The sequence below is a fragment of the Enterococcus sp. DIV0175 genome (genome assembly GCF_050529075.1).
In the GTDB taxonomy this organism is placed as follows: Bacteria; Bacillota; Bacilli; order Lactobacillales; family Enterococcaceae; genus Enterococcus_B; species Enterococcus_B thailandicus.
Genome location: NZ_CP172880.1, coordinates 1,384,117 through 1,499,459 on the forward strand (window position 1 = coordinate 1,384,117; position 115,343 = coordinate 1,499,459).

Genomic DNA, 115,343 nt, shown 5'->3' on the forward strand with positions numbered 1-115,343 from the left:
CCAACAGGTCTAACAATTCACTTTCATTTGAAAATAAAATAGCGTCATTAATCAAGACGCTTGGAACATCAGTCTGTGGGATAGGTTGATTGGTGATAATCAGATCAAATGCGTTTAAATCATAGTCAACGACTTCTTCATCTGTAATAGCTAACATATCTGAACGGATTTTGTGTAAAGAAAGTGTCGCATGAACATAATTACCAATGTACTGGCTATGATTGATTCCCATATCACTGACAACTAAAATCTTTTTAGATGCTACAATGCTTTGATTGATGCCTGGATAGCCATTCAACAGCCAAAAAATATAGGAAGAAGAATGGTTTAGTAAATTGGTTTCTAATAGAGCGGAAAAGAAGTGCAGTTCTGCTTGAAGTCTTGCATATAAATGGAGTTGAGTAAAGTGAATATGTCTTGTGAACAAAGTTGCTCGTTGTGTTAATTCCGTTGTATCAAACGGAATTAGTCGAGAGAATAAATAAAGACAAGTCAAGAGATGCACGATAAAATCGACTGCATCTTCTGTGAGTTGCTCAGTTTGTGAAAAAGAATTGAATTTTAGATTGGTACGGATTTTTTCACTGATATCCTTTTTTTCCTCATAAGAATATTGTTGGAAAGGTCCTTTTTGAAAATGGTAGAGTACCTCTTGATACGTTTCAACATCTAAGCCAATCAAATACTGACTTAAAAAGACATAATCTTCGTGTTTGATTTTCATATTTTCAGGGGCTTGCCTCTCGGAATAGAGTGGAAATCCCTGTTGCTCTCGCTCCAAGCTAACCATGAAATACATAATAAAAAAAGTATGCTCGTAACTATTATCACCACTGACAATATTTAATTGACAGTGGTTACGACGCATCAATTGCTTCACTTCCTTTTTGTCTAGTTGGTAAGGTAGTGCGTAGTGACCGTAGTAGATCAAAAAGAAAAAGGTAACGAAAATTCGTAATGATAATTCACCTTCTGTACTTGTTAGTTGATAGCCCTGGTCAACAACAATTTTCAGTGAATATTTCTCCAATACTTGATTACACTGTTTCAATTTTCGAGCAAAGGAGGAGCGGCTGATACAGATCGTGTCACAATAATATTCAATCGTATTGCCTGGATTTTGAATGAATTCGTTCAATAGTTGGGTATTTGTTGAGGTTTGTGCCATATCCGTTAACATTTGTAGATAAACTGAGACGTTGAACCTTTCCAAGCGATAGCCAAGTTTATGGGAAGTTTGAATCGTGAATACTGATCCCCAACGCTGCTTGATTTCTTCAATATAACGAATAAACGTTGACTCAGAGCTTCCAATATATTTTGCAAGTTCTTTTTTAGTCATCCATTTGTCAGAAATGGATAATATTCTAATAATTTCTTCCATTTTCCGATAATTATCTTCCAATAGCCTAATCATATTTTTTCCTCCCCAACCCTTTACTTTAATGAAACAACCATCGAAAGAATGAAGCAATCTCATAAATGAAACCGTTCGGTTTAAAAACTGGTGTGATTTAATTACTGGCTTCTTCGTATAATAATTATTAGATTAGAATAATGAAAAATTGTGCCATTAGCTATTCTAATTGAATTATTGACCCACAAAGGAAAGGAGAGAATAGAAATTAAATTATTGAAGAAACTTGGGGTTATTGGCGCTGTGCTATTACTTGTTTCATCTTATTTAATGCCAATCACTGTGAAAGCAGAAGCTGTTGATACCGTTGATATCACGTCAGCACAGATAACAACAGATGAAAAAGATCAGACCTCTTTAAATGTGGATCTGAATCTTATCAATCAGACAGATGCTGCACTAAAAAAAGAAATCAAGTTGACGAACGCTCGCTTGATTGATACAAAAGAACTTCAAAAAGATGGCTACTCTTATCAAGTAGAAGATCATATTCTCAGTTTAACAATTGCCAGTGGAACAAATCAGCAAGTCCAACTTTCGTTAGCTGTTGATTCTCACTCCTTAGATGTAACTCAAACACCTAAGTTATTGTACGAAAAAAATGAATTTGAAGTATCTTTTATGCCTGACGAAACTACGAGTGAGACGACTCCAAAAGAAACGGAGACTGACAGCACGACAGATAACACTATAGCAGAAGAAAGTGATGTCGAGCCAACGTCAGAAGAAATTGTTCGGCCTTTCGCCGAAGCAAAAATGGCCACAGCAGCCGATCTTTCCCGAAAAGAACATGAGTCGATTAATCCACAGTACACGACCGACAATTCAGGCACTTATCCAACAGCTAGTTGGCAACCAACTGGTAATCAGCAAGTCATCAACCATCAAGGAAATAAACAGGGAAGTAGCACTGAATGGGATGGGCAAACTTCTTGGAATGGTGATCCGCTAAATAAAACGAACTCGTATATCGAATATGGTGGTACTGGTGACCAAGCAGATTATGCAATTCGCAAATACGCAAAAGAAACTTCCACGCCCGGACTATTTGATGTCTACTTAAATGTTCGTGGAAATGTTCAAAAAGAGATCACACCTTTAGATTTAGTCTTAGTCGTTGACTGGTCAGGAAGTATGAACGATAACAACCGAATCGGAGAGGTTCAAAAAGGCGTAAACCGTTTTGTTGATACATTAGCTGATAGCGGAATTACTGACAGTATCAATATGGGTTACGTAGGTTATTCAAGTGATGGCTACAAAAACGGAACAGTTCCGATGGGCTCATTTGACTCTGTGAAAAACCCAATCAAAAATATTACGCCAAGTAGTACAACTGGTGGTACTTTTACACAAAAAGCATTACGTGATGCCGGTAACATGTTAGCAACACCAAATGGACACAAAAAAGTCATCGTTCTACTAACGGATGGTGTACCAACATTTTCATATCATGTTAGCCGTGTTCAAACCGAAGCTGACGGTAGTTATTACGGTACGCAGTTTACTACGAGTCAAGACAAACCCGGAAATACTTCCTACATTTCAAACAGTTACAATGCGCAGGACCAGAACAATACGAATCGTCGAATCAACAGTACCTTTATCGCAACGATTGGTGAAGCCCTAGCGCTAAAACAACGCGGAATTGAGATTCACGGATTAGGTATTCAATTACAAAGTGATTCAACTGCTGGTTTATCGAAACAAGAAGTTGAAAATAAAATGCGGCAAATGGTTTCTGAAGACGAAAATGGCGATTTATATTATGAATCTGCTGACTATGCACCAGACATCTCGGATTATTTGGCAAAGAAAGCCGTGCAAATTGCCGGAACCGTTGTGAACGGAAATGTCACTGATCCAATTGCTGAACCTTTTATTTATGAACCAGATACTTTAAGTATTAAAAGTGTTGGCTCAGTTCAACTCCCATCTATGCCAAGCATTACAATGGACGGAACAACGGTAAAAAGTAATGGTATTTATTTAGGAAAACAGCAAGAAATCCAAATTCATTATCAAATTAGACTTCAAACGGAATCAGACTCATTCAAACCAGATTTTTGGTATCAAATGAATGGACGAACAACTTTTCAACCAATGGCAACGTCAAGTGAACTTGCAGATTTTGGTGTTCCTTCTGGTAAAGCTCCTGGGGTCAAATTGAATTTCAAAAAGATTTGGGAAGAATTTGATCAAGATACAAGTAGCCGACCAGAAAGTGTTACCTATGAAGTCACACGTCAACAAGTGACAAATTCAGCAAATTGGCAGACTGGTTACATCAAGATTTCTAAACCTGAAAATGACACTAGTAACACATGGGAAAGAACCGATATCACACAGTTATCAAAAACAGCTGATGATTCTTATGATGAAACCCTTAGTCTTCCTCAATACAACAATCAAGGGAAAAATTTCAGCTATCAGATGACTAATGAAGTGGCAGTCCCGGGTTATGACCAAGAAAAAGTAGATGAAACAACTTGGAAAAACACGAAACAGTTTAAACCATTAGACTTGAAAGTGATTAAGAATTCTTCAACTGGTGAAAAAAATCTCGAAGGAGCAATTTTTGAGTTAACTGGTGATGGCGTCAAAACAACGCTAATTGACAACCAAGATGGCAGTTACTCATTGCCTAAAGAGGTTCGCTTACAAAAAGGGAAAAAATATACACTGACAGAGCTTCAAGCTCCGGCAGGTCATGAACTAGGCGAAAAAACAACTTGGAACATCGAAGTTACGAATCAAGGGACAGTCAAGATTGATGGAAAAGAAGTAACTACGAGCAATCAAGTAATTACGCTAGAAATTGAAAATCAGTTTTCCGAATTACCAATCAATATCAGAAAGTACACGTTGCAACACGGTAAACAAGTTAATCTAGCAGACGCAACATTTGAATTGCAAAGAAAAGACGAACAAGGGACTTATCAAAAAGTGGGTACCGAAAAAACAAATCAATCTGGAATTGCCCATTTTGTAATCAATCAGTCTGGGACTTATCGCTTGGTCGAAACAACTGGCCCACTCGGCTACGATACGCTTGCTGGAAATTATGAATTCAAAGTCGATAAATATGGCCAGATTCATTACGATGGTAAGAACATCGATCAGGATGCAACGGAGTGGACAGTGACGCACGAGAATCATCTAAAAGCTTTTGATTTGACGGTGCACAAGAAAGCAGATAATCAGACAGCGTTAAAAGGTGCAAAATTCCGCTTAACTGGTCCAGATACAGATATTGAATTACCAAAAGATGGCGAAGAAACAGATACCTTCCTCTTTGAAAACTTACAGCCTGGTGAATATACTTTGACAGAAACATTTACACCTGAAGGATATCAAGGACTCAAAGAACCCATTAAACTTGTGATTAACGAAGATGGGACAGTAACTATTGACGGAAAAGAAATCGACGATGTGCTCGTCACTGGTGAACAAAACAATCAAATCAGTTTAGATGTAACGAACCAAGCAAAAATTCCTCTACCAGAAACTGGTGGAATTGGTCGTGTTTGGCTCTACTTGATCGCTGCAATTAGTTTAGCAACAGTCGGTGGTTATCTATTCATCAAGCAACGAACAGAAGGAGAGGTGTAACGAATGAAAAACGCGCGATTATTAAAACTGTGTGTGTTCGTGCTTGTATTTTTCGGCTTTTCACAACAAGCATTGGCAGAAAATACGCAAGCAAACGTTCAGATTACTTTACACAAATTACTATTTCCTGAAGGTCAGTTGCCTACAGAACAAGAAAATTCTGGTGAAGAAGGTACCTTATTACAAAATTATCGTGGGCTCAATGATGTGGACTATCAAGTATTTGACGTAACCGATTCCTTTTATCAGTTACGCAGTGGGGGAGATTCTGTTCAATCGGCTCAAACTAAATTAGCACAAACAGGCGCTTCAGCGGGAAAGCTGGTCGCTGAAGGAACAACAAGTCATGTAAACGGTGAAGATGGGATCTTATCTTTTACTTTGCCAACTAAAGACGAAAAGCAACGTGATAAAGCTTATTTATTCATTGAAGTTCATGCACCAGAAGTCGTCAAAGAAAAAGCAAGTAATCTGGTCGTGATTTTACCAGTAAAAGATAGTAATGGCACGGATTTGTCGACAATCCACCTTTACCCTAAAAACGAAGAAAATGCGTATGACTTACCACCACTAGAAAAAACGGTGTTAGAGGGAGAAAATGGATTTACTGTGGGTGATGCTGTTCACTACCAATTGAAGACAACTATTCCGGCAAACATCTTAGATTATCACCAGTTTCGTATTTCAGATACTGCTGATCCAGTACTGACGCTTTTACCGAACACATTGAAGGTATCTGTGGATGGACAAGAGTTAACCAGCGGCTATACGACGAAGACGCACGCCCATGGATTTACGTTAGATTTTTCAATTCAAGAACTCCAAAAATTTGCGAAGAAACAACTAGTGATTTCTTACCAGATGACATTAGAAAAAGATGCAAAACCTGATACAGCTATTCTCAATGAAGGTCGTTTAGACAGTGATAAACACTCCATCACAAAGAAAACTGCTGTACGAACAGGTGGTAAACGATTTGTTAAAGTCTCAAGCGAAAATCAAACAGAAAAACTGGCTGGAGCAGTCTTTATCGTAAAAGACAAAACAGGTAACTACTTACATGAATCAGCTAGTGGCTACACTTGGAACAAAGATAAACAAGCAGCAAAACAGTTTCTATCTGATCGTTCTGGAAATTTTGCAGTCAAAGGCTTAAGAGATGGACACTATTTCTTAGAAGAAATCAAAGCACCTGATAACTATGTCTTAAGTCAAGAATCAGTTCCATTTACGATTACAGAACATTCTTATGTATCAAATGGGCAAGCGACAGAGCCTTTAAAAGTCGTCAATAAAAAGATAAAACATTCAGGGCTATTACCAAAAACAAATGACCAACAAACCATTTGGTGGGGACTACTTGGAACATTATTAATTGGCTTAGTCATTGGTTGGATAATTTATCAAAAACGAGGAGCAAAAAAATGAAACAGTTTAAGAAAGTTTGGTATTTATTAAGCACATTGTTACTGACCTTACCACTTTTTACAGGCCTAGTAGGTACAGTTCCAGCTTTTGCAGCAGAAAATGATGACACAGCAAAAGTAATCTTGCACAAAAAGAAGATGACTGATTTTCCTGACCCATTGATTCAAAATAGCGGGAAAGAAATGAGTGAGTTTGACCAGTACCAAGGATTAGCTGGTGTAACGTTTAGTATCTATGATGTAACAGCAGAATTCTATGCTCAACGTGAAGCAGGCGCAACAGTCGATGCTGCTAAGCAAGCAGTTCAAGGCTTAACAACTGGCACACCTATTGCACAAGGAACAACCGATGCGAACGGAAACGTTAGCTTGGATTTGCCAAAGAAACAACAAAGTAAAGATGCAGTTTATACCATCAAAGAAGAAGCAAAAGATGGCGTAACTGCTGCAGCCAATATGGTCGTTGCTTTTCCTGTTTATGAACTAATCAAACAAGCAGATGGTTCTTACAAATACGGAACAGAAGAATTAACAACCATTCATTTATATCCAAAAAATATCGTAGCCAACGATGGTGCATTACACGTCAAAAAAGTTGGTACTGCTGAAAATGAATCTTTAAATGGTGCAGAATTTGTTATCTCAAAAACAGAAGGAACTCCAAGCGTCGTAAAATATATCCAAGGTGTGAAAGATGGTCTTTACACTTGGACAACCGATAAAAGCCAAGCGAAACACTTCATCACCGGAAAAAATTATGCAATTGGCGAAAACGATTTTACAGAAACTGATGCTGCGACTGGTGAATTAACAATCAAAAATCTTGAAGTCGGTTCTTATGTATTAGAAGAAGTTAAAGCACCAGATAATGCGGAATTGATTGAAAGCCAAACGAAAACAGATTTTACAATTGAAGCTGATAATCAAACAGCTGTAGAAAAAACAATTAAAAATGACACATCAAAAGTAGAAAAAACAACACCTAACTTAGATGGAAAAGACGTTGCAATCGGTGAAAAAATCCAATACGAAATTTCTGTCAATATTCCTTTAGGTATTGCAGATAAAGAAGGCGATGCAAACAAATATGTTAAATTCAATCTAATTGATACACATGACGAAGCTTTAACGTTTGATAACATTGCTTCAGGTGACAATGCCTACGCACTTTATGATGGTGATACAGTAATTGCACCCGCAAATTATCAAGTGACAGAACAAGAAAATGGGTTCACTGTAGCAGTTGATCCTGCATTTATTCCTTCATTAACACCAGGTGGTACTTTGAAATTTGTTTACTACATGCACTTAAATGAAAAAGCAGATCCAACCAAAGGATTTAAAAACGAAGCCAACGTAGACAATGGACACACAGATGATAAAACACCACCAACTGTTGAAGTTGTTACTGGTGGGAAAAGATTTATCAAAGTAGATGGTGATGTTTCATCAACACAAGCTTTAGCAGGCGCTTCATTTGTCGTACGTGACGAAGACAGCGATACAGCTAATTACTTGAAAATTGATGAGGCAACAAAAGCTGTTACTTGGGTGAAAAACAAAGAAGATGCAACTACTTTCACAACATCAGCAGATGGATTAGTAGACGTAACAGGGTTAGACTATGGAACGTATTACTTGGAAGAAACAGTTGCTCCTAACGACTACGTTCTATTAACAAATCGGATTGAATTTGAAGTTGATGAACACTCATACGGAACAACTGAAAACTTAGTTGCTCCAGAAAAAGTTCCAAACAAACACAAAGGAACTTTACCTTCAACTGGTGGTAAAGGAATCTACTTGTACATCGGTACAGGTGCTTTATTACTTGTTGTTGTAGGGCTATACTTTGCTAAACGTCGCAAAGAAAATGTATAGAAGCTGAACTTCCGCTAAAAAGTGAAGCAAGCCTTTCGATTAACAAAATAATCAAAGGATTCTATCTACCAAAACAATAAAAGAGCCTGAGACATTGTGTTGTCCTAGGCTCTTTTATTTATTGATCTTCATCCAAGGAGGAATCCATGAAACGAAAAAACAGACGACGAGTGATTGATAGCATAATGATTCTTTTATTGTTCATTGGCATAGGTGCTTTGGCTTATCCTTTTGTCAGTGATGCCTTGAACAACTATCTCGATCAGCAAATCATTTCTCATTATCAAACAAAAGCCAATCAAGAAAATGCAGATGCCATGGCGAAGTTACAAGCAAAAATGGAAAAGAAAAATCAGCAACTGGCTAAAGAAGGGGGAAATCCCGGACTAGATCCTTTTTCTGAACCAAAAAAGGCGGAGAAAAAACCCGACAAAACTTATTTCGAAAGTCATACGATTGGTGTTTTGACGATTCCAAAAATCAATGTTCGTCTACCTATTTTTGATAAGACGAATTCATTATTACTAGAAAAGGGGAGTTCCTTACTAGAAGGTACATCTTATCCTACTGGTGGGGCTAGCACCCATGCAGTAATCTCTGGACATCGAGGCTTGCCACAAGCAAAGCTATTCACCGACTTGCCTGAATTAACTGAAGGGGATGAATTTTATTTAGAAGTAAACGGTAAGACTCTTGCTTACCAAGTAGATCAAATCAAAACGGTCGAACCCACCGATACGCAATATCTGCATATTGAAGAAGGAAAAGACTTGGTGACGTTATTAACTTGTACACCTTACATGATTAATAGTCATCGCTTATTAGTAAGAGGTCATCGTGTGCCTTACACACCAGAAGAAGTTTCAAAAGGAATCAAAAAAGTAACTCAGCGACACCAATTTTTATTATGGGGTATTCTGTTAAGTGCATTACTTCTGATTAGTTTGTTTTTGATTCTCTTTTACAGACGGCACCAACGAAAAAAAGCCCGTAAGTAATAAAATTAGCTAACGAAATTACGCCAAAACAAGCTCGCGCTAAATAAAATCATTTATGCGTGAGCTTGTTTATTCTTTCAGCTATTAGTTGACGATAATACATTGATTCATTAGAATGTAAACTGAAAAGATTCCCAAAACAAAAGCAAGGAAACTTGCAAAATTAGGAGGAAATCCATGATTGTCAACCAGGAACGTCCAAAAAAAGCCACTGCAGCCACACATGGAAACAAGCCACTCTTTCTAGATAACGCTGATCAATCTGCCTTTTTCGACCGTCACTTTACCAATTCTGATGATGTCCGTTTTTCAGTAATCGAAAACAAAAGCCATTTAGATTCAACGGTCTTTAAAAAATATAAAAAAACTTTTTTTGACGACTGGATTGCATCTGAATAAACACAGAAAGTGACTAATTAAAGAATTGACTTGAGTCTTTTAAAAAATAAAAAAACAGAGCGGAGGATTTCATGAAAAAATTTTATTATTGGCTAGATGAGTGGGGACGTAATGATAAAATGCGTTATATTTTTCTGATTTTATTTCTTTCTGGATACTCAGTCAATAAAATTGATTCCTTTTTTCAATTCCCTGAATTTTTTCATTTTTTATTTGTTTGCGGAGCCTTTTTGTTAGGTGCAAGCATCCGTGCAACTTTTTATTACAAAAAACATCCACATAAAAATTTCCAGCGAAAGAATTGAGTATTTATCCTTCATCAGTCAACTGAAACCATTTACTGGTTTCAGTTTTTTTATTCTTCACTGTAATAGATTGTTGTTCGGATATTTTGTTCATGATTGCCAAAGGTATCTCCAAATAAAGTAACGCCTCCTTGATTGACTGCCCCTTCGTCTACAGCAATTTTAAACCGATAAAATGATTGATCTTCGATACCCAGATCAGCTAGCCGAACCTCAGAAATTTTGACTCCATCAATTCCAGTATCAGAATTAGTGATGCGTAAGTGCTTTAAAAGGCCGTATTGGCTAAAATGATTCTTCCACCAATCAGGCGTTAATTTTCCCCTGACATCTGAAAAATTTCCAGGACAAGTCCAAGTACCTAGCTTGATTCCATTAATATAAAAGCTGATATCACTTGGCCAATTATTATTTGATTCTGGAAATTCTGAAGAGATTTCAAATGAGAGTTCCAATAACTGCAACGTCGAACCAGCTGGTGCTTTATTAGGAATGATATATTCTACATACCCACGAGAAAACCATAAAAGGGCAGCTTCTGATCGGTGTTCATCAACAAAGGACTGTGGCTCATCTAACAGACCAATAATCGTTTCCGTATCCGCGAGTCCACAAGTCGGCACGACCAAAAAATCAGAGAATAAGCCTAGCCGAGTTTCAACGCTTACTTTTTTAAAAGGTAAAAAAACTTTTTGCGGAAAGACGATTTCCACTCGATCAAGGGCCAACGAAAATAAGCGCTTGTGTTGTTCGTCATCATTGAACCAAGAATCATTCAGTCGAATCAGGCGACAATCTTCTAATAGACGAACATGTCTTGAGATGATTGCCTTACTTAAATTGAGTTCCTTCGCAAGTTCGGTAACAGTCAAACCTCTTTCTGCTAGCAATTGCAAAATCGCTAACCGCGTTTCTGATGCTAATGCTTTATAAGTTGGTAAAGAATGTTGGTCTAAATATAATTCCATCTTAATGGTTCCTTTCATAAATAATTTAGTTATGTATGTAAGTAAACTATATCTCCGCTAGAGAATACAATTGCCTAATCGAATTGTTAACTATTGGGTTAACAGAGCCTATAGAAAATAAAATACACTCGTTAACTTCTCAGTTGAAAGTGGCTCGAACCTTGCTAAACTTATTGACGATACCCATGGTTCAAGCTAACATTTCTACTTGTAAGCGCTTAATACTATCGATAGGAAACCAACTCAAAAGGAGAGTGTCCAAAGTGTACTATAAAAAAATCATCAAATTTGCGGGGATCGCCATTTTAAGTTTTAGCTTGGCCGCCTGTGGCAAAAGCTCGGAAAGTTCAGCCAAAACCGAAGAAATTCGAATCAGCTGGTGGGGTGGTGATGCGCGGAATAAAGTCATGCAAGAAGCCATCACAGCTTTTGAAAAAGAAAATCCCACAATCAAAGTCAAGGCAGAGTTTAGTGGGTACGGAGGTTATCAAGAAAAAATGACAACACAACTATCTGGTGGCACAGCGCCAGACGTCATTCGTTTGGATTCAATGTGGCTAAATCAATACAAAAACCAACTTGTTGATTTAGAGACTCTCTCAAAAGAGTTAGCAATTTCTACCAACTTTTCTGAAGAGTCCTTGATTTCACTAAAATATGATGACCATTTGTTAGGATTACCATTATCAACCAACTATCGTCCTTTGTTATACAACAAAACAGTTACAGATAAATTCAATATCGAGGCACCCCAGTCTTGGGAAGATTTAATTGCTATGCGGGAAAAATTACCTGATGACTATTATCCAGCCGCAAATTTCTTTGGCGCTAAGTATGGTTCGCCAATTGTCTTCTTTCAAATTGTTGCGCAACAAACTGGATTACCAATTTCAGATGAGAATGGCAAGTTGAACTACACAGAAAAAGATTTCCTCACACTTGTCAATTTTTATCATCAACTCGTTGAGCAAAGAATCATTCCTTCTAAAAAAGATGTAGACAATGCAGGAACAATTGACGGCGCACCAGCACCAGCGTTACTTGAAGGAAAGTGGGTAACACTCTTTGAATTTATTGCCAACGTAAATACCATTAAGAGTCAATTGGAAGAACAAGGATTTGAATTAGCGTTAGCAGGCTATCCTTCAATGAGTAATGAAAAATCAACAGGAGTCTGGACGAAGCCATCGATGGTTTATTCTATTCCAACCTCTAGCAAGCACCAAAAAGCTGCTGCAAAGCTAATCAACTATTTAATGAGTGATTCAGAAGCAAATAAAATTCAAAAATTAGAAAACGGCGTACCTGATAGTGAGAGCGGTAAACAAGCTTTAGAAGAAAGTGAACTGATTACGCCATTAGCGACAGAAATTTTAGTGGAAGGTGAGAAGAAGGTCGATACGAATCTATCCACTATGTATCGTTGGGACACAGCTAAGCTAAATGATGCAACTTTAGATATCATTACTCGATTAGATTATGGAAAAATCGACACTAAGCAGGCTGCAAAAGAATTTTACCAAGCATTCAAGGAAGAGGAAGACTCCGTGAATTAAGCCAGCTATGCTTTAACGCATAGCAAATCATGGCATCTGATTTCTTAACTTTTATAGGAGGAAAAAAATGATCAAAAAAAAATACATTGGTCTTTTATATTTAACACCTTGGATGATTGGGATTCTCTTTTTTGTTGTTTATCCCTTTGCCATGTCACTCTTTTACAGCTTCACAGACTATTCGATGCTAACCGAGCCGAAGTTTATTGGCTTTGACAATTACATCAAAATGTTTACTGATGATCCCATTTTTTGGTCGTCAGTCAAAGCAACCATCAAATTCGTTTTCCTAACTGTTCCTTTTAAGCTGATTTTTGCACTTTTCGTAGCCTATGTAATGAATGCTAAGCTAAAGGGAATTGGCTTTTTCAGAACAGCTTATTATATCCCTTCGATTTTAGGTGCAAATGTCGCGATTGCTGTGTTGTGGCAGTTCCTATTTAAAAATGATGGATTAGTCAACATGGTGTTAAACAGTATCGGGCTTGCTAATGTTGCTTGGTTTTCTAGTGGGACAGGTGCCATGTTGACCATTGTGTTGCTACGTGTTTGGCAGTTTGGTTCAGCTATGGTGATTTTCTTAAATGCGTTGACTGAGATGCCTCAAGATTTGTATGAAGCTGCAGCAATCGATGGTGCATCAAAATTTCGACAATTTTTCTCTGTTACTTTGCCACAATTGACACCGATTATTTTTTTTAATTTAATTTTACAATTGGTTCAAGCGTTCCAAGAATTTGATGGCCCATTTTTAATCACGGGTGGGGGACCAATGCGTAGCACGTACTTATTACCTATGTATATTTATGACAATGCCTTCAAGATTTTTAACATGGGCTATTCAAGTGCGTTGTCGTGGGTATTATTTGTGATGATTATGATCTTTACCGCAATTTTATTTAAGACTTCTAAAAATTGGGTCTTTTATGCCGATGGGAGGGGCTAACCATGCAGCAAACATTGCAGCATAAAACTGAAACAGAAAAAATGAATCGACAAGTACAACGAAAAAAACGATTAGTTTCGTTGATCAAATATCTTATTTTGATTGCAGGAGCGCTCATCATGTTGTACCCAATTCTATGGCTATTTGGTGCCTCCTTTAAGACAAATAGTGAAATTTTTCAATCCATTTGGTTTATGCCAAAAACGTTTGATTTTACGCCTTACATTGAAGGTTGGCAAACATCGAGTCAGTACACGTTTGCTACTTATTTCTTGAATTCTTTTCTGATTGTCATCCCTAAAGTTCTCTTGACTTTGATTTCCTGTACCTTAGCAGCTTATGGCTTTGCTCGCTTTGATTTTCCTTTCAAGAAAATTTTATTTCCAATAATGATTGCTACTTTATTTTTGCCTGGAATCGTTACTCGAATTCCAATGTATATTTTTTGGCGAAATGTAAATTTGCTTGATACGTATCTACCTTTGATTACGAATTCAGCTTTTGCCTGCGATACGTTTTTCGTTTACATGCTGGTTCAATTTTTCCGCACAGTACCAAAAGAACTAGACGAAGCTGCAACGATTGATGGCTGTAATTCTTTCACCATTTTAACAAGAATCCTTGTACCCATTCTCAAACCATCATTGATTACTGCTGCTTTGTTTCAATTTATCTGGACCTTTACCGACTTTCAAGGCCCATTGATTTACATCTCTTCTGTAGAAAAATACCCAGTATCGATTGCCTTAAGGATGGCGATGGACACTACTTCAGCAGATTTCAGCTGGAATCGAACAATTGCCATGTCGATCATTGGTTTGATTCCTTCATTAGTTGTTTATTTCTCTGCTCAAAAACACTTCATCGGTGGTTCAACTGCTGGTGGTGTGAAAGGTTAAAAAAGAAAGGAAGACAAAAATGACCGTGACAATTAGCGCATTTGCAGATGAAATTAATCCCAGTATGCAACAACAAATTGCTGGGTTAATCGAACAAAAAATCAAACACATCGAGTTACGAACACTTGATGGAAAAAATGTCAGTGAGTTAACCTTTGAAGAGGCTCACCGCTATAAACAACAATTAGATACAGCAGGAATCACCGTATCCAGTATTGGTTCGCCTATTGGGAAAATAAATATCAATGACCCGTTTTCTGAACACTTAGAACTTTTTAAACATGTGCTACACCTAGCCAACATTTTTCAGAGTCCGTATGTCCGCATGTTCAGTTTCTTTATTGATCCTGCAGAAAATCCAGATGATTATCAAGAAGAAGTTGTTACTCGGTGGAAAGCCTTTGTAGCCATTGCGAAAGCATATCCTGAAATCACATTGCTTCATAAGAATGAAAAAGAAATCTTTGGTGATACCCCCGAACGATGTGCCTATTTGCTCAATGAGTTAAATAATCCGCAAGTCAAGGCTGTCTTTGACCCAGCAAATTTTGTTCAATGCGACGTTGAAGCTTTTCCCGATGCATACGAATTACTGAAGCCCTCAATCGCTTACCTCCACATTAAGGACGCTCGGTTCAGTGACCACGAAGTCAGGCCAGCTGGTTTTGGAGACGGAAAACTTGAAGAAATTCTAAACGATTTAACTTCCAATGGCTACAACGGTTTTGTTTCGCTTGAACCACACCTGACTTTCTTTGAGGGTTTTGAACGTTTAGAACCAACCAATCAACAATTAACAAAAAAAGCTGACAACGCAAGAATGTTCATTCTTGCGTCAGAGTCATTAAAAAAACTACTAACAAAACTTGATGTGAGGTGGCAATGATGAAACCAATTCGAATTGCGATTATTGGTGTGGGAAATATTGGAACTGCACATGTAAATAATTTATTAGCTAATGAGCTAAAAAATGTCGTATTAACTGGTCTTTGCGATAACCAGCCAGAGAAGTTAGCTAAAATTCGTGAAAAACTTGGGGAAAGTTATCTATACTTTACACATGCTACCAATGTATTTTCATCTTCTGAAATTGATGCAGTGATTATTGCTACGCCGCATTATGACCATCCAATTTTAGCCATTGAAGCCCTAAAAGCGGGTAAACATGTCTTAATTGAAAAGCCTGTGGGTGTCTATACAAAAAAAGTGCAAGAAATGTTAACAGAAGCCAAAAAACATCCAGAACTAACACTCGCACTGATGTACAATCAACGAATGAATCCACTTTATCAAAAAGCGAAAGAGCTCGTTGATTCAGGTGAAATCGGTGAGCTTCGCCGGACAAATTGGATTATCACTGATTGGTATCGTTCGCAAAGCTATTACGACTCTAGCAATTGGCGTGCTACTTGGAAAGGAGAAGGTGGTGGTGTTTTACTGAATCAAGACCCACATCAGCTTGATTTATGGCAGTGGATTTGCGGTATGCCTCAGCGGATTTTCGCATTTACTTATAATGGAAAACGCCGAAATGTCGAAGTCGAAACAGAAGTTACCGCCTATGTGGAGTATCAAAATGGAGCTACTGGTGTTTTTGTTACAACGACGACTGAAACTCCCGGAACAAATCGTTTTGAAATCGTGGGTTCCAAAGGAAAAATTGTCATTGAAGATCAGCAATTAAAATTTTGGCAAACTCGAATTGATGAAACCACTTGGAATCAAACCTATACAGGAGGCTTTGGTGAACCAGAAGTTTGGTCTATTAAGATTCCTGTCACTTTTGATAATGAATCTGGTCATAAAAAAATCACTCAGAATTTCATCAATCACATCTTATTTCAGGAAGAACTGGTTTCTCCTGCGGAAGAGGGAATCAAAGGCCTTAGCATTTCAAACGCCATCCATCTTTCTTCATGGCTTCAAGAATGGGTTCCATTACCAATCAACGAACATTTATTTTTAGAAGAATTAACTAAAAAAATTGAGACATCAACTGAAAAACAACGAGCAGAAGTAATTTTAGACACAAAAAAAACGTATTAGAAAGAAGGAAAAACAAAATGGTTGGTGTCGGAATAATAGGCTGTGGTGCAATTGCCCAAACACATGCTAAAGTAGTTCAAACATTGGAGGACGCCCAGCTAATCGCTTGCTGTGATATAAATCAGACAATTGGTCTCACTTTTGCAGAACAATTCTCTTGTATTTTTCATCAAGATTTCAATCGACTACTAGCAATGACAGAGGTCGAATTGGTAATCATTTGTACCCCTCATGATTTACATCAGACAATGAGTATCGCTGCACTGAACGCACAAAAACATGTTCTTTGTGAAAAGCCAATGGCAACAACACTCCAAGCAACTGAAGAATTGATTTCTATCATAGAAAAACAATCCACACTTTACCATGTTTGCTATCAAAATCGACTGAATCCAACTTATTTACTACTCAAAAAACAGCTAGCAGACAACAAATACGGTAAAGTTACTGGTATCAAATGCGAACTGGCTTGGGAAAGAACTCCGAGCTACTATCAATCAGATTGGAAAGGAACGTGGCAACGAGAAGGGGGAGGTGTGCTGATCAATCAAGCAATCCACATGATTGATGCTGTTACTTGGTTAGTTGGCACACCCGAGAAAATCAAAGGGAAAATCATGACTGCTTGTTTAGAGCAAATAATCGAAGTTGAAGATACAGCGATGGCGATTGCCCTATACCATGACGGCACACCATTCGTGATCCAAGCAACGAATAACTATACAGGTAACCCATCACCAAAACTTACCTTTGAATGTGAAAAAGGACAGATTGAACTAACAACAGAACAATTGAAGTTTAACCAACAAGTAATCTTAGAAGATCTGCCACAACATTTAACTTATGCTTCAAAAAGGTATTGGGGGCGTGGACATCAGGCAGTTATTGCTGCCTTTATCAAGGAAATCAATGGACAAACGGACGACCATATACCAAGTCTCGCCGGAATTGATGCACTTCAATCACTAAAAATTGTTTTAGGTATTTATACTTCTAGTCGGAGGAACAAATGGATTTCGCTAAATAATTAATTTAAAAGCCCCTAAGTTGTAAAAGCTCAATACAACTTGGGGGCTTTAACTCCTATCTTTATTTTCCAGACTCACTTCTCAAAATCTTTTCCATTTTTTTACCTTTAGCTAATTCATCGACCAACTTATCGAGATAGCGAATTTCTTTCATTAAGGAATCTTCCATTTCTTCCACGCGAATGCCACAAATCATGCCAGTAATCAGTGAACGTTTGGGATTCAACAATGGTGCTTCTTCAAAAAAAGTTTCAAAAGTTGCTTCTTTAGCCAATTGGTTCTCTAATTCATCTTGTGTGTAACCTGTTAACCATAAGATAATTTGATCCACTTCTGCTTTTGTTCGCTGTTTCTTCGTCGCTTTTGTGACGTAGTGGGGGTAGACACTGGCAAAACTAGTTGTGTAAATTCGATGTTTAGGCATCTTTTTCCCTCCTGATTGAGATTAATAAATCACACATAATCTTGGAAAGTCGTTTTACTTTCTACTGCTTGTGAAAAATCAGTAAAAATTCGTTTTGTGATATCAATTCCTTTGCTTCTAGATATAAACCAGCTTAACACTTGAAAAGGTAAAATCAAAAGTAAAGGGCACTTGTTTTCATCAGAAATCTCTGGAAGTAGCAAATGACGATTGGGGTCAGCTAAAGTAGGAGTTCGTTCATTTTTAATTGAGACAACAAAAATGTGTGAAGTCACCTTTTCCTCATATGTACGCAACAGCTGTGCTTTTTTTTGAACAAGAGGTTTAGCTGGTGTATCTAAAAAGAAAAGACGGTAAGTATCATTCATTTCTAAATAGGGGCCGTGCATAAATGCTTCCAAATCAAGTCCTTGTGAGGGCACTCGAATCGTTTCTGAAAACTTTGTTTCCATTTCTTTCGCTGTCCCAAGCGCTGGACCGTATGCAATAGACATGAAGCGTTGGCTTTCACGTAAACTTTGTTCATTTTTTTTGAAAAACGATTGACTTAATTTGATTGTTAACTCAATTTGTTCAAGCAACTGTTTAAATTCAACTAATTCTTGTTTTTCCTGCTCTTCACTGACAATTCCCAAACGTACGCCTAAACGAAGTCCTAGAAGCATTAATGCTAAAACTGAAGCAGTGAAGCCAAGAGAAACATATCCCACACGCTCTTTACCAGATAAAATATCTAAAGTAGTATCAGTCACTTGTGTTATTTCACTATTTGGAATACTTGTCACACCAATTTTAAAAGACTGATTGTTCAAATGATTCAATGCATCGATCGTAGAGGTACTCTGACCGCTTTGAGAAATACCCAGAACCAATTGTGGGTGATTGACCTTATGTGCATAGTGTTGAAAATTAAATGGTTCTTGAATCGTAACAGTTTTGTTAGTCATTTTTTCAAGATAACAACGGGCACTCAATGCTGCATTGATACTAGATCCTGTTCCTAAAATCAAAATATCATCAAAATCCGGTAATTGAAAGAGAGCAGTATCTATATTTTTCGGATACGCTTCCAAAACTTCAAGCAAAATAGGTTGTTCTTGGTTGATGTAACTCCACATGGTCAGTTCCTTCATAATTATTCTCCTTTAAATTAAAATAAGTTGACAGAAAGTAGCCAATTCCCGATTGTTTGTTCGTCAATGTTTGATGCGTTGCTTGTTTCTTCACTTCTTCAGATGCATTAGCCATTGCAACGCTAATACCAGAAGCTGCAAACATTTCTAAATCATTTTTACCATCTCCAAATGAAATGGTTCTTTCTTTTGGAATTTGATAACGTTTTTGTAAATCCTGAATCGCACTTGCTTTACTGATTCCAGAAGGTGTGACTTCAATATTATTTTCATGAGAAGATGAAAGAGTTAACTGTTCAATTGTAGCAAGCTGTTCCTTCAAAGGTTCTAAGATGGAATAATCGTTTTCTGCAATCACGATTGCGTTGACTAACTCATCTGCAATCTTTATTAGTTCTGTTTTCGAATGGATTCCAAACAATTGAGAATCTTGTCCAGAACTTAGCCTAGCTTGATCTTCTTTTTTAAAATATTCTGGTAGTTGATTCGTATAAAAGGTTTTCCTTTCACCAAAGAAAAAAAGTGCTGCTTGTGAATTGTAAGTCAAGTCAATCAGTTGAGCTGCTGCTTGCGGGTTTATTTTTTGACAAAATAAACGATTCTTATACTCGTAAATGCAACCGTTAGAAGCGACAACTTGGACAGCTGGATTTAGGAGCTGAGCAATTTCTTTTGCAGCATAGTGTTTTCTTCCAGTAGCAACATAAACAATATGTCCCATAGTGAGTACCTGGTTGATTATGCTCTTATTTTTTTCAGAAATTTTTAAATCTGAATCAACTAAAGTACCATCAATATCCATAAATATAAGATGTTTTTTCATTTTATTCTCCTTTTATTTGTATGCCACACGATTCTCTGATAATTAATTCCGGTGTATGTCTGTACAACGTTGTAAGTGGCTTATCATTAATTAAAGCTAATAGTGATTCCATTGCGGAAACTGCTAGTGTCGAATTTTTTTGATCAACAGTTGTCAAACGAGGAACGATATATTCACCGTCTGGAAAAGCATCACAACTAACAATTTTTAGATCTTTGGGACAATTTAATCCATGATCAGTTAATGCTCGGATGGCACCAATAGCAACTTTATCATTAATGGTGATAACAGCACTTGGTTGTTTTTCAGCAGAGAATAAAGACTCCATACTTTCATAGCCATCTTTCGTGTAAAAGTCACTTAGATAGACAAATTCCGGATCAAACTCACCATATAGACTCATAGTTTTTTTAAAGGTTGCAAGACGTTCTGAAGTAATTTTGATGCCTGATTCTCCACCAAGAAAACCAATCTTTTTATGACCTAACGCTAACAGGTGTTGAACTGCAGCTTTTGTTCCAGCAACTAAATCTCGCTCAATAAATGTTAGTGGAATGGTCGGATCCTTTTGACCAATTACTACAACGGGGATTTGCTGATTTAAATTTGTTAGTGCGTGAATATAAGTATCAGATGGATAATCTTTGTCAATTTCGCCACCAAGAATAAAAACACCATCAATTCGTTTTTCAAGGATAGTATGAAAAACAGATTGTTCTTGTTGCGTAGTAGGTAACGTTTTTTGTTTACCTGCAGCCATGGTGTTGAACAACAAAAGAGAATACCCAGCTTCATAACTTGCTGTCTCCAAATGAGAAATCAAAGCAGTGAAATAGGGATTATTAATATCAGGTACAACAACGGCTAAATTTCGCGTCACACTTGAAACCATGCCACGAGCAAGCATACTTGGTTGAAATTCTTGTTCATCAATTATTTTTTGAACGCGTTTTCTTTTTTCTTCTTTAACAGAAGGATGGTTATTAATCACTCGTGAAACAGTTGTCACCGACACACCTGCTTGTCGAGCAATTTCTTTGATTGTAATTTTCTTTTTCAAGAAAAAACCTCCTTTACATATCAACTATAAAGTAAGTGCAAATAAAATACAAGTTTTTTTGATAACGTTACCAAATACTTTGTTTTTTAGTGTTGACAGCAGTTTTCATTTCGGTTATTCTTCTCTTTGTAAACGGTTTACTTTTCGTTCGTTTGGTAACGTTATCAAAAAATGTTAGGAGTGTGAGAAATGCAAGAAACAGTATTAGCTGTAGATCTTGGTGGAACAAAACTACTCGTTGGAGAAATCAATCAACAAGGGCATATCTTAGCAACAAATTATTATGCCTCAGATGTATCATCTCAGTGGGCTGCTGTAACACAAATTAAATTTGCTATCCAAGATTTCTTAACCAACACAAAACTAGGTGGTAAGATAATCGGAATCAGTGTAGCTATTGTCGGGCGCGTAGATGAGGCTAGTGGTACTTGGTTTGAACTTTCCCCTGGAAACTCAGATTCAATTGAGTTAGCAGAGGAATTAGAAAATTTTTTTCATTTACCGTGCATCATCAACAATGATGTAACTAGTGCAACCTATGCAGAAAGTTATTTGGGAATAGGTAAGCAAACAAAAAACTTTGTGTATTTAAACGTTGGGACAGGCATTGCTGCCAGAATCGTAACAAATGGAAAGATTATTCAAGGTAGCAGCTTTAACGCCGGAGAAGTTGGGCATATGGTAGTTGATATGAACATGAAGCGAAAATGCGCTTGTGGTCGAGTAGGTTGCGTTGAAACGTTTGCTTCTGGGCTAGGAATGAGTCATCAAATCAAGGAGTGGTTACCCGATTTCCCTGAATCTTTATTGGCTAGAGCAGAAATTCCAAAACGTTACTATACCCAAGAGATATTTGAAGCAGCAGAAAAAGGAGATGATTTAGCAGAAAAAGTTCTTAAAAGAGCTGTTCAGGGAATCAGCGAACTTATCATGAACCTTGTGCGCGTTTCTGATACAGAAGCAGTTATTTTAGGTGGTGGAGTGATGAATAATCAGTTGTTTTTCAACCAAATTATTACTCGTTTAAATAAAAAAACAATTCGTTTTGTCAAAAAAGGAATCCATCAAACCTCTTTAGATATCAATCAAATTACTTTAATTGGTGCTGGGATTCGAGGGTTTGATAAACTACAGCAGGAGGAGAAAAAACGTGCAAAATTACGTACTTAAAAGTCAAATAATCCACCGACCATTATCGCTAGACACACTTGATACTTTTGAAGAAAATCAACGAAAAAAAGCAAAAATAACCAAGCAAATTCCAATTTATGGTACTTGGCACAAATCCGGTAGAGGAAAAATCTCTCAAACTGAGAAAGGTATACGTTTAACAGCTGATCCTAGTTATGATTCTTGGCCTGAGAATTACCCACATGATGGCGATTATGTGAACTATGGATATACAAGAGCAAGTTTATCAGTCAATGCTGACTGGCAAGATTATTCACAGTTAAAAATGACAATCACTAATAATTGTAAAAATATCATCAATCCCGCGCTAACAATCAATTTAGTCAATGATGGAAAGATAAAAATCCCTGATCGTTACGATCGTGAAGGTTATCATGTAATTAACCTCTTCTCTGGAACGAAAGAATATGTTTTAGATTTTAGTAGTTTGCCAAGAGATGTCATTAAAAAGATTTCTTTTATGATTGGTTCCAATGGTTCCTATATGAATCTTCCCGGTATATTGGATGTATCAATTGATGAACTCATCTTGGAAAAAAGTAATCATTCTCTCTCAACTAAAGGATGGCATGCCGATACAGATAAAATTATTTTTTCACACATCGGTTATCAAACAACTGGTCGAAAGGAAGCAATCATCTCTGCGTTATATGCTGGTAAGACTTTTTACTTAGTTGAGGAAAATACTGGTACCGTTGTTTTCAGTCAGACTGTATCACTGACAACCAATGACCAAGGGCAATTCGGCATTCTTGATTTTACAGATTGGCAAGTTCCCGGGACCTATCATTTAAAAGTAGCGCAGCTTAGTACAAAGACATTCACGATTAAAAATCAGTTCATTTCTTTGTTGCAAGACTCACTTTGGAAAAGCTTAAACTTTATTTTTTGCGAACGTTGTGGATATCCAATCAGTGGGATACATGGAACATGCCACCAAGATATACTAGCTACTCATGAAGGCAAAAAAATTATTTTTAATGGTGGCTGGCATGATGCAGGTGACCTCTCTCAACAATTAGTTCAAACGGCAGAAGTTACTTTAGCACTTTTTTTAGCAGCAAGTAGTCAAGATTCACAAGATACTTCGCTAGCAGAACGTCTAAGAGAAGAAGGGGCTTGGGGAATAGATTTTATTTTGAAAACTCGACTTGGCCAAGGATTTCGCGCTACCAGTGCGGGGATGACACGTTGGACAAATAATCAATTGGGAGACATGGATGACGCAGTTGCGCGAGTACATAACAGCCCTTACGATAATTTTTTAATTGTTGGTTGTTTAGCGAAAATTTTGGTAACGTTACCAAAGGGACATGAATTACACTCTGTTCTTTCTTCCATTCTAGAAGAAGACTATCAGGATGCCAAAGTTGGTTTTGAACAAGCACCGTTTAAGCATGAGCCAATTTTTTGGGAACATACGTATAGCACCTCAAAAAGTTTATATTTAGCTACGTTAATCTGGACCAATAGTTTGATGTATCAAGTAACAGGTAAATCCTTTTTCATTAACGAGACGGAGAAGCTACTTCCGAACTTACTAATGTGTCAGGAACAAACAGGTATTTCATTGGACGATGGAACACTTTTACAAGGATTTTTCTATCGTGATGAACAACAAAAAATCATTCAACATTTTAATCATCAAGCAAGGGAGCATCTTTATGCTTACGCTTTCTCAGAGGCAATAAAAGTTGTGAATGAAAATTTACAAAGTGAGATTCGTAAAGCCGCTAAGCATTACGGTGACTATCTAACCTATTTAGCGAGTGCTACAGCACCTTACCCCATGATTGCCAGTGGGATTTATAAAATGAGTGAGAAAGACGATGATGAATCATTTAATCGCCAGCACCTATTGGTCGACGAGAAAGCGCGAGTCGAATTTAAAGAACAGCTATTAGCTGGTCAAAAGATTGCACCAGATCTTTATCTAAAAAAATTTCCTGTGTGGTTTTCCTTCCGTGGAAATAATGCTGTGCTTCTATCAATGGGTGAAAGTGCAACGATAATAGGAAATTTATTAACAGATGATAAGTTAAAGAACATTGGCTTCACACAGCTCCAATGGCTCATTGGGAAAAACCCATTTGGACAATCAATGATGTACGGAGAAGGGTACAACTATCCACAAATGTACACTGTTTCTTCTGGTGAAATGATTGGTGAGCTGCCTGTTGGTATTCAGACTTTTGAAAATGAAGATATTCCCTATTGGCCACAATTTAACAATGCCACATATAAAGAAGTTTGGGTTGGACTTGCAGGGAAATGGTTGTCCGTCGTTCACGCATTGAGTATATAAAAAAGGAGAATGACTATGTTGAAAAATCCCGGAATAACTAAAGAAACAATTGGTGAAATAATTGCACTTTATGCAAATAAAGTTTCAACCAATCGATACATTGCTGCTATTCGAGATGCTTTTGCCAGTACGATTCCAATTACAATTGCCTCTGCATTTTTTGTCTTGATTAATAATGTTTTGCTTGCTGAAGAAACTGGTTTACTACGAGAAATGCCTGGGAGAATGTTCCTTTCAGAGCTCTGTGTCCAAGGATACAATGGAACAATCGGAATGTTGGGTATTATGGTCACATTCTTGATTGGCTATCGCTTAGCACGTTCTTACGGAAATGACGGGGCGCTTGAAGGGATCATTGCCTTAGCTTGCTATATCACCTTAATTCCCAATACATTAACCATTGTAGGAAATAATGGAGAATCAATTCAAGCCAATGGTATTTTGACACAAACTTATACTAGTGCTTCAACCATGTTGTTAGGCATTTTAGCTGCGTTAGTTGGGATTACTCTTCTATGTAAATTATCTACTAACGAAAAACTGAAAATAAAAATGCCTGATAGTGTACCACCCGCAATCGCAAAGTCATTTAACTTACTTATTCCCGCATTATTGACTATCACTGTTTTTGCATTAATGGAAGCAGGTATTAGGACTTTAACTGGAGTAACTGTTCCTGAATTAGTTGTTGAAGTGCTACAAGCACCATTAGTTGGTGGATTCCAATCATTATCTGGTATTTTATTGTATGTTTTTCTTTCAACATTCGTCTTCATTTTTGGTATCCATGGTTCATTCGTTTTTGGTGCAATTTCTGGTCCCATCTTATTAACTTCGTTACAACAAAACATTGATGCCATCAATAGCGGAAATGTTATTCCTAATATTGTGACACAATCTTTTCTTGACGCGTATGTCTATATGGGTGGGGGAGGAACCATGATTTGTTTAGTGATTGCTGTCTTACTTGTTTCTAAACGTAAGGATGAAAAGATGATTGCAAAATTAGGCGGGATTTCTAGTATCTTCAATATCAGTGAACCAATGATGTTTGGATTGCCAATTGTGTTTAATCCTATTTACGCAGTTCCGTTCTGCTTAACACCAATGATTGCAACGTTTATTGCTTATTTAGCAACTAGTTGGGAGTGGGTCAAACCAACTTATATTTCGATACCATGGGTAACACCACCCATTCTTTCCGGTTACTTAGCAACAGCAGGAGATATTCGCGCTGCGCTGTTACAAGCTGTGATTATTTTTATCGGAACGTTGATTTACTTGCCATTTGTACTTTTATCAAATAAGGTTGTTAAAGAAGAAGTCTAAGCCAAGGTAAAAACTAAAGAAGTACTAAGTGAAAAAAGAGCCTGAGACATCATTTTGTCTCGGCTCTTTTCAAACATTCATTAAGCAAAATATTCTGGATATCTTTCCACAACTGACTCTTGCTCGTTCAACATCATATGCAAATGTAAAATCGTTAAAAAGCGAACTTCTTCAGGATTTTTAGCAACTAGTGCGTCAAATAATTGCTGATGCTGGTTTGTGATGGTTTCCCAAGGTAACCCAGAAATCGTCACCCGTAGCCAACGAAATCGTTCTAAATGCGTATTATGGTTATCTAACCAATTCCAAACTTCTTTGCGCTCAGCAATGTCAAAACACGTTTCATGAAATAAATTATCCGCATGAAAAAATCCACGTGCATCTTGTTTTTCAATTGTTTTTTGTTGTAAGTTTAATATTTCTTGTAATCGTTGTTGTGTTTCAGGAGTTAATTTTGTACAACACTCAACCATGATTTGCTGTTCAAGTTGCTCACGTACAAAGCGTGCATTTTGCGCAGAAGCCAAATCAATTTTTGAAATATAGGTACCACTTTGAGGAATCGTATAAACAAGTTCTTGTTGACGCAATTGTATCAAAGATTCACGAATAGGGGTGCGGCCAATGTTAAGTAAGTCTTCTAAACTTTTTTCAGATATTTTGCGTCCTGGTTCTAAATCTGAAAAAATAATTCGTTTTCTAATTTCCTGGTATGCTTGATTTTGCAAGCTATCAATCATGTTCATTCCTCCAACTCCACCATCAATATCTGTTTTATTATAGCAGAAAACCACTTAAAAGTATGTTATGCAACTAGTAGCTCGTTAGTCTATTTTATAAAAAAAGCATGTAACATGTTACGCAAAATGTAACATGTTCTTTTTGTTTTCTATTCCTTTCTTAAACTAGAAAAGCCCTTACAACTTATTAAAAAAACAAGTATGCTCAAAGTGTCAAAAGGATTACTCGAGTATAAACGACAAAAAATAGATAATTGAAGGAGAATGTAAAATGCAAAAACGTGATTTTATCGATACAAATGATTTTTCAAAAGAAGAGGTAGATTACTTGATTGAATTGGGCTTGAAATTGAAAGAATCAATTACTAATGGCTACTATCCTCCTTTGTTGAAAAACAAAACGTTAGGAATGATTTTTGAGCAATCTTCTACACGTACCCGTGTATCTTTTGAAACAGCTATGACGCAACTAGGTGGGCACGCACAATACCTAGCGCCTGGACAAATCCAATTAGGTGGACACGAAAGTCTGGGCGATACTTCCCGCGTCTTATCTCGCTTAGTAGATATTTTGATGGCTCGGGTAGAACGTCATGACTCAGTAGTTGAATTAGCTAAAACAGCAACGATTCCTGTAATAAACGGAATGAGCGACTATAATCACCCGACTCAAGAACTAGGTGACATCATCACCATGACAGAACATCTACCAGCCGGCAAAAAATTAAGTGACTGTAAAGTCGTTTTTGTCGGTGATGCGACACAAGTTTGCGTTTCTTTAATGTTTATTGCTACAAAAATGGGGATGGACTTTGTTCAATTTGGACCAAAAGGATTCCAAATCAAACCAGAAACATTGGCTATTGGTGAAGCAAATGCACAAATATCTGGCGGAAGCGTGTTAATTACTGAAGACGCTGATCTTGCTATGAAAGATGCAGACTTTGTTTATACAGATGTTTGGTATGGTTTGTATGAAGCGGAACTATCTGAAGAAGAACGGATGAACGTATTTTATCCAAAATATCAAGTCAATGCAGACTTAATGAAAAAAGCGGCCTCACATGCTAAATTTATGCATTGTCTACCCGCTACCCGTGGAGAAGAAGTAACTGATGAAGTATTAGATGCACCTTACTCAGTGGTACTGGACGAAGCCGAAAACAGATTAACAGCGATGCGCGCTTTGCTAGTTTACTTCTTAAATCCTTACTTAAACTATGCGAGTGAAGCAGTAGTCACAACATACAATAGTGAATTTGAACGTTTATTACGTCAAACAAAACAATACGAACGCAAAAACTAAGGCTAGAAAGGAGCAAGGATAATGGAAAAAAAGAAGTTCCGATTATTTGACGCTGTATTAATGGCAGTTGTGGTTATCCTGGTAGTAGAATCTGCTGCCCCCGCCGCAGCAATTGGCTCCTCACAATTTTTTTGGTGGGGGTTACTACTGATTTTATTCTTCTTACCTTATGGATTAATTTCTGCAGAGTTAGGTACAACTTATGAAGGCGACGGCGGAATTTATGATTGGGTAAAGAAAGCTTTTGGTCGACGTTGGGGTGGAAGAGTTGCCTGGTTTTATTGGATCAACTTTCCTATTTGGATGGCAAGCTTAGCCGTTTTGTTCCAAGAAGTCCTATCACAAATTTTTCAAATTCAGCTTCATTTATTTGTAACTATTGGAATCCAGTTGCTCTTCATTTGGGTCGTTACTTTTATTAGTTGTTATCCTGTGAGTGACAGTAAATGGATTTTGAATCTTGCCGCTTTTGCGAAAGTTGCCATCATGATTTGTTTAGGTGTTCTGGGTATCTATCATGCGGTAACGAAAGGTGTAGCAAACGATTTTTCAGGAGCAGCTTTACTTCCAAAAATGGATATTAAGAGCCTTAGCTTTCTTTCAGTTATTCTATTTAACTTTTTGGGATTCGAAGTGGTAACTACTATGGCAAGCGACATGGATAATCCGAAAAAGCAAATTCCGCAATCAATTATCTATGGTGGAATACTTATTGCATTCTTTTATCTATTTGCGGCATTTGGTATGGGCGCAGCGGTTCCTGCCGATGAATTATCTGCATCAGGCGGCTTAATCGACAGCTTTATCTTATTAGTCGGTGGCTTGAATCCGTTTGTAGTGATTATTGGCTTATTATTTATGTATACTTTAGCTGCCAATTTGATTTCATGGTCTTTAGGTGTGAATTATGTTGCTTTATACGCAGCAAAGAATAACGATATGCCTGCGATTTTTGCACGTGTAAATTCCAAAAATGAAATGCCCGTTGGTGCTTCTTTACTTAACGGAATCATTGCAACATTGCTTGTTGTCGCCGCACCAATGATCCCCAACGAAAATATTTTTTGGGCATTCTTTTCATTAAATGTCGTTGCATTATTGTTATCATATATCATGATGTTCCCAGCATTTTTAAAACTACGCAAAACAGATCCCGATACACCTCGACCATTCAAAGTTCCTGGACCAACATGGTTTCTTCGAATTCTGACTTATGTTCCATTTACTTTACTGGTCTTAACTTTAATTTTCTCAGTAGTACCACTTGATAATAGTCCAGAAGAAATTTCCGGAAAAATTCCGGTATTGATAGGTACAATTCTTGTAGCATTGATTGGTGAAATAATGATAAAACACGCAGGAAAAACGTTAGAAAAAGGAGTTCATTCTCATGAAAACAATTGATAGTACCCCAAAACAAGATGGCTTTTGGATGCCTGGCGAATTTGAAAACCATGAGGGCGTTTATATTTTATGGCCCCAACGATCAGATAATTGGCGCAATGGTGGAAAGCCAGCACAACAAACATTTGTCGAAGTAGCCAAAGCAATTGCTGCCTTCGAACCAGTAACCGTGGGAGCAAATCCTGACCAATATAATAATGCACGTCATTTACTACCGGAAGAAATCAGAGTAGTTGAAATCGCTAATGATGATGCATGGGTACGTGACTGTGGCCCAACATTTGTTAAAAGTAGTAGTGGTGAAGTCCGCGGTGTCGATTGGTCATTCAATGCGTGGGGCGGATTGGAAGATGGTCTTTATTTCCCATGGGATAAAGACGATCAAGTCGCTCAAAAAATTTGTGAAATCGAACGTAAAGATCGTTATCGGTTAGATAGTTTTGTTTTAGAAGGCGGCTCAATCCACGTCGATGGAGAGGGTACCTTATTAACAACGGAAGAGTGTCTACTTTCAAACGGACGGAATCCTCAATTATCTAAGGAACAAATTGAACATGTTTTAAAAGAACAGTTAGCCGTTGAAAAAATTATTTGGCTGAAACGTGGAATCTATCTAGATGAAACGAATGGTCACGTTGACAATATTGCTAATTTTGTTAAGCCAGGTGAAGTGGTTCTTGCTTGGACAGACGACATAGCTGATCCGCAGTATGAAATTTCTCAAGAATGCTTGAATATTTTAGAAAACGAAACAGATGCCAAAGGGCGGAAGTTGGTCGTTCATAAAATGTATGTACCAAATCCTGTTACGATTACTAAAGAAGAAAGCTTAGGTGTAGACGCTGTAGCAGGTACCTTGCCAAGAGAAGAGGGCGACCGTTTAGCTGCTAGTTATGTTAATTATTATACGGCTAATGGCGGAATCGTTTTTCCATTATTTGGTGACCCTATGGATCATGAGGCAGAAAAACTTTTAGCAAAATTATATCCAGATCGTGTAATTAGCGGGGTTCCTGCACGAGAAATCCTTTTAGGCGGAGGAAATATTCACTGTATCACTCAACAGATACCTAGTAGCCACTAAAAGATACAATGAAATGATTTAACAAGTTAAAAGGAGAGGACGGAGGATTCGCAAACAGGTTTGTTTCGAATCCTCGTTTTTTGCTATACTAATAGGAGAAGAGGAGTTGTCCAAATGAAAATCGAACACAGTACCCCGAAGCAAGATGGCTTTCGCTTGCCGGCAGAAACAGTTCCTCATGAGGAATGTTTTATGATTTGGCCGGAGAGAACTGATAATTGGCGAAATGGTGCAAAGCCAGCTCAACTTACTTATGCAGAAGTTGCACAAACTATTGCGAAATTCGAACCAGTGACAATGCTTGTATCAAAAAGACAATACAAAAATGCTCGTCATTTACTTAACGAAAACATCCGTGTTTTAGAAATGAGTTCAGATGATGCATGGATCAAGGATACAGGTCCAGTCTACGTCATGGACACGTCAGAAAATCTTCGTGCTGTAGACTTTCGATTCAATGCGTGGGGCGGATTGTTAGACGGGCTGTTTTTCCCTTGGGATCAAGATGATTTATTGGCAGAAAAAATTTGTAATTGGCAACGATTAGACTATTATTCCTTAGCAAATTTCGTACTAGAAGGTTGCTCCATTCACAGCGATGGGGAAGGAACAATTTTTACTACGGAAGAATGTCTCCTATCTGAAGGAAGGAATCCGCAATTTACTAAAACACAAATCGAAGAAATCCTTTTGGAGTATTGCGGAGCTCAAAAAATCATCTGGCTTCCACATGGCTTCTTTTTAGATGAAACAAATGGTGATATTGATAATTTGTTGAATATCGTTCGCCCCGGTGAACTCGTCCTTAATTGGTGCGATGATCCAGAAGACCCAATGTATGAAATTGTACGAGAAGCTTATATGTACTTATCAAAAGTAACAGATGCCCAGGGACGGGGACTACAAATTTATAAAATGCCTTTACCGCAAGCAATGTACATTACTGAAGAAGAAAGTCAAGGAGTAGACCCAGTAAATGGTATGCTTCCACGCTTTCCTGGAGATCGATTAACAGCTAGTTATGTTAGTTATTATACGGCAAATCAAGGCGTAATCTATCCTGTATTTGACGACCCTAATGACCAAAAAGCACATAAAATACTGAAAGACTTGTATCCTGGATATGAGGTCATCGGAGTTCCTGCACGAGAAATTCTTTTAGGTGGAGGAAATATCCACTGTATTGCTCAGGCACTACCAAAACATAGAAAGTAGGATGATTATGGATTTCTATGAAATTGTTAATTCCCATCTAGCAGAACTGACAAGAAATGAACGGGTTTTGTTTGATTATGTTATCTCAAACTTGAATGTCATCAAAAATAAAAGTATTAGAGAAGTTTCTGAAGAATGCTTTGTTTCAACCACGACTTTTTTGCGTTTCGTTAGAAAAATAGGTTTTAGTGGTTATAGTGAATTTTCAACAGTTATCAAATACACTTTATTAACAAAAAATGATGTTCCTCAACAAAGTCCATTTGTGGTTTCTCAAAGAGATTATCGGGAAGAATACTTAAAAAATTTAATTGAGTCCGTTCGTGTAATGGATAGTGATAAAATCAAAAAACTTGTTTTGGCCATGCAGGAAAAACCAAAAATCTTTTTATTCGCCAAAGGAATGAGCAAAGAAATTATGGGCTATATCAAATATCTCTATACTACAGCTGGATTTTTTGTCATCTTTCCAGAAGATCAACAAACAAGAACAATTGCTTTACAACAAGCTGAATCAAAAGATTTGGTTTTCGTTTTTAGTTATCGTGGTGAGGACAATGAGTTAATTACCTTGATTCGAAAGTTAAAAGAGCAGTCACATCCCTTGATTGTATCAATCACCGGTGCCGACAATAACCTGATGCAAAACACAAGCGATATCAATCTCTACTTATTTACAGATGAATTGTACCTTAATCAACTAAATCTTACTTCGCATATCTCGATGATTGCCTTGATGGAGCTGTTGCTTTATCAATATATCGAAGGCTGTGATCCCCAGGACTATCATCTGGTATTTCGTTGAATCAACTACCTTTAGAACTTAGAACAACATGTTCTTCGTGTCTATAGGTAGTTTCTTTTTTGGTAAAAAGTTTCAGTTTTTTGCGATAAACAGGCTTTTTTCTGGTACAAACTGCCAATTTTCAGTCGTTCTCTTATCAAAGAATCATTTTCATGGTTCAATGAGGTCACAACAATCTATGAAAATGAAATTTCAATTAAAAGGGTGAACAATATGAAGTTAGCGATAATTGGCTCTGGCAAAATTGTACAAGACTTTTTAACAATTACAAAAGACTTACCTCAAATCGAATTAGAAGCAATCGTCGGAACAAAAAGAAGCAAAGAGACATTAGAAGAACTACAAAAAAAATATGGAATCAAAAACTATTTTACTGACTACGAACAATGTTTACAGGAAGATACGATTGATACCGTTTATGTTGCTGTCCCTAATCATTTACATTTCTCTTTTACAAAAAAAGCATTGTTAGCTGGTAAAAATGTCATTTGCGAAAAACCATTTACTACTGATTATCAACAATTTTTAGAACTAAAACATTTAGCAGAAAGCAAACAAAAATTTTTGCTTGAAGCAATTACAAACCAATACTTAGAAAATTATTTAGAAATCAAGAAACAACTGTCTTCCTTAGGAGAGATAAAGCTAATTGAATGCAACTATTCTCAATATTCTTCACGATATGATGCGTTTAAAAACGGAGAGATTGCGCCTGCTTTCGATGCTCAAAAAGGTGGAGGAGCATTGATGGATCTTAACATTTACAATGTCCACTTTGTTGTAGGACTATTAGGAAAACCATTAGAAGTCTATTATTTTCCACATATGGAAAAAGAGGTTGATACTTCTGGCATTTTAGTGTTGCAATATAAGGAATATCAAGCAGTTTGTATCGCGGCTAAGAATTCTGATGCACCAGTTCGCTCAGTTATTCAAGGTGAAAATAGGTCGATTGTAGTTGACAGTCCTGCCAATGTTCTAACTTCCTTTGATATCTATCAACAAAATCAACTCTTAGAAACTATTTCTGCGAATAGTCACGCACATAGAATGTATCAAGAATTTGCAATGTTTGATCAGATGATTCAAAGTAAAAATTTTTCTGCCATGCAAAAACAATTAAAGCATAGTGAAACTGTCATGTGGGTGATTGACCAAGCAAAATTATCAACGAAATCAAGAAATTAATTCCTCGCATCAAATTTTTTAAAAAACTGCAAACAAAACTATCTGTCTCTAAAACAGTTTTACATTTCTACTTGTTTCAAAGACAGATAGTTTTCTGCTTAGTCCAGCTGCTTAATATTACATTTCTGGTGCTAGATTGTTTAAATACATATCCCACAACCAATTAAACAACTCACTTAAATAATTTGATTCATCTGTTAATTCGACGATAAAGCATGGTTTCGTCGTACTCGGCAAAATTTCTGAAAAGCTAGTGATAAACAAATCGATTTCTGAATGGTCAGTTACTGATAGTTCATAGTCAACAAATTGCAATTGTGATAAAAACAAAACAATATTCTGTAATATTTTTTGATTAATCATAGGAATAATTGCAACTTTCACTCGTCTATCTTTGATTTTTTTCTGGAAGTAAGGATAGAGGATAAAACTTAAATCTTCAAGTAATTCTTTTTTACGATCTTTAAAAATAAAAAAGGACGTTTTTTGAAAATATTGCTCAAAATAATGACCTAAAATCTCTATTAACTTTTGATACCCCGGTGTTTCTGAATGACTAGAAACGCCATCAAACCCATAGAATTTAGGTAGTTTTCCCCCATTAGTATAGTGAGAAAATAGCGTAGAAAATAGATTTGCACGGATAAGCAGTTCTTCTTCTTCAGTCAGATTTTCAGGTAAGATTTTTTTTGAATAAAATGAATTAAATTCTATCAAAAACCTGTGAAATTGCTGTTCTCTCTTTTCTAAATTTTGATAAAAATCAACTAAAATAGTTAAGCGAGAATCAACCGGTGATGCATAGTAGAACGAAAAAACAAATACATATTTCAAAAAATTAATGTGATAAATAATCTGATAGGGATCCTTAATAAACTGAGAAAAATATTGTTGTAAAACGGGATTAGCGTCAAAATAAATCAATTCATTTCCTTCAAATTCATCCAATTCATACCCTTGTAAACTTCGAATTTTCATAATCGTTAACATTAATCGGATTGCTTTTGGATGAACATGAGAAAAGTTAAAAAAATCAAAGTCTTTTAAAAGTTCTTTTTCATTATAATACGGTAAACCAAGTTCTTCGTTTGTGAGCACATCATCTCCAGTGGAGCCTAACCAAATCACATAAAAAAAAAGCAGTTGAATGTTGCTTTCTTCTCCAAAAATTTTCATTTTAGAAAAGTTAAGTTTTACATTCAAATCATCTAAGCACACTTTAGTCGTTTGTAATGCTCTGATTGCAGTCGAGCGACTGATATAGTTTTCTTCTAAAAAATCTTCAATCGTTTGTTCTGGTCTTGTCAATATAGAAAGTAAAAATTGATAGGGTAGAGAACACTTAATCAAAAACTGTAAATATATATTGTAATTATAGCCTTTAGTGTGCCAATTAACTCGTCCGCTCTCATCCCAAACACTCTTATCAAAGAGCGTAATCATGTCACGATCAAATGACTGGATCAACGATTGAGTGGCTGGAAAAGATAGTTTGAATTCTTTAGCTAAATAGGAAATGGAACAAGAAGTATTCTGTGAATTAAGGATCTGAAAAACTGCTAACTTTCGCCTGTCATAATCATTAAGAACCACAAATTCAAACATAATGAACTCTCTCCTTCTTTATTTTTGACCAGATTTCTTACATAATCCATCAACTTTCTGACAAAAAAATTAAACTATATCGTTTTTTATAACAAAAAACATTTTAAATATTAATTATATTTTAATACAAATAAAGGATTTACAGAAATATTACGCACTTTTGATCCATAAATTTTTACCTTATCAAAATATAACTCATACTAACTATGTGTTATGCGATCATCATTACATCACACCATTATCATAGTTTGTGAATATTTTATAAATCAAAAAACAAAATGTGTTACATTTCTGAAAAAATAACATATAAAAAACGACTATCCCCTTTAAACCGCATATTGTTAACTTTTGCTATAACATAATTCCGTTGCTAAACTTCAAATTGTAGAGGGAACATTTTTCATGTTTGTGAATTTGGAGGGAGGGGAGTCGGAATGAATCGTAAAGTAAAACTAGTTAGCTTCTTATGGATTGGTGTTTTGTTGCTAAGTATTTTTAGTCAGTTGTTAGGGATTTCTAGTTTAATTCATGCAGAAGAGACCACCGAATTTAGAGAAATTGCAACCAGTCAACAGTTGAAACTTGAAGGGAAAGATTCAATTGCCACAGAAGATGGCTCAGAAGGTATCAAGAACTGGACCTTGAGATATCATAAACAAGTAAGTGAAGAAACGCAAACAACCTTACAACTAAAAGTTACCGCTGAAGATCAGCCAATTAAACAAGTAACGCAAACAGATTTTATAGAAATTGAAAATGGCTGGATTGAAGAAGTTCATGATGCCGAAATGAATACAATCGAATTTCAAACAGCTATTGAACAATCAGCTATCCAAATTCAAATAAAATTATTAGATGAGCAAGGAAAAATTTTAGAAGAAACAGCTCAAGCAATTGAGTTCCAATCAAGCATTGATCCCTCTATAAATGGTCAACAAACGAATGAATCTACTGATGAACAGGAAGAAATTAAGAAAGAAAATGATACAACTGTTCAAGAAAATACGTTAGGCACGGATGGCTCAGAACAAGCGAAGGAATCTGAGGAAGATAAAACTTCAGAAAAAGAGCAAACAGCAGATACTGAAGCTGCTCAACCTTCTGATGAAAAGGCACTTCCATTGATTACTGCAGCACCATTTGCTATGACACCTTTAGCAGGAAGTCCGGTCAATGTCGATCCATTTAATTACGTTAATGATGCGTTAGGAACGTATCCAGAACACTCGACAAATAATTACACGACCAATGACTCTTCCACATTTATCAAGAACTATGATTTTAGTACAGAGAAAACAGAGGGGACTTCATCAATAAATAATATCATTGATAGCAATCCGCTGAACTTTACTAATGGTTATCATGATTATGGTGATGGAGCAATTAAAAAAATTGTTATTCCAACTAGTAACCCAAATCAATTTAAAGTCCAATTAGATGTAATTGGGGATGCACTGGAAACAAATCAACCGATTGATATCTCTTTAGTATTAGATAAGTCGAGCTCAATGGTTCAAGAAACTGTTCCTGAAGGGATGACTCGTTGGGTCGCCTTACAAGACGCAGTGACTACATTTGCAAATGATTTGCTTGGACCCGGCAATGATGGAAATATTCGTTTAGGACTAGCAGCATTTGGTTCTACACGTATGCAAATCAACAATAATTCAGTCGATGTTCCATATGGAGAGATTGGGAAATTTGGTTCTAGTGGTTTCACAACAAGTCCATCAGCAATTACCAGTCACACAATCTATACTGCGACACCTGATACTTCTGGTACACCAACTTACCTTGGTCTTGATGCAGGTTATGCAATGCTAACAAATCCAAGTTATGGAACTAGGAGTGAAGCAGCAAAAGTCCTAATCGTTTTAACTGATGGTGAACCTACTTTTTCACCAAATCAAAATTATTTGAATCTGACAAATAACCTACTCAGTTTGAATCAAACAAATCTAGGCAATTCTGAACGCTACTATGCACGAATAAACAATACGAATTACTACAACGGAAACGGAACATCGTCAACTGGACATGTTACACCAACAGTTGATTATGTTAATCAAAGAGCTACGCATCCAGCAAATCAAAATATCATAAAATACTCAATTGGTTTTGCTACAGGTGAGACTGCTGAAAGTGTCTTAACAGCCATTGGGAAAAATGGTTATTTCACCGCAAATAATCGTGAACAGCTGATTCAGGTTTTAAAAACATTGAGTACTACTTTCTCAGCTACGCTCCAACAAGCAACGGTTACAGATCCAATGAGTGACTATGTCAATTTGATTGGTGATGTAAGTTCTTTTGCCTTGAAAGTTGATAATGGGTTGACTGTTATTCCATCTACAAGTAGTAGTTATCCGTCATTTGCACAACAAGTCCAAGTTGCCATCAATGGAAGTACGATCAACTTATCAAATATGAATCTAGGAAAGACAGAGACTGGACGAGAAGGTTATCGAATCGAATACCTGGTTGAAGTAAAAGAAGCCTATCGCGATGGCCTGTTTTATCCAGCGAATAAGACAACCTATGTAACAAATAATCGAACAACAACGCCAGATTATCTTCATTTCGCAATTCCATCTGTAAAAGTTCCAGTAACCACATTTGATATCCAGGCGAAAAAAATCTGGGAAGATGAATCTAATCAACGGAATTTACGTGAAGACATCACCTTACAATTACAAGAAAAAAATCAAGATGGTAACTGGGTAGATGTCCCAAATCAACAATTATCGGTACCAAAAGGAGCTACGTCGACAGAAGGAATATTCACTGATGTGGTCGCACTTCGAAATGGTCAACTTATCGAATACCGTATCATCGAAAAAGTCGGCGAAGCAAATCACGTCACTGGGTACAGCGCACCGACATACGCACCAGCATCAACTACAAAAGAAACAAATCAAACATTAACCGTTACAAATACTTTGCTGAAAAAAGGAATCAGTTTTATCAAAGTCGGTGAGGATCATGAAACACCACTTGCGGGGGCAAAATTTGGTATTTATCAGAAGTCTGCGCCAACTGTTCTTCTTGCTGAGGCAACTTCTAATGATTCCGGGTTAGTTCAATTTCCAGCATATCCGATTGGTGAGTATATCATTCGTGAATTAGCTGCACCTGAGGGATATCAAGAAATTGAAGAATTTACGATTTTGGTAAAACAAGAATCTGATTTAAGTTTAAGCGTCACTGGATTCCCTGAAAACAATCAAATCAGTAACCAACTCGTTCCATTTTTACTTGAATTTAAGAAAACAAATGAAACTGGAACACCACTTTTAGGTGCAACTTTCACATTGGAAGGTGAAAATCTATTAGAACCAATTGAAGCAACTTCAGATTTACATGGAGTTGTCCAATTTAGCCAAGGGTTACAACCAGGTGAGTATCTCTTGAAAGAAACGAATGTACCACTTGGATATGAAAACAATCAGGGACCTTGGAAAGTAGTTATTGGTTCAGATAAAGTGATTCAAATTTTTGATAAGGATGAAACACTTCTCTACTCAGAACCCGCTACTTTTGATGAAACTCAAAACCGCTTTATTATTACCGGTTTGACACTGACTAACCGCTTAAAAGACTTTACTTTAGAACTAGAGAAAAAAGATCAAGATGGTCGATTGCTAAATGGTGCAGAGTTCACGCTTACTGGACCAGATAACTATAGTGAAACGATTAAACAAACAGATAGTTCCACATTTATCTTTACTGGCTTACGACCAGGAGAATACAGCCTAGAAGAAACCTTTACCCCAAGTGGTTTTATCGGCTTAACTCAACCAGTTGTGATTGTTATTAGTGATACAGGAATAGTGACTATTGATGGAGAAGAACAGACAGACGTTCTCACTGTATCAGGTAATATCATCCAATTAGAAGTGACAAACCATGCAAAACAGCCACTTCCAGAAACTGGTGGAATGACAATTATTCCGTATTTAGCACTCGGTAGCACGTTGATGTTGAGTTTTTACATTTATTTAAGAAGAAGAGGGGGTAGAGCATGATGAAACAACTACTTTCCCGATTAAGCATTGTCCTAGTTTCACTTCTCTCTGTCTTCATGATGGCGCAAATTAATTCAACCGAAGTTCATGCAGAAACTGAGGCTTCTTCAACAATCACGTTACACATTCACAAACTGTTGTTTGACCATGAAGCAGATATTGACGAACAACACAATGATGGTGAAACAAATCCTTTTGAAGAACCGATTGGACTCCAGAACTTTGAAGGTTTAAATGATGTTGAATTTACTGTTTATGAAGTAACAGATATGTATTATGAACAATTAGCAGCCTCAGATTTTGAAAATCAACCAATTGAAGAATTTCGAGCAGCATTTCTTAAACACATGCAAACGGCGGATGTTGAAGCATTGACCAAATACGTTGGTGTTACCCAAACACAGGGAAATGAAAAGGGGATTGCTTCCTTTGAACTTCCTGCTAAAAAAGGGGATAAGGATAGTGTTTTCTTCATCAAAGAAACGAATCATCCACCAACTGTCAATTCTATCACTCGCCCCATGTTAGTTGTTTTACCAGTATTTGATAATAATGGGAATGAATTACAAACCATTCGAATTTTCCCAAAAAGTCGAGCAACCAGAACAATTCCACCAACACTAACGAAAAAAATCAATGGTGAGAAAATCGACTTTGAATTTGGTGAACCAATCGACTATCAGTCAACACTGACCGTTCCATCAGATATTGCTAATTACGAAAGCTTTGTTGTGACTGATATACCGGATGACTCTTTGATGCTAATTCAAAAAGCAACTGCCGAAGAAACAGTCTCAATTTCGCTTAGTCAACCTGAAACGCGTCCATTTTATACATTCACTTCGATTTCAGATCGCGGATTCACTGTCGCATTTGATCCAAAGGTTTTAGCAGACCATGTTGGTGAAAAAATCACTTTTTCTTATCAAATGTTGATCCAAGAAAATAATTTAAATCAGTCTGATTTCTTGAATCGAATCTCACTAATAGTTGATGGTGAGAAAAAAATTGAAGTAACGACAACCGTCGAAACAGGAGGGAAATACTTTGTAAAAGTTGATGCAACAGATGAATCAAAAAAATTAACGGGTGCAGAGTTTGTCGTACTAAATGATAAAGGAGAATATTTAGCACGTGCAGATGGAAAAAACATCTGGATTGATGCAACGAAAGTACCAACTTTTTATGAAAATCTAGTGAAATTAGTCTCTGACACAAATGGTCTGTTTTGGATCAATGGATTACGTTATGGCAACTACCAACTATTAGAAATCAAAGCCCCAGAAGGTTACCTTCTAAATAAAGAAAAAGTGCCATTTGTTGTTGCAAAAGGAACGTTTACACAACAAGAAAACCAGACTTTAAAAATTGTAAATCAACAGGAAACAGTCAAAAAAGGTATACCAGCTACGCCCGTTGTTCCAACGGCTTCAATTGCTACACCAAGCAAATTTGGAAAAGATTTACCTAAAACGGCAGATCAATTCAATAATTATCTATTAGCAGCTGGTTTACTCATGATAGCAAGTGCAGGTTATTTGTTGGTCAAGCAACACAATCATGGAGTGAAAAAAAAGAATGGGAGTGAGGAAAATGAATAAGCAAAAGAAAGTATTTACCTGGGTTCTTTCACTTTTACTAATGTTACCGTTGTTTTTAGGGTTGGGAAGTGCTGTTTATGCCGTTGAAGAAGGCGACACTGAAACAGAGCAAACTGTTACACTACACAAACTTGCTTTTGATACGCTACCCGAGTCAATTCAAAATACTGGTGATGAGATGACTTGGCCAAATTCGACACCATTAAGTGGTGCAGGTTTTACAGCATATGATGTAACGAGCATTTACTGGGCTGCTTATGATGGCGCAAGTGGTACACATGAAGAACGAGTCACTGAAGCTACCGATGCTGCAATTGCAGCAGATACTACTGGGTTAGCATCTCATGAGTTTGCACTAACTGACTCAAGCGGTATTTCTTCACTCGCCTTACCAACACAATCAGGTGGACGAAATGCTGTTTATCTATTTAAAGAAACGACTACTCCCGCTGGTGCGATTGCTGAGAAATCAGTGCCATTCGTGGTCGGATTACCCGTAACTGATGAAGGTGGAAACAATCGTCCGGTTGTTCATCTTTATCCAAAAAATGAATACAAAACCTCAGACCTAACATTCAAAAAATATGGTGTAGGACTAGATGCTGAGGGAAATCAAGCAAATCCAGTCGCATTAAAAGACGCTGGGTTCATTCTAAAAGATCAAGCATCAGGAATGTATTACCAAGCAAGCACAGGCAAATTTGATGGAACAGTTGATGCAGCAACAATTCTTTTCTCGGATGCATCTGGCCAAGTTACTGTTGAAGATTTGATTTTAGCTGATGGCGGTATTTATGAATTTTATGAAGTAGACACACCGGTTGCAACAAGTCAACTTCAAACAGGAGCAGAAATTTATCACTATTTGAATAATCCAGTTGTTACAGCCTTTGCAACTCGTAATGCAAGTGATGGTTCAATGGCGATCAAATACTCACATTACAACGAACTCCAAGTGCTATTAACTGATAAAGAAAATGCATCTGCATACAACTACAAAGTTCCTGAACCTAAAAAAGAAGCAGATGATGTAGATGTAGATGTGGATCAAATCGTCACCTTTACAATCACACAACAAATTCCTAAAGATGTAGCGCAATTTACGAAATTCGATTTAGTTGATACGTATCATTCATCACTGGAACTTGTTTCTACAGCAGATGAAATTCTTTCAAGTATCAAAATTGATGGCGCAGCCACTGGAGATGTGACCGCAACTATTGCTGACATTACAGCTAACCCATTTATTGTTAGCTTCACACCAGCTGAGTTAGCAAACCATGCAGGTAAAATATTAACTTTTGAAGTTCAAATGAAAATCAAACCAGGCGCTCCACTAGCAACAGCAATCGACAACCAAATCAAGTTTGACAATAATTTTATTCCAAAAACAGCCCAGGAAGAAGTAAAGACTTTTGGTAAGAAATTTGTCAAAAAAGATGCGGATACAAAACAAACACTTGCTGGAGCAGAATTTGTAGTTAAGCGCGGTGAGGCCTTTTTAAAAATGACAGACGGAAAAGTTAGTTGGGTTGCTACACAAGGAGATGCAACAGTTTTTCAATCAAATGACCAAGGCGTAATTGAAGTTTTCGGTATTGCTAAAACAGATGAACTTGGTGCTGATATCGTTTATCAATTGGTGGAAATAAAAGCTCCTGATGGTTATGTTTTACCAAATACACCAACAAACTTTGTCGCAGATAATGGAAAAGTTGAACTCGTGGTAGTGAATAAGACAAAAGGTAAGTTACCAATTACCGGTGGTATGGGGATTACTGTTTTCCTAGCTGCTGGACTAACAGCTGTCCTATCTGCTGGTTATTATTTTAAAAAACGAAAATCAGAATAATAAGATGTAGCTGTAAGAAATTTGGCACGAGTGGTAGGTAAGGTGAGGCTGTAACAAAAGTCAAAATTGATTTTTGTTACAGCCTTTTTCTAGCAATTTTTCGATGATTTTACAAACAGGTGAGGTGAGTGAGATGAAAAAACAAAAAAAGGACAGAAAAAAAACAGATATCTTCATGATAATTGTTCTATTTCTTGGTATTGGTTTATTTTCCTATCCATTTGTTAGTGATGCCGTTAATAGTTATTTCGATCAACAATTAGTTCAGTATTACCAACAAAAGGCCAATAACGAAAATGAAGAAGCAGTTGCCAAACTGAAAGAGAAACAAGATAAACAGAATGCGGAGTTAGCAAAAGATGGAAATAATCCTGGAGTAGCAGCATTTAATGATGCGGTAAGTAATGAACAGCAAAAGAAAATCAAAAAAGAACAATCTTATTTAAAACAGTATACAATTGCAACTTTAACTATTCCAAAAATCAAAGTTAGTTTACCCATTTTTGATCAGACAAACGAATTGTTTTTACAAAACGGTGTTTCCTTGCTTGAAGGTACAAGTATCCCTTCTGGTGGTCCAAGTACTCACAGCGTCTTGTCAACTCATCGAGGATTACCAGAAGCTAAACTATTTACGGACTTACCTAAACTAAAAAAGACAGATGTTTTCTATATTGACATCAACAATGAACGACTAGCTTATGAAGTTGACCAAATAAAAACGATTGAACCTACAGACACTCAAGACTTACTGATTCAAAGTGGAGAAGACCTTATTACCTTGATGACATGTACCCCTTATATGGTCAATACACATCGTTTGCTCGTTCGGGGCCACAGAATCCCATATAAGCCAGAAGCGGAGAAAGAAATCAAAGAAACTATCAACCACAATCGAAACAAATTATTTATTTGGATAGGTGGAATAATTTTAGCCGTGTTACTTAGTCTTTTCATTTTTAGAAAAATCAAAAAGAAAAGAACACATTAATCAATAAAAAGCGTGAGTCAGACTACTCTTGGAAGGAGCCTGCTTACGCTTTTTTGATTGTAATTAACCATTCGTGCTTTCTTGAAGAATTCCTTCAATAATTTCTGATAAAAAAATAGTTTTCATTTTGTTTTCGACTGATTGTTGTAAAAAAATATATTTCTGATCCAATACTTTTTGAATATTTCCACCAACTAAGCAATTTGGGGCAGTATTTTTATCTGAATGAAAAATTGCTGGGTCTTTTTCGACCGCTTTATAGATAGTAGCTAATGAAATTTCTTCCGGTGGCATTACTAAAGAGGGGGCAGCCTTTCCTGATTCTGTTTTAATTAGGTTTGCTTTTCTCAAATCACCCATGATTTTTCTAACAGTTACCGGATTTGTTTGCACACTTTTGGCAATTGCTTCACTGGATAAATCAGTTCCTTGAAAAATTTGAATATAAGCTAAGATATGTATAGCATCACTAAGTCGCACTGAATACTTCATTCGATCACCTTTTCTTTTTATTTGACATCTATACTTTTATTATATATTATTTACCTGTAATTTACAAATATACAGGTAGGAAGTATTATCTAGAGAGGGGTATCGTATGAAAAAAATTGGTTTATTTTTATTAGCAATTAGTATGGGCACGGTTTTATTAGCTGCTTGTTCATCTCAAAATAAAGAGGAAAACACAAAAAATAATTCAAGTAACGCCACAACAATGACAAAGGAGGACACAAAGATGTATACAGAAACGAAAGGGCACAATATCACATATTACACTATGAATCCAGATGAAGTGTTTGGGGCCACTGCAACAATTATTGAAAAAAACGGTAAAGATTTATTAGTAGATACTCAGTTTTCAAAAACAGACGCAGAAAAGATTTTAAAAGTAGCTAAAGACAAGAACATTGATATTCAGACAATTTATATTTCTTATAGTGATCCAGATTATTATTTTGGAGCAAGCCAAATCAAAAAGAAATTTCCAAACGCTAAACTTTTAGCTACAGCTCCTAACATTGAAAGAATCAAAGAAACTTACAAGGCGAAGCTTTCTGTATGGTCGGATACGCTAAAAGAAAATGCACCCGACGAAATCATTATTCCCGAAGAAGTAAAAGATTCAATTAGCTTAGAGGGAACAGAATTCTCAATTTTTGGCAGCGATAGAAAGAAACAAACACTTTACAATAAAGAAGATGACTTACTTTTAGGTGGGATTCTTGTTTCTACAGGTAGCCATTTATTTATGGCAGATACAAAAACGATTGAAACTCAAGAACAATGGATTACAGACCTTGATGAACTAACTTCTTTGCAGCCTAAAGTAGTTATTCCAGGGCATTTTGAACAAGGAAATGATTTTTCAGCCAAAAATATTGAATTTACCAAAGACTATATTCAAAAATTTATTGAAGTAGAAAAAGATAGTCAAGCGAGCGCAGAGATTATCGAAAAAATGAAAAAATCTTATCCAAATTTGCCAGATGGAAGTTTAGAAATGAGTGCTAAAGTTGTGACTGGAGAAATGGACTGGGAATAAACTTATCAAATAGCGAAGACGTCTACATCAGGAAGTTTCTTCACAATATTAAAGACAAAAAGATGATGACCTATATTTGGAGATAAAAAATTTAGAGATATAAACTCTTTTCGTTCGAATAAGTTGCTATCAACCGCTTATCAGAACAAAAAGAGTTTTTTTATATATTAGATACAAAAGCAACCACCATTCTCATTCCACATATCTATTAGAAAACGAGAATAAGATAACCCCTTATCTTACTAAGTATCTCCGTTACCCAAGTGCCAAATAAATGGTGGAACATGACTTTTGATTGTTCTGGATGAAATTAAAAAACGGCATAAAAAATAGAGCGGATGAATCCACTCTATAAAAAGTCTAACTTTTCGGGGTCACTACAGGACTTCGATGTTATTTTTTACTCTTTTTTAATTACTTCTTGTTGCTCTTTTTTTAGATGCAGAGGAATTTCTTTTACTTTTAAAATGTCTAAAAAGAAAGTGAAAATCGGAATACCCACGATTAGTCCCCAAACACCAAACAAACGCTCACTGACTAATAGTACGATAAAAGTATAAAAAATCGGTAATTCTGTTTTGCTAGACATCAATTTAGGATTCAATACATAAGACTCGATCAAGTGGACAATCAAAATCGTGATTAAAATATAAACAACATCTCTGATTCCTCCTTGCGAGTAAGCAATAAATGACAATGGAATGCAAGAGATAATAACACCTGCTACTGGAATCAGGCTCAAAATAAAAATCATGATCGCTAAACTAGGTAATTGAGTGAATCCAAATGCAGCTAAGGCAATTGTCGTAATCACGGTGTTCAAAACAGCAATCACAAATTGTGCCTCCAAAACTAAGCCAAACGTGTTAACAAATTTATCTGCGAAATAATAAATATCTTGAAAGAACCAAGCAAACTCACTTTTCAAAAAGAGTCGAGAAAAAAGCACTGTTTTTTTCTTCTCAATCATGAAAAAGAAACTCAAAATAAAGGACATGGCAAACGCTACAGCTAATTTTCCAAGATCTTGTAGATAGCCAATAGCAATAGATGCACTATTTTGCACTTGTTCAAAAAAATCATTGCGTTCAATATAATTATGAACATAGGTTAGTAGTGGATTATCATCTTTAGGTTGCTGTTCATAAAAGTGAATAACTGAACCAACCATATCAAAAGTCTGATGAATCAAGATAGGGATATACTTCGTTAGTGCCAGATAAATCATGTAAACCACTATCGAATAAATAACTACTGTTAGTGCTGCAGTTGGTATCTTAACAAAACGCTGAATAATCTGAACAAGATGAATCATTAAATAGGTAAAGATAAAGGTGAGCAAGACCGTAGTAATCATTGCTTTAGATAAGAAAAGTAGTAAGATAACTGAAAGTAGAACAGTCAACCTACGAATTTTTTCATTTGCCAAAAATCGTTGGTAAAAAGACAATCATACAACCTCCCAGAAAATTATAGTACGTAACAAACTCATTATAGAATGAACAAACTTAAAAAGAAAACCGTTAAAAGTAACATTAGGTACTTTCTTATCAATTCCTTACTAACATCTAAAAAAGAAAGGGTTTACATACAAAAGAGTTATGTCATACTACTAAAGAGATCTAAATATATAAAGTAGAGGTGCAGACAAAATGACAAAACTAACAGATTCCTTACCAATTTCCACAGAACGAGGTGTATCAATTGATATTGGTCGCAAATTTTATTCACCAAATTTTTTAAAAGATCTACTTGATTACATGGCATCACTAAAAATGAATGCGTTACAGCTTCATTTTTCGGACAACGAAGGTTTCCGAATTGAATGCGAAACTGTTCCAGCGTTAACTTCGTCGCACTACTTATCAAAAATAGAAATCAAAGAATTAATCACTTATGCTAAGCAACTGGGAATCGAAATCATTCCAGAATTTGATAGTCCTGGTCACTTGAAACGACTACTTAGTATTTATCCAGAATGGCAGATGGAACGTTTAGGGGAAGACTCAGATGTTTTCCCTTCAAACCGTGCAATAGATATCACAAATCAACTGGCAGTGAATAAAATCAAAGAAATTATCAAAGAATATTTAGAACTATTCCATGATTCACATTATTTTCATTTAGGAGCAGACGAATATATTAGTTTTGATGAATTAGATCGCTATCCTCAATTAGCGAGAAAAGCAGAGGAAATTTATCAGAATCCTGATAGAACCTATGATCTATTTATTGATTATATCAATGACCTAGCAACTCTAGTTGAATCAACTGGTAAAACTGCACGTATCTGGAATGATGGAGTTTACAAAAAGAATCAGAAAGCGGAAAGCGGCCTGAAGAAATCAATTCAAATCACTTATTGGACAAATTACAATGCACAAATGGCAGATGTTCAAACCTTTTTTGAAGAAGGGCATCAAGTGTTAAATTTCAATGATAACTATTTTTATTTTGTACTTGGTGAAGGAGCGGGCTATCGTTATCCTACTGGAGATAAAATAAAAAAAGAGTGGAAGCCAACGATTTTTTCTGGTAATCAACAGATTACAGAGGAGCAACTAACTAAAGTACCTGGAACATATTTTGCCATCTGGTGCGACTTCCCAGATGCATTAACGGAAGAGGAAGTATTACAAATGATTAAAGAACCACTAAAAGTGCAACAAACAATGCTCTGGAATGATCAGCTAGCAACAAAATAAAGTCATTCATTCTCATTACTTTTCTATAAGATTTCATAATAAAAACTATTATAAATATCATCTTTATAAATGAAAAATAATCATTTATACTTTTCATGAAAAGAAAACTACTAGAAAGAGATGATTATATATGATGAAAACAAGTAGAAAAGTCGCAATTGTAGGTACAGGATTCGTTGGAACAAGTATTGCCTATGCGATGATTAATCAAGGGATTACAAATGAATTAGTTTTAATTGATGTTAATCACGAAAAAGCAGAAGGAGAAGCACTTGACTTGCTGGATGGTATGGCTTGGGGCGAAGAAAATATTGCTGTTAAATCTGGTGACTATGCTGAATGCGCAGATGCTAATCTAGTAGTCATCACAGCAGGGATCAATCAAAAACCTGGTCAAACTCGCCTAGACCTTGTTAAAACAAACGCGACTATCATGCGCGAAATAGTTGTACAAATTATGAATGCTGGATTTGATGGTATCCTTGTGATTGCTTCAAATCCCGTAGATATTCTCACTTATATTGCTTGGCAGACATCTGGATTACCAAATAATCGTGTGATTGGTACAGGAACAACTTTAGATACTACTAGACTAAGAAAAGAAATCGCATTGAAATTACAAGTCGACCCAAGAAGTGTTCACGGTTATGTTATGGGTGAACATGGTGACTCTGAAGTTGCTGTCTGGTCTCACACAACAGTGGGTGGCAAACCGATTCTCGAACTAGTAGAAAGTGATTCTCGCCTAACAAAAGGTGAGCTAACAATAATTGCTGAAAAGGTTAAAAATGCAGCCTACGAAATCATTGACCGAAAAAAAGCAACATACTATGGTATCGGAATGAGTACTACTCGGATTGTAAAAGCCGTCTTGAATAATGAGCAAGCCGTGCTACCAGTTTCAGCTTATTTATCAAATCAATATAGTCAAAAGGACATCTTTACTGGGGTACCTTCTGTAGTAGATGAAAATGGTGTCCGTGAAATAATCGAATTAGCTATCACAGACGAAGAACAAGAGTCATTTAATCGCTCTGTATCTGAATTACAAGCTGTTCTAGATACTGTAAAATAATAATGTGGTGAAAGGGAAGAGGTGAAACTCTTCCTTTTTTTAGTTATGATATTCTTTCAAAAGCCCTTTTTGCAAAAGTTCTTGCTTGTCTTTAAGATTAAGTAGATTTTCTTGAAAGTTCTGTGCATACATGACTGAATAAAGGGTATTTAGCACATAATCAAAAGCAATCTGAGAAGAGAAAGTAGCGACTTTTGCAAAGTCATATTCATCTTGAGAAATAACTAAACTCATTGTCGCTTTCTTTGCCATTTCAGAATGTTCGTTTCCTGTAATTAGCAAAGAAGGGGTACCCACATAGTTCAAGTAAGCCAATATCCGTTCATAATGGTGAATACGACCACTATAGCTAATAAAGATCGCACAATCATTTTTCATCAGATTAGCAGCATTCCATGAAGAATCACTATACTCTTCAGCAAGAATCAAAAATTTATTAAGCTTAACTAACTTATTTTGAAACTTCCTTGCAGTAATCTGGGAATCTCCTTTTGCGAATAAAAACATTCGGTTTGCTTGATTTAACGTGGTTGCTATCGTATCTAATTCTTGTCCTTCAATTTGTAGTTGCGCTTTTTTTATTGTCTGAACAGTAAGGTCTGCCATTTTCTTAGCAATCGTTTGAGCATTATCTTCATGTGAAAATGGAAAATTTGGATCAATCACATGATTAAACTGGGCTACTAGTTGATGAACTTCACGTCCTAATTCAAAGCGAAATTCTTTAAAGCCCGCATAACCCATTTTTTTACATAAACGAATAATAGCTGAGTGAGAAGTATATGTAGCTTTTGCCAGTTCTTCAATCGTTAAATAGACGGCTTCTTCAAAATGTAATCGGATATAATCTGCAATCCGCTTCTCTGTAGTAGTAAATGTTTCTTGTTCGGCTAATTTATCTTCAATCAACACGCTTTCAACCTCCTAACGTCTTTATCATCTTACTAACAAATGACAAGGTTGGCTACTAATTCCTAAAAATTGGTACTTTTTTTCAAAAAACGGTTAATTTCCAGTGAAATTCAGAACATTTTTACCAAAATACGTGTACGTTAAGACTTTGAACACAGGATTCAGTATACTTGGCGTATCAACTATATAGGAGGTTTATTTATGTTAACAATTGCTTATCTGGGAAATGGAAAGAGTACAAATCGTTATCATTTACCTTTTTCTAGAAAATTATCAGACAAAATAAGAATCAAAAAAATTTACTCACCAAGTGAACCAGCCTGGGAAACTTTTGATGATATCGAGTACACTACAAAACTAGCTGATTTATGGAACGACCCTGAGATTCAATTAGTCGTTATCACGACACCAAGTCAATTTCATTATGAATATGCCAAACTTGCACTAAGACACGGCAAAAATGTTTTAGTTGAAAAACCTTTTGCAGAAACTTCTAAAGAGGCAAAAGAACTCTTTTCTCTAGCTAAAGAACAAGGATTGTTTATCCAATGCTATCAAAATAGACGTTTTGATTCAGATTTTTTAACTGTACAAAAGGTAATTGAAAGTGGCAAACTAGGAGATATTTTAGAAATCGAGATGCATTACGATTATTTTCGACCAGAAATCCCTGAAAGCACCACTACGTTTTCTATAGCAAACAGCTATCTTTACGGACATGCGTGTCACACAGTAGACCAAGTTCTTTCTTACTTTGGTGAACCAGACGACATTCATTATGATGTTCGCCAATTATTAGGAAAAGGTCGGATGAATGATTATTTTGATTTAGATTTTTTCTATGGAGCAATGAAAATCTCAATAAAATCAAGTTACTTTAGAATCAAAGAACGTCCTAGCTTTGTTGTTTATGGAAAAAAAGGCATGTTTGTCAAACAAACGAAAGATCGTCAAGAAGAACATTTGAAAATGTTTTATATGCCAGATAACGCTGATTTTGGAATAGATTTACCGGAACATTTTGGTGTTTTAACTTACATGGATGATAAAAACATCTATCGTGAAGAAAAGGTGACTTCAGAGATAGGTGATTATAGCCGTGTATATGACGGTATTTATGAAACATTAATCAATGGTGCAGAAAAACTCATTAAAGATGAAGAAACCATTTTACAAATGCAGATTTTAGAAAATGGCATTCGTTCTATTCAAGAAAACGAAGAGAAAGAATAACATTTATATTCAAAAATTTAAATTAAAGAGATCCTTTTTGACAGTCTATTTATTCTTAGGTAAGATAAATAAGAGAACATGATAATTTTCTGGAGGGACAAAACTATGACTAATTACGATGGTGAAAAAGGAAAACGACTAAGAGGATCAATGGCACCAAAAACAGATGATGAAGTAGCTTTGGCTGGCACTAATTCTGGCGAAACACAAAACAAACAAGAAGCATTATCTGGAACTAACTCTGGGGAAGAAAAAACAGTCGCATTATCTGGATCAAATGCGGTTGAAGATGACACAAAAGAAGAACCAAACAAACTTGAAGAAGTAGTTGAAGAAGTCATAGAAGATGTCAAAGAAAAATTTGAAGAATTGACATCAAAAAACAAACATTCTAAATAAACAAAAATAGGCTGAGACAAACGTAGCCTCACTTAAATAGAAAAAAAGCCTAAAATTCGTTTCTCAGAACGTTGATTTTAGGCTTTTTTTAATTGGAAAATGTGTTGATAACGACTGGATTTCTAGTTTTCTACCCGTCTCTTTATTCTAAAGACAAGGCACTAAACGCTAGTGCCTTGTCTTTTTTTATTTATGTTTACACTATTAAATTTGATTCCTTTCGCGTTTTGCTAGATAGGGCATAACGAACCCTAAACCAATCAAAACAACAATTCCAACAATATTGATGATTAATTCATGCCAAAAAAGTGATGAACCAAAAGCGGCATCCTGTGGTAAGACACCAAAAAGCGTTGCAATTATTGTTACAGCAAAACACCAGACACCAACAGCAACAGCAAATCGGTCGTTTTTGATAAACACGTACTCTGATTGGTATTTTTGACTATTTAAACGGATTTTGATAAACGCAAAGAAAATCCAACAAGTCACACCTGGAGAAATAATCCCATTCAAGTTCAATAACCAGTTAAAAATATCATTCATTTCTGGCAAGAAAACACCCAACAATAGAATAAAAGCACTTAACGCAGTTGTTAGAATATATCCATTAATTGGTAGACCATCTTCATTTAATTTTGTTAATTTTTTAGGCATGAATTCTTTACCTGTATCTGAGATAAGCATTCTTGTCATAGCATCAAGTAAAACTGCAAGCAGCGCACACATATAAATAATTTGTGTCACCGCAAAGATATACATCAAGCTATTCCCCATATGAAAAAACTCACCTAGACGTTGAAAAGCATAATAAGAACCATTCATCTTTAGATTATTCGGTAAATGGTGCGCATCGAAGAATACACCTAAAGAAAAAGAACCAAAAACAGTTAAGAAAATAGTCATAACAGTTAACATAATCATTGCTTTAGGAAATTCTCTCTTCGGTTTACGCATTCGAGTAACGAAAGGCGCAACTAATTCTGCTCCATTAATTGCATAAATCAGTAACCCAATCGTTGTTAAGTAATGCAGATCAAATTTTGGCAAAATTGTTTTGAAATTCATTGGTTGTGTTTCAATGTGTCCATTTGGCATAAATAGAGAAGTAAAGGTCATAATAACGAATAAGATTGTCATCACAAACATTGCACCACCGCCAATTGTGCTTAGAACTTCTAAAGACTTCTTGAAATGACGTTGCAAGAAAATAAATGCCAAGAAAATAACAAATGTCAGTAAAGCAAATAACGAATTAGACATTGTGTCTTCCATCGAATCATTTCCATTAATCAACCAACCAAAACCAACTACCACTGCATTCGCCGTGTCAACAACATAGGGGATAGAAGCAGCCCAATAAGTCCATGCCGTAAAATAACCAAGTTTATCACCACTTGTCCCACGAACCCACGAACTCAAACCACCACCTTCATGATTAAAGACAGACCCCAGCTGACCAACCATCAATGAATAGGGAACAACGTATAGTATTAACAAAATAACCCATGAAGTAATAACACCCATGCCTTGATTAGCAAAATTATAAATAATATCATCAAACCCAATAACCGTAACAAAAGACATTAATGCCAACACGGGCCACGAAATAAAATTTTTCTTTTCTTCCATATACATAACCTCCAGCAAGTATTATAATCTTATTTTTCTGAAAATAATATGAAAGACAATCTGTGTTTCACTTAAAATATAGCGAAAGAACACAAAGAGAACTAAAAAATAAAAATCATCTATAAGTTAAGAAATAAAGCGATTAAAACAATCAATCTGCAAATTTCACTAAATAATCAATAGTTAAGGTTGGAATCCCACAAGCGTTTAAACATAATCAGTAGTTTTTCGATTAAAAAAGTTACAATAATTGTACTGATCACAATACAAAAAAATAAATCATTTTTTATAGTATTTATGTTGAGTAAAGATAAAAGCAGCATACAAAATTCATGCAAAATAATTTTTAAATGTTGTATTCAGTAATAATTAGCTAAAATTAATATAAAACAGCAATTATTTGATTAAAAGAGTGAATCTCATTCTTGTAATCAACTTTGTATAATATATATTATGTAAACTAAAATAAATTTAAAATTTAAATCGCTGTACCAACCCTCCCTTTGTTCCTAAATTAAGCATTATTTGACGAAAATCATTCGTTTTTGTTTTATATACGTAAAACACAGTAAAATTTGTGTTTAAAATTCTGACGTACACTTGTCTTGGTAAAAATGTTTTAGATTTAGCTTGAAACTACTTAATTTCTGAAAAAATGTACCCAAATTCCAAAAATTCGTAGTCAATATTGTCATTTGTTCGTAGGATAAACATAAGATTTGCGAATTCACAGGTTTTTGGCGTGCTTGGTGGATTAATGGAATCATTTATACATCTACAAAATTACCAATTAGAATATAGAAAATAATCAAAAACACTGGTTTTAGACATATAAAGTGGATTTATTTTATTATCTGTGTCTTGATTGATTCAGACTAATTAAGCACAAAAAAAGAGGAATCTTGGGATACAATTCCTCTTTTGATGGCTTTTTAGGCTACTGACAATAATATATAATTAAGCATTGTAATGTTAAAACTTCTTAATCTAAAAAGAGAGTTTCAAACATTGTTTAGAAAGCTGCTGTCACTTGGTGAAAAACCTCTTTGATTACAGGCAAGAAATAGATCACTCCGGCAGCTCCTAGAACTAAGAATAGTTGTTTTCTTTGTTTTTTTCGTTTCAGCATGCTTGTTGTTTTATGAAAAAAGTACAAAGCACTTTTTGCTAACGCTGTTACTGTCGATAAAATCAATGTTGGTGAATAAGCTGTTTGCTTTTCCGAAGTAACAGCTAGTAATTTCGTCCCATAAGTTGGATACTTGATAAATGCTTGATATAGCGCAATTAAAACAATTACCCCCATTGAATAATTTAGTAATGAATGAATTTTTCGCAAAAACGGTACCTCTTATCTTTATTATTTTATAAATATTTTTATTTTTGTTTTCTAAGTGTTAAAGTTCTCACTTTTCGGAATAAATGCCTTTACTCTGATTGTGACTCTTTTTCTGAATTTGCTTTGTCCATCCATGGGAATTCGAAGCCAATTGTTAGATCCGCTTTTAATACTAAAACTGCATCGAACTTCCCTTTTTTACCAGTAAATCCTTTGATTACCTTGCTGGTCTTTCTTTTCGATAAAAGCTCACGTAGATTCGTCTTAGTCAGTTTCTTTTTAGCAACTATTGGCCATAATTTGAAGTCACATTCTGCGTTGAGACAACTTGCAATCTTAGGATACAACATCACAACCCCTTTTTGACACTTTGGACAGCGACCCAATTGATCGTTCTTCTTCTCCATCGCCTTAATTTGACGTGTACCGCTAACTTCCTTTGATAAATCAACTTGTTGGATTTGTTGCGGAACTGAATCTAGCAAATGTAAAATAAATTTTTTGATATTTTCCAAAAATACTTCAGGAGTTCCTTGGTTCTCTCCAATTTTTCGTAAATACCCTTCCCAACGCGCAGTCATTTCGGCACTGGTCAATAGTGGTTCACTTGCGACAGCTTTACATAAAGTGATACCTTTTGAAGTAACAAATAGTTCATTTTTCTTTACTTCGATATAGTGACGCTGCTTCAAATTTTCGATAATATTTGCACGTGTTGCTTCAGTTCCAATCCCTTCCACTTCTTTCAATATTTCTTGTGCTTCGTTATCATCTAATGTTTTCCCCGCTGTTTTCATAGCTGTAATCAGCGTCCCTTCATTGTAAGGTTTGGGAGGTTGTGTTTCTTTTTCGAGACGCTTCAATTCGACTTCAACAAAATCACCTTCTTGAATTATCGGCAATTTTTGCAGGTCTTTTTTCTTTTTCTTTCCAGTATTTAAGATTGCTTGCCAACCTTGTTGGATAGGTATTTTGCCAATACTTTTTAGTCTCAATTGATTTACAGCTGTCAAAATAGTTGTTTCTTCATAAATGTAGTTACTTGCAAACATTGCGAGCGTCGTTTGTAGCACCTGCAAATAGACCGCTTGTTGGAGACGCGAAAGTTTAGCAAAACGTTCTTTGGTCGGGATCGTTTTGGTAGGAATAATTGCATGATGTTCCTGTACTTTACTAGCATCAACGTAACGTTTTTTTGGAAAGAGTTCTGGTGTTTCAATCGTATCAATACCAAGAAATCCTTTATATTTTTCTAATCGCTGAACTAGATAGCGATGTTCATTATCAGTGATGTATGGCGAATCTGTTCTGGGATAGCTTAAAAATTTACTTTCATATAACCCTTGAACCGCTTCTAAAGTTGATTTTGCACTAGCTTTCATCAACTGATTCATTTTCGATTGCAAACTAGATAACGAAAATAATCGTGGACTACGTATTTGCTTTTCTTTTTTTTCTACCTTGTTGATTCGCCCTTCTTGAACACCCAAATGCGCACCTAACTTTTGTAATTCTTCTGTTAATGCTTCTGGTGTCTTGAAAGTTTTTTTGGGTTCCATTTTTCCGATGAATCGCCCATTTTGATGTCGAATTTCTCCCTCACCTTCGAAATAAGGTTCCTTTTTGAAATGATTGATTTCTTCTTGTAGTTTAAAAATCATATATAAAGTAGGTGTCTGGACTCTTCCTAGTGAAAAGCTACCATCAATTCCTTTATTTTGAAGCAACAAACTGTATAAAGGGCTGCCATTCATTCCGATTAGCCAATCAGCATTTTGTCTTGCTTTTGCCTCTTTATACTTCGGGTAATAGTATTCACCTGGTCTTAAATCTTTAAAGCCATCATAGATTGCTTCTTTTTCTAAGGAATTAATCCATAAACGAAGATATTTTTTTTCTTTGGAAAATGCTTTTGCTTGACGAATAATCGACCAGGCAATCGCTTCTCCTTCTCGATCCCCATCAGTAGCAACAATAATGGTATTTGCAGACTGCAACTCTCTTTTGACAATTGCAAACTGCGCTCTCTTATCCGTAGGAACTTCATATTGAAAAGTCTCAGGGAAAATAGGTAAATTTTCTAAGGACCATCTCGCCCAACGTTGATCATATGCTCCCGGTGGAACCATATCTACTAAATGGCCAAATCCATAAGTAATTGTTACTTCACCTGTAAATAACGGATCTTTGATTTCATAATAACCATCCCGTTTTTTTCGTTGTTGAAAGGCTTCAGCATACGCTTTTGCTTGTGATGGCTTTTCAGCTAAAATGACTGTTTTCATAGCTTTCCCTCCGTTATTCAAGCTATTTTCGACTTACCTATTATGAAACAAATTCTTGAATCTGACAACCAAAAAAAGCCTTACCTCATCAAGAGTCTGATAAGGAAAGGCGAAAATACGTTCGTAGTTTCATAAAAATGAAGATTTATCCATTTAGACCATAAATTCAACAAATCTTTGATCCCAAATTTTTTCATAAAATGCAATTGTGTCTTGCGCACTCATAAATGCGTTGTCGTAAGTCGTTGTTAAAGAATGCAGCTTCCTTACTTGATAGCCTAGGTGGTGCGCAACTTTGATTGACGTATCAACGCAATATTCTGTTTGTGTCCCACAAATTTCCAGCGTCTGAATATTTAACTCCATCAGCATATTTTGTAGCGCTGTTTCGAGAAAAGCATCCGCATGCGTTTTTTCTATATAACGCGCTTCATTTGGTTGAATGATTTCGGGAATGATTTTCCAAGCCGTTGTCCCTGAAATTAGTTCTTTATCGGAATGTTGAATAAAGATGATTTGCTTTTGTTGTTCTTTATATAAAAGTATACGTTCATTTACTTGTTTTGTTAGCAATTCTAATCCAAAAATTTCAGTTTTATCGTGACAAACACCATTTTGTAAATCAATTACGACTAGTGCATCATATAGTTGTGCTTTCATACAAACGTGCCCTCATTGTTTTCTACATTACAGCCGATTTTGTCCGATATCTGCCGCTGGCAACACGTATTCAAGCAAAGAGAAATCTTGATTATTATGCACGCGAATTTCCAAAGGGTTTAACTGTAGCAAAGGCTCAAGTTGCCGTTCGAGCATGATTGGCGAATGCGTACTAGTACTTCCAATATTCAATAACTCAATGCACACATCTGGTGATAAGTTAGAAGCAATCTTGGGTACATCTCGATTCAAAAAATAATCGACTAAAACGATGTCTCCTTGAAGTGCATGAATCATGTCTTGATTTTTGGCTAGTTCTACATAAACAAATTTCAACTTATTTTTCAAATCACTTGTCCGAACGTTCCGATAAAGCTGTTTGGTAATATGTTTTCCAAGTGATTGCGTACAAGTCACCAAAAAGACTGTTTTTTTCTTTAACATAGCTATCCCCTCTCTTTTTCGACACTATAAAACTATTTTCAGAAACATTACATTTATTTTCACTGAAAGAACGCTTTTTTTACTTATTATTAATAATTGCAGTCGGTAATTCCTCAATTAGACACACAAAATTGCTTTAAGCTAACTTTAGGTTAACTATGTTAAAATTAATTAGAATGAAAAATGAGGTGAATCAATGATAAAGTTACTCATTGTTGAGGATGAAAAAGTTTTATCTGACAACATCAAAGAGATTATTAACGATCTTGGAGAAGTCGTCCAAGTTTACAATGGTAGTGAAGGGCTCTTTGAATTAGAAAGTGGTATTTATGACTTAGTTATTCTTGATCTGATGATGCCCGAAATGAACGGATACGAAGTTTTAGCCCAAGCAAGAAAAGCAAATATCCAGACGCCTGTCTTGATTTTAACAGCAAAAGATGGTTTAGAAGATAAAATCGAAGGGTTTGAAAAAGGCGCTGATGACTATTTAACTAAGCCATTTTATCGTGAAGAGTTGATTATGCGTGTCAAAGCGTTATTGAAACGTTCTTTGGGACTTTTTTATGAGCATTCACTTGAATACAAAGGTGTTACTTGTGATTTAAATCGTAATGAGGTCTCTTTTAAAGGCGAAATTTTACCAATTCAAGGAAAAGAATTTGAACTCTTAACTTACTTTTTGCAAAACAAAGGTATTATTTTAACAAAGGAACAGATTTTCGATCGGATTTGGGGATTTGATTCCGATACGACATTAACAGTCGTTGAAGTTTATATGAGTAATTTACGAAAACACCTGCGTGAAACGACTCTTGCGAAAGACATCAAAACACTTCGAAACGTTGGCTACATTTTACAGGAAGTGTAACAAAATGAGAAAAATAAAAGACAGATTTCCTAACAAGCAAAAAATCCGTTTCTTTTTAACTAATGTTACTGCTTTTGCTAGTATTTTTATTTTATTAGGCTTTATCACGCTTCAACTGCTGAACCAATCTGCCTACAGAGAAACTGATTTAAGTCTAACTCAAATTGATGCAAATTCGCGAGCCGTTCAGTTAGAAATTTCTCGTTATGAACAAGGAAACCCCTTTTTAGAAAATTTTCCTGGTGGACAACCCTTAAGTGATCCGGATAACAATCGTTTTAATACCCAAGTGATTTTGTGGTCTGCTTCTGGCGAGATTTTAAATAAAGCTGCTATTGGTGGCCGTTTAAATCAAATTCAAGGATTGAAATTGAATACCAAAAATCTAGATGTTATTCAAAGTATTGATTTATCTGACTCAGAGAACGATCATTCGTTGGCTTTTCGTTCAATTACACGTAAAGCTGAGTCCAATCAGAGCGAAATTGCTTATATTCAAGTATTAGCAAATACAAATCAGATTAAAGATTCTCTAGCTACCTTTCAAACTGTTATGATTATTTGTATGATCGTCTTCTGGCTGATTTCAATTGGTATTAGTTATTATCTATCTAACTTAAGTATGCGCCCTATTCTAGCTTCGTGGAAACAGCAAAAGGAATTTGTCGAAAATGCTTCTCATGAATTCCGAACACCTTTGTCTATTATCCAAAATAGCTTAGAACATTTATTTACAAAACCAAATCACACTGTTATCGAAGAATCAGAAAGTATTGCTCAAGCTTTAGCAGAAACCCGGCGACTTACTGGACTGACGACAGATTTATTAACGATTGCGCGAAATGATTCGAATCAACGGCTGTTATCAAAAACAGCTGTAAATATCCAGCCGTTCATCGCTCAATTAGTTAAGCCATTTCAAGAAATGGCCGAAATGGATGGAAAACATTTCTTGATTGCGAATAAGACCACAGCTACTGTCTTCATTGATGAAAAGAAAATCCATCAAGTATTAGTTATCCTACTTGATAATGCTTTGAAATACACTAGCCAAAGTGATTCTATCTTGATTGAATCACAAATAACTAACAAAGAATGGAAAATTGAAGTTAAGAATACTGGACCAAATATTTCCCCTGAAGAAAAAGCGCGAATCTTTGAACGTTTTTATCGTGAAGATCGTTCTCGTTCAAAAGAAACTGGTGGCTATGGGCTGGGTTTGGCAATTGCCAAACAAATTGTCGAGCAGCATAAAGGGAAAATTTCTGTAAGGGATTATGAACCACAAGGTGTCATCTTCACTGTTGAATTACCCCTAAAATAAAAGAGTTCCGATAGAATCAATTGATTTGATCTCTATCGGAATTTTTTATTTAGATAGTTTAGTCAGAATTGTTTTTCCTGTACTAATACTTTCCTATTCCTGACTTTTGTTTTAGGATAAGAGAAAGAATCAGCTATCGTTTTGCCTGATCTCGTTAATAACTCATCTGCGTTTAGGATTGCTTTATCCAAAGCTGAAAGGAGAACAATTATGGATAGTAAAACTAGAAAACAAGTACAAGAAAAATTGAAACAAAGATTACAATTGTTACCGCCAATTTTTGAACAGTTCTTGCTTGAAAACCGGGGACACTTATCTTTAAGTAGCCGTTATGAATATGCGAAAGATTTCCATTTATTTACCGATTTTCTAAAAGAAGCTTATCCAAAGCAAGAAATGGATGATGAATTTATCTTACAATTAGAAAAACAAGATTACCTGAACTTTCTAGCTAGTATATATCGTCATACACGCTCTTTTCAGACAGCCGCTGAACAGACTGTCGAACAGACATTTAAAAATAATTATCATGGTGTTTCTCGGAAACAATACGCGCTCAACCATTTTTTGAAGTTTTTGTTTCAAAATGGCAAACTAAAAGAAGAAATTTCGTTGTTAGGGACCAGCACCCCAGAGACCACTTCAGCCGCACCACGTTATCTCTCTGCGGATTTATTACTTGATTTTGAAACACTATTCATACCATCTGCAGGATTTGACACAAGCCGAGAAGCTAGTTTTGAGAAGAAAAACCGACCACGCAATCTCGCAATCCTTGCACTATTGCTTTATTGTGGACTCAAAATTCATGAAATTGTTGAATTAAAGAGGAAAGATCTCCTGCTAGAAAAACAGCTGATCCAATTACATCGAAAAGAAAACCGGTTGAATCAAGTACCACTTCCCAATGAAGCATTCAGTTTGCTGACAGCGTATCTCACACTAAATGAATTAGCTGCGGAAGAATTTGTCTTTCAATCATCACATGACCAGCAGATTTCTCCTCGAACGATTCGGCAAATTTTAAGTAAAGTAACTGTTTATCAAAATCTTTCACCAGAGTTGTGTCGAAAAACTTTTCGTTATTATACTGAACAATATTTGGATGATCTCGACGCAGTTAACTATTTATGTGGTAATCGCTACCTCAATCAACATAATTTTCAAGAAGTCTATCAAAAAATGCTGGTATTTTCCTACCGCCAATTTAGCTAACATACCGATTTTAGCTAAATTGTCTAGAAATCAACCAGCAATAAAGCTTTTTTCACTTTGATTATCTTTTAGAAAGGAAACGTTTTGCTCTTTTATTCACAAAATAATCTGTTATTTTCAAAGCGTTTGTGCTACGATTATAGCGGAATTTGTAACCCTTTTAACAAAAATTTGATGGAGTGTGACCTATGGAAACAATCGAATATTCCCCACTTAATTTATTTACTAATTACAAAGAGGCAGCAAAAAGAACACCAGATATTCCAATTATTATTGACGAACCTCTAGTTGCTTTTCCTGAGCTTGGATTTAAAAGCACTTACAAAGAAAGCTATGAAACCGTCTTAACACGTGCCTATCAGTTGGCAGCAATGGGTGTTGGGCTTGGCGACAAAATCATGCTATATAAAAGTTCAGCATTCGATACTTATTTAATGGCAGTTGCTGCTTCTTATCTTGGTGCTGTACCTGTGATGACTTCTTATCACTTACCTACAGCGACAATGGAAGTTTTCGTTGAGCGATTAGAAGATCCCTTTATCTTATTTGACGAAGTTACTGCTGAACGCGTAGCAGGGATTTCAAATGGTTCAAAAGAAAAGCAATTATCAGTGAAAGAATTATTGAACCAATCGACAACGCCAGTTTCTCAACAAGAACTACCAAAAGATCAAATTGCCTATATGACACATACTTCGGGAACAACAGGCATTCCAAAATTGATTTGTCATTCAGCAAACTCTATGGGCTGGCGAACAAAATGGCAAAAAACGATTTTTACAAAAATTGCAGCAAAAGAACTAGTTGCTTTCCACATTTCTCCCGTCCACTCTCGTTTCAATATCGGAATTTCTTCTTTAATGGCTATGGGTTTCCCAATGATGCCGTTAGCTAATGCACAGGGGGATCATGTAGTTAAAATGCTAACTGAAAATCCACCAATTGCACTAGAAACGCATCCAAATAACTTTGTTCAATGGAGTTTCGTTGCAAAAGAGGCACCAGAAGCTTTTGCTGGAATTCGTTACTACCACTCGACTTTTGATGCAATTAATAATCAAACGATGGCAACTTTTCTTGACACATCTAACACCAAGGATGCTATCTTTTTACAAGTTTATGGTCAAAGCGAATGTGGTCCAATGATTCTCAAAGCACATACATTGGAGTCACTAAAAACAAACGATGCTCGTGATATGGGCGTTGGTCTTGGTGACTTGACTAAAGCTCGAATCGCAGACGACCAGGGGAATCTCTTACCTATTGGCACAGATGGTCATATCCAATTCTTATCAAAAGGCCGCGCATTGACTTACTACAAAGAAGATGCACGTTTCCAAGAAAATGTTTATGGCGACTGGTGGGACAGTGGTGATTACGGTGTAATGAATGCAGATGGGCACCTTTTCTTAAAAGATCGTCAAGTTGACTTGATCGAAACAATCAATAGTACATTAGCAATCGAGGATTACTTACTTGACTCTCTTGATTTCCTTGCTGAAGTCGTAATCGTACGTGATAAAAATGATTCACCACAGCCAATCATTGCTTTAGCACCTGGAAAAGAAATGGATTGGGACACTTATTGGACACAAGTTCATGAACTACCACGCTTGAATACGCCAATTATTCGCGCATTTGAAGATATTCCACGGACTGCAACAATGAAAGTCCAACGTCTGCAAATCGAACAAGAATTAAAAAATCAATAAAAATTTTTTAAACAAACTGATACTTTTGATAACGATGTTCTCTTCGTTGTCAAAAGTATTTTTTATTCCCCCGTTTTTACAAAATTGGCTGAGTTTCAAATCTGCCAATTGGCTGTTTTCATTTTATTTTACTTTCGCTATACTTGCTTTCATGGAGGAAAACAAGATGAAAAGAGTATTAACAATTGGCGGATCTGACCCTTTCGCAGGTGGCGGAATTCAATCCGATTTAAAAACTTTTGAAAACTACCAGCTTTTTGGCTTAAGTGCCTTAACCTGTGTAGGCTTTTTGGATGAGCAAGGCGCATTCCAATTAGAAAATCTATCACCGAGACTACTGAAACAACAATTAGCTTCACTAACAAAAATGACGAGCCTTGATGGAATCAAGCTTGGCTTACTTCACTCAGAAGAAGCCATCACGATTGTACGTGATTTTTTGATACAAAATTCAGAACTTCCAGTTGTCCTAGATCCTGTCCTTGCGTTTAAAGAAACCAAAACGACTGAAAATAAACGTTATATGGATAAAATGATTTCTGAACTTTTTCCTTTAGCAACTGTGATTACCCCAAATTTAAAAGAAGCGGCTTTGCTAGCAAACCAAGATAAGTTGCGCTCACTAGATGATCTTCGCCACGCAGCTCAAACCATCCACGCTCTCGGAGCAAAACAACTTGTGATTAAAGGTGGTCAAGGCATTCATGGTGACTTTGCTATCGATTTATTTTTTGACGGCGAAAAAGAACAACTATTTACTCGTAAAAAATTAACAAAGTCAACTGTGAATGGTGCGGGTTGTACGTTTTCTTCTGCTATTTTAGCAAATTTATGCCAAGGAAACTCCTTACCTGACGCAATTGCGACTAGTAAAGATTATGTTTATCATTGTATTGAACACGGCGTCTTGATGAATGATGGCTCCGGAAGTGTTTGGTCCGGAGGAAAATTAAAGGAGGAATAACGAGGAATGAACATTAGACAAATAACCACTTATGCTATGTTGATTGCGCTAACTGTTGCGCTTTCTCTGACGATTCTTATCCCCGTTCCAGCCACAAATGGTTTTATTACCTTGTGTGAAGTTGGCATCTATACAGCAGCTTCGTTATTTGGGCCGATTGGTGGCTTAGTAGTTGGTGGTTCCAGTGGTTTATTGATTGATTTGATTTCAGGTTATCCACAATGGGCGATTTTTTCTCTGCTCATTCATGGGTTACAAGGATTGACAGTGGGTTTGATTGGTCGACAAACAACGCTTCGCTGGTTTCTTGGATTATTAACTGGTAGTGTAGTCATGATTATTGGCTATTTGTTAGCCGGTTGGTTCTTATATGGCTGGCCAGCGGGAGTCGCGTCAATTCCCGGAAATATGATTCAGAATCTATTCGGAATTGCTCTCACCTACCCATTAGTTTCTGGCTTGAAACGATTTCAATTAGGAAAACAACGCTAATCATAGCGAAAGAAGGATGAATAAAATGGAATTAACAAAAGAAATGTTGGCAAAAGAATTAACGGAAATGGTTACTGATATCTTGAATGAAGCAAACCTAAGGGCAGGTGATTTATTTGTATTAGGATGTAGTACCAGTGAAGTTGTCGGTGGACATATCGGAAAAAAATCTAGTGCTGAAGTTGGTCAATGGATTGTCCAAACATTAAAAGAAATCCTTGATCCTAAGGAAATCTCGCTAGCTGTCCAAGGCTGTGAACACTTAAATCGGGCACTTGTCGTGGAACGTAACGTGGCAGAAAAGAAAAATTTTGAAATTGTAACAGTTGTTCCAGCTCTACATGCGGGTGGTGCTTGTTCTGTTGCCGCCTTCGAGCAATTTGCTGATCCAGTCGAGGTCGAACACATTGTTGCACAAGCGGGAATCGATATTGGTGATACGTCTATTGGCATGCACGTCAAGCATGTTCAAGTTCCTGTCCGTCCCCGTTCAAATACTTTAGGTGGGGCTCATGTCACTGCGCTACGATCTCGTCCTAAATACATTGGCGGGCCACGTGCGCAATACAATACTAATGAACGTTAAGTAGTGATTAGCTTCAAGTAATAAGAAACCTTTTCTAACAATCACTTTCCATATGTTTATAAAAAAAGGACTTATTACCGAAGAAGCTGCTTTGGGAACATCATTTATTCAGAAAAAGGAAGCTGGTTTTTTCCCCAGCTTCCTTTTTTCGGCTCCTTTTCTTCTTACACTTTTTCAGATGTGTACTAGAGAACCTTTCGTTGATACATTCTGGCCTCATAAGGTGCAAATTCACCAACAAGACCAAATTGGGGCTCATCTAAATAATTGGTTAATACCAGTGACCAGTCTTCCGCTAATTTTTCAGTTGTTAGATCAAAAGTTGTCTTTTCCATCGTTAAGTTTACCATAATCAGGAATTGTTCACTAGATTCTATACGTTCGTAAATAAATAACTGCTTGTGTTCAGGTAAATATTCTTTGAATTCACCTGTAATCAATGCAGTATGCTGCTTTCGTAATTGAATCATTTGTTTATAAAAAGATAAAAGTGAATTTGGTTCTTTTTCTTGCGCTTCGACGTTGATAACTTCCTTATTTGGATTAACAACTAACCAAGGATCATGTGAAGAGAAACCAGCAAATTTTTCATCCGTCCATTGCATTGGTGTCCGGCTATTATCTCTTGTCGTGCTACGAATGATTGCCAATGATTCTTCCGGTGTGCGCCCTTCTTGAAGCAATCGTTGATAAAGTTTTCTTGAATCAAGTGCATCTACTTGTTCGATTGATTCGAAAGCCATGTTGGTCATTCCAATTTCTTGTCCTTGATAGATAAATGGTGTCCCTTGTAAGAAAAAATACATCATTCCTAACGCTTTTGCAGACTCCAACCAATAATTCTGGTCATTGCCAAACGCAGAAACGCTTCGAGGTACGTCATGGTTTTCCATATAAAGTGCATTCCATCCTTTTCCTGCTAAAGAGTTCTGCCACTGACTTAATGCTTGTTTCAGTTTGACAACATCCAGCGCACCTTGTTCTTCATGGTTCCACAAAGAAATATGATCGAACTCAAAAATCATATCAAAATACCCAGATTCACCAACCCATTGTGGGCCTTCCGTTGCAGATACACCACTTGCTTCACCAACAGTCATGATGTCATACTCGTTAAAAATGGTTTTTAGTTCGGTCAAATACTCCCCGATTCCGGTTACATTTTGAAATGGTGAAAATGGATTAGCTGTTGCTGGAACAGCATAGTCTGCTTTTTTGATATGTGAAATGGCATCTAATCGAAAGCCATCAATTCCTTTTTCTAGCCACCAGCGAATCATGGTAAATAGTTCTTCTCTCACTTTCGGATTTTCCCAATTCAAATCAGGTTGTTCCTTGGCAAAAACGTGTAAATAAGATTGTCCGGTCTCCTCATCATGTGTCCAGGCTGAACCACCAAAAATGGACTGCCATTCATTTGGAGCTAACTCTGATGTGCTATCTGCCCATAAATAATAATCACGAAAAGGATTATCTACCGATTTTTTTGATTCAATAAACCATTTATGTTGATCGGATGTATGATTGATGACCAAGTCCATAATGACTCTGATTCCCATTTGATGTGCTTCAGCCAACAGCAAATCAAATTCTGCCATTGTTCCAAATTTTGCTAAGATTTCTTGATAGTCACTGATGTCATAACCATTATCAACAAATGGAGAAGAATAAATAGGATTGATCCAAATGAAGCCAATCCCTAACTCTTTTAAATAACTTAATTTTTCACGAATTCCATTAATATCACCAATCCCATCTTGATTGCTGTCTTTAAAACTCGCGGGATAGATTTGATAGCCTACTTCTTGTTGCCACCATTGCACATTTTTTGTCATGTGGATGTCCTCCTTTATCTTTTCATCAATTATAAACGAAATTGCTTCCTATAAGTCTTTGTTACCGTTAACAAAAAAGAATTAAAAACACTCAAAGCAAAAAACATACGTTCATTGCTTTGAGTGTTTTAGTAACTATTGATAACTTCCTATAGATAACGAGCAATCAACTGGATCATTTGTTTAGGAAATTCTTGGAGATCTGTAATATCAAGGAAACGACTTTCACCGTAAATTTCTTTAATTTCTTCTTTATCTTGGCCAATCGCCGCAGCAATGAAAATAATTCCTTGTCGATCATATTCTTTGATGACTTCTTGAATGTCTTCCTTTGCTTTTTTTCCAGTATAATCTGGAAGAGCTTTTGGCTGTCCATCACTAATATTCAACAATAACTTGGTAGTTGCCGTTTGTTGGTTCAACTTATCAGCAACCACTCTTAAAACAGCTCCGTCGCGGTTATTTTGGCGTGGTTTCATTGTCACCAATTTCTCATCCAACCATTGAAAAGTATCAGCAAATTCTTTATAAGAAAAAATCGATGTCTTTTCACGCACGGAAACATCTGCTGTATCACCATTGATCATCAGTGGGATATTGACACGTTTAGCAAATTCCGCAATCGCAATCGCGGCTTTTTTTGCTGCTTCTATTCGATCTTCGCGAATCATCGAACCTGATTCATCTAATCGAATAGCAACGGCTAGAGACGGTTGTTCATGTGGCGGATTTTTTTTGTCAAAATTACGCAAATCACCATATGCAATGCGACTAGCATTAAAGCGTTGCCCTTCGTACTTACCTTTTTGATAACTTGTGCTTTCTTCGTTATCTAAAAGTTCTAATACTTGTCGACTTAATGAATCGACGACTGGAAAGACTTGAGCTCTGATTGCTCGTGCTTCATCGCTGTTTATTTGATACTTCGGTCGGTGAACGATCAATCCTTCTTTTTCATGCATCGTGCCTTTCATGATTTGGCGCGCTTCTTTGTTCAACTCTTTTTTCATTTCTTTGTCATGGGCGTCCATGTCAGCGGCAGACATTTCAGCAGACTCATCTTCCGCACTTTTTTCTGTCTGATGTTTTCCTTCGACGTCACTGCTTCGTTCTTCTTGAATGTTATCTAGATTCTCAGATTCGTCTGTCTCTTCTGGAGTTTCTTTATCAGCCATTTCTTCTACTTTTTCGAGTGTAGATAGTTTTTGTTCTGCTAAAGTCAATTCTTCTGGAGCAAGCTCTTCAATCTGGCGTTCTTCTGCTTCTAATCCGCTGATTTTTCGTCCACGGACTGTTGGTGCATCAGTAGCTTCGCCCCACTTTTTTGCTCGAAGCAACTCTCTCAATTCAATTAATAACCCCGTATCCTCTAAAGCTTGAAGCAAAATCTTTAGTTCATCTGGATCCGTTGTCAGTTTATATAAGACTTTTGGGTAGATAGATTGTAATAAATCTTGTCCTTGCTTCATCGTATTCGCCCAGTAAAAATAAGAACGCATTCCTGCGACACCTTTGATCGCGTTTGCTTTGGCTGTTTCGTCTAATAATCGAATAATTTCTGCCATTTTGAATAAAATAGGTGATTCTTGAATTCCTGTTTTCCCAACAGCACGTTCGACCATTACTTCGAGACTAGGTAAATCCATTTTTTCTGCATGCTGCATTCGGTCACGCAACGATTCATTCAGTGGTCGATTTCCTTGGTAGTTTCGGTTCGTCGTAATCACAACTACGCAGTCAGGATGGCGACGGACGATACCAGCGGGTAAGTTCAACATACCATTTGGTTCCAAGGCTGAGTTTAGCGCGACTAAGACAGACGCATCTCGAATCACTGTTGGCTCTTGGATTTCAAGTAAATAGCCTTTTTCCATCGCACGGACGATTTCTGAAGGGTAATATTTATAATGAATAGGTGTTGTTTCAGATTTTGCTTCAATTTGTTGTACAAATTCAGCTAGTTTTTCTCGTGCTGAAAGTACATCTAATTGGTAATGTGATTGGACTAAACGTAAAACAGCATCAAAACTCTCGGTTTGAGAGATGGCTTCCAACAATTCTTGACTATCCGCATCGACAGATTCCACTACTGGTAATAACGCACCAAACACATCTGATTTATCCATATCTGCAAAACACGTCACCTTTGTATAAGGTAATTGCAAATCAGCAGATAACGCCTTAGCTAATTGTGTTTTCCCAGATCCGGCATCCCCTTCCAATAAGATATTCATGATTTTCATCTCAGGATCGAGCCAGTTTTCATTGATTTCTGTTGCAATTCGAATTTCTTCCACACTTGTTCGGTGACTTTTTGGTTTTTGCCAAATCATCTGTTTTTCTAGGCGTGAAAATACTCGGTCTTGCGTAAGTGAGAACTCTCCCATTATGCAACCTCCTTTAACGATTCGACGAGTTTAATAACCTAATTCTTCTAGCAAACGTTTTAAGATGCGGAATCGTTCACCAATGAGTTCACCATCTTTTTGTAATGTATCATAGTAAAGAATAATATCCTCATCAATCTTAGGATTTTTTGTATCGACTTCAACAGTCATTCGGTTTCCCTGCAAACCAATGATATCGACCACTGGGTTTTCAGGATCATAGAATTTTTTATAACGATACGCATCTTGGAAATACAAACTTCCTTGAGCTGCTAAAATTGCTAAATCTAAAATGCGAGTAATTGGTAATTCTTCTGATTGACGTGACCATTTTTCCCCTGTATGACGCCAAACTTTTCCAGAAATATCGACTTTTCCACGATCATTCCATTGTGCTAAACCAAGAGACAAGCCTTTTGCATCTGTATCTAGTGCATTACGGCCATCAACTTTATCATAATCTTCAACGACAAGAACAGGTTTGTGTTTTAAATTTGTTGGGATTTCCATAAGAAACACTCCTTTAATATTTATGTTAGTAATTTACTAAATTACTAGCGTAGTAAATTACTAACGACCAATACGATTATAAGCCTATAGACAAAAAAAAGCCAGCAAACAAATTTGTTTGCTGGCAAAATAAATAAAATAAGAATTATTGCGCTGAAATAGCAAGTCCTACTGCTTTTTCTCCAAGATGCGTTCCAATTACCGGGCCAAAGTGACCAATCTCAATTTCTGCATCGGGGTATTTCTTTTGTAATTTTTCTTTTTCACTGATTGCAACATCTAAGTTATTCGCATGGATCACATACAACTTAACTGGTCCTGCAATTTCAGTTTTTCGTTGGCCAATAATATCTTCTGCACGGGCGAATGCTTTTTTGCTTGAACGAATCTTTTCAAACAAAACGATTTTCCCATCCGTAAAAGTTAAGATCGGTTTAATTTTTAACAACCCACCAATCAACGCTGCACCATTTGTTAAACGACCTCCGCGCACTAGATTGTTCAAGTCATCAACTATCAAATAAGCGTAAGTATTATCGCGAATATGATCAATATGTGAAAGGATCTCTTCAAGTGATGTTCCTTGATCATTTAAATCCAAGGCAGACTCAACCATGTGTCCCATGGGCATGCTTGTAATTTTCGAATCGTATGGAATCACCGTTAACCCCTTCACATCTTCTTTCATTGCAAACAATGTATTAACAAAACCCGAAATGCCAGAAGAAAGGTGGATACTGATTATCGTGTCATACCCTTTCGCCTTTAATTCGTCATATAATGCCAAAACTTCTCCCACAACCGGCTGAGATGTCGTAGGGAAATCTTTACTGTTTTTTAGAAGACCATAATATTCATCAGCTTCAATATCGATACCTTCATTATAAATCTTCCCATCTAAAATAACTGGGATCGGAATTACATATAAGTCGGGATGGTTCTTGATACGTTCCGGCAAATAAGCCGTACTATCAGTAACAACTGCAAGTTTCATTTATCTATTTCCTCGTTTCAAAGAATTTTTCCAGACCTTATAACTATAGCATAATTTTGCTTGTAGATAAATCTAAAATCCGTTTCTATCAAAAAAGACTGTCACAAAAATCGCTTTTTGTGACAGCGTATAGTTAAGAATAATAAGCAACTCTTTCCTCAGGCGTTCCGGCGATGCAATAGTGAGTGGATACCACTTTTACCAAACTGAGCGAAAAGAAAAGTCACACCTCCGACTCCTGTAATCAACACACAATAGATCACAGCGTTCGTCTTGCTTTCTAATGAGAGTTGCGTCTGCAATAAAAAGAACACTATCATACATACAAGTAACATTAGTGCTGTCGAACGAACTGTTTTAAGGAAGAAGTCTTTGATTCTGTATAATGGTGCTATTTGATACTCGTGACACATGTACCAATAACCACGGATAAACACATACCCAAATGCCAATCCATTTGACAAACTCATCCCATAGCCACCAAATAAAGCTAAGAAAATGACTTGGAAAAGAACTTTTAAGACAATTGCTTGTACCGTTAGCCGGATAGCAAACAAATGGTGATTCAATGACTGTAACATCGTTGATAAAATTGTAAATAATGAAAAGAATAGCGAAGCTAGTAACGCTAATTGGAAATACCCCACACTCTCAGGATCATAACCAAAGAACAGTGTGTACAATGGTCCTGCTAATAAAGACATCCCTGCAAGTGATGGCAATAAAATCAAAATCGCGATTGAAAAACTATCTCCAACCGTTTTTTCAATTTGTTTTCGGTTTTCTTTTTTCAAAGTGCTTAATAATGGCAAACTACTGATTGCTACGGTACCAACCATTGAAATCAAAATCAAGGTCAACTTGTTCGGATTCACTGACGCTCGACTAAATAAAAACTCTAACTGTTGATCTGCGAGATCTGGACGGAAAAAATGTAATAACGGCTTCATCGTTACTTGGTCGATCATTTGTACAATCGTAATAACTGAACCAACAAAGATAAACGGAAGTGTTTCACGTATAATAGCGCTTGAAGCACGACGATTGTCTTTTTTGAAATAACGGGTAGATATCAAGAAATCTTTCAATCTAAAGTAATCTTTCTGTCGTCCCACTACATACATATGGAAAATCGCAGCTAAACCACCGAAAAACGACGCGACGGTACTGACTAAAACTGCTTCTAAAATCGTTCCATTCGTTAGGACACGCAAATAATATGTCCCAGCTAAAATAACCAGAACTCGGATTGCTTGTTCGATAATCAATGAAGTTCCATAAGGGCGCAAGTCATTCTTCCCTTGAAAATATCCACGCATTGCACTTAATACCGGAATAGCAACCAATGAAGGACATAAACTACGAATCGCTAAAATCCCATTATTCACATTGGCAATTGGACTGATTCCTGCCAGCGCTGGCGCAAATAAATACATCAAAACAGCCGAGGCAATCCCAATGACAAACATGATATTAATCGTACTGCGAAAAATCACTCGACTTTCTTGTGCATCTCCTTCTTTCGTTGCAATGGCAACTTTTTTCGCGATTGCGTTAGGAAAGCCAACTGTTCCAAGCATTAAGAATAATCCATAAGGCAAATAACCGACATTGTAGAGAGTTGTAGCCAACATCCCATCTTGATTATCACCCATCATCATTAACCAAGGAATTAAGTACACAACACCTAAAACCTTACACAACAAATTGGCAAACGTTAACCAAAATGTTCCTTGCATCAATTTTTTATTCATCAAATCTTCCTCAACTATATATTAGGTTCTAAACATCTTTTACATTATAGCAAAAAAACAAGAACAAGTAATCCCAGCATTGCTTTTTCATTTCATCAGCCTGACTCAGCACACAGATTCCACAAATGCCAATCAACCTTTCAATAAGTAATTTTCTAACTAGACTGTTTCAACTATTATGCTATACTTTTCTCATAACGAATTTCATTCGTTATTTAGACAAGTCAGTTGGCGGAAAACAGACTGCTTGTCTAGTTCAATATTCTTTGGAGACAACCAGTGGTCGGTTGTCTCTTTTTTATAACATTTTAATCATTCAGGTTGAATCTATCGAAATCAGCTTTCTTTCATTCGTTTGCTGAGTTAAATACTATCATTCATCCAGCTACAATCAAGTTTGTTAAAGAAACCTTAACACTTTCTCCACTTGTCAAAATTCCGGCTGAGAACCGTTGTTCAAAATGAATTTATCTAACACTCTTTGTACCAATCATTTGATTCGTTTATTTCAAAAAAAGTCTGGAACATTAATCGAAATGATTATGCTCCAGACTTTTTTAAAATACATAGCGTTTTCAAAAGTTATTTTCTTGGAAGCACACTAACCCCTTCCAAAAACAAAAATAGGTGAGTTATTTCCGGATACTCTTGCTTATTTCTCAGAGCTGATTGTTTTTGACCCAACCTCTTTTAAGAAAGTTATTTTTATTTTAAGATAAGTTTTCACCATTCGTTTCAATCACTTTTTGATACCAATAAAATGATTTCTTACGACTGCGGTTTAACGTACCATGCCCTTCGTCATCACGATCAACGTAAATAAAACCGTAACGTTTACTCATCTCACCTGTTCCTGCACTGATCAAATCAATGCAGCCCCAAGGTGTATAGCCAATCAAATCTACTCCGTCGTCAATTGCTTTGTCCATTTCAACGATATGTTGTCTAAAGTAGTCGATGCGATAGTCATCTTTGATTGTGCCATCCTCTTCTACTTGATCGAATGCACCCAAGCCATTTTCTACTACCATCAAAGGAACTTCGTAACGAGAATAAATTTGATTTAAGGTATACCGCAAACCAACTGGATCAACTTGCCAACCCCAATCGCTGGCTTTCAAGTATTCATTCGCCACACCACCAAATAAGTTTCCACCCGTAGTATCTTCACGGTCCTCAAGGTTAGCGGCAATACAAGTACTCATATAATAACTAAATGTATAGTAATCAACAGTGCCTTCTTTTAACAATGCTTGATCTTCTTCAGTTATTTCCAATTGAATATCATTTTTTTCAAAATAGCGTTTCATATAATACGGATACGTACCTTTAACTTGGACATCACCACAGAAATAATTCAAACGATCATTCAACTGTTGTGTTCTCAGCACGTCTTCTGGGCGACAGGTCTTAGGATACATCGTAATGTAGGCTAACATGCAACCAATTTTAAACTCTGGATTGATTTTATGCCCCGCAACCACTGCTCTGGCAGATGCTAGAAAGACATTATGCAATGCTTGATATTGTTCCGTTTCTGTATACTCACGATTAAACAAACCATTGATTTGCTTGCCATGCTCTAATGTTCCAAAATTGATTTCATTAAATGTCAGCCAATACTTCACTTTATCTTGATAGCGTTCAAATAAAGTCGTTGCGTAACGTTCATAAAATGCAATTGTTCGCTGATCTAAAAAGCCATCGTAGCGTTTGCCTAATTGAAACGGTAATTCAAAATGAGAGATCGTCACTAAAGGTTCAATCCCATACTTGTGTAATTCATCAAATAAATCATCATAAAATTGTAATCCTGCTTCATTAGGTGTTTCTTCATCACCATTTGGAAAAATCCGTGACCAGGCAATCGACAAACGATATACTTTAAAACCCATTTCTGCAAACAGGGCGATATCTTCTTGATAGCGGTGATAGTGATCAATCCCTGTATGGCTTGGATAATAGTACTTCTCTTCATCGATTACTAAGTCGAATGTTCGCCGTGTCCCTGCTGTTCGACTACCTGCTCGATTATGATCACTGATTGAATCTCCTTTACCAGCAACATTCCAAGCACCTTCACATTGATTGGCAGCTGTCGCGCCACCCCATAAAAAATTCTTTGGAAAACTCATTGATCTTTCTCCTTCATTTTTGATTTAATTAGCAAGAATAGCGGTAGAAACCAAGGTTCCTTGCTGCACTTCATTTTCATCAGTCACAATAATATCCGCGTAATCAGGCGTATTCGTCACAATGATTGGGACTTGTGTGCTATAGCCTTCTTCTTCAATCGCCTGAATATCAAAACGAACCAACTTATCTCCTTTTTTTACTGTGTCGCCTTGCTTTACAAAAACTTCAAAGTGTTTTCCTTCTAATTGAATCGTATCAATGCCAATGTGAATCAATAATTCCATGCCATCATCAGAAATGATGCCAATTGCATGATTTGTTGGGAATAAAGTCATGATTGTTCCATCAAAAGGTGCGACAACTTCACCAACAGTCGGTTCAATCACCACGCCTTTGCCCATAATTCCTTCCGCAAAAGCAGCATCTTTTGCTTGACTCAACGGCAAAATATTCCCAGTAATTGGTGAAAAGATTTCTTGTTTCGCTACTTTTTTCTTTTGTACTGTAAATGACCCTTTTGCTTCTTCTTTACTCATCGCGATGGTTGGCTCATCATCTTTAAAACCAATCACCCAAGCTAAACCAAAACCAGCAACTAATGCCACTGCATCTAAGATCATGCTATAAATCGCAAATTTAATATCGCCATCAGGAGAAATAGCACCTGTGTAACGGAAAATTCCTAATCCACCCATTTGATACGCTTGTAAGCCTAAAGCCATGGCTGTTCCACCTGTAAATGCACCAACGACACAAGAGGCCCAGAATGGTTTCTTTTTAGGTAAAGTAATCCCATAGATTGCCGGCTCTGTTACACCAAATATTCCCGAAATAAATGCTGGAACAGACAATTCTTTTAATTTGGCATTTTGTGTTTTTAACATGACAGCTAAAACTGCTCCTGTTTGAGCGAAAGAAACACTACCACTTGGCGTCAATAACGCTGTTGGTTGTCCTTGAGATAAAGCAATGATTGCAAATGGGATTAGTGCCCAATGAAGACCAAACATTACTAAAACTTGCCAAGTAAAACCTAAAATCGCACCAAAAATAATTGGGTTAAATGTTTGAATCGCAATCAAACCACTTCCCAACGCTTCCGAAGCCGCATTCATGATTGGACCAATAACGATAAACATCAATGGAACAGTAATCAATGCAGTGAAAAATGGAACTAAAAATAGCTTAACAACATCAGGAATGACTTTTCGTAGTTGTTTTTCAAGAAATGCTGCAAATGCGGTTGATGCAATAATCGGCATCACACTTGAACCATAACCAGCTGCTGGAAGTGAAAATGGAATACCAAAGAAATTCAAGCCACCACTTTCAGCAAATTGACTTGTCAGTGAACCATCAATAAATCCGGTGTACACCATACTTGCTGCAATCATCATTCCTAAAAACGGTGATCCCCCAAAACGTTTCATGGCTGTAAAGCCAATAAAAATCGGTAATAGTAAGAATAGGCCGTCACCCATCGCATTAACTACAGCATAAGTTGGCGTCGCAGCGAACTCTGGCCCTAAAGCAAATGACAAAATTGCAGCAACCCCTTTTAACATACCGGCTGCAGATAATGGCGCTAGAATTGGTTGGAAAATACTTGAAATAATGTCTACAAATTGATCGAATAAGTTTCCTTTTGGTCCTGAATCTGTTTTCTCCTCCAATAAACCTAACACTGCATCCACATCTTTACGTACATCAGGTACATGATTGCCAATAACTACTTGGTATTGGCTACCTGATTGCATAACCGTTACAACGCCATCCATGTTTTTCAACACATCTGTATTTGCTTTACTTTCGTCCTTTAACTTAAAGCGTAAACGCGTAATACAGTTCGTTAACGAATTGACGTTTTCTTTTCCACCAACTTCTTTGACAATGTCTTGTGCTAGTTGTTCATATTTTCCCATGATTTTTTCCTCCAAAATTAAGTATATTTTTTAATCCAGAGGTCTCGCCAACTAAATGTAACGATCCAATTCCTTTTGCTGGGTAAGCTAGTTTTACTCCTTTCATTTTTATTTTAAGAGAAACTCTCTTATTTCGTTTTTTCGATGATTCTTGCAATGTGAATCGTAATATACACCTGCTCATCTCTAGAAACTTGATAGCTCCAACGAGTGGCTAATAATTCAACCACTTTCTTAGTCGCCTCAAAGGCTTCAGGATACTTTTTACTGACAAGGATAAACAGTTCGTTTTCAACTAGTTCGTCTGCTGCTTCTTTTCTTTGCGCATTCAAAACTCTCTCCGCAAAAAATCGTAGATGGGTAATGAAGCGCTGAAAGTAAATATCGTTTTCAGCAAAGTTGATCTTCAATGTATATTTGATGACCGTTAGAATTTCTTCAATCATTTGTGTAAGGCTGACGGCTGACTCATTCGTGATATCCAACTCGGCATTTACGATGTGTAACGTTAAGAAACCAGATTCGTCATCGGATAGCTCGATACCCATTTTTTCATTGATAAACTGGATACCTCTTCGCGCAATTGCTAATTCTTCCGGGAAGAAGTGCTTGATGTCCCACAATAGAAAATTCTTCATTTGGATTCCTTTGCCCTCGCGTTGGATCGCCGTGTATAAATGATCCGCAAAAGAAATAAAGCTTGTTTCATTAAATTCTTTGTCCAACTTTTTCTTTGCATAATTCAAGATATCAAAAGCAACCATGATGACCTCTTCGGGAATTTCCGAAAGCATTTGTTCTACTCGTAATGACTCACTTTGATTTTTTATTTCAAACACCTTTTCAATACTATCTGAATCAACCTTAAAGCCCGGCTTTTTTTGAAATCCCAATCCATTACCCATTAAAACGATTTCTTTTCCTTCATCATTCAAGGCAACCACGACGTTGTTATTCAAAATCCTCAGAATTTTCAATTGTCTCCCCCCATCTCTTTCAGCCTCACCAACGCATAAAAAAAGACCCAAACGACACCACAAATAAATGTCGTTCAGGTTTAGCTTAACTGAATAATAACTATCCTAAAACAAAGTTACCATTTTCAGTAAGCGCTGTCAATCTGATTTTTACAGTTTTTTTCTGCGCTTTAGTACAAAAAAATGGCACATAGTTTCAGATGTTACGATTGATGAAACAATTGCTAGGCATATACTCCTCCCCTTTGGGCAACAAAAAAAGGGCTTCGACACATTGATATCCCACCCCTTAACTTCGTTATTTAAATCATTGATAATAAAAAGACAGCTGCTAAACCAGTCACTACAGATAACGCCATAGAACGTGTTTTATATGCTACACCTGCAACTAAGACCATAGCCAAAATTTTGATATTCCAAGCAAAATCTAAATGTTCGTGTGTGATAAAAACATCTTTGAATGCTAATGCAGAAAATAATGCTACTGGAACGTACTTCATCCAATCACTAAACCACGCAGGAACTTTTCTTTGTGTAAAGTAAAGCATTGGTACTACTCTGGGAATGTAAGCTGCTAGAAATAAACAAGCAACTAGTAAAATCAAATAACTTTTACTCATGGTTTTGGACCTCCTGATCTGGGAAGTTAAACAACGGCTCGTTCACTTGCTCCGCACGATGTCGTAACTTTTTCTCTTTTTCTTTTTGGAAAGCTTTTTCTAAAAGCAATCCAGCAAAAGAAGCAATGACAGTCGCTAAGATTAAGCCAAATGTATTTTGGAACAAAACCATAAATGCAACCCCTAAGACACCCGAAAAAATACCAGTCAGAATCAGCAAACCATTCTTCATCTGCATAATAAACATAAAAATAAACATTGCCGTTAACGCGAAATGAACTAAGTCAGCATCTACTCGAATCACTGAACCAAAAACATTTCCAATCACGTTGCTTCCTGCCCAAGCAGCCATAGAAAACCAATTGACGTACAGGGCTTTTTGTTTGTTCCAAGTTGGATCTGTAGAATATTTCAAGTAATTAACTGCATAGTTTTCATCATTTAGTGATTGCGAAAAGACAGCTAAAAATGGACGGCTTTCTTTCTTCATAAATACTGAAAGACTTGAGCCCAATAATGTATAACGTAATTCTAAGAAAAATACCATCAAGATGGTTGTTGCAAATGATGCGTGTGTTGCTAACATTGAGGCAACTAAGAATTGCGCACCGCCGGAAAAAACCAAAATTGATAATAGACCGGTCAATAATGGATCAAATCCAACCTTCTGTAACAGAACACCACAGGCTAATCCAACCGGGATATAGCTAAAACAAAGCGGCATCACTGCATGAAAAGACTGAAGCCATGGCGCAGTTTTCTTTCTACTCATTAAAATGTCTCCTTTGATTACAACAAATAAACAGCGGACTCATTGTAACATAATTTCAATAAATTGTAGCCGTTTTATCTAAAAACAATATTAAATTTTTCTCATTTCAGCTTCAATTTATGATTTTTTCTCATCCTTGCTTATTCACGATGGTAATTCGGGTCATACTTATCCGTTTCAATATAAATATAAATCTTTTTATCTGGTAAACTTTTCCGAATCATTCGTTCAATATCATTGACAATTGCATAAGCAAATTCTTCCTTGATATCCAGAATATCCACTTTCGCAGCAACCATAATTTCGGTTGGCCCCATGTGAACTGTTTTAATATCAATCAATCGTTCTATTTCTGGTCGATCAAATGCTTTTTTAATCAACACTAAGTCATGCGCAGTCACACTCTCACCAATAATCAGGCTGTAAAATTCTTTCGCAAGGAAAATAGCGGCACCCATCAATAAGAAACCAATCAATAGACCACTAATTGCATCAAAAGCAGCGATCCCAGTCACCATGGTTAAAATTGTTCCAGCCATAGCCAACACCAAACCAATTACTGCACAAAAGTCTTCTGTGAAAATAATCAAAATCTCACTATGGCGACTTTCACGTAAAAAGGCTAACAATGATAAATTTTCTGTATTCAGTTCTTTGATTTCTTTAAATGCAATCCGCAAAGAACTTCCTTCAATAATAATCCCAAATAACAAAATAGCTAAAATAATCATTGGATTTTCTACTTCATGCGCAGGATGAAACAACTTTTCAAAGGCCTCCATGACTCCTAACGCGCCCCCACCAAAAAAGAGCATCATGGCAACGATCGTACTAAAAAAATATTTTGCTCGACCTTCGCCAAACTGGTGAAGGTCACTTTGACCAGCTGCCGCACGTTTATTCCCAAATAATAGTAGCACTTGGTTACTACAATCCACGATACTATGGATACTTTCATTCAACATAGCGGCACTTCCACTAATCGCATAACCAATAAATTTGCTAACTGCAACTAAAATATTGGCACCTAATGCTGCTAAGACAGAAAACATGCCACTTTTCTTTAAATTTTCCACTGTTGTTCCTCTTTTCTATGGATTCAATTTTTTTGGATCCAGTCTTAAATTTTGGCTAAATTAAAGACAATCTTTTGTCCCGATTTTAGTTCGATTTCAGCAGCACCTTTAGTGGCAGATTCACCATCAATCGTAAACAACCAATACTTTTGTTTTTCCTGATTCTGTTTACGCCCTTCGATTTCAGTAATAAACCCTTTTTCTTCCTCGACTTTAAAAGTTTTTTGCAAAACTTCTAAAAGATTTTCTCCTGTTTCAAAAGTAACCTTCTGATTAGCAAAATCTTTTCCATCTTCTTGAAGAACGATTGTTGCTTCTTGCTGTTGCACACTGGAGCTTAATTGACTATCAGCTGTTTTTTCTACGTTACTGCTACACCCACTTAAAATTCCTAACCCTATGATAACTACAAACAAACTATAAATAATCTTTTTCATTTTTTCCTCCAAATTGTTTTACTAATCGCTGGATAATAGGAAAGAAAATCAAATAAAAAAGTAAATTTCCTATAGCATGCGACAAATCAAACGAAATCCCTTGTATATAATAAACCAACGGCTGTGGCAACTGATACAACACCGTATCATAAATCGCCATTAGGCCTCCATAAATAAAACCCGCTAAAAAAAAGAAAATACCTTTCAACCAATAACTTGTTCTGAAATAACTCGAGTGTCTACATAAAGTAAACAACAAGAAGATTCCTCCATAGCTAAGCCATTGGCCAATCACCCACGGGCCCATACCAAAATAAAAACTGCTAATTACTAACGACAGACTCATAACAATCAGCCCATCAATCATTCCCAAGTAAAAAACGACAAATAACAAAATTGCCGTCATAGGTTGAAAATTAGGAATAAATTGAAAAGCAACTCTACCTGCTACACAAGCAGCGCTGAGCATACTCAGCTGTGCAAGTTTTCTGGTACTCATTTTTTCTCCTCTTCACTCTTAAAAATCAACACTTGAAACTGGCACAAGCCGCGCATTTGCGGTTTGTGCCAGTTCGATTATTAACCTACAGTTCAAGTGTTCAAACTTTTCGTACCATCAACGGGATTAGAAATTCATAGTTGATAAAGAAATCAATAACTGAACGATGGTATTCACCAGAAGAAACAAACAACGCTGTCTGCTCCCCTTCTTTAGATACCGTCAGTGATTGTCCCTTATCAAGCAAGACTTCATAAGCATCTTCACCCAGTTTTTCCATATCGTATTGCGGATGATCCATCGCAACGATAAAGATATCATCTAGAACTTGTTCCGTTAATTCGAATTCACTTTGCAAATTCAAACGTAAGACTTTTGTATTATCTAAAAGTGTTTCGTTGACAGTAAAGCCAAGTTGTCGAGCATGCTCCAATAACTGATTCAATTTGTGATTAAAAATCGTCATTTGTCCAACTGAAAAAACACGTTCAACTGACCAATAACGAATAAGCGCTAAAACTTGGTCATCCTTCACGTCGATTGTCATTGTTTCTGGAGAAATTTTTAAAAGGTTGATTGCATCCACCTGATAACGTTCATCAATCGTTGGCAACGCAAAAGAGAAAATCAAGTTTGCTGAATCATCCAACGCGTAATTAATTGAAAAATGACGTGTTTCCCAAGTATCATAGGTCGTTCCTGACAATTCTAGCCCAATATCATTTAAAGGTTTTAACAATTCATAGGCAAAGTATTCAACCAAGCTCGTCTTAGCAATCGGCGAAATTGGTTCACCGGCTAAAATATATTGCTGATACGCACCCAGCAACTCAGAAAAGCCAGATTCAATAAAAGCTTTACGCATTCTTAAATCAGCAAGCTGTGTTTCAGCCTCATGAATCATTTGAACAATTTCTTGGTGGTCTTGTTCTTTTCCACTCAGGTAAGACTGGTTATCAGCTAACTCTTGTTCTTTTTTTGCAAGCGTTGTATCTGCTGTCATTTGAGGAACGATTTTTTCTTTTTCATGAATCTTTGTTCCTTCAGTTGCACTTTCTAATTCCACATCATCATCTGATTCTGTCAAAAGTTCAGCGGTTGTTTCATCTGTTATTACTTCTTCCATAGGAACAACTGTTGTTTCTTCGTTCTCGATTTCTGAAGGTTCAACTACCTTTTCTGCTTCCTCTTTTTCGTACTCGCTCATTCTTCCAAACCTCCTTCATCAAGGATTGCCGCTTCCGGGTTTTCACTACCAAGATAGCTCATTAAAAACTGATGGATAGCTGGTCCAAAGTTTTCCCTTCCACCAAAGTAACGCGCAATTTGGCGTTGTTCTTTTTGAACGATTGCCGCTTTTAGTTGATCTGCTTTTGCTTGTCGCATCATGGCTTCTTTTTGTTTTTGAATTTTAGCTGGTTCATCAATATAAGGTAACCAACCTAGCTTTTCATTTTCATAAACTTGTTTTTCTTTTGCCAATGCTTCAATTTCTTCATCAATTTTTTTTCGGTTTAAGAACCCCTTTGACTCTTCTAAAGCAGCAATTTTTTTGTTATATGTTCCGATTTCTTCATCAAGACGTTCAATTTCCGTTTGCGCAGTAATTACTTTTGCATCTAACTCATTTAATTCATGGCTGTAATCTACCACTTCCCCTTGTGAGTATTGCTCCCACTCGGCATCAATTTGTGGTAAAACAAAAATTTCCGGCAAACTGGCATCAATCGCAATCGTTGGGCGCTCATGATAGTACGTCCCAATTTTGTAATAACTTAAAGTAGGTGACATTTCATCTACCAGTTCCATAAAAGGAAATTGTTGTAAGAATCGATCTTGGATTTTTCGCATAAGTAATTGGTCAATTTCATGGTTCTCATTTGAGCTTCGTTTTAGCTCATCATTTAAATGACTATTATATAGTCGATAAATTTCAGGAATGTTTTCTTCACGTACTGCTTGTTCAAATGCTTGTAAATCTCCCAGCAATTGAGATAAGTTTGTACTTGCTTTTTGTTTAATATCATCAAAAGATGACTCATCAGTATGTTTATCCATATCTACCGTTTCAGGTTCATGGTGTTCTTCTGTAATAGAATCTTTCATATTTTTACCTCCTTGCATTCATTTGATAACTTAATAGTACCATTTTCTTCAAAAAATTGTTACAAAATCGGGCACGACAGAAACGAATCACTCGTTCATTTAGCAAAAACGTAAAAAAACAAAAAAACTGTGACAAAAGTCAAGAGACCCATGTCACAGCTCTAAACAGAGTGAGAGAAATGCACACTTGCAACAACTCTTCCTATTCTGCTTTCATCAATCAAGGATTGTTTTATTTGTTAGGCAGTTCGCGGGTCGTGAAATGAATGCGTTGTTGCTCATCGCGAGTCAGTAAGGTTTCTTCATTTAAGTATGAAAGTCTAAGCTCACCTAATTCAGGATTTTCCAGCATTTTTTCATAACCAGTAAAAATCGAACGGATATAATTCTTATAAGCGTTTTTCTTCTTTTGTCTTTTTTTCATAGGACACCTTCCTTATCAAAAATATCATACCAATGAATAGCTACATAGACAAGATAGAATCGAAAAATTGAGTGAAACATTTATTATTTTTTGTAATAACCGATTGCTTTTAGTGGAAATCACTACATAATCAAAACAAACAACATTCTTTTCTTCGAATTTTCTCACGAAGGTTGACGAATCCGTCAAAAAATGAAAAAATGCTTTAGTACTTAAGGAGGGAATCTAGTGAAAAAAATCGGTTTTGACTCAGAAAAATATATTGAAGAACAATCTACTTATATTTTGGAACGAGTAAATCACTATGACAAATTATATTTAGAATTTGGTGGGAAATTAGTTGACGACAAGCATGCAAAACGTGTATTACCTGGTTTTGAAGAGGATGCTAAAATCAAATTGCTACAAAAATTGAAAGATCAAGCAGAAATTTTGATTTGTGTCTATGCTGGCGACATTGAACGTAATAAAATCCGTGGCGATTACGGAATCACTTATGATATGGATATCTTACGTTTGATTGACGAGCTACGTGGCTATGGTCTAATGATCAACAGTGTCGTTATCACTCGCTACAATGGTCAACCAGCAACGAAAGTTTTCATCAATAAACTTGAACGTCGTGACATTAAAGTCTACACGCATTCAGAAATTGAAGATTACCCTGTTAACGTGGATAAGATTGTTTCTGAAGATGGATTTGGCAAGAATGCTTATATTGAAACGACAAAACCAATCGTTGTTGTAACAGCACCTGGTCCCGGTAGCGGAAAATTAGCGACTTGTTTGAACCAACTTTATCATGAAAGTCAACAAGGACATGCCGCTGGTTATTCAAAATTTGAAACTTTCCCAGTTTGGAATGTACCGCTAAAACATCCGTTGAACATTGCTTATGAAGCTGCGACTGTTGACTTAAAAGATGTCAATATGATCGATTCCTTCCATTTCGATGCTTACAATAAAGTAGCCGTAAACTATAATCGTGATGTTGAAACCTTCCCTGTCATCAAACGTATTATTGAAAAAATCACAGGTAAAGAATCTGTTTACTTGTCACCTACTGATATGGGTGTGAATCGTGTTGGTTTTGGTATCACGGATGATGAAGTTGTTCAAGAAGCATCTAAACAAGAAATCATTCGTCGCTATTTCCAAACAAAATGTGACTTTAAAAAAGGGCAAATTGACGAAGAAGCAGTCAACCGCATCAAATTAATCATGGAAGAAGTTGGTTTACGACCCGAAGACCGTAAAGTAGTTACTCCAGCTCATGATTATGCTAAGACAATTCAAAACCCTTCAAAAGATCCAACTGCTGTCATTGCAATTGAACTTCCAGATAATGTCATTATTACTGGACGTACGGGTCAATTGATGGATGCTTCCTCAGCTGTCATTTTGAATGCCGTGAAGCATCTTGCTCATATCGCTGATGATATTCCTTTACTTTCACCATTGATTTTAGAAACAATCCAAGGAATGAAATCACAAGCTTTGCATTCTTCAATTGATAAATTAACGATCAACGAAGTCTTGATTGCTTTATCCATTAGCGCAGTAACGAATCCAATTGCCCAAGTTGCTTATGAAAAACTCGGTGAATTAGATGGTGCCCAAGCGCATTCAACTGTTATGATGAATAAAAATGATGAACAAACATTGAAGCAACTAGGAATCGATTTAACCTGTGCTCCAGTTTATCCATCTGAAAACCTGTATTATCAATAATCAAGTTTTGAACGAAACTTGTCAAAACCATATTGAACTTTCTTGTTCGATATGGTTTTTTTATGCTCGAAAACACTCATCATTTTAAAACTTTTTTTTAGAATCAAATGGTTTTTATGTTGTATCCGCTTCACTCTAAAAAAACAATGAAAGTTTAATTGAAAGGTTAGTATTTCGTTATGAAAACAGGTAAAATTAGACGGAATTTTGTTAGGAGTGATTTTTTGAGTTATTTGTTAGGAATTATCGGTTTAATACTAGTTTTAGCAGTTGCTTTTTTCATTAGCAGTAATAAAAAAGCAATCAAATGGAAGCCACTACTTGTTATGTTTGTGCTTCAATTAGTTTTTGGTTTTGTGCTTTTGCGAACCTCTGCAGGTCATGCAGTTGTTTCTGTTTCAGCTAAATTGTTCGACCATTTACTAGCCTTTGCAGGCGAAGGCGTCAACTTTGTTTTTGCTGGTGTCGCAAATAAAGGAAGCTTCCCTTTCTTCTTAAATGTTTTGATGCCAATCGTCTTTATTTCAGCAATTATTGGGATTTTACGTTATATCAAAATCTTGCCTTTATTTATGAAAGCAGTTGGTCTTGGTTTAAGCAAAATCAATGGTATGGGGAAATTGGAATCATATAACGGGGTTGCCTCTGCTATTTTAGGACAATCAGAAGTGTTTATTTCCATAAAAAAAGAACTACCTTTTCTGTCTGAAAAACGTTTGTTCACAATGAGCGTTTCCGCGATGTCAACAGTTTCAATGTCAATCGTCGGTTCTTATATGGCGTTGATTGATTCTAAATATGTGATTACTGCACTTGTTTTAAATTTACTTGGTGGTTTCATTATGGCTTCGATCGTCAATCCTTATGAACTCGATCAAAAAGAAGACGAGTTGATTATTGAAGAAGACAAAAATCAAACATTTTTCCAAATGCTTGGTGAATATATTTTAGATGGATTTCATGTTGCAGTGACTGTTGCAGCGATGCTGATTGGTTTTGTTGCATTGATTGCAATGATCAATGCCATTTTCAACGGGTTATTTGGCATTACTTTCCAAGAAATCCTTGGATACATCTTTGCCCCACTTGCTTTTATCAGTGGTATTCCTTGGAATGAAGCAGTTGATGCTGGGAGTATCATGGCAACCAAATTAGTTACCAATGAGTTTGTCGCGATGACTGAACTTTCAACTGGAAACTTCCATTTCACAGAAAGAACGACAGCCATCTTATCTGTTTTCTTAGTTTCATTTGCAAACTTCTCTTCTATCGGAATTATTTCTGGTGCAATGAAAGGATTGAATGAAGAAAAAGGAAATTTGGTCGCAAAACATGGCTTGAAAATCTTGCTGACTGCAACCTTAGTCAGCTTCCTTAGCGCTATCGTTACAGGTTTATTAGTTTAAATTAGCCAAACACAAGAGGTTAAAACCATTCTGTTTAGCTCATCATGCAATTAGATTAACTAAAAAGAAAGAGACTGAGAGAAAACTTTCCCCAGTCTCTTCTTTTCATTTTAAGCGTCATTGGGTTATATTATTAACTAATAAGGAGGTACACTATGACCCATTGTTATGTAATTATTGGTCCATCAGGTTCAGGGAAAACTTCGTTAGCTGCTTCCGTTTTTCGTCCAGATCAAAAAATCATCACATACACTAGTCGCTCAAAGCGTCCTAGTGAACAGAACGAAAAAGATTACTACTTTATCTCTAAAAAAAGATTTCAAGAAATGATTTCAGATGGTGCATTTGCTGAATGGGACGAATACGCAGGAAATTACTATGGCTCTAGTAAACTAGAGATCGAAAATCGACTAAAAAAAGCTGATTGTTACGCTGTACTAACAGCCTCTGGTTTTTGGCGACTTCATGAAATTTTTGGAGAGCGCATTCGCCCCATCTTCATCTCGATTTCAAAAGAAACTTTGCAAAAACGTTTAGAAGATCGAGGGGATTCTCAAGCTGAGCGTTCAAAACGACTAGCGCTTTTTGAACGTGACCAAGAAGAACTACAGCGCCTAACCAGTATTCCCACCCTTGCAATTATTTCAAATGACACAACTTTCGAGTCAGCCCAGCAGCAACTCGTAAAAGTTTTACAGGAAAACACTTCAAGATAAATGTTTCCAATTATACTTTGGTTATTTGCTAAACAAAAAGAAATCAGATTGTGTGTCTGATTTCTTTTTGCTTGTATTCAAAGTAGAAAATACGATTTACTTTTATTCACCAATGATTTCCTACTAAATCACCAACTGATAAGCCAGTCTTTCCCCATGTTCAAATGGAAATTCAATCATTCCTCGATAATTGAAGCCTGCTGCTAAAATTGTTTTTTTCATTGGTTCATTGGTCGGATACGTGTCAATTCGGATATCTTTGACTCCTTGGATTGCCGCAATTGTTACTAAATGTTTCAGTAAATTTTTTCCCAAGCCTTTTCCTCGAACTGTTGGATCAATTGCAACTCGATGAATCGATAAATAACTTGATGTGACTTCTTCCCACGAACCATCAATAGCTGTATAAACAGGATCAACACCTGAAACTAAAGCTGCTGTGCCAACGATCTGTTCCTCATCAATCAAAACAAAGCTTTCCTCTTTTTCACTATCCATTAAAATGATTTCTTTGGTTGGGCCTTGCCCATTTTGCCATTGTGGCAATCCTTGTGTTGCTAAAAATTGCGTTGCCGCCTGAATGATTTCCATCACTTTTTCGATGTCTTCAGGTCTTGTTTTTCTAAGGTACATCTTCATTGCCTCCTGTAGGTTCCCTTTTACTGGTCTAGTTCTTGTAAGCGATTGGTCTGTGTCACTTCTTTCAGCCAGTTTGTTGGATGCTCCACCAACTGACTCATTAGCTCTAAGTGATGCAGTAAGGACCATTTTTTTAATACACCTAAGCCCGGAAATTTTTGCTTTTTTTCTAATAACAAAAGCTCGATCATTCCTGAAGTAATCAGCAGTTGGTCTTGATTGCGCCAAACCCAATTTTTCATTTTTGCCGCTGCTTCGAAGAATTTGACTGCTTGATCTTTTGCAGACTCATTACTATCAGAAATGAAATGTTTCACCCGGATATTTCCGTAAGCATCAACGTAGGTTAAATGAATGCCTAACGCACGACTAGGATACCCTTTATCAAAATAACGACTACCTTCAATCGTAAAATCAGCAAAACCAACATAGCCGTCTTCTCGATGAAATAAGTAATCGTCACTAAAAAAATCATCTGGCTTTTCAGCATAGTTTTCGACATATTTTTTTGTTTGAAACGAATCCCGTAAAATGATTTTGTTTTCTGGTAGCCAAATTCGCAAGCGACTCTTATCAGGAATAACGAATTTTGTTTCATTATTTGCCAATTTTTTCCAGCTTGCTGATTCTCTTAAATAGTACTGTCCATCAAAAATCAGCCATTCAGGAGGATTGTTCACAATCTCTTGGAAATTTTGTGGTGTCAAAATCAGCCCATGCCGAATGGAACTCTTCTGCGTTTCAGTCCACGGGTATAGATGTTCTTGAAATAATTTAAATTGACCTACCTGTGGATTATCAATCACGATTAACGGTTGTTTTTTCTTCTGGAAAAGTTCAACAACATTTTTTAGTGTCGCAGAATCTCGTACTGGTTCAATGATTGGCTGAACTTTAGTTGATAAAACATTACGATTAATCGCTTCTTTTAAGGCTAACAAATCAAATTGTTTTCCACGTAAATAAGGATAATACATAAGATCACTCCAATGGCTCAGTTGGTAAACGCCGAATTTGTTGTTGGCGGCGTAGGTATTCATAATCTTGTTGCAAGGCAAGAACCTCTTCTTGTAATTCTTCTACCGCTTGATTATTTAAATCTTCCATGAAACGTTCATAATAACGTTCAGTCGAAAATGGACTTTGTTCATCTGAACGTCTTTTTAATTCTTTATATAATTGTTCAGTCGGAAAATATCTAACCCCTCGTTCCATTTGTTTCGCTTTTCGAACTTCTCTAAATAGTGAAGCCATAAAACGGTTGGTCAATGCTGTTTCCGGTACTGACAGTTCTTTTTTCGTTGCTTTTTTGGCAATTGCAAACGTTCCTGGTGCAGGCATTTCTTCTGCCGAGACATAAGGTCGGTAAACAAAAACACCAATTTCAGCCGGAATCTCTGACTGAACAATTTCGTAGAGTTCCTGAGGCAACACAAAATAATTATAGTGTCCAACAAATGAGAGCTTCGCCGCTGAACGAAAGTCTGCTTTTGTTACTTTTAATTCATAACAACGCCATTCACGCGTTCCATCTGCTTTTGTTAGACAACATAACGTATCCACAATTCCTTGTTCTTCTGGCATCGTCACCTCTTCTACCACGATCCCACCTTGTTCAAGACAATAGTAGTAAAGTGATTCCTCCATATCAATTGTTAAGGATGTTTTCATCTTCTCGCCTCCGACACGAACGTATTTTCGCCTAATCATCTTGTTTATTTTACACAACGATAATCAAAAAGGCTAGTTATTTCTCTACTTAACAGTAAATCAAAAAAGGAGTGCAACAGCTAGTGCCACACTCCAACGAACTTTTCTCAACATATTTGATTAACGAACTGCTACTGCCATACCAGTTACATTAAACGCATTCTCATAAGTACTCGCATTGATCCATTTTGCACCAAAGACAGGATCGACAACATGATATGCACCATTTTTGAACCCATCGACTAATACCACATGTCCATTCCAAACGGCGCGTCCCCAAGGCATTTGTTTGAATTGCGGCGAAGCATAATTATACGTGATCCAAGTAACAACTGGATTTCCTTTACGAATCTCATTCTTAATTCCAGCCGTTCCTTTTCCGGAAATATTTGCTGTATTTCCACCTACTTTTTTCGCCCATTGGACGACCGGATCAGCCATCATTCCTTGATAAGTACCAGAAACATTATGACGCCATTCACCAGAATATCCATGATATGGATTATTATCATTTGTACGTGGCATCGAGTTAACGAAAGTCAATAAGTCTTGATTCGTAACTCCTTTATAACGTAACCCTTGTAGTAATGAAGCACCTTCACACAACATCGTATTTCCTTGCCAAACAACTGGCACATTCAATAGTTTTTCTTCGCTTGGGGCTGGGGCTGGTGCGCTATTCGGCATTGCATACCAGCCAACACCTTCGATTTTCCACCCTTGTTTGCTGATGATATTTTTCTCATTGTTGTCTAGCGTATAATGATGCCAATTCACTTTTTTACTATATAAGCGTGTAACTGGTACACCATTAGCACCACTGTAAGAATAAAAAGCGATCCCTTCATAGGTCCAGCCAGTATGGGAAATCTTATCTCTTTCTCCTGCATCGATCGTATAAAAATGTTCACCATTATAGCGATTGTATAAACGATATACGGGCGATCCACTGGTTGGGGCTTGCCATGCCACACCTTCGTAATTCCAACCAACACGTTTCAAATTATCTCTTTCCCCCGTACTACGTGTGTATAAATGCTCACCACTATATTTGTTGAAAAGGCGATACATTGGAATGCTTCCTTCACTAGTTGTTGCTATTTCTTCTGCTTGTGCATGTTCTGTCTGTATACCAATTGCTAAAAATAAGCCAAGCCCTAACAAAGCTAATCTTCTTTTCTTCACGTTTATCCCCCAGTTCATTCAATTATTTGCACAAAAATTGTAGCACGAAACACATCATGACAAAAACTTATTCGAAAAAGACTCTTTTTTTCTCATTCTTGCAGGAAGATTGTGCGAAAAATAACTTCTTCTCAAGAAAATTATCTAACAGGAAGAATGAAATAGCAATTTTTTATAAAAAAAGAAGCTAGGATCATTTTCTATCCCAACTTCAGTTATTATTTATTCATGTTCATTGGATCAAACGATTGGCATAATGCTTTTCTAATAGTTGTTGGACTTTCTCAATTCCAATACAAATCAGCCAATAAACCAAAGCGACTAAAATATACAACGAAAAATAGTCAAATGTCCGCCCACCAATGATTTTTGCTTTTTGAAAAATTTCTGGAACGGTAATCGTTGCTGCCAAAGAAGTCCCTTTCACCAAATCCATCGCTACGTTACTTAGTGCAGGAATCGAGATGCGAAAAGCTTGCGGCAACACAATATAACGCAAAACACCCAAAAAAGAAAAACCACCAGCCAAGCCAGCATCCCATTGTCCTTGAGGCACACCAGCTAACGATCCACGATAAATCTCACCGAGAAAAGCACTACTTGTAATCGTAAAACAAATAATCGATGCTGTCACGGCACTCAGTTGATACGGTAAGCCGAAATACAGTAAAAAAAGTAATACTAATGCAGGAACTCCCCGAAAAAAAGAGAGATAAAACCGGACGAACCAACGAATAGGTCGCCAGCGAACTAACCCAAGTATTGTTAATAAAATCCCAATAACATTGCCTAATAAGAAAGAAAGGACCCCGATTCCTAACGTATAAGTCAGCCCTTGTAAAACAAAGGGGATGGACTGCCACATTAGAAGAAAATCAATTGCGGGAAAATACATTATTCACTCACCGTCTCAGCAATTTCTTCTTTTGGTTTCACTGAAACATCGGTTTGGAAATAACCTTCAGAAATTGTTTTCAATGTCCCGTCTTCTTTCATTTGCTTAAGTGTTTCGTTCACTTTTCCTTCTAAAGCATCATGCCCTTTTTTAAACAAAAAGCCACTACTATTTGCATTGAAATAAACGTTTTCTAAAATTTTAACTGGAATATCTGGTAACGCAGCTACAGACATCTTTTGTAAGTAATAATCATTTAAGATCACATCTGTTCGTCCATTAGCAACATCTGTTAGATATTGATCATTCGTCGCGTTATCATAAGTAACTAATTCTGCACCATATTTTTCTGCTAATTTCATATAACTTGTGTTAGGTTCACCGGCAGCTTTCTTTCCTTTCAAATCTTCTAAAGAAGCAATCCCAGAATTATCTTTTTGACGCACGATCATACTATCAAAAGAATATTTAATTGGATCAGATAAAGAGAATTTTTTCTCCCGTTCTTTTGTAATCCCAAAATCATTTGCTGCAAAGTCAACTGCTTGCTTAGATACAGCAGTAATTTGGCCATCAACATTGTACTCTTTAAACGAGATATCAACACCCAAACGCTTCGCTACTTCTTTTGCTACGTCAACATCATAACCAACTAATTGATTATCATCGTTATAATAAGATGCTGGGAACAGTGTTCCTGAAGTCGCAACAACCATTTCTTTCTTATCTTCCACTTGCTTTAAACTATTATCTTCTGACGTTTTAGAACTTCCTTGGCCGCAAGCTGCTAAGGCGAATAAACCACTGACTAAAATAATTGCAAAAACTGACTTTTTCATTTTTTCCTCCTACGAATCACAATCACACACTATTGAACATTTTTCGGTAAATAAAATTTTTGATTTTCTTCAAATAACTTTCCTATAGTAAATAAAAGATCTTCGCGACCTCTAGCTGCCATAAACTGAATTCCTAATGGCAACCCTTCAGCAGTTAGATGTGTTGGCAAACTGATACCTGGTTGTCCAGTTAGATTGGCTAACTGAGTATAAGGCGTAATCTGCAAACTTTCCTCAAACATTTCCGTAACAACATCAAATGCTTGTTTTTCCGACAGTTCAGAAACTTGACTCATCTTCTCGCGAATCAGATCACTTTGTAAATCTTTTGCTATTTCTGGAGCTGAGAACGCAGTCGTTGGTGAAAGAAACAGATCATACTCTTGGAATAATTCTTCCATTGTTACCGCTGCACGATCCCAAACATGCAAGGATTCAATATAAGTAGCAGCAGCGATTTTTTTCCCATATTCTAGTAACGTCCATGAAATCGGTTCTAATTCTTCTTGTCTGACCGACCGTTTAAGACTTCCTTCAATCGAAGTAATCATCGCTGCCGTTTCAGCAGCATTCATTTGATAATAAGAATTAATCAAGTGACGACCATCCAATGGATAAGTAACTTCTACTACGTCATGTCCTTGCTCAACTAAAAAATCTACCGCATGTTTTATCGCTTGTTTTGCTTCTTCACTAATTGTTGAACCAATCGGTGAGGCAGAACAAACCGCTACACGCAACGTTTTTTTCTCTGGATGTGTTTGCCATTCTGCTGGTGATGCTTGATAAGGCGCACCTGAAGCAGTCCCACGTAAACCATAAAATAATGCTTCCGTATCCCGCATAGAAATCGTTAACCCAAAATCAATTGCTGCTCCTTGCCAACCACGCCATGCATAAGGTCCCACAGGCATCGTTCCTCTTGAAGGTTTTAGCCCAATCAGACCACAAAAGGAAGCCGGGATTCGAACAGAACCACCACCGTCACTTGCTCCCGCCATAGGCACAATGCCGGCTGCTACAGCCGCTGCTGCGCCACCACTTGAACCACCGGGTGAATGAGCAACATTCCATGGATTTCTTGCTGGACCATAAAGTACAGGATCTGTGATGTTTTTAAAGCCGAATTCGGGTGAATTCGTTTGTCCAAACGGCAACAAGCCAAGCGATTCAATTTGTCGAACATAGTTTGAATTCATCGAAGCACGATGATCTTGGAACAAAACAGAACCAGATGTCGCCAACCAACCTTTTTTCTCTTGCCCTAGCATCTTCAACGGAAAAGGAACTCCCGCTAATAATGAATCAGTCTTTTTTTGAGGCAAATCAGTAGTAGCAAATGTCACAAAAGCATTTAATTCGGGATTCAGTTTTTTTGCTTTTTTCGCTGTTTCTTCAAGAAACTCTTGTTGGCTGAATTGCTTCTCTTTCAATGCTTGAGATAGATAGATCGCATCTTTCATTTTAGACCCTCCTTTTTTCCCAAGTTATTCTCCCATAAGTTTCTATACAAAACAATGAATACGCTTGCACATTTGTGCACAAACTTTTAAACAATAAAAAAGTTGGGCATCACTTTCATCCGTGACTAAACCCAACTTTAATTCGCAACTATTTTTGACTTACTTCACTCTTCTTGTATTGATTTCTTTCACTTTAGCTAAATCAACTTTTGGTTTTCGATCCGTAGTTAACAGTCCGTTTACCTCTTGCTCAACATCTGTCAATTGTGTATAACAATACCCCGTAATAAATGGTAACTCCTGAATCGCTTGATGGATGGCATCAAAACGTGTCATAAATTGTTTCTCATTCCTCACTTGATTCCCATAACCCCAGTCTTCTGCCTTTTCGGTTGTGAAAGCAATCCCACCAAATTCAGAAATAATGATTGGTTGATTTTGGTACTGATACCCATCAGCGAAAGCATAAAAATCTTGATTAAACTGATGTTCATTAGTTACAAAATCTTTCTTATTTTCATACCGTGCTGTGAAACGTTCACCATATTCTTCATAATCATGTAATGTCAAAATATCAGAAATGGTATGGACCCAACCATCATTTGTAATTACTGGTCGTTGTTTATCAAAAGATTTCGTTAAATAGTAGATACTTTCAGTGAAGTGTTGTTGTCGTTGATCGTGTTCAATTCCTTTGATTCCCCAAGATTCATTAAATGGTACCCAAGTAATGATTGATGGATGATTGTAATTTTGGCGGATAATTGCTTGCCACTCATCAACAAAACGTTCCATTGCTTGATCGTTAAACAAATAAGTTGATGCCATCTCAGACCATACCAACAAACCTTTTTCATCACATAGATATAAAAAACGTTCATCTTCGATCTTTTGATGTTTTCTTAACCCGTTGTAACCCATTTCTATAATCCGATCAAGATCTACTTCCAGCGCTTCAAGCGAAGGCGGTGTGATTCCTGATTCTTTCCAATAACCCTGATCCAAAATCAATCGCTGATAGAGTTGATGATGGTTCAATAAAACTTGTCCCTTCTTGATAGAAATATCACGCATGCCGAAATAACTGGATACTTCATCTAATAAGTCACCTTCTTCAGTGAAAAGACGGAAAGTGACATCATATAAATGCGGCGTTTCTGGCGACCAGACTTTCGTTCCCCAGCAACCGTCCTCTTTGACTTTTGTTTGCAATGAAATTGGGGTGAGTGAATGAGTTAGTAATCCTCGATGTGAACTAATTAATTGTTCAGCAAATGAGACTTCCGCTTCAAATAAATAACTTCTTTTTGGATAAGTAGCCCCTTCTTTAACAAGTGGCTCAAAAACAATCTGATCGTTGGCTAAATCTGGCGTCATTTTAACTGACGCCAATCGGATTTCTGACTGCTGTTCTTCCAACCAAACCGATTTCCAAATCCCCGTTGTTTGAACATACCAGCAACCAAAATTATCCGTTAACCATCGCTGCTTTCCTCGTGGTTGGTCCTCCGCAAGCGAATCTTCCACACGAATCACCAAATGATTTTTACCGGGTAGCGCTTCCGTTAAATCAAATTCGAAACGTTCGTAAGCTCCCTGATGCGAGCCAATCTGTTTGCCATTCAACCAGATTTGGCTAAAATAATCAACGCCTTCAAATAATAAGGTGTACTTTTTTTGCTCCTCTAAATCAATTGTCTTCTCATACCATACAACAGAATGATGGGCAGGATCATTGATACCACTCAATTCTGTTTCATAAGTGAAAGGTACAGTAATCAGAACGGTATTGGGAATTCCTTTGTACCATTGGTGTTGGATTCCTTGATTGTCATCATCAAATTGAAATGCCCAAGTGCCGTCAAGCAAAGTCCAATTTTTTCGAATGAATTGTGGGCGTGGGTGTTCTCGTCGAAGGTTATTCATATTCTGCCTCGTTTCTCCATTGATTTTTAATAGAAATGCGTTCTGGATGATATTGATCGTTAATTTCCTTAATTTTCTTTAAAGAAACTTTTGCTTGTCGATCATAAGTAAGCAAGCCATTAATTTCTTGTTCTACATCTGTTAACTGCGTATAACAATAACCCCATAATGCTTTAGATTCATAAACTGCTCGCATAATCCGACTATAATCCGCAAGAAATTGTGTGCCGTCATTTACGGAAGTATAACCCCATCCTTTTTGACCTTGCACCTGATAGCCGATACCCCCAAATTCAGTCAACAAAATCGGTTGATTCTGATAGGTAAATCCTTGAGCAAAAATTGCCCATTTCCCTGGTGGATGGTTGATCAATCCATCAACGCTTGCTAAACTTCGTTTAAAATGATTGTATTTTTCAGTTTCAGTTTCCTCACCATGATTATAATTGTGAATCGCGCAAATATCTGTTTCAGTCATTTCCCAACCATCGTTAGAAATAACCAAACGAGTTGTATCTAACGCATGCAAAAAGTTGTAGATGCTTTTAGAAAAACTTTGTTGTTGCGTATTCAAATGGATTTCCGGAATTCCCCAGCTTTCATTTAGCGGAACCCACGTTACGATGGACGGATGATTATAATCACGTTCAATAATCTCGACCCATTCTTTGGTCAGCCTAGAAGCCGCGTCTGACGTATAAATAGGCGCGGATGCACATTCTCCCCAAACGAGAAAACCTAGCTGGTCTGCCCAATATAAAAATCGTGGGTCTTCCACTTTCTGATGTTTTCGACAACCGTTAAATCCCATTTCCTTCGCTAACTCAATATCCTTGATCAATGCTTTATCATCGGGAGCTGTCAGTAATCCCGTAGGCCAATAGCCTTGGTCTAATACTAACTTTTGATAATAGGGTTGATTATTTAAGAAAATCATTCCGTTTTCAACATGAATTTTACGCATCCCAAAATAACTAGTTACTTGATCCAACACTTCTTTCCCATCAACTAATTCAAAACGAATATCAAACAGATTTGGGTTTTCAGGCGACCAAGTCCACCCATGGTCATGAAAGTTGGTACGGAAAATTTTTTGATTATAAATATCAATCCAACGTTTGGTGAAAGTTGAAAAAATGGTTAGCTGATCTTCACAAATTACGATATCTTTAAACGAAATTTGATAGCGCAACGTTCGGCCAACAGCCGCAGCTGGTACGGTGAGCGCAAGACAGACATTTCCTTGGTCAATGTCTGGTGTTAATTCGATCTTTTCGAGATGTTCTTCTGACACCTCTTCCAACCAAACGGTTTGCCAGATCCCTGTGCTATTCGTATACCAAATGCCTCTTGACTCTGCTTCCCAAAATTGTTTTCCTCTTGGAATCGTTTCATCGTCGTGCGGGTCCCAAGCACGGACAACTAAACTTTGTTCTCCTGTTATTAAAAAGTCAGTAATATCAAATGAAAATGACGTTTGCCCACCAAGATGATTTCCAACATAACAACCGTTAACATAAATATCCGCTCGATAATCCACTGCACCAAAATGTAAGAAACATCTTTTTTGTTCCCGTTTTTCCCAAGAAAATGTTCGCTGGTACCAGACAACATCATGAATTTGACGTTGGTTGATCCCACTTAACTCTGATTGATAAACAAATGGTACTTCAATTGTTTGATCAAGTTTTTCAGGTGTACAATACCACCTTTCTTTTATTCCAATGTTTTCATCATCAAAAGCAAATGACCAGACTCCGTTCAAATTGACAAAGTGTTCACGGACAAATTGCGGACGAGGATACTCTTCACGCATCATATTTTTAACTCCCAACTAAGATTTTTGAACGTTCAATTTAATTCCCTTATTTCTAGCAAGTAAAATAATTCCTGCTGTCATTCCTAACGCCAAACTAATGATGTCCAGAATCAAATAAGAGAATAAGCCTTGAACTAATAAGTACACACCTATTTTTATATTCACCTGATTGTCTTTTACATATCGTTGGCTAATGACTAAATTTGCTAATCCTAAACCAATCAATAACGTGCCAAACGTACAGACAAATAAGAAAACATTCCCAAATAATGCATCAATTGCCTTCAATTGTGCTAAATGACTTTCGACCATACCAGAAAAGATTTGTTGCTGGTACAAGCCATAAATTCCGATTGTTACCACCCCATCAAGGATTTGCCAGATTCCCATCATTCGAATCAATTGTCGTTCTCTTTTTCGTTCCATTTTCTCTTATCCTTTCACACCAGCAGATAAAGACATCGACTGTAAAAAATATTTTTGAGCAAATAGGTACAAAATAAAAGTCGGAATAATCGCCACCAAAGCGCCCGCCATCAACAAGGTTGGTTGCGCTTGGTACATGCCTTGTAAAAGTTGTAACCCTGAAGTGATCGGCATTTTTTCAATATCATTAAATACGATGGATGGCCACAAGAAATCATTCCAAGAACCCGTAAAGGCAAATAACGCTACTACTAATAACACTGGTTTAATCAAAGGTAAAATAATTCTACGGAAAATCGTCCATTCGCTCGCACCATCAATCTGTGCGGCTTCATCAAAGTCTTTTGGAATATTATCCATAAACTGCTTAACTAAGAAAATGTTGAATACACCAGCTGCTCCTGGGACAATCATTGCCAATGGCGTATTGACCCAACCTAAAATATCAACGATTTTATAAAGTGGAATCAAATTCACTACACTCGGAAACATCATCGTTGCTAGCAAAAAGGAAAAAAGTCCATTTTTACCTCTAAAACTTAAACGGCTATAAGCAAACGCCGAAAATGAGACGACAACTAACACCAAAAGAGTATGAGAAACAGAGATGAATAACGAATTAAAGAACCATTTAACTAACGGTGTACTTGAATTATTCACTAAAAGTTCTGTGTAGTTCGTTAAGACCCATTCAATTGGTAATAACTTAAACCCCGCTGTCATCAGCTCCATCTCAGATTTAAATGATGTCAACACACCATACAGTAATGGAATCATCCAAACAATCCCCATCACAAGCAAAAAGCAAAATGCCATTAGTTTAGACATTGACTTTTTCTTCATCTTGTCTCCCCCTACTCTTTTCGTAAAAACTTAAATTGAATCGCAGAAACGACCATGATACAGAGACCTAAAATGACTGCCATCGCAGATGCCATTCCGGCAATTGATTGTCCTGAACCAAACGCATTTTGTTGGATATACATCAATAAGACTCGCGTTGAGTTGTTTGGTCCACCACCTGTCAACATTAGCGGTTGTCCGTAAACATTAAACTGTGCAATCGTTGTCATTACTACGGTATATAAAATCTGTCCTCTGATTGCTGGCAAAGTAATTTTAAAAAATTTTTGTAACGTCGTAGCGCCATCAATATCGGCTGCCTCGTAAAAATCTTTTGAAATGCCATTTAATGCTGCTTGATAGATAATCATATTTCCACCAATTGTCCACCAAACTGTTACAACCACTAACGCAATCCAGGCATAGGGCTGTGTCCCAGTCCAAGGAATGTCAGATTGTAAAATCGTGTTGATTGGACCATAGTTGACATTAAAAATTAGCGTCCAAATGATTACTACGGCAGAAATGGCAAAGAGTGATGGTAAATAAAACAGTGATTGAAATAGTTTTGCTAATTTTGGTTTCGTATTTAATGCTGCTGCTAAAATCAACGGAACGATAATACAGCTCGGCACTGAAAACAGAACAAATAAAAATGTATTTTTTAACCCAATCCGCAATTGTTCATAAAAAGTAGACTGTTCATTAAACAAAAGATCTTGATAATTAGCTAAGCCAACAAATGTCGGCGAGTTGAATAAGTCCCAGTCTGTTAAAGAAATATACAAACCAAAAATGACAGGTAGTAAGAAAAAAATTGTAAAAATCGTTAAGTGTGGTGCCAAGAACATCCAAGGCAGCCATTTCTTTTTCTTGATTACCTTGCCTGTACTTGACATCGTTTCCGTAGAAGTCATCATAACTGCGCAATCCTTTCTTGAATCAAAATAACTTGTGAAAAAAATTTATTTATTGGAACTATCCTTGGCAATTTTATCGACAACTTCTTTTTGCATCCCTTTCGTGAAATCAGCCACCGACTGTTTCCCAAAAATCGTATCAAAACCATGCGCATCAATGTACTCTGAAACATAACCATTATATTTATAGTCAAAGATTGAAAGTGTTGCTTGTTGTTCAGGTGTTTCAATGAAGAATGATTGTGGCATCTTTTGGTATTCTTCATTCTCTAAAATTGCTAACGTTGCTGGATTTTGTCCCGCTTTTGCCCACTCAAGTGAATTCGTCCGCAACCAATTGATAAATTCCATGATTCCTTTTGTTTTCTCATCGGAACGATCTTTGTTCTTGAACATCACAAATTGATGGGAAGATGCCCAATTGACTATTTTACTTGCGTCAGCTGTTAGTTGTGGTGAATTGGTCAATCCCCACTCAAATTTTGCATCTTTGATATTATTTTGTAGCCAAATGCCTTCTGGGAAAAAGAGTAGTTTTCCAGCTAAGTATAATTGCGTTGGGTCTTCCCCATCTTTTGTTGTAACTCCAGCTTGATATAAATCAGCCCATGCATTCATTGCTTCCTTAGCCGCTGGTGTATCCAAGGTTGGTGCCGTTCCATCTTCCGTTAATTCGCCTCCCGCTTGCTTGAATGTAGATAAGTAATTGGGTTTCATCCAAGTAACAGCTACGCCTCGAACGTCATCAGCTTTTGCTTTTTCGCCTGCCTCTTTGATCTCATCAAATGTCAAGATGTTGTCATCCAGAGCATTGGGTGCATATTTTTCTAGCAGTTCTTTATTGTAATAAGTTCCCCAGTTGTGGATATCAAGTGGCAAGCTGTATCGCACACCATCCAATTCACCCAAATTCCATGCTTCAGTCACGTAATTTTCGGCTTTGACTTCGGGAAAATCAGCCAAAATTTCATCATAATTTTCTAGCATGTCGTTGTCTTTATACTGCTTAATTCGCTCTGCATGAACAATATTCAAATCCGGGATATTTTTCCCTGAGTTAACGACCGTTGGGATTTTGGTATACATATCTGTTTCTTTTAACGAGACATTTTTGATTTTATATTCAGGGTCTGTTTTGTTATACTCATCAATCATTGCCTTGACGTTTGAACTGTCCGCCCCTGTGAATGGATTCCAAAAAACGATTTCTTTTTCATTTGCCGACCCCGTACTTCCAGAACTGCCACATGCTGTTAATGTCATCAAACAAGCGCCCGTCACCAATGCCATACCTAATAATTTTTTCATTTTTCTGTCCCTCTCTCAATTTTACTAAATAGTTAATTTTCAACCGAAATTATTTTTAGGCTAATGAACCATTTAGTATTTTTTTATTTTCAACAACTAGTACATTGCTAAATTAGCATCGTATGTAAGCGCAGTCAACACTATTTTGTCAACGTTTATCAAAAACAACTATACAGTTAAATAGGTGTTGGGATATAATCGTACTGAGAGATAATCTGTTAACTTTTTAGTTAAATAGGAGATGGAAAATTATGGAACTTTCTTTAGATGAACGTTCATTGCCTGTTTTTGAATGCCTCGCTAGTGCTACCCGTTTGGAAATTTTAAAATTTATCGGGAGCGAGAAAAAAAGTATTGGTGAGATTGCGAAACATTTGGAAATCAGTAGTGCGATCACCACTAGACACATTCAAAAAATGGAAGATGCAGGTTTGATACATTCTGAGCGTGGCGTTGGTGCCAATCGAAATAAAAAAATGGTCTACCTTAAAGTCGATGATATTAATATTTGTTTTCCAGAGAAAATTTATCAAGAATTTCAACGTTATTCTACTAACCTGAAACTTGGTCATTTTACTGATTTTTCTGTTACACCTACTTGTGGATTAGCGACGATTGAAGATGTGGTTGGTAAAGCAGATGACCCGAAATATTTTATGGACGCCAAACGAGTTGATGCGTCATTGTTATGGTTCAGTAGTGGGTTTGTTGAGTATAAAATACCTAATTTATTACAAGAAAATGAAACACCTGAAATGCTTGAAATTAGTTTTGAAATTGCATCAGAATTTCCGTTATCAAATAATGTTTGGCCAAGTGATATCTCCATCTACGTGAATGATGTCAAAGTAGCTGTCTACACTGTCCCTGGAAATTTTTCAGATATTCGTGGACGCTATACGCCCGAATGGTGGAACGATAGTTTCAGTCAATACGGTCTTTTAAAGCATCTTCGCATCAATAAATTAGATACCGGAATTGATGGTGAAGCTTATTCTGATGTGACGATCGAAGACTTGAAGCTACGTGAACTATCTTTTATCAAATTACGCTTTTCTGTTGAAGATGATGCCAAGCATCAAGGAGGATTAACATTGTTCGGTACTGGATTTGGTAACCACCAGCAAGATATTTTGATTACTACCTATTATTTGAAAAAGTAACTTAAACATGAAACCTTAAAACCAAAAGAGAAAACCGTTAGTAATCGTTCTTCTTTTTTTGTTGAAAGCTATTACTCATCAATTCATACAGTATGTACGTAAAAATGCTTGCTTAAAAAAAGCAGAAACCAAATCTCCAAAAATTATTTTTCAGAGTTAGGACGAAATTCACTTGCTCACCCAAGTTATATCTGCTCTTCTTTTCATCTAAACTGATTGACGGAAAAGAAAAAGACTGGAACTAATTTTGTCCCAGTCTCCCTTTTTCTAAGGTTTTTTCTCGTTGGTTTCGTTCATTGTGAAGAAAAAAACATTTTTAGCGCCCAGAAAATATTCTTTGCTTTTTTTTAATTGATGTTATAATTATCTATGCTAGATCCATATATATTGTTGTTATTTATAAATTCCGTGTTATGTGTGATGAACTAAGTCTTACTAAAAATGTGAAAAGCAGGTGTTGATTTTGAACCTTTTGAATTTATTGGATAAAAATAGTCGTATTCAAATTTCAATGGTCCATTTTTTATTGGATTATAATGCTAAGACAAGCACCACAACAATGATTGAAGAATTAGCACTCACTCGATTCCTTTTTGAAACAAATATTGAAGAAGTCGGCTCTACCCTCGAGCAATTAAATATCGGGTTATCTCTTACATACGATAAAATACACAACAGTATCACACTTCAAAAGGATAATCACACCAGCTTAGACAAGTTCTATTATTATTATTTGAATCGTTCGGTTGACTATCAAATTCTCATCTATCTATATCAACATCCAAGTTATTCAATCGTTGATTTAAGTCACAGCGTTTCATTAAGTGAAGCTGCTATTTATCGTCACCTAAAAAAATTAAACAAAGAAATTAAAGAATTTGATATTCAGATTCGCAAAGGAACCATCATTGGCGACGAACTACAAATTTGTTATTTTTTCTATCAATTATTTTGGGTAGGTGTCCCGCTAGACGAATTGGAAGGGAAAACAAATGACGTAAGCGCCATGCGTTTTGCAGATTACTTGGAAAAGAAATTAAAACAAACTTTCACAAGAGAAGCAAAATTAAAGCTATACCTTTGGATTCGGATCTTAAAAACACGTATTTTAAAGCAATCTTTAAATGATTCAAGTCCTATTTTGGAAACTTTTTTTGACTATCAGACAGAAGATTCTATTTATCAGATTGTGCGTGATGCTTACTTTTTTTCACTCAGTCACTCTGCTGTCTTTGGTTCACCCCATAATGCAATTTATTTATACCTATTCATCTCTTCTATGTCGATAGTGCCACTTGATGTTGCAATGATTTTAGAAGATGGCTACTGGCCGACCAGCAACCCTAAAATCATCGCACTGAATGAACTGGTAGTAAGCAAAGTTAAATCTGACTATCAACTTGGCCAAGAGAAAATTGACGAAACATTTATTGCTAATTGGAAGTACTATTTGACACAAATACATGGTTCACTTCTCTACTTTCGAGGAAGTATCACCTTTCTTGAAGAAAAAATTATTTCTGAACGGTTACTAAAAGCAACCACCTTTATTCCTAACTTCGAACTTGCAAATCAAATCGTAGATGAAGGAGAAATTTTAGTTGAAAAAGCTTTATTAGATACTACTAAACAACTAGTAACTCGTATCTACCTTTATTTCATTAATCAGATAAAACGTTTTTCAACAAATCAGATTACGATTGGCGTCCACTCAAGTGATGATTATCTTTACAGTAACATCATGGTGGAAATGGTCAAAACTGAATTTGAAAACCATTTTTTCATCACGTGTGAAATCGCTGAGTTTGGTAAGTCTTATGATATTCTGGTTACTAACTCCACTATCTCTCTTTGTGATTTTGGATATACCGATCTTTATATCACAAATAATTTCAAAACCAACAAGGATGTTAGCTCTTTACGCGAACTATTAGCAAAACATTCCCAAAAAAATAAACCTTTAGAAGAATAAACGTAAACAAAAAAACGTGGGGCACAATTGCCTCACGTTTTTTTGTTGAGTTTTATGAAATAGTTCGTAATTTCCCTTGAAATTCGCTAATTGATTGATACCCTTTTACTTCCATAATTTCTGCTAATTCTTTGATTATTCTAGTAAAAATTTCTGGTCCTTCTTTGTGCAATTGCGTTCCAATTTGCAACATGCTTGCGCCACACAATAAATGTTCGAAGGCGTCTTGTCCATTACAAATCCCACCAGTCCCAATAATTTGAATTTCAGGTTTTAATCTAGTATAAAAAGCACGAACATTTGCCAAAGCAGTTGGTTTGATATACTCGCCACCAATTCCGCCAAACCCGTCCTTCGGTTTGATTACTACCGTGTCACTTTGAGGATCGATATATAACCCATTCCCCACACTATTGATTGCATTAACGTAGGTCAAAGGAAATTGATTCAAGATATCTGCCATCGCATCGAAATGAGCAAAGTCAAAATATGGTGGTAATTTCACGCCCAATGGTTTTGTAAAAATGGCAAATGCTTGTTTAAGTGTTTCAAAAGTGGCATCGAAATCATAAGCAAGTTGTGGTTTCCCTGGAACATTAGGACAAGAAAGATTTAATTCTGTGATTCCACGAAAATCACTTTTTTCGATCATTTCTAACATTTCTAAGTTCTCTGCTACACTCATTCCCGCAATTGAGAAAAATAACGGAGCAGCAGTTGGATTTTCTTTTTCATATTGAAGTGCGTAGTCCAAATAATAAGCAAAACCTAAATTAGGTAACCCCATCGAATTGATGCTCCCTAACGCTACATCATAGTATCGTGGTTCAGGATTTCCTGCACGCTCTGGGATCGTGCAACTCTTAGTAATCATCGCACCAGCATCTGAGCTTGCTAGTTCATGCATTTCTTGCACCGTTATACAATGAACACCAGACGCATTCATAAACGGATTAGCAAAAGTATGGTTGGCAAAGGTCATTTCTAAATTCAAGATAATCGCTCCTTCAAAGGCATTTTATCTAGTTTAGCATTTCCAACTAGAAAATCAACAAAAAAACTTTATTTTTTTCAAACGAACTGGATAACGTTCGTCTTTTACAAGAACAAAATTTATTTTAACGAAGGTTTCTGTTTATTTCACTAACAATGAGCAATCACCTTCACACAACCAGCTTCATTTTTATCAACTTAGACAAGAAGATTGCTGATTTTCTGGCAAAAACAGGTAAAAAATATTCTATCCTCTTTTTAGACGTTTTCAGATACCAGAAAGCGTCTTTTTTACACAAAAAAGGCCAGAACGCTGTCCAGCCTCTCCTCTTTTCAACATTCAATTACGTACTGAAACGAAAGCCAGCCTTTTGTTTCAGCCACTTTTACTTAACTAATTTTTTAACAGTGATTTCTTTTTTTCTTTCGAAAAGATATCTCTTCCTAACATTCTATATAAAATAACCGCACATGCTTCAGAAATAAAAATCAATACAGCTAAAGGTAAATACGTATTGCTTCCCATGATTCCTACTAGCGGCGTGAAGACCATCCCGATTGCATACATTCCTAATCCAAGTACGGAAGAAGCAATCCCAGCATGTTTGCCTTGCCTTTCCATCGCCATTGTTGTTACCACTGCATTTACTAACCCCAATGTCGATACGACTAACAACAACCCAAGCAGAGCTAACCACAAGTGATTTGTATGGATGCCACTAATAATCACCAAAATGCTACCTAAAAAACCAAGACCTACTCCCCAACCTAGCTGACGGAAGCTACTCATTCTCTTCGATAACACACCAGCAAGTTCTGCTGCAACTACAATTCCGATTCCATTGATTCCATAAATCAAGCTAAACATTTTATCCGACAAACCAAAAACATTTTGTAACATAAAGGACGAACCAGAAATGTAACAAAACATCGCTGCATAAACGAAACCTTGAATCAGCACGAACATCATAAATGGCCGATCGCTGAATACTGCTTGCCAACCTGCTCTTTGATCAACTTTTTCAGTTGTCAATTGGACTTCATGCGTTTCCTTAAACCCGATTAGAATACCTAAAAATAATAACAAACCAATTACTGCAAGAAAAATAAAAATAACTCGCCAAGAAAAATAGCTCAAGAAAAAACTACCCAGTAAAGGAGAAACAATTGGAAAAATACCATTGATTGCCATCAACATTGCAATGAATCGAGTCAATTGAGTTCCAGAAAATAAATCTTTTGCAATTGCTCGCGTCAGAACAACGCCAGTTGAGCTAGCAATTCCTTGAATCAAACGTAAGCCTAAAAATAACCAAATATTTGTGACAGATACTGATAATAAACAGGCAATGACAGAAATACCAATGCCCCATAGAAGTGGTTTCTTCCGCCCAATACGGTCACTGATTGCGCCAATAAACAATGGACCAAATGCGAGTCCTGCTAAACACATGGTCAAGCTTAACTGAACCATTGATGTCGGGATGCCAAAGTCCGTTTCTAGCACTGGTAAAGCTGGTAAATAAGTATCAAGTAGTAAGGGGCCATAGGCGCTTAGTGTGCCAAGCAACATAGATAGCCACCATATTTTCTTTTTATTTTCAATCATTTTCCTTTCACCTCAAAAAAGAAAATAGCATGGAAAAACGGAAATATCAATAAAAAATCCAGTAAATTTTCACTTTTTTCAAAAAAATGAGAACAATACTCATTTAAGTCGTTTTTCACCGCAAACAAAAAACGCCGAGACCTCATTTGATCTCGCACGTCTTTCATCATTCCTATGAAATCAACTACTAGTTCTTCCCGATTCCTTTTATCAAATAAACTTTTCCACTATTATTCAGTAGTCATCCCTAAAATCTGGTTATTCAGAATAATTGTTTGTTTTTCAGATGGCAAGTTTTCCGGTATTCCTTTGATTCGTTCAAGGATAATCGTTGCTGCCGTTTCACCAATTTTTTCGGTTGGCGGATTAATCGTGACCCGCGGTAAAATACTTTGCTCCCCTTCAGATAAATAGTCATAATGACCAAAGGCAATGTCTTTTTTTACAGAAATTCCTTGTTCATTAAAACATTCTAAGGATCCAAGAGACATATTGTAGTTGCTGACAAAGATAGCTGTTGCATTTGCCATTAATAATTCTTTTGTTCCTTGGTAGCCACTCCTTCTGGTGTAATCCCCTTCGTAAATTTCAAGTGCTACTTCGGGGTGATTCTCGACTGCATCTTTTGCGCCTAACAGTCGTTCTTTTGCTGTGTAATCTGTTTGCGGAGCAGTGATATAACCGATTTTTTGATGGCCTTTAGCAATGTAATCAGAAATCACATTTGAGACACTTTCACGATCATCCAATAAAATGACATCTGCATTGTTCAATGGATCTGGATAATTCAAAGAGACAATTGGGACGTTGACTTGTGCTAATTTTTCCATGTCAATCCACTCTTCACTTGATAAAAAGACAATCAATCCATCCACGGAGTGTTTCAACAAATAATCAATTTTCTCATCCATTTGCTTTTCACTTTTCGAAAAACCACTAAGTAGTATGCTATAACCATTTGCTTCAGCAACTTTTTCAATTCCTGACACAACTTCTGAGCCGAATCGACTAGAAATACTGTTCATCAGTAAGCCAATGGAAAAACTTCGATTATTTTTAAGCCCCTTGGCAATAATATTTTCTTTATAGTCTAAAACTTTGATCGCTGAAGTAATTTTTTCAACATTTGATTGTCTTAATTTTTGACCATTCAAGTACCGTGATACTGTTCCTACTGAAACACCAGCAAGTTGAGCAACGTCTCTAATTGATGCCATTTCTCCCACTCCTACCAATCACAATTGATTTCTGCCTCCTGATCACCAACCATGATTTTTGCTTTTTTGGCGAAATGCCAGCAATTGTCTGCACCTACATATTGAAAATCCTCTGGAGACAACTCAAACGTCACCGTTTTTTCTTCCTGCGCTTTTAATTCATGTTTGCTAAAAGCTTTCAGCAATTTTTTACGCTGAATAACAGATCCTCCAAGGAGTTTGACAAATACAAGCGAACTAACTTTGCCAGCAATCGTTCCTTTATTTTTAACTTTAACGGATACCGTTAGTTTGTCAACATTTGTTTTGCATTGAAGTGCTGAATAAGCAAACGTGGTATAGCTTAACCCTTCCCCAAAATCATGCAGTGGACTGCCACTTAAATCATAATAATTCTCTTGTTTTGAGGCATCTCTCTGATAATAATAAACAGGTAATTGCTGACTATTTCTAGGATAAGTAACACTTAAACGACCACTTGGATTTGATTGTCCGAGTAATGTCTTCGCGATTGCTTTTCCTCCTTCTTGGCCTGGAAACCAGCCAATCAAAACAGCATCAGACACTGCTTCGACCAATGACAAGTCAGATGGACGACCTTGGATTACTACTGAAACGAGTGGTTTTTCAAGTTTTGACAGTTCAGTTAAGAGGAATTCTTGCTTTCCTCCTAAAGATAACGAGGCGACATCAACATTTTCTCCAGAGTCCATATTTACCCCTTTTGATGAGACCGCGCCATTTTGTAAAAATTCCATATCGAAATTTCGCGCACTTGAGCCACCTAAAACAGTAATGATTAGATCTGCCTCTCCTGCTACTTGAAGTGCTTCTTCGATTTTTGCTTCTTGTGATACTTCATTTCGAATTTCGCAACCCTCGGCATACGTAACAGTCGCTGAAGAAAATAGCTGCTTGATTTCCCGATAAACCGTTTTTTCTAATTGGATTTCTGTTTGTGGAGCTGAATAATCACCCAACAAATGATACAAGTTATCTGCATTCGGTCCGATAACAGCAACTTTTTTCCCGCTTGGATTTAGCGGAAGCACACCATTGTTTTTAGTAAGAACTAAGCTTTCCTCTGCCAACTGTTGATTTAATTTTCTTGATTCTGTCAATAACTCTTCCCATTGATCTTTCGGGTCTTTGATAAAAGGATCTTCAAATAATCCCAATAAAAATTTAATTGCTAGAATGCGTCGGACAGACCGATCAAGCATGGTTTCGTCAATCACATCTTCCAACACACCTTCTTCAATCCGAGTATAAGTTTCATCCCACAAACTTAAATCAATCCCAGCAGTTAATGCATGGCTAGCTGCTTCTGTTTGGCTTTCATATACATCATTCAGACGATCCAGAGCAATCCCATCTGCCATGACCAATCCTTGGAACCCCATTTTTGCTCGCAGGTTTTGTTCAAACAATTCATGGTTCACATGACAAGGGACACCATCAATATCATTGTATGCAGCCATTACTCCGACAGCATTACGTGTACTTTTTAATAACGGTGTATAAACATCTGCAAATTCTCGTCTGCCAATTGGAACAGTTCCAGAATTATGACCACCAAGAGCCTCCCCTTGTGCAATGCAATGCTTCAAGACCACACCAATTTGTTCTTTAGACCGATTAATATCTGCCACTCGTTGATCCAAGAAAGCTATTTCATCAGAAATCAGAGAACCTTGAAAACCTTGAACAATTGCTTCGCTCATTCGTGCACTGAGAATCGGATCTTCCCCAAAGCATTCTTCTGACCTTCCCCAGCGCGGATCTTTTAATAAATCCAAGGTTGAAACTAATGCTAAGTGCACACCTTTTGCTGCTAGTTCTTTCGCCATTAAGCGACTTGTCTGCTCAACTAGTTCTAGGTTAAAACTACTACCTCGACCAACATTCGTAGGATAAGAAATGCTTTCCAGTCCTTGATGCCCATGAGGACACTCTTCAACGATTAAAGCGGGAATTCCCCAACGAGAATGGCTAATCACGTACTCTTGCACTTGGTTTGCTACCTTCCAACTATCCTTTGCAGCAATTCCATTTTTATCATCAACTTTTGACCAAGGATCTGCACGAAACAACCCGTAAAGTGCGCCTAAGCCACCACCCCACTGAACATGATTCTTAAATTTTTCTGTTAATTCAACAGCTTCTTGTTCCTTTTTATAACACTCCCAGCCATAGAGATGCTGATTGACTTGCCCAACTTTTTCGCTAAGACTTAAGCGTGCCAATAAGTCTTCTACACGTTGGCGAATCGTTAGTTCTGGATTTTGATATGGATACTTAGCCAAGTTCCCCCGCTCCTTCTTGTCGTGCTTTATTTGCAGCTAATACAAACGGTACAAATAAAAAGACGTCTAAAATAATTAATAACACAGTCAAAATAGCTGCTTTTACATCGCCCCCAGTTGCAATAAATGATTGGATTACTGGCGGTGTAATCCATGGTGCTGCAGCAACTGTTTTTTCAATCAAACCAACACTTGTTGCAACATAAGCAATAACTAAATTGATTGATGGAATAAGCGCACAGGGAATCATATAAATTGGATTCATTACGACTGGTAGCCCAAACATCACAGGTTCAGTAATATTGAACAAGCAAGTTGTCAAACCAAACTTGGCGATTTGTCGCTGTTCTTGTCGTTTTGAAACCCACAAAATCGCAATCACTAATGGTAAGATACAGCCTCCTCCACCAATTAATCCAAATGCATTCGTAAAAGGTTCGGTAATAATATTAGGAATTTCTTTTCCAGCAGAAAAAGCATCCATATTTTCTTGAATCGATTGTAATAATGGTGCTTGACGAATTGGTGCCAAAATACTTGAACCATGCATACCAAAAACCCAAAGAAAATCAGAGAAGAATTGTAAAAATAAAATACCAGGAACAGATAAGACGAAAGCTTTTAAAGGTGTTTGAATGGCTAATTCAATCAAACTTGGAAAATCAAGACCAGTAAACTTATCCAGTAGAAAAACAAAAATAGCAAATAAAAGAATAACTGCTGTTTCAGGAACTAAAGAATTGAATGAAGTAGCAACTGCCGGTGGAACACCATCAGGCATTTTGATTTTTAACTTCTTGATTTTTGCTAGCTTCATAAATAACTCTGTCCCAACAATGGAAGCAATCATCGCCGTTGCTAGACCGGAAGAAGAAGTCAGACTTTGTAAAAATACGCCAGTTGCTTCAGCTGTACTACCGTCCACCAAAGTAACACTGCTTTTCAACGGCATCAGAATAAACATAACAGCAACGCTTAACACACCTGCATGCACTGCACTAAAAGCCGGATCATTCATCTCACCTGATCGAATGTAATGATTTGCTAAATTCCAGCCGATGTTATAACACACAACAATTGCTAAAATACTCATCGTACCATTATTGACGATGGAAGCCAGGTTTGCTAGAAAACTCAAGTCAATCCATTGTTGAACAAAGGCATTAGAAAAAATCAATGCATTTAACAAGACCATGACAGACGCCGCCATTACTAGTGGCATCGTAATGATAAAACTATCTCGAATTGCAAGTAAGTGACGCTGGTTGTTCATCTTAGAAACGATTGGTAATAACTTTTCAGATAACTTGTCTACAAAACTCATTAGTAAATCTCCCCCATTTAAATAAGTTGAACCGGTTCAACTTCACTATAGCATGACTTTTATTTTTTGCAACAGTTTTTTTGGAGGCGGATTCATTTTTTTGTAAAATAGCTAGTTAACTAAAAAAATACCCAACCAAAAAATTGGATGGGTATTTTAGATTTTGTTTTTTAAGAAATAACTACTCATGAAATTCCTTAATTAAATCTGTCATTGCTGAAATACTTTCTTTCTGTCCCGTTTCGATCCAACTCAACCACACTTCAAAGATGCCAGCTGACATGAATTTGATCCAGTAGTAACGTTTACTTCCTTCCCAATCTTCCCCAGTGGTCGTTTCATCGTAAAAGCGGGCCATTTGTTGACTAAAGAGTTGAAAGATAATCTCTTTGTAACCTCCTTCAATAGCCGCTTGGAAATCTGGTGTCAGTTCTTGAAAAAATTCAGACAAATCATCAATTTTCTGTTCATGACTAACTTTGTTGATTGTTTTATCAAAAATAGCTTGAAATTTGGGTTCATAATATTCGGTCAACACTTGTGTTAGATCAGTAAAATGCCGATAAAATGCCATTCTACTCACACCTGATCTCTTAGCTACTTCAGAAACTGTCAGTTTTGATAATTGTGTTGTTTTTAATAATTCGAGTGTAGCTAATGTGAGCCATTTTTTGGTATCCTCTTTGATACTTTTTGAATAATTCGTCACTGCCATAACAGATTCCTCCTTCTGTTACAAATGCCGATCAATTGCTTGATTAAGCACTTTTTATCTTCTAAAATAGCATCCATAACAAGTGTAACACTAGGAGGTAAAAAATGAAAGTATTAGTCACAGGCGCAAATGGATTTGTCGCAACTCATATCATAAAATTATTGCAAGAAAAAAATTACGAAGTTAATGGAACTGTTCGGAATTTGGATCGAGCTCCTGTTATTTTTGAAGGTGTTTCTTACTTTGCTGCAGATTTAACAAGTGCTTCTGGTTGGAAAGATTCGATGGTTGGTGTTGATGCAATTCTCCATGTTGCTAGCCCTCTTGGACATGAAAATTCCAACGATCCAAAACTGATTGATGAGGCTGTTCAAGGTGTTCAACATGTTTTTGATGCTGCACATCAAGCTGGAATCAAACGGATTATCATGACTTCCAGTCAAGCAGCAACTACTCCTTTAGCAAGCACGACAGGCGTGATTGATGAAACGTATTGGTCTGATCAGCACAATCCAGAACTCAATGCTTATCGGTTATCAAAACTTGCTGCAGAAAAAAAGGCTTGGGAATTAGCCCAAAAGTATGATTTAGCTTTGACAACAATTTTACCAGGCGCTATTTTTGGTAAGGCTTTAACCAGTAACCGCTCATCAAATGGTGTCTTAGATGGTATCAAACGTTCTCGTTTAGTACCAAAAATTACGCTTGAAGTGACAGATGTTAACGACCTAGCTAATTTACATCTTTTAGCTTTAGAAAATAATGACACGATTGGCGAACGAATTTTAGCAAAAAATACAGACCTCTCTTTCGCACAAATCAGTCGAATTTATGGAAATCAACCAATTATCGTCCCTGATTTTGCTTTAAAATTTGCAGCCAAATTTGTTGGCGAATTGCGCTCATTAGTCCCCATGTTGAAACGTAAATATACTCATAGTAATCAAAAAGCGATCAAGTTGGGGTGGCAACCACGAGATGGACGTCAAACGGTACTCGAAGCAATCGAAAATTAAGTTAAAGAACGAGTCTGGGGCAAAATTAAAAATCCAGTCATTCATCGTACATTCTTCACTTCAAAGAACGCCTAAAATTAACGTTTACAAAACGAATTTTAGGCGTTTTTTTATTTAGATTACTTTTGTCCCAATCCTATTTTAAATGTGATTCTCTGAACCGAATCAAGTACTTGTCGGAAAAAATAGCTAGGCTTATCTCAGCTTTTTGTTGATTTCACGGTTCAAATTTTCGCGCCAATCTTCCGTATACGTTTTTGTACTTTTCAACAGTTCATCGCAAAAAGAAGCCACATCTGTTCCCGTCACTTCAAGAACTTTTTTCCCGTCAGCTATACCTTCTTCAAACAGATCAATCAAATCATATTGCACTGCCATCATGTCATAACCACTACCAGTTGCAAATTTCCACATATGGCTTTGGATTTTTTTGAAAACAAATTGGTAATCATTTGGCAACGCATCGACTCGTGCCATTTGTGCTTTATATTCTTTTTTACTTGTAATGATTTTTTTACATTCAAGTAATCATCAAAAAACTTATTCATTTACTGTTTCCTCCTTTAATTGAGTCATCTTTTCTGATAAAAATGCCCACTTTTCCCAAAAAATTGCCAGTTCAGCTCGCCCAGCATCATTGAGGGTAAAAAATTTTCTTGGTGGTCCTATATCAGAGGGCTTCTTTTTCGTATCCACCAGTTTATTTTTTTCAAGACGTAACAAAATCGTGTACACTGTGCCATCCACCACATCAGTAAACCCAAGAGCATTTAGCTTTTTTGTTATCTCATAGCCATACGTCTCTTGCTGACTAATGATTTCCAAGACGCAACCCTCAAGTACGCCTTTGAGCATTTCTGTTAAATTTTCCATATCCTTCTCCTTAAATTTCCCACTTTCAGTAATAAGTATTACTAAGTACCGCTATGTAGTATTACTTATTACTTAAGTTGTCAAACTTTTGTGTGTATTTCTAAAAAAGATACCCAAAAAAAGAAGCTACGACCGATAAGGCCGCAGCTTCACTCTTTCTTGTGAGAAAATAGTCATAAAACTTATTTTTTCAAAATCAACTTTTGATTTTCAATTTGATAAACTACCTCTGCCACTTCATGAACAAATAACGTATCATGAGAAGTAAAAATAACAGTTCCCGGATATTGTTTGATTAATGCTTCTAAAGCTTGCATCGTATTTACATCAATAAAGTTCGTTGGCTCATCTAAGATTAGCGTATTTGCTGGTTTGGTAAAAAGTAAGGCAATCGCCAAACGTGTGGCTTCACCACCACTCAACTCACGAATAGGTTTAGTGATTTCTATTTGTTTAAACCCTAAATTATTTAGCAAGGCTCGCACAAAAGGTTCTGGATTTTCCGTTTGTTTCAATAAATAAGCTAATAAGGGTTCCTCACTTGTTAATTGATAGTCCATTTGCTGATAAACAGAAAAAATAACATTTGAAGAGACAGTTATGCCTCGTTTTTGGTCAAGAATATAACGCAACAACGTCGATTTTCCAGAACCGTTAGCACCTGTAATTGCAATTTTTTCTCCTAACCCAAATTGAAAAGTAGCTTCTTCTATTAGCTTTTTTCCAGCAACTTCCAGCGCCACCCGATCTCCCATGATTGGAAATTTATTATGGATTTCCAGTGTTTTTGGCACAGGAAAAATAATTTTTTGATTTTTCACATCAACAGTTTGTTCTACTAATTGGTCTAAACGACTGGTCATTGCTTTTGCTGTTTTTTGTAAAGATTTTTGGACCGTATCTTTTTGTTTTGATGAAGCTAGCCG

At 36.6% G+C, this 115,343-nt stretch carries 96 protein-coding genes and 1 pseudogene (2 of these 97 only partly in view); 43 read left to right on the plus strand and 54 right to left on the minus strand.

The window, feature by feature from the left end; translation table 11 throughout:
• Positions 1 to 1,417: the 5' portion of a helix-turn-helix domain-containing protein gene (locus tag IGJ76_RS06580; protein WP_095803635.1), read on the minus strand. 8 nt of this gene lie to the left of the window's left edge; the window shows 1,417 of its 1,425 coding nt (coding positions 1–1,417); its start codon is at positions 1,415 to 1,417; the stop codon falls past the left edge of the window.
• Between the two features lie 150 nt (positions 1,418 to 1,567).
• On the opposite strand from IGJ76_RS06580, the gene IGJ76_RS06585 reads away from it, so the two are divergent.
• The 6 genes from IGJ76_RS06585 to IGJ76_RS06610 all read left to right on the plus strand — a co-directional run bounded on the left by IGJ76_RS06585 (position 1,568) and on the right by IGJ76_RS06610 (position 10,039).
• Entirely contained in the window at positions 1,568 to 5,029 is a 3,462-nt protein-coding gene (locus IGJ76_RS06585; protein ID WP_430596490.1) for a vWA domain-containing protein, read from the plus strand.
• Between the two features lie 3 nt (positions 5,030 to 5,032).
• Complete coding sequence (locus tag IGJ76_RS06590) at positions 5,033 to 6,457, plus strand: SpaH/EbpB family LPXTG-anchored major pilin (RefSeq protein WP_086270941.1); 1,425 nt, start codon at positions 5,033 to 5,035, stop codon at positions 6,455 to 6,457.
• Positions 6,454 to 8,337, plus strand: coding sequence for a SpaH/EbpB family LPXTG-anchored major pilin (locus tag IGJ76_RS06595; protein WP_075491523.1), 1,884 nt, complete (start codon positions 6,454 to 6,456; stop codon positions 8,335 to 8,337). Before IGJ76_RS06590 ends, IGJ76_RS06595 begins: the two co-directional genes overlap by 4 nt.
• 146 nt (positions 8,338 to 8,483) lie before the next feature.
• Positions 8,484 to 9,335: a class C sortase gene (locus IGJ76_RS06600; RefSeq protein ID WP_071868360.1), complete on the plus strand. Its 852-nt coding sequence runs from the start codon at positions 8,484 to 8,486 to the stop codon at positions 9,333 to 9,335.
• 177 nt (positions 9,336 to 9,512) lie between these two features.
• Positions 9,513 to 9,734 (plus strand): hypothetical protein, encoded by a 222-nt coding sequence (locus IGJ76_RS06605; RefSeq protein ID WP_067481993.1) that lies wholly within the window; start codon positions 9,513 to 9,515, stop codon positions 9,732 to 9,734.
• Positions 9,735 to 9,805: 71 nt separating this feature from the next.
• The gene (locus tag IGJ76_RS06610) at positions 9,806 to 10,039 is read left to right on the plus strand and encodes a hypothetical protein (RefSeq protein WP_270492590.1); all 234 of its coding nucleotides are present in this window, start codon (positions 9,806 to 9,808) and stop codon (positions 10,037 to 10,039) included.
• A gap of 50 nt (positions 10,040 to 10,089) precedes the next feature.
• Here IGJ76_RS06610 and IGJ76_RS06615 read toward each other — a convergent pair whose 3' ends face one another.
• Positions 10,090 to 11,007, minus strand: coding sequence for an ArsR/SmtB family transcription factor (locus IGJ76_RS06615; RefSeq protein ID WP_430596491.1), 918 nt, complete (start codon positions 11,005 to 11,007; stop codon positions 10,090 to 10,092).
• Between the two features lie 263 nt (positions 11,008 to 11,270).
• On the opposite strand from IGJ76_RS06615, the gene IGJ76_RS06620 reads away from it, so the two are divergent.
• The 6 genes from IGJ76_RS06620 (at position 11,271) to IGJ76_RS06645 (ending at position 17,485) form a co-directional block, all read left to right on the plus strand.
• A complete protein-coding gene (locus tag IGJ76_RS06620) occupies positions 11,271 to 12,563 on the plus strand; it encodes an ABC transporter substrate-binding protein (RefSeq protein WP_270344521.1) in 1,293 nt (430 codons plus the stop codon).
• Positions 12,564 to 12,633: 70 nt separating this feature from the next.
• Complete coding sequence (locus tag IGJ76_RS06625) at positions 12,634 to 13,509, plus strand: carbohydrate ABC transporter permease (RefSeq protein WP_071868431.1); 876 nt, start codon at positions 12,634 to 12,636, stop codon at positions 13,507 to 13,509.
• Between the two features lie 2 nt (positions 13,510 to 13,511).
• Positions 13,512 to 14,408, plus strand: coding sequence for a carbohydrate ABC transporter permease (locus IGJ76_RS06630; protein ID WP_430596492.1), 897 nt, complete (start codon positions 13,512 to 13,514; stop codon positions 14,406 to 14,408).
• A 19-nt stretch (positions 14,409 to 14,427) separates the two neighbouring features.
• Complete coding sequence (locus tag IGJ76_RS06635; protein WP_430596493.1) at positions 14,428 to 15,294, plus strand: sugar phosphate isomerase/epimerase family protein; 867 nt, start codon at positions 14,428 to 14,430, stop codon at positions 15,292 to 15,294.
• Complete coding sequence (locus IGJ76_RS06640; RefSeq protein ID WP_067482004.1) at positions 15,294 to 16,454, plus strand: Gfo/Idh/MocA family protein; 1,161 nt, start codon at positions 15,294 to 15,296, stop codon at positions 16,452 to 16,454. Before IGJ76_RS06635 ends, IGJ76_RS06640 begins: the two co-directional genes overlap by 1 nt.
• 17 nt (positions 16,455 to 16,471) lie before the next feature.
• Positions 16,472 to 17,485, plus strand: a complete 1,014-nt coding sequence (locus tag IGJ76_RS06645) for a Gfo/Idh/MocA family protein (protein WP_430596494.1) — start codon at positions 16,472 to 16,474, stop codon at positions 17,483 to 17,485.
• A 58-nt stretch (positions 17,486 to 17,543) separates the two neighbouring features.
• Here IGJ76_RS06645 and IGJ76_RS06650 read toward each other — a convergent pair whose 3' ends face one another.
• Genes IGJ76_RS06650 through IGJ76_RS06665 form a run of 4 tightly spaced genes read right to left on the minus strand, consistent with a single transcriptional unit; the run spans position 17,544 to position 20,922 of the window.
• Positions 17,544 to 17,906 carry a DUF2200 domain-containing protein gene (locus IGJ76_RS06650; protein ID WP_067482008.1) on the minus strand — a complete coding sequence of 121 codons (363 nt, stop codon included), beginning with the start codon at positions 17,904 to 17,906 and terminating at the stop codon, positions 17,544 to 17,546.
• 29 nt (positions 17,907 to 17,935) lie between these two features.
• Positions 17,936 to 19,039 (minus strand): SIS domain-containing protein, encoded by a 1,104-nt coding sequence (locus tag IGJ76_RS06655; RefSeq protein ID WP_430596495.1) that lies wholly within the window; start codon positions 19,037 to 19,039, stop codon positions 17,936 to 17,938.
• A complete protein-coding gene (locus IGJ76_RS06660) occupies positions 18,984 to 19,862 on the minus strand; it encodes an HAD family hydrolase (RefSeq protein WP_430596496.1) in 879 nt (292 codons plus the stop codon). Before IGJ76_RS06660 ends, IGJ76_RS06655 begins: the two co-directional genes overlap by 56 nt.
• A gap of 1 nt (position 19,863) precedes the next feature.
• Positions 19,864 to 20,922 (minus strand): LacI family DNA-binding transcriptional regulator, encoded by a 1,059-nt coding sequence (locus IGJ76_RS06665; protein ID WP_430596497.1) that lies wholly within the window; start codon positions 20,920 to 20,922, stop codon positions 19,864 to 19,866.
• Between the two features lie 189 nt (positions 20,923 to 21,111).
• Between IGJ76_RS06665 and IGJ76_RS06670 the strand changes: the two genes are divergently transcribed.
• Genes IGJ76_RS06670 through IGJ76_RS06680 form a run of 3 tightly spaced genes read left to right on the plus strand, consistent with a single transcriptional unit; the run spans position 21,112 to position 25,747 of the window.
• A complete protein-coding gene (locus tag IGJ76_RS06670; protein WP_430596498.1) occupies positions 21,112 to 22,092 on the plus strand; it encodes an ROK family protein in 981 nt (326 codons plus the stop codon).
• Positions 22,073 to 24,418 (plus strand): glycoside hydrolase family 9 protein, encoded by a 2,346-nt coding sequence (locus IGJ76_RS06675; RefSeq protein ID WP_430596499.1) that lies wholly within the window; start codon positions 22,073 to 22,075, stop codon positions 24,416 to 24,418. The genes IGJ76_RS06670 and IGJ76_RS06675 overlap by 20 nt, the downstream gene beginning before the upstream one ends.
• Before the next feature lie 15 nt (positions 24,419 to 24,433).
• Positions 24,434 to 25,747 carry a PTS sugar transporter subunit IIC gene (locus IGJ76_RS06680; RefSeq protein ID WP_086270937.1) on the plus strand — a complete coding sequence of 438 codons (1,314 nt, stop codon included), beginning with the start codon at positions 24,434 to 24,436 and terminating at the stop codon, positions 25,745 to 25,747.
• Between the two features lie 80 nt (positions 25,748 to 25,827).
• Here the strand turns inward: IGJ76_RS06680 and IGJ76_RS06685 are convergent, their stop codons facing one another.
• Positions 25,828 to 26,487, minus strand: coding sequence for a GntR family transcriptional regulator (locus tag IGJ76_RS06685; RefSeq protein WP_067482010.1), 660 nt, complete (start codon positions 26,485 to 26,487; stop codon positions 25,828 to 25,830).
• A gap of 271 nt (positions 26,488 to 26,758) precedes the next feature.
• Between IGJ76_RS06685 and ptcA the strand changes: the two genes are divergently transcribed.
• The 6 genes from ptcA (at position 26,759) to IGJ76_RS06715 (ending at position 33,489) form a co-directional block, all read left to right on the plus strand.
• Positions 26,759 to 27,793: a putrescine carbamoyltransferase gene (gene ptcA / locus IGJ76_RS06690; protein WP_071868368.1), complete on the plus strand. Its 1,035-nt coding sequence runs from the start codon at positions 26,759 to 26,761 to the stop codon at positions 27,791 to 27,793.
• A gap of 18 nt (positions 27,794 to 27,811) precedes the next feature.
• The gene (locus IGJ76_RS06695) at positions 27,812 to 29,197 is read left to right on the plus strand and encodes an APC family permease (RefSeq protein ID WP_071868369.1); all 1,386 of its coding nucleotides are present in this window, start codon (positions 27,812 to 27,814) and stop codon (positions 29,195 to 29,197) included.
• The gene (gene aguA, locus IGJ76_RS06700) at positions 29,184 to 30,281 is read left to right on the plus strand and encodes an agmatine deiminase (RefSeq protein WP_067482016.1); all 1,098 of its coding nucleotides are present in this window, start codon (positions 29,184 to 29,186) and stop codon (positions 30,279 to 30,281) included. The genes IGJ76_RS06695 and aguA (IGJ76_RS06700) overlap by 14 nt, the downstream gene beginning before the upstream one ends.
• 114 nt (positions 30,282 to 30,395) lie before the next feature.
• The gene (gene aguA, locus IGJ76_RS06705) at positions 30,396 to 31,496 is read left to right on the plus strand and encodes an agmatine deiminase (RefSeq protein WP_413124275.1); all 1,101 of its coding nucleotides are present in this window, start codon (positions 30,396 to 30,398) and stop codon (positions 31,494 to 31,496) included.
• A 7-nt stretch (positions 31,497 to 31,503) separates the two neighbouring features.
• Positions 31,504 to 32,301, plus strand: coding sequence for a MurR/RpiR family transcriptional regulator (locus IGJ76_RS06710; RefSeq protein ID WP_413124273.1), 798 nt, complete (start codon positions 31,504 to 31,506; stop codon positions 32,299 to 32,301).
• Positions 32,302 to 32,514: 213 nt separating this feature from the next.
• Complete coding sequence (locus IGJ76_RS06715) at positions 32,515 to 33,489, plus strand: Gfo/Idh/MocA family protein (protein WP_413124272.1); 975 nt, start codon at positions 32,515 to 32,517, stop codon at positions 33,487 to 33,489.
• 117 nt (positions 33,490 to 33,606) lie between these two features.
• On the opposite strand, the gene IGJ76_RS06720 is transcribed toward IGJ76_RS06715, so the two are convergent.
• Complete coding sequence (locus IGJ76_RS06720) at positions 33,607 to 35,094, minus strand: helix-turn-helix domain-containing protein (protein WP_430596500.1); 1,488 nt, start codon at positions 35,092 to 35,094, stop codon at positions 33,607 to 33,609.
• A gap of 434 nt (positions 35,095 to 35,528) precedes the next feature.
• On the opposite strand from IGJ76_RS06720, the gene IGJ76_RS06725 reads away from it, so the two are divergent.
• The 4 genes from IGJ76_RS06725 (at position 35,529) to IGJ76_RS06740 (ending at position 43,563) form a co-directional block, all read left to right on the plus strand.
• On the plus strand, positions 35,529 to 39,119 hold the full coding sequence (locus IGJ76_RS06725) for a SpaA isopeptide-forming pilin-related protein (RefSeq protein WP_430596501.1): 3,591 nt from the start codon (positions 35,529 to 35,531) through the stop codon (positions 39,117 to 39,119).
• The gene (locus IGJ76_RS06730) at positions 39,116 to 40,720 is read left to right on the plus strand and encodes a SpaH/EbpB family LPXTG-anchored major pilin (protein WP_430596502.1); all 1,605 of its coding nucleotides are present in this window, start codon (positions 39,116 to 39,118) and stop codon (positions 40,718 to 40,720) included. Before IGJ76_RS06725 ends, IGJ76_RS06730 begins: the two co-directional genes overlap by 4 nt.
• On the plus strand, positions 40,713 to 42,572 hold the full coding sequence (locus tag IGJ76_RS06735) for a SpaH/EbpB family LPXTG-anchored major pilin (RefSeq protein ID WP_067482031.1): 1,860 nt from the start codon (positions 40,713 to 40,715) through the stop codon (positions 42,570 to 42,572). The genes IGJ76_RS06730 and IGJ76_RS06735 overlap by 8 nt, the downstream gene beginning before the upstream one ends.
• Before the next feature lie 133 nt (positions 42,573 to 42,705).
• Entirely contained in the window at positions 42,706 to 43,563 is an 858-nt protein-coding gene (locus tag IGJ76_RS06740) for a class C sortase (RefSeq protein WP_430596503.1), read from the plus strand.
• Positions 43,564 to 43,626: 63 nt separating this feature from the next.
• On the opposite strand, the gene IGJ76_RS06745 is transcribed toward IGJ76_RS06740, so the two are convergent.
• Positions 43,627 to 44,055 carry an Rrf2 family transcriptional regulator gene (locus IGJ76_RS06745; protein ID WP_270344511.1) on the minus strand — a complete coding sequence of 143 codons (429 nt, stop codon included), beginning with the start codon at positions 44,053 to 44,055 and terminating at the stop codon, positions 43,627 to 43,629.
• A gap of 106 nt (positions 44,056 to 44,161) precedes the next feature.
• On the opposite strand from IGJ76_RS06745, the gene IGJ76_RS06750 reads away from it, so the two are divergent.
• A complete protein-coding gene (locus IGJ76_RS06750; protein ID WP_430596504.1) occupies positions 44,162 to 45,106 on the plus strand; it encodes an MBL fold hydrolase in 945 nt (314 codons plus the stop codon).
• 400 nt (positions 45,107 to 45,506) lie between these two features.
• On the opposite strand, the gene IGJ76_RS06755 is transcribed toward IGJ76_RS06750, so the two are convergent.
• Positions 45,507 to 46,556: an AI-2E family transporter gene (locus tag IGJ76_RS06755; protein WP_067482039.1), complete on the minus strand. Its 1,050-nt coding sequence runs from the start codon at positions 46,554 to 46,556 to the stop codon at positions 45,507 to 45,509.
• A gap of 202 nt (positions 46,557 to 46,758) precedes the next feature.
• On the opposite strand from IGJ76_RS06755, the gene IGJ76_RS06760 reads away from it, so the two are divergent.
• Together IGJ76_RS06760 and IGJ76_RS06765 are read left to right on the plus strand one after the other, a co-directional pair.
• The gene (locus IGJ76_RS06760) at positions 46,759 to 47,811 is read left to right on the plus strand and encodes a family 20 glycosylhydrolase (RefSeq protein ID WP_075491606.1); all 1,053 of its coding nucleotides are present in this window, start codon (positions 46,759 to 46,761) and stop codon (positions 47,809 to 47,811) included.
• A gap of 130 nt (positions 47,812 to 47,941) precedes the next feature.
• Positions 47,942 to 48,886: an L-lactate dehydrogenase gene (locus tag IGJ76_RS06765; protein ID WP_071868381.1), complete on the plus strand. Its 945-nt coding sequence runs from the start codon at positions 47,942 to 47,944 to the stop codon at positions 48,884 to 48,886.
• A 39-nt stretch (positions 48,887 to 48,925) separates the two neighbouring features.
• On the opposite strand, the gene IGJ76_RS06770 is transcribed toward IGJ76_RS06765, so the two are convergent.
• Entirely contained in the window at positions 48,926 to 49,798 is an 873-nt protein-coding gene (locus tag IGJ76_RS06770) for a MurR/RpiR family transcriptional regulator (protein ID WP_270607621.1), read from the minus strand.
• Between the two features lie 201 nt (positions 49,799 to 49,999).
• Here IGJ76_RS06770 and IGJ76_RS06775 point away from each other — a divergent pair, with 201 nt between their 5' ends.
• Positions 50,000 to 51,031: a Gfo/Idh/MocA family oxidoreductase gene (locus tag IGJ76_RS06775; protein WP_270607619.1), complete on the plus strand. Its 1,032-nt coding sequence runs from the start codon at positions 50,000 to 50,002 to the stop codon at positions 51,029 to 51,031.
• A gap of 105 nt (positions 51,032 to 51,136) precedes the next feature.
• On the plus strand, positions 51,137 to 51,430 hold the full coding sequence (locus tag IGJ76_RS06780; RefSeq protein WP_067482048.1) for an rRNA processing protein: 294 nt from the start codon (positions 51,137 to 51,139) through the stop codon (positions 51,428 to 51,430).
• A gap of 204 nt (positions 51,431 to 51,634) precedes the next feature.
• Here IGJ76_RS06780 and IGJ76_RS06785 read toward each other — a convergent pair whose 3' ends face one another.
• The 5 genes from IGJ76_RS06785 to IGJ76_RS06805 form a co-directional block, all read right to left on the minus strand.
• A complete protein-coding gene (locus IGJ76_RS06785; protein WP_071868385.1) occupies positions 51,635 to 53,062 on the minus strand; it encodes an amino acid permease in 1,428 nt (475 codons plus the stop codon).
• Positions 53,063 to 54,074: 1,012 nt separating this feature from the next.
• Entirely contained in the window at positions 54,075 to 54,368 is a 294-nt protein-coding gene (locus tag IGJ76_RS06790; RefSeq protein ID WP_186807802.1) for a hypothetical protein, read from the minus strand.
• Between the two features lie 122 nt (positions 54,369 to 54,490).
• Entirely contained in the window at positions 54,491 to 56,686 is a 2,196-nt protein-coding gene (topB, locus tag IGJ76_RS06795; RefSeq protein WP_430596505.1) for a DNA topoisomerase III, read from the minus strand.
• Positions 56,687 to 56,839: 153 nt separating this feature from the next.
• Entirely contained in the window at positions 56,840 to 57,346 is a 507-nt protein-coding gene (locus IGJ76_RS06800) for a cysteine hydrolase family protein (protein ID WP_067482057.1), read from the minus strand.
• A 27-nt stretch (positions 57,347 to 57,373) separates the two neighbouring features.
• Positions 57,374 to 57,790, minus strand: a complete 417-nt coding sequence (locus IGJ76_RS06805) for a hypothetical protein (RefSeq protein ID WP_071868388.1) — start codon at positions 57,788 to 57,790, stop codon at positions 57,374 to 57,376.
• 196 nt (positions 57,791 to 57,986) lie between these two features.
• Between IGJ76_RS06805 and IGJ76_RS06810 the strand changes: the two genes are divergently transcribed.
• The 7 genes and pseudogenes from IGJ76_RS06810 (at position 57,987) to IGJ76_RS06840 (ending at position 64,954) form a co-directional block, all read left to right on the plus strand.
• Positions 57,987 to 58,661 carry a response regulator transcription factor gene (locus IGJ76_RS06810; RefSeq protein ID WP_067482061.1) on the plus strand — a complete coding sequence of 225 codons (675 nt, stop codon included), beginning with the start codon at positions 57,987 to 57,989 and terminating at the stop codon, positions 58,659 to 58,661.
• Positions 58,662 to 58,674: 13 nt separating this feature from the next.
• A complete protein-coding gene (locus IGJ76_RS06815; RefSeq protein WP_373270177.1) occupies positions 58,675 to 59,985 on the plus strand; it encodes a sensor histidine kinase in 1,311 nt (436 codons plus the stop codon).
• Positions 59,986 to 60,195: 210 nt separating this feature from the next.
• Entirely contained in the window at positions 60,196 to 61,200 is a 1,005-nt protein-coding gene (locus IGJ76_RS06820; RefSeq protein ID WP_067482065.1) for a tyrosine-type recombinase/integrase, read from the plus strand.
• A gap of 188 nt (positions 61,201 to 61,388) precedes the next feature.
• On the plus strand, positions 61,389 to 62,912 hold the full coding sequence (locus IGJ76_RS06825) for an AMP-binding protein (protein ID WP_067482067.1): 1,524 nt from the start codon (positions 61,389 to 61,391) through the stop codon (positions 62,910 to 62,912).
• 166 nt (positions 62,913 to 63,078) lie between these two features.
• A pseudogene (locus tag IGJ76_RS06830) lies at positions 63,079 to 63,893 on the plus strand (bifunctional hydroxymethylpyrimidine kinase/phosphomethylpyrimidine kinase).
• A complete protein-coding gene (locus IGJ76_RS06835) occupies positions 63,883 to 64,368 on the plus strand; it encodes an ECF transporter S component (protein WP_067482070.1) in 486 nt (161 codons plus the stop codon). The pseudogene IGJ76_RS06830 and the gene IGJ76_RS06835 overlap by 11 nt, the downstream one beginning before the upstream one ends.
• 25 nt (positions 64,369 to 64,393) lie before the next feature.
• Positions 64,394 to 64,954: a TIGR01440 family protein gene (locus IGJ76_RS06840; protein WP_430596506.1), complete on the plus strand. Its 561-nt coding sequence runs from the start codon at positions 64,394 to 64,396 to the stop codon at positions 64,952 to 64,954.
• Positions 64,955 to 65,139: 185 nt separating this feature from the next.
• Here IGJ76_RS06840 and IGJ76_RS06845 read toward each other — a convergent pair whose 3' ends face one another.
• The 16 genes from IGJ76_RS06845 to IGJ76_RS06920 all read right to left on the minus strand — a co-directional run bounded on the left by IGJ76_RS06845 (position 65,140) and on the right by IGJ76_RS06920 (position 83,403).
• Positions 65,140 to 66,789 (minus strand): alpha-glucosidase, encoded by a 1,650-nt coding sequence (locus IGJ76_RS06845; protein WP_067482074.1) that lies wholly within the window; start codon positions 66,787 to 66,789, stop codon positions 65,140 to 65,142.
• A gap of 149 nt (positions 66,790 to 66,938) precedes the next feature.
• Positions 66,939 to 69,176 carry an AAA family ATPase gene (locus IGJ76_RS06850; RefSeq protein WP_430596507.1) on the minus strand — a complete coding sequence of 746 codons (2,238 nt, stop codon included), beginning with the start codon at positions 69,174 to 69,176 and terminating at the stop codon, positions 66,939 to 66,941.
• 30 nt (positions 69,177 to 69,206) lie between these two features.
• Complete coding sequence (locus tag IGJ76_RS06855; protein WP_067482078.1) at positions 69,207 to 69,686, minus strand: DUF6530 family protein; 480 nt, start codon at positions 69,684 to 69,686, stop codon at positions 69,207 to 69,209.
• Positions 69,687 to 69,831: 145 nt separating this feature from the next.
• On the minus strand, positions 69,832 to 70,680 hold the full coding sequence (locus IGJ76_RS06860) for a DegV family protein (protein WP_086270928.1): 849 nt from the start codon (positions 70,678 to 70,680) through the stop codon (positions 69,832 to 69,834).
• A 158-nt stretch (positions 70,681 to 70,838) separates the two neighbouring features.
• On the minus strand, positions 70,839 to 72,434 hold the full coding sequence (locus tag IGJ76_RS06865) for a putative polysaccharide biosynthesis protein (RefSeq protein ID WP_270344952.1): 1,596 nt from the start codon (positions 72,432 to 72,434) through the stop codon (positions 70,839 to 70,841).
• A 710-nt stretch (positions 72,435 to 73,144) separates the two neighbouring features.
• Positions 73,145 to 74,569, minus strand: coding sequence for a glycoside hydrolase family 1 protein (locus IGJ76_RS06870; protein ID WP_086270927.1), 1,425 nt, complete (start codon positions 74,567 to 74,569; stop codon positions 73,145 to 73,147).
• 24 nt (positions 74,570 to 74,593) lie between these two features.
• Complete coding sequence (locus tag IGJ76_RS06875) at positions 74,594 to 76,492, minus strand: beta-glucoside-specific PTS transporter subunit IIABC (RefSeq protein ID WP_430596508.1); 1,899 nt, start codon at positions 76,490 to 76,492, stop codon at positions 74,594 to 74,596.
• Between the two features lie 128 nt (positions 76,493 to 76,620).
• Positions 76,621 to 77,469, minus strand: a complete 849-nt coding sequence (gene licT, locus IGJ76_RS06880; protein WP_067482087.1) for a BglG family transcription antiterminator LicT — start codon at positions 77,467 to 77,469, stop codon at positions 76,621 to 76,623.
• A gap of 302 nt (positions 77,470 to 77,771) precedes the next feature.
• The gene (locus IGJ76_RS06885) at positions 77,772 to 78,089 is read right to left on the minus strand and encodes an AzlD domain-containing protein (RefSeq protein WP_067482089.1); all 318 of its coding nucleotides are present in this window, start codon (positions 78,087 to 78,089) and stop codon (positions 77,772 to 77,774) included.
• Positions 78,082 to 78,861 (minus strand): AzlC family ABC transporter permease, encoded by a 780-nt coding sequence (locus tag IGJ76_RS06890; RefSeq protein ID WP_067482090.1) that lies wholly within the window; start codon positions 78,859 to 78,861, stop codon positions 78,082 to 78,084. Before IGJ76_RS06890 ends, IGJ76_RS06885 begins: the two co-directional genes overlap by 8 nt.
• 140 nt (positions 78,862 to 79,001) lie before the next feature.
• On the minus strand, positions 79,002 to 79,937 hold the full coding sequence (locus IGJ76_RS06895) for a cation diffusion facilitator family transporter (protein WP_067482092.1): 936 nt from the start codon (positions 79,935 to 79,937) through the stop codon (positions 79,002 to 79,004).
• A 44-nt stretch (positions 79,938 to 79,981) separates the two neighbouring features.
• Positions 79,982 to 80,374: a DUF4430 domain-containing protein gene (locus IGJ76_RS06900; protein ID WP_067482094.1), complete on the minus strand. Its 393-nt coding sequence runs from the start codon at positions 80,372 to 80,374 to the stop codon at positions 79,982 to 79,984.
• Positions 80,355 to 80,873 carry a hypothetical protein gene (locus IGJ76_RS06905; protein WP_270345433.1) on the minus strand — a complete coding sequence of 173 codons (519 nt, stop codon included), beginning with the start codon at positions 80,871 to 80,873 and terminating at the stop codon, positions 80,355 to 80,357. The genes IGJ76_RS06900 and IGJ76_RS06905 overlap by 20 nt, the downstream gene beginning before the upstream one ends.
• A gap of 100 nt (positions 80,874 to 80,973) precedes the next feature.
• The gene (locus tag IGJ76_RS06910) at positions 80,974 to 82,080 is read right to left on the minus strand and encodes a hypothetical protein (RefSeq protein WP_430596509.1); all 1,107 of its coding nucleotides are present in this window, start codon (positions 82,078 to 82,080) and stop codon (positions 80,974 to 80,976) included.
• Positions 82,077 to 82,979, minus strand: coding sequence for a viral A-type inclusion protein (locus IGJ76_RS06915; protein ID WP_270659976.1), 903 nt, complete (start codon positions 82,977 to 82,979; stop codon positions 82,077 to 82,079). The genes IGJ76_RS06910 and IGJ76_RS06915 overlap by 4 nt, the downstream gene beginning before the upstream one ends.
• A gap of 232 nt (positions 82,980 to 83,211) precedes the next feature.
• Positions 83,212 to 83,403: a hypothetical protein gene (locus IGJ76_RS06920; RefSeq protein ID WP_067482101.1), complete on the minus strand. Its 192-nt coding sequence runs from the start codon at positions 83,401 to 83,403 to the stop codon at positions 83,212 to 83,214.
• A 228-nt stretch (positions 83,404 to 83,631) separates the two neighbouring features.
• Here IGJ76_RS06920 and IGJ76_RS06925 point away from each other — a divergent pair, with 228 nt between their 5' ends.
• The 3 genes from IGJ76_RS06925 (at position 83,632) to IGJ76_RS06935 (ending at position 87,256) form a co-directional block, all read left to right on the plus strand.
• Positions 83,632 to 85,134, plus strand: a complete 1,503-nt coding sequence (locus tag IGJ76_RS06925; protein ID WP_067482103.1) for a DUF1846 domain-containing protein — start codon at positions 83,632 to 83,634, stop codon at positions 85,132 to 85,134.
• A 224-nt stretch (positions 85,135 to 85,358) separates the two neighbouring features.
• Positions 85,359 to 86,540: a NupC/NupG family nucleoside CNT transporter gene (locus IGJ76_RS06930; RefSeq protein WP_067482105.1), complete on the plus strand. Its 1,182-nt coding sequence runs from the start codon at positions 85,359 to 85,361 to the stop codon at positions 86,538 to 86,540.
• Positions 86,541 to 86,695: 155 nt separating this feature from the next.
• Positions 86,696 to 87,256: a guanylate kinase gene (locus tag IGJ76_RS06935; protein WP_430596510.1), complete on the plus strand. Its 561-nt coding sequence runs from the start codon at positions 86,696 to 86,698 to the stop codon at positions 87,254 to 87,256.
• A 123-nt stretch (positions 87,257 to 87,379) separates the two neighbouring features.
• Here IGJ76_RS06935 and IGJ76_RS06940 read toward each other — a convergent pair whose 3' ends face one another.
• The 13 genes from IGJ76_RS06940 to IGJ76_RS07000 form a co-directional block, all read right to left on the minus strand.
• Positions 87,380 to 87,889: a GNAT family N-acetyltransferase gene (locus IGJ76_RS06940; RefSeq protein ID WP_067482110.1), complete on the minus strand. Its 510-nt coding sequence runs from the start codon at positions 87,887 to 87,889 to the stop codon at positions 87,380 to 87,382.
• Between the two features lie 26 nt (positions 87,890 to 87,915).
• Entirely contained in the window at positions 87,916 to 88,872 is a 957-nt protein-coding gene (locus tag IGJ76_RS06945) for a sce7725 family protein (RefSeq protein WP_430596511.1), read from the minus strand.
• Between the two features lie 4 nt (positions 88,873 to 88,876).
• Entirely contained in the window at positions 88,877 to 89,566 is a 690-nt protein-coding gene (locus IGJ76_RS06950; protein ID WP_271027218.1) for a hypothetical protein, read from the minus strand.
• Positions 89,567 to 89,725: 159 nt separating this feature from the next.
• Entirely contained in the window at positions 89,726 to 90,742 is a 1,017-nt protein-coding gene (locus IGJ76_RS06955; RefSeq protein ID WP_075491174.1) for a C39 family peptidase, read from the minus strand.
• 280 nt (positions 90,743 to 91,022) lie between these two features.
• Positions 91,023 to 91,685, minus strand: a complete 663-nt coding sequence (locus IGJ76_RS06960; protein WP_075491139.1) for an amino acid ABC transporter permease — start codon at positions 91,683 to 91,685, stop codon at positions 91,023 to 91,025.
• Positions 91,685 to 92,524 carry a transporter substrate-binding domain-containing protein gene (locus tag IGJ76_RS06965; protein ID WP_067482118.1) on the minus strand — a complete coding sequence of 280 codons (840 nt, stop codon included), beginning with the start codon at positions 92,522 to 92,524 and terminating at the stop codon, positions 91,685 to 91,687. Before IGJ76_RS06965 ends, IGJ76_RS06960 begins: the two co-directional genes overlap by 1 nt.
• A gap of 29 nt (positions 92,525 to 92,553) precedes the next feature.
• Positions 92,554 to 93,987 carry an amidase gene (locus tag IGJ76_RS06970; protein WP_270607596.1) on the minus strand — a complete coding sequence of 478 codons (1,434 nt, stop codon included), beginning with the start codon at positions 93,985 to 93,987 and terminating at the stop codon, positions 92,554 to 92,556.
• A 159-nt stretch (positions 93,988 to 94,146) separates the two neighbouring features.
• Complete coding sequence (locus IGJ76_RS06975) at positions 94,147 to 95,913, minus strand: glycoside hydrolase family 2 protein (RefSeq protein WP_430596512.1); 1,767 nt, start codon at positions 95,911 to 95,913, stop codon at positions 94,147 to 94,149.
• On the minus strand, positions 95,906 to 97,732 hold the full coding sequence (locus IGJ76_RS06980) for a glycoside hydrolase family 2 protein (RefSeq protein ID WP_075491131.1): 1,827 nt from the start codon (positions 97,730 to 97,732) through the stop codon (positions 95,906 to 95,908). Before IGJ76_RS06980 ends, IGJ76_RS06975 begins: the two co-directional genes overlap by 8 nt.
• Positions 97,733 to 97,747: 15 nt before the next feature.
• Positions 97,748 to 98,158 carry a hypothetical protein gene (locus tag IGJ76_RS06985; protein ID WP_067482126.1) on the minus strand — a complete coding sequence of 137 codons (411 nt, stop codon included), beginning with the start codon at positions 98,156 to 98,158 and terminating at the stop codon, positions 97,748 to 97,750.
• A gap of 6 nt (positions 98,159 to 98,164) precedes the next feature.
• On the minus strand, positions 98,165 to 99,001 hold the full coding sequence (locus IGJ76_RS06990; protein ID WP_067482128.1) for a carbohydrate ABC transporter permease: 837 nt from the start codon (positions 98,999 to 99,001) through the stop codon (positions 98,165 to 98,167).
• Between the two features lie 11 nt (positions 99,002 to 99,012).
• Positions 99,013 to 99,918, minus strand: coding sequence for a carbohydrate ABC transporter permease (locus IGJ76_RS06995; protein ID WP_370629936.1), 906 nt, complete (start codon positions 99,916 to 99,918; stop codon positions 99,013 to 99,015).
• Between the two features lie 48 nt (positions 99,919 to 99,966).
• Positions 99,967 to 101,229 carry an extracellular solute-binding protein gene (locus IGJ76_RS07000; RefSeq protein WP_067482130.1) on the minus strand — a complete coding sequence of 421 codons (1,263 nt, stop codon included), beginning with the start codon at positions 101,227 to 101,229 and terminating at the stop codon, positions 99,967 to 99,969.
• A gap of 251 nt (positions 101,230 to 101,480) precedes the next feature.
• Between IGJ76_RS07000 and IGJ76_RS07005 the strand changes: the two genes are divergently transcribed.
• Both IGJ76_RS07005 and IGJ76_RS07010 read left to right on the plus strand, forming a co-directional pair.
• Positions 101,481 to 102,392 (plus strand): ArsR/SmtB family transcription factor, encoded by a 912-nt coding sequence (locus IGJ76_RS07005; protein ID WP_270607590.1) that lies wholly within the window; start codon positions 101,481 to 101,483, stop codon positions 102,390 to 102,392.
• A 463-nt stretch (positions 102,393 to 102,855) separates the two neighbouring features.
• Positions 102,856 to 104,364, plus strand: coding sequence for a helix-turn-helix domain-containing protein (locus tag IGJ76_RS07010; RefSeq protein ID WP_430596513.1), 1,509 nt, complete (start codon positions 102,856 to 102,858; stop codon positions 104,362 to 104,364).
• Between the two features lie 52 nt (positions 104,365 to 104,416).
• On the opposite strand, the gene IGJ76_RS07015 is transcribed toward IGJ76_RS07010, so the two are convergent.
• The 6 genes from IGJ76_RS07015 to IGJ76_RS07040 all read right to left on the minus strand — a co-directional run bounded on the left by IGJ76_RS07015 (position 104,417) and on the right by IGJ76_RS07040 (position 112,528).
• Complete coding sequence (locus tag IGJ76_RS07015) at positions 104,417 to 105,358, minus strand: dihydroorotate oxidase (protein WP_071868402.1); 942 nt, start codon at positions 105,356 to 105,358, stop codon at positions 104,417 to 104,419.
• Between the two features lie 393 nt (positions 105,359 to 105,751).
• Positions 105,752 to 106,966, minus strand: a complete 1,215-nt coding sequence (locus tag IGJ76_RS07020) for a multidrug effflux MFS transporter (RefSeq protein WP_430596514.1) — start codon at positions 106,964 to 106,966, stop codon at positions 105,752 to 105,754.
• A 230-nt stretch (positions 106,967 to 107,196) separates the two neighbouring features.
• On the minus strand, positions 107,197 to 108,183 hold the full coding sequence (locus IGJ76_RS07025; RefSeq protein ID WP_430596515.1) for a LacI family DNA-binding transcriptional regulator: 987 nt from the start codon (positions 108,181 to 108,183) through the stop codon (positions 107,197 to 107,199).
• 11 nt (positions 108,184 to 108,194) lie between these two features.
• Positions 108,195 to 110,489: a glycoside hydrolase family 3 N-terminal domain-containing protein gene (locus IGJ76_RS07030; RefSeq protein ID WP_067482142.1), complete on the minus strand. Its 2,295-nt coding sequence runs from the start codon at positions 110,487 to 110,489 to the stop codon at positions 108,195 to 108,197.
• Positions 110,482 to 111,813, minus strand: coding sequence for a PTS sugar transporter subunit IIC (locus IGJ76_RS07035; protein WP_071868405.1), 1,332 nt, complete (start codon positions 111,811 to 111,813; stop codon positions 110,482 to 110,484). The genes IGJ76_RS07030 and IGJ76_RS07035 overlap by 8 nt, the downstream gene beginning before the upstream one ends.
• A gap of 181 nt (positions 111,814 to 111,994) precedes the next feature.
• Positions 111,995 to 112,528 (minus strand): TetR/AcrR family transcriptional regulator, encoded by a 534-nt coding sequence (locus IGJ76_RS07040; RefSeq protein WP_430596516.1) that lies wholly within the window; start codon positions 112,526 to 112,528, stop codon positions 111,995 to 111,997.
• A gap of 104 nt (positions 112,529 to 112,632) precedes the next feature.
• On the opposite strand from IGJ76_RS07040, the gene IGJ76_RS07045 reads away from it, so the two are divergent.
• A complete protein-coding gene (locus tag IGJ76_RS07045) occupies positions 112,633 to 113,544 on the plus strand; it encodes an NAD-dependent epimerase/dehydratase family protein (RefSeq protein ID WP_067482146.1) in 912 nt (303 codons plus the stop codon).
• 195 nt (positions 113,545 to 113,739) lie between these two features.
• On the opposite strand, the gene IGJ76_RS07050 is transcribed toward IGJ76_RS07045, so the two are convergent.
• From IGJ76_RS07050 to abc-f, 3 genes are all read right to left on the minus strand, one after another.
• Positions 113,740 to 114,054, minus strand: coding sequence for a DUF1048 domain-containing protein (locus IGJ76_RS07050; RefSeq protein WP_342351826.1), 315 nt, complete (start codon positions 114,052 to 114,054; stop codon positions 113,740 to 113,742).
• Between the two features lie 30 nt (positions 114,055 to 114,084).
• A complete protein-coding gene (locus IGJ76_RS07055; protein ID WP_095803660.1) occupies positions 114,085 to 114,417 on the minus strand; it encodes a PadR family transcriptional regulator in 333 nt (110 codons plus the stop codon).
• Between the two features lie 182 nt (positions 114,418 to 114,599).
• Positions 114,600 to 115,343, minus strand: partial view of a ribosomal protection-like ABC-F family protein gene (gene abc-f, locus IGJ76_RS07060; RefSeq protein ID WP_067482150.1) — the 3' portion only. It continues 726 nt past the right edge of the window; only the last 744 of its 1,470 coding nucleotides appear in the window; the start codon falls outside the window, past its right edge; the stop codon is at positions 114,600 to 114,602.

Bases quoted from the DNA above. Each gene is read 5' to 3' on its own strand.
- IGJ76_RS06970 (WP_270607596.1), bottom strand. From the start codon at position 93,987: ATGAAAGATGCGATCTATCTATCTCAAGCATTGAAAGAGAAGCAATTC.
- IGJ76_RS06790 (WP_186807802.1), bottom strand. From the start codon at position 54,368: ATGGGGGTAATTGTTTTAATTGCGCTATATCAAGCATTTATCAAGTAT.
- IGJ76_RS06720 (WP_430596500.1), bottom strand. From the start codon at position 35,094: ATGTTTGAATTTGTGGTTCTTAATGATTATGACAGGCGAAAGTTAGCA.
- IGJ76_RS06885 (WP_067482089.1), bottom strand. From the start codon at position 78,089: ATGAGTAAAAGTTATTTGATTTTACTAGTTGCTTGTTTATTTCTAGCA.
- IGJ76_RS07055 (WP_095803660.1), bottom strand. From the start codon at position 114,417: ATGGAAAATTTAACAGAAATGCTCAAAGGCGTACTTGAGGGTTGCGTC.
- IGJ76_RS06870 (WP_086270927.1), bottom strand. From the start codon at position 74,569: ATGAGTTTTCCAAAGAATTTTTTATGGGGTGGCGCGACAGCTGCCAAT.
- IGJ76_RS06805 (WP_071868388.1), bottom strand. From the start codon at position 57,790: ATGTTAAAGAAAAAAACAGTCTTTTTGGTGACTTGTACGCAATCACTT.
- IGJ76_RS06670 (WP_430596498.1), top strand. From the start codon at position 21,112: ATGCAAGAAACAGTATTAGCTGTAGATCTTGGTGGAACAAAACTACTC.
- IGJ76_RS06710 (WP_413124273.1), top strand. From the start codon at position 31,504: ATGGATTTCTATGAAATTGTTAATTCCCATCTAGCAGAACTGACAAGA.
- IGJ76_RS06600 (WP_071868360.1), top strand. From the start codon at position 8,484: ATGAAACGAAAAAACAGACGACGAGTGATTGATAGCATAATGATTCTT.
- IGJ76_RS07000 (WP_067482130.1), bottom strand. From the start codon at position 101,229: ATGAAAAAATTATTAGGTATGGCATTGGTGACGGGCGCTTGTTTGATG.
- IGJ76_RS06750 (WP_430596504.1), top strand. From the start codon at position 44,162: ATGAAAAAAATTGGTTTATTTTTATTAGCAATTAGTATGGGCACGGTT.
- IGJ76_RS06980 (WP_075491131.1), bottom strand. From the start codon at position 97,732: ATGATGCGTGAAGAGTATCCTCGTCCGCAATTTGTCCGTGAACACTTT.
- IGJ76_RS06910 (WP_430596509.1), bottom strand. From the start codon at position 82,080: ATGAGCGAGTACGAAAAAGAGGAAGCAGAAAAGGTAGTTGAACCTTCA.
- IGJ76_RS06915 (WP_270659976.1), bottom strand. From the start codon at position 82,979: ATGAAAGATTCTATTACAGAAGAACACCATGAACCTGAAACGGTAGAT.
- IGJ76_RS07040 (WP_430596516.1), bottom strand. From the start codon at position 112,528: ATGGCAGTGACGAATTATTCAAAAAGTATCAAAGAGGATACCAAAAAA.
- IGJ76_RS07020 (WP_430596514.1), bottom strand. From the start codon at position 106,966: ATGATTGAAAATAAAAAGAAAATATGGTGGCTATCTATGTTGCTTGGC.
- IGJ76_RS06865 (WP_270344952.1), bottom strand. From the start codon at position 72,434: ATGAATAAAAAATTGATGCAAGGAACATTTTGGTTAACGTTTGCCAAT.
- IGJ76_RS06595 (WP_075491523.1), top strand. From the start codon at position 6,454: ATGAAACAGTTTAAGAAAGTTTGGTATTTATTAAGCACATTGTTACTG.
- IGJ76_RS06615 (WP_430596491.1), bottom strand. From the start codon at position 11,007: ATGGAATTATATTTAGACCAACATTCTTTACCAACTTATAAAGCATTA.
- IGJ76_RS06765 (WP_071868381.1), top strand. From the start codon at position 47,942: ATGATGAAAACAAGTAGAAAAGTCGCAATTGTAGGTACAGGATTCGTT.
- IGJ76_RS06715 (WP_413124272.1), top strand. From the start codon at position 32,515: ATGAAGTTAGCGATAATTGGCTCTGGCAAAATTGTACAAGACTTTTTA.
- IGJ76_RS06935 (WP_430596510.1), top strand. From the start codon at position 86,696: ATGACCCATTGTTATGTAATTATTGGTCCATCAGGTTCAGGGAAAACT.
- IGJ76_RS06635 (WP_430596493.1), top strand. From the start codon at position 14,428: ATGACCGTGACAATTAGCGCATTTGCAGATGAAATTAATCCCAGTATG.
- IGJ76_RS06835 (WP_067482070.1), top strand. From the start codon at position 63,883: ATGAACATTAGACAAATAACCACTTATGCTATGTTGATTGCGCTAACT.
- IGJ76_RS06740 (WP_430596503.1), top strand. From the start codon at position 42,706: ATGAAAAAACAAAAAAAGGACAGAAAAAAAACAGATATCTTCATGATA.
- IGJ76_RS06730 (WP_430596502.1), top strand. From the start codon at position 39,116: ATGATGAAACAACTACTTTCCCGATTAAGCATTGTCCTAGTTTCACTT.
- IGJ76_RS06680 (WP_086270937.1), top strand. From the start codon at position 24,434: ATGTTGAAAAATCCCGGAATAACTAAAGAAACAATTGGTGAAATAATT.
- IGJ76_RS06850 (WP_430596507.1), bottom strand. From the start codon at position 69,176: ATGGGAGAGTTCTCACTTACGCAAGACCGAGTATTTTCACGCCTAGAA.
- IGJ76_RS06960 (WP_075491139.1), bottom strand. From the start codon at position 91,685: ATGTATTTTCCCGCAATTGATTTTCTTCTAATGTGGCAGTCCATCCCC.
- IGJ76_RS06800 (WP_067482057.1), bottom strand. From the start codon at position 57,346: ATGAAAGCACAACTATATGATGCACTAGTCGTAATTGATTTACAAAAT.
- aguA (WP_413124275.1), top strand. From the start codon at position 30,396: ATGAAAATCGAACACAGTACCCCGAAGCAAGATGGCTTTCGCTTGCCG.
- IGJ76_RS06985 (WP_067482126.1), bottom strand. From the start codon at position 98,158: ATGGAACGAAAAAGAGAACGACAATTGATTCGAATGATGGGAATCTGG.
- IGJ76_RS06825 (WP_067482067.1), top strand. From the start codon at position 61,389: ATGGAAACAATCGAATATTCCCCACTTAATTTATTTACTAATTACAAA.
- topB (WP_430596505.1), bottom strand. From the start codon at position 56,686: ATGAAAACAGTCATTTTAGCTGAAAAGCCATCACAAGCAAAAGCGTAT.
- IGJ76_RS06820 (WP_067482065.1), top strand. From the start codon at position 60,196: ATGGATAGTAAAACTAGAAAACAAGTACAAGAAAAATTGAAACAAAGA.
- IGJ76_RS06645 (WP_430596494.1), top strand. From the start codon at position 16,472: ATGGTTGGTGTCGGAATAATAGGCTGTGGTGCAATTGCCCAAACACAT.
- IGJ76_RS06860 (WP_086270928.1), bottom strand. From the start codon at position 70,680: ATGAAACTTGCAGTTGTTACTGATAGTACGGCTTATTTGCCGGAACGT.
- IGJ76_RS06775 (WP_270607619.1), top strand. From the start codon at position 50,000: ATGTTAACAATTGCTTATCTGGGAAATGGAAAGAGTACAAATCGTTAT.
- IGJ76_RS06905 (WP_270345433.1), bottom strand. From the start codon at position 80,873: ATGAGTACCAGAAAACTTGCACAGCTGAGTATGCTCAGCGCTGCTTGT.
- IGJ76_RS06655 (WP_430596495.1), bottom strand. From the start codon at position 19,039: ATGAAGGAACTGACCATGTGGAGTTACATCAACCAAGAACAACCTATT.
- IGJ76_RS06630 (WP_430596492.1), top strand. From the start codon at position 13,512: ATGCAGCAAACATTGCAGCATAAAACTGAAACAGAAAAAATGAATCGA.
- IGJ76_RS07045 (WP_067482146.1), top strand. From the start codon at position 112,633: ATGAAAGTATTAGTCACAGGCGCAAATGGATTTGTCGCAACTCATATC.
- IGJ76_RS06785 (WP_071868385.1), bottom strand. From the start codon at position 53,062: ATGGAAGAAAAGAAAAATTTTATTTCGTGGCCCGTGTTGGCATTAATG.
- IGJ76_RS06605 (WP_067481993.1), top strand. From the start codon at position 9,513: ATGATTGTCAACCAGGAACGTCCAAAAAAAGCCACTGCAGCCACACAT.
- IGJ76_RS06950 (WP_271027218.1), bottom strand. From the start codon at position 89,566: ATGAAAACATCCTTAACAATTGATATGGAGGAATCACTTTACTACTAT.
- IGJ76_RS06735 (WP_067482031.1), top strand. From the start codon at position 40,713: ATGAATAAGCAAAAGAAAGTATTTACCTGGGTTCTTTCACTTTTACTA.
- IGJ76_RS06840 (WP_430596506.1), top strand. From the start codon at position 64,394: ATGGAATTAACAAAAGAAATGTTGGCAAAAGAATTAACGGAAATGGTT.
- IGJ76_RS07035 (WP_071868405.1), bottom strand. From the start codon at position 111,813: ATGAGTTTTGTAGACAAGTTATCTGAAAAGTTATTACCAATCGTTTCT.
- IGJ76_RS06780 (WP_067482048.1), top strand. From the start codon at position 51,137: ATGACTAATTACGATGGTGAAAAAGGAAAACGACTAAGAGGATCAATG.
- IGJ76_RS06725 (WP_430596501.1), top strand. From the start codon at position 35,529: ATGAATCGTAAAGTAAAACTAGTTAGCTTCTTATGGATTGGTGTTTTG.
- IGJ76_RS06810 (WP_067482061.1), top strand. From the start codon at position 57,987: ATGATAAAGTTACTCATTGTTGAGGATGAAAAAGTTTTATCTGACAAC.
- IGJ76_RS06900 (WP_067482094.1), bottom strand. From the start codon at position 80,374: ATGAAAAAGATTATTTATAGTTTGTTTGTAGTTATCATAGGGTTAGGA.
- IGJ76_RS06760 (WP_075491606.1), top strand. From the start codon at position 46,759: ATGACAAAACTAACAGATTCCTTACCAATTTCCACAGAACGAGGTGTA.
- IGJ76_RS06975 (WP_430596512.1), bottom strand. From the start codon at position 95,913: ATGAATAACCTTCGACGAGAACACCCACGCCCACAATTCATTCGAAAA.
- IGJ76_RS06745 (WP_270344511.1), bottom strand. From the start codon at position 44,055: ATGAAGTATTCAGTGCGACTTAGTGATGCTATACATATCTTAGCTTAT.
- IGJ76_RS06940 (WP_067482110.1), bottom strand. From the start codon at position 87,889: ATGTACCTTAGAAAAACAAGACCTGAAGACATCGAAAAAGTGATGGAA.
- IGJ76_RS06855 (WP_067482078.1), bottom strand. From the start codon at position 69,686: ATGGAAATCCCAACAAATTTAAAACACAAACCTGTTCTTGTCGTTGAA.
- aguA (WP_067482016.1), top strand. From the start codon at position 29,184: ATGAAAACAATTGATAGTACCCCAAAACAAGATGGCTTTTGGATGCCT.
- IGJ76_RS06945 (WP_430596511.1), bottom strand. From the start codon at position 88,872: ATGTATTATCCTTATTTACGTGGAAAACAATTTGATTTGTTAGCCTTA.
- IGJ76_RS07025 (WP_430596515.1), bottom strand. From the start codon at position 108,183: ATGGCATCAATTAGAGACGTTGCTCAACTTGCTGGTGTTTCAGTAGGA.
- IGJ76_RS06995 (WP_370629936.1), bottom strand. From the start codon at position 99,918: ATGACTTCTACGGAAACGATGTCAAGTACAGGCAAGGTAATCAAGAAA.
- IGJ76_RS06650 (WP_067482008.1), bottom strand. From the start codon at position 17,906: ATGCCTAAACATCGAATTTACACAACTAGTTTTGCCAGTGTCTACCCC.
- IGJ76_RS06920 (WP_067482101.1), bottom strand. From the start codon at position 83,403: ATGAAAAAAAGACAAAAGAAGAAAAACGCTTATAAGAATTATATCCGT.
- IGJ76_RS06965 (WP_067482118.1), bottom strand. From the start codon at position 92,524: ATGAAAAAGTCAGTTTTTGCAATTATTTTAGTCAGTGGTTTATTCGCC.
- IGJ76_RS06590 (WP_086270941.1), top strand. From the start codon at position 5,033: ATGAAAAACGCGCGATTATTAAAACTGTGTGTGTTCGTGCTTGTATTT.
- IGJ76_RS06875 (WP_430596508.1), bottom strand. From the start codon at position 76,492: ATGGGAAAATATGAACAACTAGCACAAGACATTGTCAAAGAAGTTGGT.
- IGJ76_RS06990 (WP_067482128.1), bottom strand. From the start codon at position 99,001: ATGAAGAAAAAGTCAATGTCTAAACTAATGGCATTTTGCTTTTTGCTT.
- IGJ76_RS06640 (WP_067482004.1), top strand. From the start codon at position 15,294: ATGAAACCAATTCGAATTGCGATTATTGGTGTGGGAAATATTGGAACT.
- IGJ76_RS06685 (WP_067482010.1), bottom strand. From the start codon at position 26,487: ATGATTGATAGCTTGCAAAATCAAGCATACCAGGAAATTAGAAAACGA.
- ptcA (WP_071868368.1), top strand. From the start codon at position 26,759: ATGCAAAAACGTGATTTTATCGATACAAATGATTTTTCAAAAGAAGAG.
- IGJ76_RS06660 (WP_430596496.1), bottom strand. From the start codon at position 19,862: ATGAAAAAACATCTTATATTTATGGATATTGATGGTACTTTAGTTGAT.
- IGJ76_RS06610 (WP_270492590.1), top strand. From the start codon at position 9,806: ATGAAAAAATTTTATTATTGGCTAGATGAGTGGGGACGTAATGATAAA.
- IGJ76_RS06845 (WP_067482074.1), bottom strand. From the start codon at position 66,789: ATGACAAAAAATGTGCAATGGTGGCAACAAGAAGTAGGCTATCAAATC.
- IGJ76_RS07005 (WP_270607590.1), top strand. From the start codon at position 101,481: ATGGAACTTTCTTTAGATGAACGTTCATTGCCTGTTTTTGAATGCCTC.
- IGJ76_RS06890 (WP_067482090.1), bottom strand. From the start codon at position 78,861: ATGAGTAGAAAGAAAACTGCGCCATGGCTTCAGTCTTTTCATGCAGTG.